We start from the raw sequence: 115343 nt of genomic DNA, 5'->3' as shown, positions 1-115343 counted from the left end.
TGCGCCCCAGTCGACCAGCTCGTCGAGAAATTTAATGACCTCGCCGGGAATATCGGTCTCGCAGATGCACACGCGAATCTCGGCGTGACGGCCGGACAGCGTGGTGCGGGCGCTCTCGATGCCGCGCGTGACCTCCTCGCGGAAGGGACCGGCCCAGTTGGGCAAAAGCACACCCAGCTTCACGGGCGAGTAATTCTGCGGCCGGTCTGCGGTCTGACGGTGCGCCTCGCGCGGCGACAGATAGCCGGTCTCACGGATCGCGTCGAGCACACGCTCGCGCACATCCGCGCGTACATAAGAACGGTTATTCAGTACACGGTCAACGGTTCCGCGCGAAACACCTGCGCGCTCCGCCACGGTCTGTATCGTGGGTCGTTTATTCATATTGATCAACATCCTTCAAGATGAGAGGTTTTCTGTAATCATTATAGCATAAATGTGTGCGATGTAAAGAAAAGTATCACGCGCACAGAAAATATGTGCAATTGCACATACCAAATTCATTACTCTTATGCTCCTGTTTTCTGGATAAATGTGCGAATAACGCTGCAAATCCAACCCGAAATCAAAAACACAGAAAAAAACACAGGCGCACAGGTTTGTTGTGTGTCAACAAATACAGGGGCATGAGTTTGGCACATCAGACAAAACCCAGGGTTTCATTCATAATTTGTTCAATTATTATGATATACCGCTGTGTATAGCAATATAAACCGATGTAAAAGTTCAAAACATCAATCTGTGTCTTTTCAAAAATGATGTTGACAGCCAGCAAGGGGCACGCTATAATAAGCACATAAAGAGCACGGACGCACACAAAAGCACACAGATGCCCGTGCAGCACACAGAGTGCATGAGAAAAGGAGAGAGAACTATGAAAAAGAGACTTCTGGCAGCGCTGATGACAGCAACGATGGCAATGAGCCTCGCCGCATGCGGCGGCGGAAACACCGCTTCTGCGGGCGGTTCGGATACCGCATCGCAGGACGGCCCCTACAAGATCCGCATGACCCTCAAGACCAACGCCGCTGAGTTCTGGAACATCATCCAGGCCGGTGCGGAAGCCTATGAGAAGGAGCATCCGGACGAGGTCAAGCTCTCCATCTACGGCCCTCCGGGAGAGACCTACTACGAGGAGCAGCTCAACTCCATCCAGACCGATCTGGTCGCGGATTATGACGGCTATCTGATCGCTCCGCTTCAGTCCGAAGCAGTCGCTACCGCGATCGCGAGCACCGACAAGCCGGTCGTAGCATATGACACCAACATCGACTCCGACAAGTGCCTCGCCTTCGTCGGCACCGGCAACAAGGAAGCCGCCAAGGAAGGCGCGAAGGCCGCTGTTGAGGCGGCAAAGGCCAACGGCTGGGACGAGATCAAGTGCATCGAGATCGCAGGCGTTCAGGGCGACTCGACCAACACCGCCCGCATGGACGGCTACCGTGAAGGCATCACCGAGGCCGGCGGCGAGTTCCTCGACAACGAAACCCAGTACGCAAATGCAACCGCCGACCTCGCAGTAACCGCGATGGAAGGCATCATGAGCAAGTATCCGGACGGCGTGGCGATCATCTGCTCGAACAACGACGATATGGCGCTCGCAGCAGCACGCACCGCCAAGGAGAACCCGGCTTACGCAAAGACCATCTTCCTCGGCTTTGACGGCCAGAAGTCCGCGTGCGAAGCCGTCGCGGCAGGCGAGCTGACCATGACCGCAGCGCAGAACAACTTCGACATCGGCTACAAGGCTGTCGAGACCATGGTCAAGATCCTCAATGGCGAGCAGTACGACAAGGTCGTCGATACCGGCACTGAGATCATCACCAAGGACACCGCAGAAGCCCGTCTGGCAAAGTTCGACGAGTGGATGAAATAATTCCTTAATTCCTTGAAATGCACGCATTTCAAGGAGATGGGAAACACCGCGGCTTTGCCGCGGATGATTCCCGGGCGAAAATCAGCGCGTCGCACAGCGGCACACCGATTTTCTTACTTGTAAAAAAACGCAGATACATGCTCCGCGTTTTTTTGTGAAGGCAACGCCTTCACGATTTAATACCGCCTGCGGCGGAAACTCTGTATGGAACCGCGCTCCAACGCTCTGACAGAATGTAATAAAAATCTCTCAAGACAACCCGTTCACTGAATGAAGGAGGACAAAAAGTAAATGAAAGTAGGCATTATCGGTGCCGGACGCATCGGCAAGGTACACGCAAAGAACATTTCGATGTTCGTGCCGGAGATGGAGATCAAGACCATCGCCGACCCGTTCATGAATGAGCAGACCGAGGCTTTTGCCAAGTCCTGCGGCATCCCGAACACCACCAAGGACGCAAATGACATCCTGAACGATCCCGAGATCGATGCAGTGCTCATCTGCTCCTCGACCGACACCCATTCCAAGTACATCATCGAGGCGGCGCACGCAGGCAAGCATATCTTCTGCGAAAAGCCGATCGACTATGATCTGACCAAGGTGCGCGCTGCCATCAACGCGGCGAAGGAAGCAGGCGTCAAGCTCCAGATCGGCTTCTGCCGCCGCTTCGACCACAACCACCGCGCCGTTTACGACATGGTTCGTGACGGCAAGGTCGGCAAGGTCAATATCATCAAGATCTCCTCTCGCGACCCGGAGCCGCCCCCGGTATCCTACATCAAGGTTTCCGGCGGTATCTTCTACGATATGATGATCCACGACTTCGATATGGCGCGCTTCCTCGCGGGCAGCGAGGTCACTGAGGTCAATGCGATCGGTTCCGTTCTGGTCGATCCGGGCATCGGTGAGGCCGGCGACGTAGACACCGCTCTCGTCACCCTCAAGTTCGAAAACGGCGCCATCGGCATGATCGACAACAGCCGCAAGGCAGTTTACGGTTACGATCAGCGCGTCGAGGTATTCGGCTCCGAGGGCTGCGCCGAGGACCAGAACGACACCCCGAACACCGCTGTCCTGTCCACCGCAGACGGCGCGGTTCACGGCGTTGCCTACAAGGTCATGTGGGACCGCTACACCGGCGCATTCGTTGCCGAGATGCAGGCATTCGCGGATGCCGTTGTCAATGACAAGGAAACCCCGGTTACCGGCGAGGACGGCCTGTATCCGGTGCTGATGGCTGCGGCTGCAACCAAGTCCCTGCATGAGGGCCGTCCGGTCAAGATCTCCGAAATTGAGTGACAAAATCTGTGCATCCTGCCGTATTGCCTGCGCACCGCGGCAGGGTGTAAGCTGATAAAGGAATCCCAAGCATTTCTATTTTCCGTCTGGAGGTAAATTATTATGGCACTGAGAAAATGCGCTTGCATTGATACCCTTTACACTGAGCTGGACTGGCTCGACCGCTTTCAGGCGGCAAAAAACGATGGCTTTGAGGCCGTAGAGTTCTGGGACTGGCGCATCCGCGATCTAGATGCGACCCGTGAGGCTGCCGAGAAGGCAGGCATCGCGATCTCCGGCTTCAACGGCGATGCAGACTACTCGCTCGTCGACCCGACCCACAAGCAGAAGTATCTGGACTACCTCAAGCAGTCCATCGCGGCTGCGAAAAAGGTCGGCGCCGCCAGCGTCACCATCCATTCCAACGCACTGGGCGACGGCGGCATTGTTGTCAATCACTACGATAACCTGTCCCACACGGTCAAGCTGTGCTCGATGTATGACACCCTGCTCGCCTGTGCGGAGCTTGCAGAGAAGGAGGAGATCAACCTCAATCTCGAGGCGCTGAACATCACCACCGACCACGTCGGCAACTTCCTCGCAACCACCCAGATGGGCGCCGAGATCGTTCGCCTGATCGGCTGCCCGCGTCTCAAGCTGCTGTATGATGTATATCATATGCAGATCAACGAGGGCTGCATCTGCGACACGATCTCGAATTACGGCGATACCTTCGGCCATATCCATGTGGCTGACGCACCGGGCCGCCACGAGCCGGGCACGGGCGAGATCAACTACACGAAGGTGCTCGCACATCTGGAGAAGTGCGGCTATACCGGCCGCGTCGGCTACGAGCTGTTCCCGGAGACCGACACCGCGACTGCCGTCAAGGCGATCATGGAGCATTCGCCGAAAGCGTAACTAAGGCTTACATCTTCGCTGACGCTTTCCTTTTAACACAAAAAACCGAGGCACTGCCCGCTGTCAGCCTGAGCCGCTGACAGTGTGCGTGTACCTCGGTTTTTTCGTCGTCCTGTGCAGCTGCATGCTGACGCTGCGCGGAGATGACGCTCTCTTTATTTCTTATCGATCTTCGGCGTGCGGCCGTAGATTTCGCGCACCTGATCCAGACTGTTCTCAATGCTCTGGCGCACTGCATCCATATCCTCTTCCGGGATATTCCGCTCAAGGAACATCAGCTCGACGGCATGCGTAAAGCGCACCATCGCATGAGCGGTCTCGATGAACTTCGGGAAGTTGTGCGACTGCATCGCGTTGCGGAATTTAGTGATATCTCGGCGCACGAACTCGATCACCTCGTCCGCGCTCGCGAAATCACCGTGCGAGATCGGATACGGCGCGATGCGCTGGATATAATACTTGTCGTGCTTGGTGACGTCGAACACATAGGTCACGGTGAGGTCATCGGACAGCTTGAACTCGACCTTGTACATAATGCCGTTGCGCGTTTCGACTATGCGCGTCGCGCCCAGCTGACGCAGCGCGACATTGATCAGCTCGCCGGAAAATGTGGTTGTAAACATATTAGTCCCCTCCTGCTAAGATCAGTGAAAACGAACAAGAAGATAAACGGTAGAAATCGCGACCGACAGAACCATGGTCGGGAAACCGACCTTGAGATAGTGGCCGAAGGTGATCGGATGACCGTGCTTGGCCGAAATGCCGGACAGAACGACGTTCGCGGACGCGCCGATCAGCGTGCCGTTGCCGCCGAGGCACGCGCCGAGCGACAGCGCCCACCAGAGCGAGGTGACATCCATGCCGTCCGCCTGCATGGACAGGATCAGCGGGATCATGGTCGCAACGAACGGGATGTTGTCCAGAACGGACGAGAACACCGCGGAGCCCCAGAGAATGAGGATCATCAGCAGCGTGACGTTGCCGCCGGTCACGGAAACGAGCGCGTTGCCGAGCGCGCTGATCACGCCGCACTTGACCATGCCGCCGACGATGACGAACAGGCCGGTGAAGAACAGGATGGTCGACCATTCGACGCCCAGAACGATCTCCTCGATATCCTGACGGCCGATCAGCAGCATGATGGACGCCGCGGCGAGCGCGACGACGCAGGACTCAACGCCGAGCGAGGAGTGGCAGACAAAGCCGAGAACGATGAGCGCGATCATGACAAGGCTCTTTTTCATCAGCATTTCGTCCTGCACAGCGCGCTTTTCATCCAGCTCCATGACGGCTGCCATGCGCTCGGGCGCGACCACCATGCGTCGGCCGTATACCGCATAGAACAGCGCACAGATGACGATCATGATAAGGATGACCGCCGGTCCGGTCGTGACGACGAAATCCGCGAAGCTCAGACCAGCCTTGGAGCCGATCATGATGTTCGGAGGGTCGCCGATCAGCGTCGCCGTGCCGCCGATGTTCGAGGCTAAAATCTGCGTGAGCAGGAACGGCACCGGGTTGATGCCGAGAATGCCGGCGATCGAGATCGCCATCGGGCCGACGAGCAGAACGGTCGTTACGTTGTCGAGGAACGCGCTGAGCACCGCGGTCAGGATCATGAACAGCAGCATGATCTTCCACGGACTGCCCTTCGCGATCTTCGCGGACTTGATCGCCATATACTCGAACAGGCCGGAATTTCGCACGACCGCAACGAACAGCATCATGCCGACCAGTACGCCGATCGTGCCGAAGTCAATGTAGCTGATCGCCTCGTCGACGCTCAGAATGCGCAGACACAGCAGCAGCACAGCGCCGGAAACCGCCGCCGCCGTGCGATGCACCTTTTCTGTAATGAGCGCGATCATGACGACGAGAAACACCACGACAGAGATGATCTGCATGGAATTCATAAATAGTAGTCCCCTTTCCTTTGCGTGCCCGCTTTTCCTTTTTGCGGCACGCATTCCGTTTTTTTCATTCGGTCTACTATTATACGCCCCTGTGCGCCGCGATTTCAACGTCAAAACGCATGAATTTCGGTGTATTTTCGCGATTTCTTTGACATCTTGACAGATAAATATTTAACGTTATCTTAACGTGTCCGCGTCCCGCGGAGCATTGTGCACGAAGCCGCCTGATAAAAAGAACTGCCGCCGCACTTCCCCCTTCAGCCCCTCGCGCAGCAGCGCGCATAAAATAGAAACCGCCTTGCAGTTTCATAAAAAGTCAGGGCGTGCACCTAACTTTTTATCCCCTGAGAGGGAGAAAACTTCCGAACGGGAACTTTCGGACGTCCGTGTTCGGCCAGAGCCGAACACCCTTGTCGGAAAAGCGAAAGCTTTTCGACAGAATAAAAAAATCCCGTTCCAAAAGGAACGGGGTTTTCTTCACATCTCAGAATTAGCCCTGAGAAATTGCGCCTACCGGGCATGCGCCAGCGCAGGTACCACAATCTACACAAGCGTCTGCGTTGATCTCGTACTTGCCGTCGCCCTCAGCGATAGCGCCAACCGGGCACTCGCCCGCGCAAGAGCCGCACATAATGCAGCCGCCACCGATAACATATGCCATTGGTATTGCACCTCCAAATGTATTTTACAAATATATTGTACCACATGTTCTGAAAAAAGCAACAAAAACAGGTGGTTAGTCTTTGGTAACTTTTATCATGGTGCATAGTTTGCGTATATTTTCAAAAAATCATGAAATAAAGAGATTTCGTGAGAACAAATTAGAAAACACCATGTTTTTCTGTGATAGCTTTTTATTTTAGTCAGAAAAGGTCAGATTTTTCTCTTGTTTTTAGACGCTGAAAATTATACAATATAGTCAAAGGTCAGGGAAGGTCAGTAAAGGGCCGGAACCGACAGAAGGAAGTGAGCCAAATGAAAATGTCCGATGTGATAGCAGATTTCATCGGTGAGATGCTGTCGAACGGCGGCGGCGTCGCAGAGTTACAGCGCAAAAGCCTCGCAGACCGATTTTCCTGCGTACCGAGTCAGATCAATTATGTGATCGAAACGCGGTTCACACCGGAAAACGGCTATCTGGTGGAAAGCCAGCGAGGCGGCGGCGGCTTCATCCGCATCATCCGCCTGCTCGACGACAGACAGCGCACGCTGCTCGAGGCGGCGCGCGGCATCGGCGGCCGGCTGAGCCAGAATGATGCGGCGCGGCTGACACGCGCACTGGTTTCCGCCGATCTGCTCACCCAGCGCGAGGGACAGCTTCTCCTGTCCGCTTGCTCGGACGGCGCACTGGCGGAGGTCGAAAAGACCGACCGCGACCGCCTGCGAGCCGCGATCTATCGCTGCTCGATCATGGGTATCGCAACGATCTGAGAGGGACACAGTCCCCCTTAGATCCCCCTCTCGTTCGCACAGCGAACGAGGACACACCGCCACGGCGTGAGCAGTGATATTCAAATCCGGCAGAGCCGGACTTGAATGAAACTTTATTATATAGTATACAATCTCTCAGAGAGGAGTTTTGACTTATGAAATGCGAAAAATGCGGCAAGAATGAAGCAACCATGTATTATAAGGAAACCGTAAACGGCGTAACCCGTGAAATGCACCTGTGCCCGGAGTGTGCACAGAAAGAGAACCTCGGCGGCGCGTTCGAAAGCGCGTTTCAGTCGATGAACCACTTCTGGAGCGATCCGTTCCATTCGTTCCTCGGCGGCGGCTTCGGCAGTCTGTGGAACGATATGCTGGGCGAAGCGGCTCCGACCGCTACCCTGCTCGGCACCGAACGCAAGTGCCCGACCTGCGGCATGACCGAGAGCGAGCTGCGGCGCACCGGCCGCGTCGGCTGCCCGGACTGCTACTCCACGTTCGCGGACATCCTCAATCCGTATGTGCAGAAGGTCCACGGCGCGACGCGCCATGTCGGCACCGCTCCGGCAGCTCCCGAACAGCCGAAGACCGATCCGGTCGCTGACCTCAAGGCTCAGCTGAAGGCGGCTGTCGAAAGCGAAGATTACGAGCGCGCAGCAAGCCTGCGCGATGAAATCCGCAGAATGGAGGGCGAACAGAAATGAGCATGTTTACGATAAACGGCGGCTTCACCGGTCTGGCAGCATCCAGCCGTGTGCGCCTTGCACGAAATATAAAAGGTTATCCGTTCCGTCTGACCGAACAGCAGCACAGCGAGATCGCTGATAAGGTTTTCGCCGCGCTGAAGGAAAATCCGACCATCGGTCCGGAATTCGAAAAGAAGCAGATCATCCCCCGCTCGACCGAAGCGTCCCGTCTGGTCGAGGAACACCTCATCTCCCCCGAGCTGGCGCAGAACGGCGGCTGGCTGATCGTTTCCAGAGACAGCGGCGTGTCCATCATGATCGGCGAGGAGGATCACCTCCGCCTGCAGGTCATCGGCACCGGTCTGTGCCCGAAGGAATGCCTCGGCACGGCAAACCGCATCGCGTCCCTTATCGAAGCGGCGCTGCCGTTCGCCTATGACGAGCGCCTCGGCTATCTGACCGCCTGCCCGACCAACATCGGCACCGGCCTGCGCGCATCCATCATGCTGCATCTGCCCATGCTGACCGCGATCGGCCAGATGGACCGCATCATCGGCTATGCGGGCAGCCGCGGCTGCGCAGTGCGCGGCACCTACGGCGAAGGCTCGCAGGCGGTCGGCGGCTTCTATCAGGTCTCCAACCAGGTCACTCTCGGTGCGTCTGCCGCAGAGCTGACTGACAAACTGGTCGAGACCGCAACGACCATCATCGACGCCGAAAAGAAGGCGCGCGAACAGGTGCGCAGCCAGAATGAACCGGCGCTGCGCGACCGCATCTACCGCGCGGCAGGCACGATGAAGAGCGCTTACCTCATCGACACGAGCGAAGCCGTACAGTGCATTTCCGATGTGCTGATCGGCCTGCAAATGGGCTTCCTGTCCGGCATGGACGCGCAGAAGCTGTACACGCTCGAGGAGCATATCCGCCCGGCCATGCTGACCGGCGCGCCGCAGGACCGCGACAGGAAGCGCGCGGAAATGCTGCGTGAAGCCACAGCAGGCATCCGCTTTGCTTGATCTTGGCCGCCCGTAAGGGCGGACGGACGCACCTGCATCCCGTTTGCAGGCTCGCCGGTCCGCCCTCACGAGAGGGCTGGTTAATCAGTAATCCCATCTACTCTGAAAGGAGTGTTAATTTATGTTCTATCAGAATCGTTTTACCGAGCGTGCCCGTCAGGCACTGACTCTTGCACAGGAAGCGGCCGCATCGTTCGGCCACAGCTACATCGGCTCGGAGCATCTGCTGCTCGGCCTGCTGCGTGAAGGCGGCGGCCCGGCGGCCAAGGCGCTCGCTGCCGCAGGCGTGACCGACGAGGCACTTGTTAAGCAGATCGAAGAGCTGTCCGGCCGCGGCACGCCCGACGCTGCCGCCCCGCAGGGCATGACGCCGCGCACCAAGCGCATCGTCGAGCTGTCTGTACAGTCCGCGAACGAAATGGGCACCGGCTATGTCGGCACCGAACACCTGCTGCTCGGCATCCTGCGCGAAGGCCAGAACGTCGCGCTGACCGCACTGGCAAATCTGAAAATCACCCCGGAGATCCTTGTTCGCAAGCTGAACGAGGCGCTCGGCGGCGCACAGGACGGCGTTTCCGCCGAGACCGGCGCCTCCGCAGGCGGCGCTGACAGCAAGGATGCGCTCGCCCAGTTCGGCCGCGACCTGACCGCCGCAGCCAAGGAAGGCAAGCTCGATCCGGTCATCGGCCGCACGAAAGAAATCCAGCGCGTCATCCAGATCCTGTCCCGCCGCACCAAGAACAACCCGGCACTGATCGGTGATCCGGGCGTCGGCAAGACCGCCGTTGTCGAAGGTCTTGCTCAGAAGATCGTTTCCGGCGATGTCCCGGAGACGCTGAAGGGCAAGCGTATCATCTCGCTCGATCTGACCGGCATGATCGCAGGCACCAAGTACCGCGGCGAGTTCGAGGAGCGCATCAAGAAGGTCATCGAAGAGCTGACCGCCAAGAAGGACACCATCCTGTTCATCGATGAGATGCACATGCTGATGGGCGCAGGCGCGGCAGAGGGCGCGGCAGATGCTGCCAACATCCTCAAGCCGGCTCTGAGCCGCGGCGAGGTGCAGGTCATCGGCGCGACCACGCTCGATGAGTACCGCAAGAACATCGAGAAGGACGCTGCACTCGAGCGTCGTTTCCAGCCGGTACAGGTCGGCGAGCCGTCCGCTGAGGACGCCGTCGAGATTCTGAAGGGTCTGCGCGACAAGTACGAAGCGCATCACCGCATCAAGATTCCGGACGAAGCCATCGAAGCCGCTGTCAAGCTGTCCGTTCGCTACGTTACCGGCCGTTATCTGCCGGATAAGGCGATCGACGTCATCGACGAGGCCTGCTCCCGCGTCCGCCTGTCCACGCTGACCGCTCCCCCGGACCTCAAGCAGCTTGAGGACGAGATCGCAGCCGTTGCTGCGAAGAAGGAGGAGGCTGTCAAGGGTCAGGACTACGAGAATGCTGCCAAGCTGCGCGACGAAGAGAAATCCAAGCGCGAGGCTCTGGAGGCTCGCAAGAAGGAGTGGGCTGACCAGCAGACCAAGTCCCACGGTGCTGTCACCGAGGACGACATTGCAGCCGTTATCTCCGGCTGGACCGGCGTTCCGGTCGCTCAGCTGACCGAGGACGAGGGTCAGCGCCTGCTGCACCTCGAGGATACGCTGCACAAGCGCGTCATCGGCCAGAGCGAAGCCGTCACCGCGGTTTCCAAGGCCATCCGCCGCAGCCGTGTCGGCCTGCGTGACCCGAAGCGCCCGATCGGTTCGTTCCTGTTCCTCGGTCCTACCGGCGTCGGCAAGACCGAGCTGAGCAAGGCGCTGGCAGAAGCGATGTTCGGCGACGAGAACGCGCTGATCCGTATCGATATGTCCGAATACATGGAGAAGCACGCCGTTTCCCGTATGATCGGTTCGCCTCCGGGATATGTCGGCTACGATGAGGGCGGCCAGCTTTCCGAAAAGGTCCGCCGTCATCCGTACTCGGTCGTCCTGTTCGATGAGATCGAGAAGGCGCACCCGGATGTGTTCAACATCCTGCTGCAAATTCTTGAGGACGGCATCCTGACCGACGGTCAGGGCCGCCATGTGGATTTCAAGAACACCATCATCATCATGACCTCCAACATCGGCGCACAGAAGATCACCGGCGCCGGCCGCAAGTCGCTCGGCTTCGCAGACGGCAAGCCGGAGGACGCTGCTGAGCGCACCTTTGAGCAGATCAAGGAGGATGTCATGGGCGAGCTGAAGAACGCGGTTCGTCCGGAGTTCCTCAACCGTATCGACGACATCATCGTATTCAACCGTCTGAACGAGGACGAGATCGCCCAGATCGCGGACGGCATGCTGCGCAAGGTCGCTGAACGCATGAAGGACATGGAGATCAGCATGACCTGGACCGAGGCTGCAAAGAAGCACCTCGCAAAGGCCGGCTTCGATCCGCTTTACGGTGCGCGTCCGCTGCGCCGCGCCGTCACCAGCGAGGTCGAGGATCTTGTCGCTGAGGAGTCCCTCGAGGGCAGGATCAGCAAGGGCAGCGAGGTCGTACTCGATGTCGAGAACGACAAGCTCGTGCTCAAGACCAAGGACGCTGAGACCAAGGCTGAATAAGCCTCGAGACAGCAGTTCTCCATCTTAACGAAAAAACCAGGGCGTATGTCCCTGGTTTTTTTCATTTGCACAGCAAACGCTGTTCATGCGCTAGCAAAAAAAAGACCTCCCATATCGGGAGGTCTTTTCAGCTTTCAGTTCAGCAGATTAAGCCTTGCCGTTGCAGCCCAGAACGTTGATCAGCTTGTGGGTGACCATGTCCTTGACAGCCTGACGAGCCGGCTTCAGGTACTGACGCGGATCGAAGTGATCCGGATGCTCGTCGAAGTGCTCGCGGATAGAAGCGGTGATAGCCAGACGAATATCGGAGTCGATATTGATCTTGCAGACGGACAGCTGTGCAGCATGACGGAGCTCTTCCTCCGGAATGCCGATTGCATCCGGCATCTTGCCGCCGTGAGCGTTGATCTTGTCAACGAACTCGCGCGGAACAGAAGAGGAACCGTGCAGAACGATCGGGAAGCCCGGCAGACGCTTGGAAACTTCCTCGAGTACGTCGAAACGCAGCGGAGGCGGAACGAGGATGCCCTGCTCGTTGCGAGTGCACTGCTCCGGGGTGAACTTGTAAGCGCCGTGGGAGGTGCCGATTGCGATAGCCAGGGAGTCACAGCCGGTGCGGGTTACGAACTCCTCAACCTCTTCCGGATGGGTGTAGGAGGAATCCGCAGCGGATACCTTAACGTCATCCTCTACGCCAGCGAGGGTGCCGAGCTCAGCCTCAACAACAACGCCGTGTGCGTGTGCGTACTCTACGACCTTCTTGGTCTCCTCGACGTTCTCGTCGAACGGACGGGAAGAGCAGTCGATCATGACGGAGGTGAAGCCGCCGTCGATGCAGGACTTGCAGGTCTCGAAGTCCGGGCCGTGGTCCAGATGCAGAGCGATCGGAATATCCGGGCACTCGATAACAGCTGCCTCTACCATCTTTACGAGGTAGGTGTGGTTAGCGTAAGCGCGTGCGCCCTTGGATACCTGAAGAACGACAGGAGCGTGCTGCTCCTGGCAAGCCTCGGTGATACCCTGAACGATCTCCATGTTGTTCACGTTGAAAGCGCCGATAGCGTAGCCGCCGTCATAAGCCTTCTTGAACATCTCAGTAGTAGTAACTAAAGGCATGGGAAAACTTCCTTTCTGATAAAAGCTGAATCTTAAAAATTCTGCTTTTATTTTATCAGTTACCCCCGGTAAAATCAAGTGTATATCAAAAAAATCCTGTCTTTTTTTCCGCAGCTCTACATAAAATCGTGAAAACTGCCGAAAACTTCGGATAACGATTGATTTTTTTCACGTTATATGGTACTCTTTATACGTAAGAAAATGCAGCGAGATATCTCTGTGTTTTAATTTGTTAGGAGGTTTATCATTATGAGCGAACTGAAAGGCGCTTGCGTCATCGGTCAGTCGGGCGGCCCGACTTCCGTAATCAACTCTTCTGTTCTGGGTGCGCTGGAGGCGGCGCTGGACAACCCGTCCATCACCCGCGTATTCGGCATGGCACACGGCATCAAGGGTCTGCTGAACGACGATCTGTATGATATCGACAAGGAAGACCGCGACGAGCTGGCTCTTCTGCGCTACACCCCGTCCTCTGCTCTGGGCTCCTGCCGCTACAAGCTGGCTGATCCGGACGTAGACGATACCGATTACAAGCGTATTCTTGAGATCTTCAAGAAGTACAACATCCGCTACTTCTTCTACAACGGCGGCAACGACTCCATGGATACCTGCAACAAGGTCTCCAAGTATATGATGAAGTCCGGCTACGAGTGCCGCGTCATGGGCATTCCGAAGACCATCGACAACGACCTGTTCGGCACCGACCACTGCCCGGGCTTCGCTTCCGCAGCCAAGTACATCGCTACTTCCTGCATGGAGATCTATCAGGACGCTCGCGTATACGACACCGGCATGGTCTGCGTCGTAGAGATCATGGGCCGTCACGCTGGCTGGCTGGCTGGCGCTGCCGGTCTGGCTACCGCTATGGGCGCAGGTCCGGATCTGGTTTACCTGCCGGAGACCGACTTCGACATGAAGAAGTTCCTGGCTGACGTCAAGAAGATCTACGACGAGAAGGGCAACTGCCTCGTTGCTGTATCCGAGGGCATCCACTACGCTGACGGCTCCTTCGTATCCGAGGCTAAGACCTCTGCTACCGACGGCTTCGGCCATGCACAGCTCGGCGGTCTGGCTTCCATGCTGGCAGACACCGTAAAGAACGAGCTGGGCTGCAAGGTCCGCGGCATCGAGCTCAGCCTGCTCCAGCGCTGCGCTGCACACTGCGCTTCCAAGACCGACGTAGACGAGTCCTACATGTCCGGCAAGGCTGCTGTTGAGAACGCAGTTGCAGGCAAGACCGACTACATGCCGGGCTTCAAGTGCACCCGCGACGAGAACGGCTACAAGTGCGAGATCGAGCTTCTCCCGCTTTCTGAAGTTGCGAACACCGAGAAGAAGGTTCCGCGCGACTGGATCAACGAGGAAGGCAACGGCGTTACTCAGGCATTTATTGACTACGCTCTGCCGCTCATCGAGGGCGAGAACGTTGGCCCGAAGCAGTCCGGCCTGCCGCGCTTTGCCAAGCTGAAGAAGATCAAGGCTGAGGCTTAATCTTACAATCGCATAGCTCACACCATGCGGTGTGTGGTGGAACGGGTAGAGCCGCATGGCTCTGCCCGTTTGCCTTTTTTCAGGGGAGAATGTAGAAATGGAAAAGAAAAAAGATGTAAAACGTGCTTTCACGATCGCAGCGCTCGCGGCATGGCTCATTGTGAGCCTGATCGGTACTTATTTTTATATAGACTTCGGCGGCGCGCTCGGCGACAGCCGGATTTTCCTGTGGCTTTATGCACCGGTCATCCTGTTCGCGTCGCGCTTTGCGGCGAAACGCGAGGAGGCGGAATGGAACCGTCTGAGTCAGCTGATCGTCACCTTCGGCTGCGGCGGCCTCATCTATCTCATGCTCGCGCTGGGCTTTAATCCGCTCTGCGAGGTCTGGTTCTGGGTCATCGTTATCATGCTTGTATTTGGTTATGTTGTGAAAACCCTCGGTCTTGAGTCCATGCTCCATCCTCCGAAGGGCTGCAGCTCCGCTTACGTCGTGATCCTGCTGTACTGCTCGTACCTGATCTCGATCGTCGGCCTTTCGGTCGTGATGCACCCGCTGAGCGTCAGCCAGATCCGTGTCGTCGGCGAGGCGGAAGGCTATCAGTATATCGGATGGACGGACGGCAACCGTGATATATGTCCGCTCGGCACCTATCTCTTTGCCGACCAGGACGGCAATATGTACTATTATTATGATGCGGTTACCGGCAAGATCGCCGATCATCAGACCATCGGTCAGCTGCTCGACCAGTTTTACGAGCCAATGAAGTGAGAAAGGAAAGCGTTCCATGTTTGACATCGGTAAGGATCAGAGCTTTGCTTCGCGCGGCATCCCGCTCGGCATTCTCGAGGTAAATTATCCGGCGGAGGGCTGCGGCAGAGCCGCGCTCCATGCGCTCGTCGAGCGCGAGCTCGCGGCGCTCCGCGAGAGATACGCGGATTACGATCGCAAGGCCGTGTTCGGTGAAAACCCCTATTTCCGCTTTTTCCGCAAGTTCAAAAAAACCTATCCGGTCATGCAGCAGTTCGAGACCGTGATGTTCAAGGGCCGTCCCTTCCCGGAAGAGGACCCGGTGACGGCGGTGCCGTTCCTTCTCGAGCTTACGACGTTCGTCCTGTCCGGCACACACGACATCGACCGCATCGACGGCCCGCTGACCATCTTCACGCCGGACGCGAAGCTGCCGTTTGACGGCATGCGGGGCGACAGCACGCATACCTATCCGAACGATATCTGCGGCCGCGACGAAACGGGCATCATCTTCAGCATGATCGCAGGCGCGGACAGCCGCACCTGTGTCCATCCGGACAGCCGTCATGTGTTCTACCCGGTCTTCGGCACGCCCGATACCGCCCCGGCTGTCATCGAGGACGCGCTCGAAACGCTCGCCGGCTTCGTTCGCACCATCTGCCCCGGCGCAAAAATAGAAAGCGCCATGCTCTGATTTCAGAACAGCAAAAGACCACAGTCATGCACTGACTGTGGTCTTTCTATTGTCGATAAAAATTATTTTTATGCAAAACAGCTGTCGCGCGGCAGCGTGCATTCAGTTTCCCTACAGCTTACTTTCCGCAGCGTGCGAGGAGCTTTTCCCACTTCTCGTCTACATACTGCTGTGCAGCCTCGATGGTCCACTCGTTGCCCGGCTTGAAGCAGTGCTTGAAGCGGCCCTGGAGCTTCATGAACTCCTCGACCGGCAGCTTTTTCTTCGGCATGTAGTTCAGATGCCATTCGCCGTCGATGATCTCGTACAGCGGCCAGACGCAGGTCTCGACTGCCATTTTGCAGATCTCGGGGAGCATCTCGGTCGGATACTGCCAGCCGCGCGGACACGGAGACATGACGTTGACGAACGCTGGACCTTCGGTGTAGATCGCGCGGTGCGCTTTTTCGTGGAAGTCCTTGAAGTTGCCGAGAAAGGTGGTCTGGGCAACATACGGAATGTTGTGCGCCGCCATGATCTCGGTCAGATCCTTCTTGTTCTGCTTCTTGCCGACCGAGCAGGAGCCGGACGGCGTGGTGGTCGCGCTCGCAAAGCGCGGCGTCGAGGACGAGCGCTGAATGCCGGTGTTCATGTACGCCTCATTGTCGTAGCAGAAATATACCATGTCGTGACCGCGCTCCATCGCGCCGGAGAGCGACTGGAAGCCAATATCGTAGGTGCCGCCGTCGCCGCCGATGGCGAGGAACTTGTAGGTATCGTCGATCTTGCCGCGGCGCTTCATGACATTGTAAGCCGCCTCGACGCCGCCACAGGTCGCCGCTGCATTCTCGAAGGCAGAATGGATGTAGGAGTCCTCCCATGCGGTGAACGGATACAGGAAGGAGGAAACCTCGAGGCAGGAGGTCGCGTTGCAGATGACCGCCTTGTCGCCCTCATCGAGCGCGCGCATCATGCCGCGGCAGACCAGACCTGCGCCACAGCCTGCACACAGACGGTGGCCGCCGACGAAACGCTCCGGCTTGGAAAGTTCAACTTTATGATTATATGCCATTTCAGAACACCTCCGGTGCGCTGCTGCGCTGACCCATGTGGATATACTTCGGACCCTTGCCGCCGTTGTTCACGAGCAGGAACAGGTGGTCAAATACGCGCGCGATGTCGCCGGTCGCGACGTCGCGGCCGCCCAGACCGTAAACGATATTGACCATGACCGGGCGCTCCTCGAGCGCGTAGCACGCCGCGCAGGTCTCTGCATAGACCGGGCCGCCGCACGCGGAAAAGCCCTCGCTCTTGTCCATGACGGCGACTGCCTTGACATGACTGAGCGCCGCTGCAAGCTCCTCGCCCGGGAACGGACGGAACACGCGCAGCTTGATGAGACCGACCTTGCGGCCGGCTGCGCGCAGCTGGTCGATGCACGCCTTGGCGGTGCCTGCGGTCGAGCCGATGAGCACGATCGCGACCTCCGCGTCCTCCATGCGGTATTCTTCGAAGAAGCCGTACTTGCGGCCGAAGGTCTTTTCAAAATCCGCCGCAACGTCCAGAATAGCCTTCTTTGCGTTCTTCATCGCCTCGGCCTGCTGCACCTTGTGCTCCATGTAGTACGGAGAAACATCGTACGGGCCGACAGCGAGCGGCGTCTCGCGGCCGATGAGGGCATGCTCGGGGTTGTACTCGCCGACGAACTTCCTGACTGCCTCATCCTCCTCGAGCTCGATGTTCTCGACCGCGTGCGAGGTGATGAATCCGTCCTGACATACCATGATCGGCAGGCGGACATCCGGTGTCTCCGCGATGCGCATCGCCTGGAGATAGTTGTCATAGGCCTCCTGATTGTTCTCGGCGTAAAGCTGGATCCAGCCTGCGTCGCGCGCGCCCATGGAGTCGGAATGGTCGTTGTTGATGTTGATCGGGCCGGTCAGCGCGCGGTTTACGCACGCGAGCGTGATCGGCAGGCGGGAGGACGACGCAACGTACAGAAGCTCATACATGAACGCGAGACCGCACGAGGAAGTAGCCGTTACCGCGCGGCAGCCTGCCGCCTCCGCACCGATGCAGGTGGACATGGAGGAATGCTCGGACTCGACGGTGACGTACTCGGTGTCTACCTGGCCGTTTGCGACATACTGCGCAAAATACTGCGGAATTTCGGTAGAGGGAGTGATCGGGAAAGCCGCAAATACGTCCGGGTTGATCTGACGCATTGCGTAGGCAACTGCTTCGTTGCCCGAAATACGCTCACGAATGCTCATCACTTTTCCTCCTTTACAAAGTCGATCGCGCCGAAGGGGCACACCTTCCAGCAGATGCCGCAGCCCTTGCAGTGATCGAAGTCAAATTCGCCGCGCCTGCCGTCCGTTACCGGGATGGAGGCGTCCGGGCAGAACGGCGCGCACAGCAGACACTGCTTGCACTTCTGCGGGTCCCAGACCGGGATGTTCGCGCGCCACTCGCCGGTGATGGTCATGCGGGCGGTGCCGCCCTCGTAGATCTCGCCGCCCGGGGTAAGTTCCTGCCACGGCGACTGTTCATTGATATCCTTTGCACACTTAGCCATTATCCGCGCACCTCCTTGAGCGACTGGGTCAGACATTCCATATTACCTGCGATGACCTGCGGCTTGGTCGCGAACTTATGCTTGAACGAGGTCTCCATGTCGGAAACAAAGCGCCACGGGTCGAGCACGCCGCTGACCTTGACGATCGCGGCGAGCATCGGGGTGTTCGGGAAGTATTTGCCGAGCGTGCGCTCGGAGATCGCACGGGCGTCAAGGGTGTATACCCTGCCCTCGTAGCCGCGCAGCAGCGGACGAACCTCGTCCGGGGACTTATGGGTATTGATGACGATCGCACCCTCCGGGTTCAGGCCATGCGTGACGTCTACCGACTGGAGCAGCGTCTCGTCGACGACAACGACGTAATCCGGATTGTAAATGTTCGAATGAATGGTGCATCTCTCGTCAGAAATGCGGTTGTAGGCGGTGATCGGTGCGCCCATGCGCTCCGGACCGTACTCCGGAAAGCCCTGCACATATTTGCCCGACGCGAACGCCGCGTCCGCGAGCAGCAGGCAGGCGGTCTTTGCGCCCTGACCGCCGCGGCCGTGCCAGCGGATCTCGACCATGTTCTTCATGCTGTTTCCTCCTGTATCCTTCTTGTGCTTTTTGCCGAAAAGGCAAAAAAACGAGCCTTCATCCCCGTAAAGGGACGAAAGCTCGATCATCAGCCATTCGTTTGACCACCCGTTACTGCGTACCGACATACGCGGCTTTTATAACGGCAAAGCTGCCGTCAGCACCTACTGTTTCCCGGCGGGAAGGGTTCGGGCTGCAACTCCGGAGTGATATTCGGTCCCGTCCTACTTGCACCGGGCTTTCACCATACCCCGGCTCGCTTCGCGTTCGGTCATCGGAACGTACTGTCTCCATCATCATCTTTCATGGATGAAATTGTGCGCAGAACGCGGTTTTCGGCATTTTTCGCCGTCCTGTGTCCCACTGTCACTTATTATAGGGAAATGTCTGTCCGCTGTCAATCGTCATTTCGCACAAAAACAGATGTTTTTGTGCGACGGACACTATCAAACTCCGCCACGCCCCGTGATGAGCCACGGCGCAGGCTCGGCTTCAAAATTATGCTTGGCGTTCATTCTGGAAACCGTGATCTGAATGACCTCGGTCTCGCCGATGCCGAGCTTCGCGAACAGGTCGGGCAGCGCAGCGGCGCAGCGGAAGTCGAGCGTGTAGATCACGAACTCCATATGCGGATTGAGGCGCAGCAGGCAGGCGATCTCCTGCTCCATGCTCGCGCTCGCGACAAGCATGGCGAGCGAGGGAACCGGCAGCTCCTTCATGCTCTCATCGTCCACATGGTCGATGATCGCGATGTTGTTCAGGCCGAACTGCTCGATATTCTCCTCCATCGTGCGGCGGTCGTTTCCGTTGTACTCGACCGCGATGACCGTTCCCTCGCCCGCGATGAGCGCGGCCTCGACCGCGATGGACTCGCCCGAAATGATGCAGACCGTGTCGTCGGACGCCATGTGCATCTTGTTGAGGATGACCGCGCGGATCTCGCTGCCGACATAGCGGATGGAGCCGCGCGAGAAGCTCGTGTTGTGCATGCCGATCTTATAGGTCGAGCGCGCGTTCGGATTGAGCACGAGCATGGCCGCAGAGGCGTTGATGCCGCGGTCGATCATGTTCTTGAGCTTGCTGTGCTCGATCGGGCCGGACGGCTCGGAGCCGGTGTTGTACCAGACATCGCACTCGCCCAGACCGGCGCTCCACATGCGGTAAAAGATGTCTGCGTGACCTGCCTCGGTGAACACGAGAACCGCGTCGTTCGACTCGACCGTCGGGATCAGGTTTTTATTTTTGCGCGTAATATCGAGGATCTTCACCTTTTCGAGATCGATCTGCGTATTATCCGAATAATATTGCAGCCAGGCAAGAATCTGCGAATTGCCGAACATGCGGTTTGTCATATTGGTCACTCCTTTGTGTATCATGCACAAGCCGGAACTTCTTTTTTTCAGCTTTTTATCATTATAGCACAGGAAAGAACCGCTTGTAAAGACAAGAAAAGAGGGCGCAGTTTCCTGTGCCCTCCGATAGCGAAAGTTTATACCGCGCCGTTCCGCGCGAAAGCGCGCATAAAATAGAATTTGCGAAGCAAATTCATAAGCCCGTAGGCCTCTATCCTCAAAAACATTTCATGAGAGCAACCGGGGGCGTGTACCTCGGTTTTTATACTCTGAGAGAGAGAAAAGTTTCTGCATAGGAACTTTTCTCCGTCCGTGTTCTGCGGCGCCCCGCGCTGTCAGAACACAGCTTGTCGGCGAAACCGTGGTTTCGCGACAGCTTAGCTCGTCTGCATGCCCGAAACGAACACGCCGAGGACGTCGATGCCCTCCCACGTGGTCTCGTACAGCTTGACCGACAGGAGATAGCCTGCTGACGAGGTGAACGAGCTTTCATTGAACTGATAGAACGTGTTTTCGCCGAGCGCCGCATAGTAGCGCAGCAGCTGACGGTCGAGGTCGGGAAGCTCGCTCAGCGCGTAGTAGAAGCAGGTCGTGCCGCGGTCGCGTGAGGTCGCAAGCAGCGACGCACCGCTGACCGCGCCGAAATCCGGCACCGGATACAGATTATCGTAGCATCTGCTGCTGTCCGGCTTGTGCGTGCGCGAATACTCCGCCGGGGTAACTGCCGTGCTGCCCTGAAGCCTGTCGAGGACGGAGAGCGGCACCGAGAACGAGCTGCTGCCGCCGGTGCGGCTGCTGACCGTGACTGCGACAGCTCGGCCCTGCCCGTCGATGAGCGCGCCGCCCGAATTGCCGCTGACGACCGAGGCAGTCGTCTCGATCATCGGGACCAGATAGTCCCCGTTCGAATCGTCGAGCACCTTGCCCGCCGTCACCTTTTCCGCGCCGCCGCCCGGATAGCCGAGCGCGTACACGATGTCGCCCGTGGACGGGCTGTCCGCAGTCTCCAGATACGGCAGGCCGACGCCGACGACGCGGATATGCGCGATGTCGGAGTCTGCATCGAGCGCGTAGATGCTGACCTCGCGCTTGCTGCCGTCCGCCATTTCCGCGACGAGACGCGCCACGCCGTTGACCAGATGGCCGCAGGTGACGGCGTCGCCGTTTGCGGAGAGCACCACGCCGCTGCCCATGCCGAGCAGGTTGCCGCGCGCGTCATAGCTCGTCAGTTTGAACACCGCCGGGCCGCATTTCTCGAGGATTTCATCCGCCGAAAGCACATTTTCCGGCTGCTCGCCCGTGCTGATCTCGACCTTCTGCCGCAGGCTCGGCACCGCCATACGCGTCAGGATGGCGGCCGCTTCGCTGCGGCGGATGGTATCGTCCGGTTTGAACCGGCCGCCGTTCGAGCCGGTCAGCACACCGGCACGGTAGAGCTGATAGATCGCGTCCGCGTCCTCTGCCGAAGCGGGAACATCCGGGATCGCGCCGTCCGCGATGCTGTTGATCGGCTGGAGTGCGCCGCGCGGGAGCGCCCCGGCCAGCACGGCCGCAAATTCACGGCGGCTCGCGGGCGCGTTATAATCTGCAAACGTCCGGGTCAGGATGCCGTTGCGGCGCGCGTAGTCGACATAGGGCTGATACCACGGTGATGCGGCGGAAAAGTCCGCCGTACCGCTGCTGTACAGGCTGTTGAGGCAGGCGGCGAGCTTGACCGCCTGCGCGATGGTCAGATCGTCGTCCGGGTGAAATTTTCCGTCGTTGTAGCCGTTGATGAGGTCATACTCATAGGATGCGCGGACGTTCTCATAAAACCAGTCGGACGAGGAAACGTCGGAAAACCGCCCGTCGGTATAGGTGGTCTTGGGTGTGAAATTTTCGTAGCCCGCGAAGGCGGTCGGGAGCGCGCCGCACAGCAGCGCCGCCGACAAAAGCAGGCTGAGCAGTCTTTTTTTCACAGGAACATTGCCTCCAAAGAAATGCTTTTCGCCTTTCGGCGCACAGGGGTTACGCCTCGTATGCTGCGACGATCTCGCCGATGTACATGGTGTGATAATCGCGGTCGCCGTACCACCTTTCGACGTTCTCTGCGGTCATGTCGTCCGGGCCGATAAAGGTTTTGCACGCCTTGCGGCAGATGAGGACCAGCTTTGCCTCCTCGAAGGTCGGCTGACCCTCGACCATGACCGGCGTCAGGCCGCTCTCGTGCATCTTATCCATGTCGCGGCCGGACTTCGAGCCGAGAAGGTTGAGCGCGTCGCGGCAGCCGTCCTTCAGAACGGTCAGCGTGAAAAACTCGGAATCGTCGACAAAGGTCTTGGTGTAGCGGGACTGGCGGATATAGCAGGTCGCGCTCGGCTTGCCCCACATCACGCCGACGCCGCCCCAGCTTGCGGTCATCGTGTTCCACTTTTCCGCCGTGCCGGCGGAAATCAGCATCCAGTCCTTGCCGATCAGCTCGAACGGGTTGAAGGACTGCTCTGCGATATTGATCTTCTTCATGATAAAACCCTCCATAGATAAACTGTTGCGGTTTATTTGTCTGTTTTATTCGATCGGCATATTCCGCCGCAGCTTCATCTCCTGCCATTCCTCGCGCGAAATGAGTATCTGGCGCGGCTTGGAACCCTCGAACGGGCCGATGATGCCGCGTTCCTCGATCTGGTCGATGATGCGCGCGGCGCGCGAATAGCCGAGCTTTAAGCGGCGCTGGAGCATGGACGTAGACGCCTGGCGGCTTTCCATGATGACGTCGATCGCCTCTTCGATCATCTCGTCCTCATCCTCGCCCGGGTCGCCGGCCGAGCCGCCGCTCTTGCTGTCGGCCTGCTCCGCCTGACGCTCGATATGCTCAAGGATCTCCTCGCTGTACTCGGCGGTACTGGTCTCCTTGATCTTCTCGATGACGCTTTCGATCTCCTCATTCGAGATGAAGCAGCCCTGCACGCGCAGCGGCTTGCCCTCGCCGAGCGGCGCGTAGAGCATATCGCCCTTGCCGATCAGCTTTTCTGCGCCGGTGGTATCCAGAATGATGCGCGACTCGATCTGGCTCGCGACCGCGAACGCGATGCGCGAGGGGATGTTCGCCTTCATGATGCCGGTGATGACGTCCGAGGACGGACGCTGCGTTGCAACGACCAGGTGCATGCCTGCGGCACGCGCCTTCTGCGCGATGCGGCAGATCGAGTTCTCGACTTCCTTCGCCGCGACCATCATCAGATCGGCAAGCTCGTCGATGACGATGACGATCTGCGGCAGCACCTGATACTGCTCGGCAGTCACGGTCTCACCCTCTGCGGCGGCCGCCTCCGCCTTCGCCTTTTCGGCGCGCATAAGGTCGTTATAGCCGACCAGATTGCGCACCTGATGATCTGCGAACAGCTTGTAGCGGCGTTCCATCTCGCCGACCGCCCAGTTGAGCGCACCGGCCGCCTTCTTCGGGTCGGTTACGACCGGAATGAGCAGATGCGGAATGCCGTTGTAGTTGCCCAGCTCGACCATCTTCGGGTCTACCATGATGAGGCGGACCTCCTCCGGGGTCGATTTATAGAGCAGCGAGATCAGCATGGAGTTGATGCAGACCGATTTACCGGAACCGGTCGTACCGGCGATCAGCATATGCGGCATCTTGGCGATGTCGCCGATGACCGGCCTGCCCGTGATGTCCTTGCCTACGGCGAAGGACAGGCGGCTCTTTGCGTTCGCGAAGGCGTTCGAGCCGATGCATTCGCGGATAAAGACCGTGTTGACCGTCTTGTTCGGCACCTCGATGCCGACGGCGGATTTATCCGGGATGGGCGCGATGCGCACGTTCGCCGCGCCGAGCGCGAGCGCAATATCATCGGCAAGCGCAGAAACGCGCGAGATCTTGATGCCGCGCGGAATAGTCAGCTCAAAACGGGTGACGGACGGGCCGCGCACGATGCCGATGATCTGCGCGTCGATATTGAAGGACTCGAGCGTATCGAGCAGACAGGCAGAGCTCTCGCGCAGCTCGCTCTCCGCACCGGCCATCGAGGCGTGCTTTCCCTGCGTCAGCAGGTCGATCGGCGGATAGGCGTAGACCGGCGCGGGGGCCTTCTGACTCTCGTCCATCGCGTCGTTCATCGCCGCCTGCTCATCCTCCGAGATGCTCTCGGTCTTTTTCGGCTTCGCGGCCGGCTTTGCAGGCGCCGCCTCGGCTTCGGGTTCATCCTCCGGCTCGTCGGCGCGGTTGGCCACGAGCTCCATGATGCTGTCCGGCTGTTCTTCCCGCTTCTCCTCGCGCGGCTTTTTCAGTCCCCGCAGATATTCATCCGGCGCGAGCGGCTTGCCCTCCTCATGAGCCGGATAGACAGGCGGTATCGCGCCGCCGGGCTTATCCTCGCCGGGCGGATTGCTGTCGATCGGGATGTCAAAGTCAGAGGCCTGGCGGCGTGCGCGGCGCTCCTCGCGCTTCTGCGCGTGCGCAGCGTTGATCTCGCGCGCGACCTCGTGCACGTTCGGCAGCTGCACCGGCTCTTCATAGCGTGCGCGCTCCTCTTCGTCCTCGTATTCGTACTCGGGCGGACGGAACATGTCGATGAGCATCATCGGGGTGATGCGGCAGGCGACCATGATCGCGGCGAACGTGAGCAGCAGCAGCACGATCAGTGCGCCTGCGCTCGACAGCGCCCATTCGAGCACGATGTACAGCATGCCCGAAAGCAGGCCGCCCGAATGGCTTTCCATGCCGGTTTCCAGCAGATTCCGTATGGTTTTCATCGAAAAATCGTACTCGTTCGCGCAGGTGATGGCATGGACGATGCCGCCGAACAGGACGGGCAGCAGGCCGATGCACGCGCCGCGCAGGCGAACCGGTCCCTTCGGACGCAGGAACAGCAGCGCGCTCAGCGCAAACAGCGCAAACGGCAGAAGCAGGCCGCCGCGGCCGATGAAGCCGCCGATGAAGCGGTGCAGCCAGCGCAGCAGCGCGCCGTCGATAGGCAGCAGCGCGAGAAGGGTCAGAACGCCCAATCCCGCCCAGATCGCACCCCATGCCGCGCGGCTCAGTCCGGCGCTCTCCTGCACTTCGGGTGCCGGTTCCGCCTTTTTCCGCGTGCGCGGTGCGCTTGTTTCCGATTTTGGTTTTGTGGTTTTTCTTGCAGCCAAAATATAGACTCTCCTATTTCAAAGCAATTTGAGACAGGTTAATTATATCATAAATACGTGTCAAATTCCACTGTTTTCAGCCTGTTCGTCACACGCTTTATTATGCGCGAGGATGCGGTCGATCGCGTGCGCGACGCCGTCCTCCGCGTTCGTGTCGGTCTCCCAGCGGCACAGCGCCTTGACCTCGCTCGATGCGTTGCCCATGGCGATGGGGAGCGCGACCGCGCGCAGCATTTCGAAATCGTTTTCGCTGTCTCCGATGGCGGCGGCGTGGTCGAGATCGGTGCCGATGTCGCGGCACAGCATGCCGAGCGCCGTTCCCTTGTCGGCGGCCGGGGTGATGACCTCCAGATTGTCCGCCGCCGAGCTCATTACGCGGATGCCCGGGATCTGCTCCAGAATGGCGCGCGTGCGCAGCAGAGTTACCGGGTCCTGACTGCGCACGAAGATCTTATCGACCGAGAGATGATGGTCAGCGATATACTCAGCGACCGACGGGACCACCTTTTTCGAGGTCAGATAGCCCTCGTTGGTCTTGTAGCTGCCGAAGCCGAGGTCGTCGTAGGGCGTGATGAGCAGCGTCTCACCGACGTAGATCATGGCGATCATGCCGATGCGCTCGACCGCCGCCGCCGCGCGGACCGCCGCTTCCCACGGCATGGACATGCGCATCGTGCAGCCCTCGCCCGAAATGCTCGAAAGCGTCGCGCCGCCCGACGTGACCATCAGATCGTCTGCGTCCAGATCGACCGCAAAATCACGCGCCTCGCCGCAGATGCGGCCGGTCGAAACAGCAACATATACCCCGGCCTCTCGCGCGCGGCGTACGGCGTCAGTCGTGGTCTCCGCGACCTTGTTCTGCGGCGTGAGCGCCGTGCCGTCGAGATCGAGCGCGATCAGTTTGATTTTATTCATATGCCTTTCCCCTTTTTCTGTATGCGGCGCGTTCTGCCTGCCGGACAGACGGCCGCCTCAGCCGGGCATGTGTGTGCGGCCCGACGATATTTTTCCATACTATATCAGAATACCGCAGCGGTCAATAAATTGCAAGAGCTGCGGCGCAAGAAACCGGCGTCTCTGTAAAAAATGGTCAATCTTTTGACCTCGACCTAAAAATCGAACATTTGTTCTTGACAAATCCGCGCTCCGCTCCTATTCTATGACTCACAGGAAGACGCCGGAACGGCAGACCGGCTTCTCCCGAATTCATTTTCTTCTGGAGGTGGTTGATATTGTGCAGAAAAAAAGCGATCCGGACGAACTGATCCGGATGCTGTACGAGATCGCGGACGACTCGGAGGCTCCGGCGAACAGCCGTCTGAGCGCGATCAAGGAAATCCTCGACCGGACGGTCGGAAAGGGCGTGATGCTCGGCGAGGAGCAGGACAAGGCGCCGATCGAGATCGTATTCCGCGTGGTGGACGAGGCTGCGAATTCCGCGTGACGCCGAGACAGGCCGCATTCATGCGGTCGGAGGCGTTTGAAACGCTGTTCGGCGGCGCGGCAGGCGGCGGCAAGAGCCATGGTCAGCTGCTCGATGCGCTGCGTTTCGCGGTCGTTTATCCCGGCTCGCGGCAGCTCATGCTGCGCCGCACCATGCCTGAGCTCGAGCGCTCGCTCGTTCCGGCGGCCATGCGGCTCTATCCGCAGAGCGTCGCGAGCTACAAGGTCAGCGAGCACCGCTGGGATTTCATCAACGGCTCGACGCTTGAGTTCGGCTACTGCGACGCGGAAAGCGACGTGACCAAATACCAGAGCGCCGAGTACGATGTGATCCGGTTCGACGAGCTGACGCATTTCACCGAAAGCCAGTTCACCTATCTCATCTCGCGCATCCGCGGCGCAAATCCGTATCCCAAGCAGGTCAAATCGACCACAAATCCCGGCGGCATCGGCCATCAGTGGGTCAAGAGCCGCTACATCGATCCGATGCCGCCCGACGAGGTGCATGCGTTCGACGGCGAAACGCGGCTTTTCCTCCCGGCGCGGCTCGCGGACAATCCGTTTCTGTGCAGGGCCGATGCCGGGTACGAAAAGCGGCTGCGTCTGCTCTCCGTGCACGACAGGCGCGCGCTGCTCGACGGCGTGTGGGAGCTGGATGAGGGACGGTATTTCTCCGAGTTCTCCCCCGCCCTGCATATCGTGCCGCCGCACGAGATCCCGCGCGAATGGCGGCGCTATCTGACGATCGACTACGGTCTGGATATGCTTGCGGCGCTGTGGATCGCACAGAGTCCGGACGGGCGCAGCGTGGTATACAGAGAGTTATATGAACCGGGTTTGATTATCTCTGAAGCCGCCGCGCGCATTCTCTCCTGCGAGGCGTCCGGAGAACAGATCGATGTTCGGCTCGCGCCGCCCGACCTGTGGAACCGGCGGCAGGAGACCGGCAGGAGCGCGGTCGAGCTGTTCGCAGACTGCGGCCTCAGCTTCGAGAAGTCGAGCAACGAGCGCGTAGCCGGCTGGCTTGCGCTGCATGAGCTGCTCGCGCCGCGGCGCGACATGGACGGCGAGCCCCGGCCCCGGCTCACGATCTTCAATACCTGCCGCAATCTCATCCGCACGCTGCCGGCTTTGCAGCACGACAGGCGCAATCCGTCCGACACGGCGAACACGCCGCACGAGCTGACGCATGCACCCGATGCACTGCGCGGCTACGCGGCGACCGTTTTCGAGCCGCCTGCCCCGAGCGTCCCGACAGCGTATGACTGCGAGGTAGGAGAGTTCCTGCGCTTTTGACAAGGAGGTTTTTCATGGAAGTTTTATGCTATGCGCTCGCGTCAGCCCTTCTCGTGCTGACCGGCGCGGTGGTGTCGGGCGGTCTTTCGCTGCCGCGGCGCCTGCCGCGCGAAAACACGGCGGAAGCCGCGCCCGATGACGCGCTCAGCCGCGATATTGCGGCGCTGATGGCCTACGGCCGGGAGGAGGAGGAAGAAAATGCAGTTTGACCGTTCCCCTGCGGAGGTCTGGCGCAGATATGAGCGCGATCGCGATTACAAGCGCTCCATCGGTCTGTACGACCGTGTGCGCCGCAACGAGGCCTTCTATCTCGGCAGGCAGTGGGAGGGGCTGCGCGTACAGTCGCTCGATCCGCTGATCTTCAATGTGCTGCGCCGCTGCGTCAATCTGTTCGTGGCGATGCTCGTGTCGGATGATGTGGCCGTGCGCGTCACGCCGTTCGAGATGAACGGCGAGGGCCGCCGTACCGCCCATGTGCTCGAGCGCGCCTTCGCCTCCGCCATCGAGCGCTCGGGCGTCAAGGCGCTCGGCCGGCCGCTGCTCAAGAACGCCTGCGTAGACGGAGACGCCTGCTTCTACGTTCATTTTGATCCGGCGCTCGAGACCGGTCAGGCCGTCAAGGGCGATATTGCCGTCGATCTCATCGACTCGACCAACATCTGCTTCGGCAACCCGGCCTGCGACGAGGTGCAGCGCCAGCCGTACATCATCATCGCCATGCGGCGCGATATAGATGAGGTACGGCGCGAGGCGAGGGAAAACGGCATCTCCGAGGATGAGATCAGCGCCATCCGCGCCGATGATGCGGGCGAATACCATCGCTGGCGCGTGAACGGCGGCGAGGAGCGCGTGACCGTGCTGCTGCATATGCGCCGGGTCGAGGGCGGCATCGCGTTCTGCAAGACCGTGCGGAACGCGACCGTGATGCGTGAAAAGGTGCTCCCCTATCGTCTGTATCCGGTGACGCACCTGTGCTGGAACCGCGTGCGCGGCTCGTGCCACGGCGAAAGTCCGCTGACCGAGGCCATTCCGAACCAGATCGCCATCAACAAGCTGTATTCCATGTACGTGCAGTGCATCAAGCAGGTGGCGTTCCCGAAGATCGTCTACGATATGACCCGTTTCCCGAACGGCTGGTCGAACGACGTCGGCAAGGCCATCGCCATGCGCGGCAACCCGAACGAGGCCATCGCGGCGGCATTCCGCGCGCCCGACATCTCCGCGCAGGTATTGCAGCTGCTCCGGCAGATGATGACCGACACGATGGAGCTGATGGGCGCGAGCGAGGCCTCGCTCGGCACGGTGCGCCCGGACAACACCTCCGCGATCATCGCAGTGCAGAGTGCGACCGCCGCGCCGCTCGAGCTGACAAAAATGGAGTTCTACCGCTTCACCGAGGACTGGGCGCGCATTTTTCTCGACATGATGGGCGTGCACTACGGCGTGCGCACGCTCGTGCTGCCCGATGAGGACGGCGGCGAGCCGGACAGGCAGAGCTTTGACTTCTCGACCCTCGCCGGACAGGATATGCGCCTTCAGGTGGATGTCGGCGCGGCAAGCTACTGGTCCGAGATCATGCAGACCACGACCAGCGACCATCTGCTCGAAAGCGGCGTCATCTCCGACCCGCTCGTTTATCTCGAGAACGTGCCCGATTATCAGGTACGCGGCAAACACGACCTGCTGCACGCGCTCCGCATGCAGCGACAGACCCAGAAGGAGGAAACAGCAAATGCAGGAACCGAACAACCGTAACCCGGAAAACACCATGCCGCTCGACCCGTTCGCGGCGGCGAAAGCGCCGGTGCAGTCCGCCGAGACGACCTATCCGGTCGAGGCGGACGGCGAGATCCATGAGCTGACGCTCGACGAGCTGATCGAGGCGGCGGCGCAGGGTCTTTCCAGACACAACGCCTATGTGCGCCGCAACCGCGCGGCGAACGCCCTGCCGAACGGCCAGATCTATGCGGCCTTTGTCGAGGAATACCCGGATGTACGCCCCGAGGACATTCCGCAGCAGGTCTGGGAATGGGCGCAGCAGGAGGGCTCGCTCGTCTCCGCCTACCGCAAGTGGGAGATCGCGGAGCTGCGCGACGAGCTCGCCGCACTCGAGATGAACCGCCGCAACCGCCGCGCTGCGGTCGGCACCGCGCAGACCGACGGCGAACCGGCCGGCATCGACCCGGTAACGCTCGCCCTGCTCGGCAGATAACACGCCGCTGAACATCCACCACCGATTCATAAAAGGAGACTTTATCTATGGCAATCAATCTTGCAAGCAAGTATTCCGACCAGATCGCAGAGGTTTTCACCCGCTCGTCCTTCATCAAGGGCAAGACCGCCGAGACGTTCGACCTGACCGGCGTCAAGACGCTCAAGGTCTACACCCCGATCACCGTCGAGGAGGTCGATTATGACCGCGACGGCGGCCTCGGCCGCTACGGCGCCGTCACCGAGATGCAGGACGTCGTGCAGGAGCTGACCATGACGCAGGACAAGGCGTTTACCCTCACCATCGACAAGGGCAACAACCTCGACCAGAACCTCGTCAAGAACGCCGCTGACATGCTGCGCCTCCAGCTGAGCGAGAAGTCCACCCCGTCCGCCGACAAGTACGCCTTCAAGCGCTTCGTGACCATGGCAGGCACGATTGCGGAGAGCGAAAAGCCGACCCGCGCCGACATCATCAGCAAGATCGCGGACGCCTCTCAGGCGCTCGATGATGCGCTCGTCCCGGACGACAACCGCTATCTGTACCTGACCAGCGAGATGTACAAGCTCGTGTGCACCTCGGACGAGTTCTCCGGCGTGGATGTGCTCGCGCGTCAGTCGATCGCCAAGGGCGTATGCGGCGAGGTATTCGGCATGAACGTCGTGCGCGTGCCGAAGAGCTACCTGCCGGAGGGCGTCTACTTCCTCGTCGCGCACAAGGACGCGGTGCTCATGCCGTACAAGATCGCGGACGCAAAGGTGCATGAGGACCCGGTCGGCGTATCCGGCGCACTCATCGAGGGCCGCCACTACTATGACGCCTATGTTCTCGGCGCGAAGTGCGGCGGCGTGTACGCGCTCGTCGCGGCCGGCATGGTCTCTGCCGCGCCGACTGTCTCCGGCGGCAGGATCACCGGCTCGGGCAGCATCCGCTACACGCTCGACGGCTCGGACCCGCGCTACTCCGACTCCGCGAAGGACTACGTTGCGGGTACTTCGCTGACCGCCGAGACCGGCTGCAAGATCCGTGCGATCATGACCGAGAGCGGCAAGTACCCGTCCGCTGTCGCGGAGGGCTGAGCCGGCTGTGAAAACGGAGAGCGGAACTTTTCCGCTCTCCGGAGACTGTCGAAAAACTGCGGAGAGCGGAGCTTTTCCGCTCTCCGCCCTTTTCCCAATCCTTGAAGGAGGTAATTTTTATGACCGGAACCGAATGCTGCCGTGCAGCGATGACGATTATGGGCGCGGGCGCGGACAGCAGCGAATACTACGCGCAGTTCGCCCTCGGCGCGTTAAATCAGCTGATCGCAAACAGCCTGCGCGAGATCAACGCAGAGCGCGTTCAGCAGGGCGAAAGTGCCTTTTCCGTGCCGCCGCGCATGGAGGCGCTCGAGGACGAGCTCCCGGCGCCCGAATGGCTCGCACGCGAGTGCCTGCCCTACGGTCTCGCGGCGCTGCTGTGCGCGGATGACGACAAGGCGAAGTTCAACTGGGCGGCGGATGAATACGCGGAGCGTCTGCTGCTGCACTGCCCGGCCCAGTTCACCGCCGTACAGGAGATGGTCTGATGCGCGGATACCGATTTCCCTCGATCGAGACCGAGCACCAGACTGTCATCAGCCGCTTCGGCGGCGCGGACTTCCGCTCCCATCCGACCAAGGTCTCGCTGACGCGCTCCCCCGACCTGCAGAATCTGGTGTGCGACCGGAACGACTTTCTCGTCAAGCGCACCGGCTGGCAGGTGCAGCAGCGCTATGACGCACCCGTCTACGGTATTTTCTCCGCTCCCGACGGTTCAGGCGCCTTCATCCACACCGGTGCAGACCTGTATTTCCGGGAGGAGAACGGGCAGCAGACCATGCTCTGCCGCGACATGAACGGCGCGTTCTCGCAGGCGTTTACCATGAACGGCGTGCTTTATCTGCTCGACGGGGCGCACTTCCGCGCAGTCCGCCGCGGCGAGGGCGGCGCATGGGAGGCTGTCCGCGTGCAGAGCATCGCCTATGTGCCGACGACCACCGTTTCCGCCCCTCCCGCGGGCGGCGGCGCGAGTCTCGAGGCGGTCAATCTGCTGACCGGGAAGCGCATCAATACCTTTGTCGGAGACGGAAAAAGCACGGAATTTCATCTGGATGCGCGAGAGCTTGACCGCGTGCCGCTCACCGCTGCGGTCGACGGCACTGAGGTGGCCATCGCGTCCGTCGATTACGATGCCGGTACGGTCGCGCTCGCCTCCGCCCCAGCTGACGGACAGGGACGCGACAACGTCAGCATTGCCTTCAGCAAGACCGTTCCGGGCGCGGCGGACACCATCAACAAATGCCGCATCGCCGGTCTTTACGGCGGCAAGAACGACACGCGCGTTTTCCTTGCGGGCAATCCTGACGAGCCGCACTGCGACTGGCAGAGCGGACTTTACGATCCCACCTATTTCCCCGATACCGGCTTTGCGCGCATGGGCACCGAGGCGAGCGCCATCGCGGGCTACCTCAAGCAGTACGAAAGCCAGATCATCGTCAAGACCGGCGGTGCACAGGAGGCGACGAGCTTCGCGCGCACCTTCGTCATGACCGAGGACGGCACATCCTACTTCACCCTGCGGCAGGGCGCACACGGCGAGGGCGCTGTCGCGCCGCGCACCTTCGCCATGCTGAACGATGTGCCGCTGTTCCTGTCCGCGCAGGGCGTGATGGGCGTTTACGGCACGGCGGTCGCGGAGCAGAACACCATCCGTTCGATCTCGGAATCCGTCCGCCCGCGCCTTGTACAGGAAAAGGCGATGGAAAACGCCTGTGCGGTGGTATTCGAGGGGCGCTACTACCTCGCGCTGGGCGGAAACGTCTACATCGCGGACGGCCATCTGAACGAGGAGGACGGCTATCCGGCGTGGTTCTTCTGGACGAATGTCCCGGCACAGTGCCTCGCGGTGCTCGGCGGCCGTCTGTGGTTCGGGACTAACGACGGCAGGCTGTGCCGCTTTTCGCTTCCCGAGGATGCAGACGCCTACACGGATGACGGCGAGGCGATCGACGCCTACTGGTGCACGCCGACGCTCTCGCTCTCCGACTGGACGCGGTACAAGACAATCCGCGACATCATCCCGACACTCATGCCGTACACGCGCTCGAGCGCAGCGCTCTGCTTTACGGATGAGGGCGGCGAAACCTTCCGCATTTCGCGAAATCTCGACCTTTTCGCCTTTCGCGGCTGGGATTTCGCGCGGCTGTCCTTCCGCTGCATGCCGGGCGCGGTCAGCTGGCGCAGCCGACGACGCCGTCATCACCGGCCGCTGTTCACCCTGCGCATCGGCAACGACCGCGCGGGCGAGCCGTTCGGACTGCTCGTGCTCACGCTGCGATGGACGGAAAACGGGAGCATCTGAGGCAGCACCGCACAATAAAAAAGCTGCGGCGCTTTGCGGTATTGCCTCAAGGAAAGGAGTAAACTATGGCCAAAAATTACCGCGATAACTTCGACTATTCCGAAGCCATCGCCAACTCGACGAGCAAGGCCGAACGCGACCGCCTGCTCGCCGAGCGACAGAACAAGATCGACGCAGAGGGTCTGACCGGCAGGGTCGCGGACAACAGCGCGGTTTCGACCTGGACAAAGGGCTACCGCCCGTACTATGTCGCGTCCGCCTCCTCTGCCTCCAAAGCGGCGCAGGAGAACGCCGAGCGCGTCAGCTCGCTGTATGATGCGGCCGAAAAGGCGCGTCTCGAGCGCTTTGAGGCCGCGCGGACCCGCATCCGCCAGCAGCTCGATGCAAATCTGTCCTCCATCGACAGCGACTACGCCTCTGCGGTGCGTCAGGCCGGCATCAGCGCCCGTCAGTCCGCGCTGCGCAACGAGGAAAAGCTCGCGCTGCTCGGTCTGAACATGAGCGCAAAGACCGGTGCCGCGACAAGCGGCATGGCGGAAAGCAGCCGCATCGCGGTCGACAACCAGTTCCGCGGTGATCTGAATTCGCTCTCTCAGAGCCGTCTCGCCGCCCGTTCCGCCGCCGAGACCGCCGCGGCGGCCAGTGAAGCGAGTGCACAGAGCGGCTACGAGAGCGCTGCGGAAAGCGCTGCCCTGTCGCAGGCGCAGACCCTGCTCAGCCAGTATAACGCCGAGCGTGATTACAGCCTGTCCATGGCCGGTCTCACCGGTTTTCTCGACGGCACGCCGACGCTCGCCTACCGGAATTATGAGCTGAACGCCGAAAACGCCCGCGTCGAGCAGAACGCCGCCCTCACAAGGCTGCGCAATGCCGCCGAGGCGGAGGCATATGAGCGCGCGCTCGCGCGCTGGAAGACCACCGGCTATGTGCAGAAGGCGGATGCAGCTGTGCTCGGCGTCCCGGCCGGCACGCCGACCGCAGACGTCAGCTATAAAAATGCAAGTCTCGCCCTCCAGAGATGGAAGGCCGGTTATTCCGGCTGAAAACAGCCCTCCGCACAGTGCGATACTGTGCGGAGGGCTGTTTTGGAAATAGAAATGAAATGATAAATTGCTTTGTCTCGGACAGGCAATTTTTATTGTCCGCATCTTATCACAAACCGTATCAGCCGTCAACCGCATTTTATGGCAATTCGGCTCCGGCAGGCAGGATGAGAATTTTTTATCTCCATTTTCTGCATCCTCCTTCACCATTTTTCTCTTCGTTTATTCCGCGCACTGACCCTGTATCCTGAAAAATCCGACCTTTTCCGACCCTTAGTAACAACCATTTCACAAGGGCATCCCGGGAGAAAAATAATTTTTTCTCACAGGAATATTCTCGTTATTTTTACCAGTATCAGAAAAAAACAGGACGCCTCCGATAAAGAGACGTCCTGCTTTTTATCATTTTTTACAAGCTGTAAAAAATTACTTGTTCTTGAGGTTGAAGAAAGCCTTCTTGCCGAGGAACTGTGCAACGTCCTCGCCCAGCTCTTCCTCGATGCGGAGCAGCTGATTGTACTTCGCAACGCGGTCGGTACGGGACGGAGCGCCGGTCTTGATCTGGCCTGCATTCAGAGCAACAGCGATGTCAGCGATGGTAGCGTCCTCGGTCTCGCCGGAGCGGTGAGAAACGACAGCGGTGTAGCCTGCGCGGTTCGCCATCTGGATCGCGTCCAGGGTCTCGGTCAGAGAGCCGATCTGGTTAACCTTGATCAGGATGGAGTTAGCAACGCCCAGCTCGATGCCCTTGGACAGACGAGCGGTGTTGGTAACGAACAGGTCGTCGCCGACCAGCTGGATCTTGTCGCCCAGAGCCTTGGTCAGCATAGCCCAGCCTTCCCAGTCTTCCTCAGCCATGCCGTCCTCGAGGGAGATGATCGGGTACTTGTCAGCGAAGGTCTTCCACATGTTGACCAGCTGCTTCTGGGTCAGCTTCTTGCCGGACTTCGGCTGGATATAGCACTTCTCCTCGTCGTTCCACCACTCGGAGGAAGCAGCGTCGATCGCGATCATGAAGTCCTCACCCGGCTTGTAGCCAGCCTCTTCGATTGCCTGAACGATAACCTTCAGAGCGTCCTCGTCCTTCTTCAGGTTCGGAGCGTAGCCGCCCTCGTCGCCAACACCTGCAGCCGGGGTGCCGTTCTCCTTGAGGGTGGTCTTGAGCTGATGGAATACCTCAGCGCAGCGGCGCAGAGCCTCGCGGAAAGACGGAGCGGAAACCGGCATGATCATGAATTCCTGGATCTCAACGTTGTTGGTAGCGTGAGCGCCGCCGTTGAGGATGTTCATCATCGGCATCGGCAGGGTCTTGGCGTTGCAGCCGCCGATGTAGTTGTAAAGCGGCAGGGACAGAGCCTCAGCTGCTGCCTTTGCAACTGCCAGAGATACGCCGAGGATAGCGTTTGCGCCGAACTTGGTCTTGTTCGGGGTGCCGTCAGCCTCGATCATAGCCTTGTCGATCGCCTGCTGGTCGAGAGCGTTCATGCCGATAACGACCTCAGCGATCTCGCCGTTGACAGCGTCAACAGCCTTCAGAACGCCCTTGCCGTTGTAGCGGGACTTGTCGCCGTCGCGCAGCTCGCAAGCCTCGAAGATACCGGTGGAAGCGCCGGACGGAACAGCAGCGCGGCCCATGTATGCGCCGGTGTCGCCCTCAACGTAAACCTCAACCTCTACGGTCGGGTTGCCACGGGAGTCCATGATCTCGCGGCCGATTACATCAACAATTTCAATGTAGCCCTTCATAATTCTTACTCCTTTTATATTAAAATAAATGGTTGGCATTCAAACAGCAGAAATACCGGAAGCAGCATTTCCGCTGCGCCGCGCACGCGGCGCGGGTTATCCGAAAAAGTTTCCTCGGGAACTTTTTTGGTATCCAAGGGGGATTTACTTTACCAGCAGGCTGTGGCCCGTCATCTCGGCCGGCTGCGGCAGGCCCATCATGTCGAGCATGGTGGGAGCCAGATCCGCCAGAACGCCGCCGTCCGCCAGCTTGCCCTCGTGGCCGACCATAACGAGCGGCACGGGGTTGGTGGAGTGAGCGGTGAACGGGGTAACGCCGTCTGCGTCGAGCATCTGGTCAACGTTGCCGTGGTCGGCGGTGATCAGGCACTGACCGCCCATCTTGAGGATCGCGTCAACGACCTTGCCTACGCCGTCGTCGGTCGCTTCGATCGCCTTGACGGCTGCCTCGAACACGCCGGTATGGCCGACCATGTCGCAGTTTGCGAAGTTCAAGATGATAACGTCGTACTTGCCGGACAGGATGCGCTTGACGCACTCCTCGGTGACAGCCGGCTCGCTCATCTCCGGCTGAAGGTCATAAGTTGCGACCTTGGGAGACGGAACCAGAGCACGGTCCTCGCCCGGATACTCCTTCTCGACGCCGCCGTTGAAGAAGAACGTAACGTGTGCGTACTTCTCGGTCTCAGCAATGCGCAGCTGGGTCATGCCCAGATCGGAGATATACTCACCGAAGGTGTTCTTGAGGCTCTGCGGCTTGAAGGCGATCTCTACGCCCGGGATGGTCGCATCATACTGCGTCATGCAGACATAATGGATCTTAGGCTGTACGCGCTCGAAGCCGGTGAATTCCGGATCGACGAAGGCACGGGTGATCTCGCGTGCGCGGTCGGGGCGGAAGTTTGCGAAGATGATCGCGTCATCGTCGCGGACGGTCGCGCCCTCGGTCACGATGACCGGAACGACGAACTCGTCGGTAACGCCTGCGGCGTAGGACTTCTCCATCGCCTCATGCGCGGAAGCGGCGTGCTCGCCCTCGCCGAGCGCGATCGCCTTGTATGCCTTCTCTACGCGGTCCCAGCGGTTGTCGCGGTCCATTGCGTAGTAGCGGCCGGATACGGTCGCGATGCAGCCGACCTCGACGGCGTCGATCTTGGCCTGCAGGCGGTCGATATACTCGATGCCGGACTGCGGCGGCGTGTCGCGGCCGTCCATGAAGCAGTGGAAGCATACCTTGCGCAGACCGTTGCGGCGCGCGAGCTCGAGCAGCGCGAACATATGGTCAATGTGGGAGTGAACGCCGCCGTCGGACAGGAGGCCGAAGATGTGCAGGGTGGAATCGAACCACTTGCACTGGTTGATGGCGCTCATCAGAGCCGGGTTCTCGAAGAAATCGCCGTCCTGAATCGCCTTGGTGATGCGGGTCAGCTCCTGATATACGATGCGGCCTGCACCGATATTGGTGTGACCGACCTCGGAGTTGCCCATCTGGCCGTCCGGCAGACCGACGTCCAGACCGGATGCGCCGATATAGGTCAGCGGATTTTCAGAGAAGATCCGGTCGAGATTCGGCTTGTTTGCGGCCTCGATCGCATTGCCCTTCTTCTCCGCACGGTGGCCGAAGCCGTCCATGATGATCAGAGCGGTCGGCTTCTTCGGGCCTTCCGCCTTCTTGGCAGTGCTCCTGCGGGTCGAGGTCTTTTTCTCGGCCGTCGTCTTTGCGGCGGGCTTGCGGCCGCGCTTGGCTGCCGGCTTTGCTGCGCCCTCTGCCTCAGCCTTGGTCTTGCGGCTGCGCTTCGGCTTGGCCGGCTCCTCAGCCTTGACAACGACCGGATCCGCCAGAACGTTTACCGGTACAGCCTTTTCTGCTGCGTCGGAAGCGCCCGGCGCGGTGGTCTTTTTAATCATTCTTGTGACTCCTTTTCAGAAGTGAAAACGGACAGAAAGGGGCAACGATACCTGTCGCTGCCCCCCCTCTTCGCGATTAGCGCGGGAGGACTTCCCGTTACCGCGATCTACGCGATTTAATTACTGATTAGCTGCTTCTACGATAGTAGCGAAGTCTGCGCTCTTCAGAGATGCACCGCCGATGAGGCCGCCGTCAACGTCCGGCTGAGCCAGCAGCTCGGAAGCGTTCTTAGCGTTCATGGAGCCGCCGTACTGGATGGTGATGCCGCGGGCAGCGCGTGCGCCGTACTTCTCGCGCAGGCAGTCACGGATTGCGGAGCAAACCTCGTTAGCCTGCTCTGCGGTAGCGGTCTTGCCGGTACCGATCGCCCAGATCGGCTCGTAAGCGATGACGACCTTCTTGATGTCCTCAACAGCTACGTTCTGCAGAGCGATCTTGATCTGCTTGCGGATAACTTCCATGGTAACGTCCTGCTCGCGCTCGGTCAGGGACTCGCCAACGCACAGGATCGGGCGCAGGCCGTTCTCGAGAGCAACCTGAACCTTCTTGCCGCATGCCTCGTCGGTCTCGTTGAAGTACTGACGGCGCTCGGAGTGGCCGATGATAACGTACTTGACGCCCAGCTCCTTGAGCATGTCAGCGGAGATCTCGCCGGTGAATGCGCCGGACTTCTCGAAGTGCATGTTCTCAGCGCCGATAGCGATCTTGGAACCCTTGGCAGCCTTTACAGCAGCCTGGATATCGGTGAACGGTACGCAAAGAACCATCTCGCACCACTTGGTCTTGGAGAGGAGCGGCTTCATCTCCTCGATCAGAGCCTTTGCCTCTGCCGGAGTCTTGTTCATCTTCCAGTTGCCGGCAATGATGGTCTTACGGTATCTGCGATTCATTTTGGATATACCCCTTTCAAAAATTCAGACGATTTTCTCTTGTTCGTCCTTATCCTTTATGTATTTATACGGAGCGCGGCGTTCGCGCGCCCCGGTATAAAGCGTTTATTACTTATTGAGCAGGCACGCGATGCCCGGCAGTTCCTTGCCCTCGAGGAACTCCAGAGAAGCGCCGCCGCCGGTGGAGATATGGGTGATCTTGTCTGCAAAGCCCAGCTGCTCGCAGGCTGCTGCGGAGTCGCCGCCGCCGACGATAGTGGTAGCGGAGGAGTCAGCCAGTGCCTGTGCCATGGCAATGGTGCCCTTGGCAAGGGTGGGATTCTCGAAAACGCCCATAGGACCGTTCCAGACAACAGTCTTGGCGGACTTTACAGCGTCAGCAAAGAGCTCGCGCGTCTTTTCGCCGATGTCCATGCCCTCCATGTCGGCAGGAATTGCATCGACGGAGACGGTCTTAACGTCGATAGCTGCGTTGATGGGGTTCGGGAACGAAGCGGCAACAACGGTATCGACCGGCAGGAGCAGCTTGACGCCCTTGGTCTCAGCCTTGTTCATCATGTCCTTGCAGTAGTCAACCTTTTCTGCATCAAACAGAGACTTGCCGATGCCGTAGCCCTTGGCTGCGAGGAACGTGTATGCCATGCCGCCGCCGATGATGATGGTATCGCACTTGTCGATCAGGTTCTCGATAACGGCCAGCTTGTCGGAGACCTTGGCGCCGCCCAGGATAGCAACGAACGGACGAGCCGGGTCGCTCAGAGCCTTGCCCATGATGGAGATCTCCTTCTTGATGAGGAAGCCGCATACAGCCGGCAGGTAATCTGCGATGCCTGCGGTGGAAGCGTGTGCGCGGTGTGCGGTGCCGAAGGCGTCGTTGACGTAGATCTCAGCCATGTCGGCCATAGCCTTTGCCAGAGCTGCGTCATTCTTGGTCTCGCCCTTCTCGAAACGAACGTTCTCGAGCAGGACAGCGTGGCCCGGCTGAACCTCGGAAGCCAGCTTCTTTGCGTCCTCGCCTACAACGTCCTTTGCGAGCTTGACCTCCTGACCGAGCAGCTCGGACAGGCGCTTTGCAACCGGAGCCAGCGAGTACTTCATGTTAACCTCGCCCTTCGGGCGGCCCAGATGAGAGCACAGGATGACTGCTGCGTTGTGGCTCAGCAGGTAGTTGATGGTCTCGAGAGATGCGCGGATGCGCTTGTCGTCGGTAATGTTGCCGTTCTCGTCCTGCGGAACATTGAAGTCGCAGCGAACGATAACCTTCTTGCCGGAAACGTCGATATCCTCGACGCTCTTCTTGTTGTACTGCATAGTATATCCCTCTCCTTAGTGAAAAGTCTGTAATACAGCTGATAATATTGTATTATCCCAAATAACGAAATTTCTTAACGAAAGAATTCCGTTTCCACTACAAAATTATACTCGTAATCCGCCCTGTTCGCAAGCAAATTTGAGAAAAACCTCACCTTTCGGCAACGTTTTAGAGGATTTTTGCGTTTTGCGCCGAAAAACCGGAAAATATTCTACATTTTTCACAATTTTCTTTACTCGCGCGGCGCGCCGTAGTACGCAACAGCGATGGCGAGCGGGCCGGTATTGCTCAGAACGGACGGGCCGATCGCACAGCGGACGACGTCCTTGAAGCCGATCTCCTCGCGCATGCGCTTTTCGACCTCGGCCAGACGCTCCTCGGGCACATCGCCATAGAGCAGGATGCCGGTCTGCTTTTCCGGCTGCTGCACGCGGGCGGCGACCTTTTTGCAGATGCCTGCCGCGAGCGCCTTTTCGCCGCGCACCTTGTCGCAGACCTTGACCGCGCCGTCGTAGACAAAGCTGATCGGCTTGAGGCCGAGCGCCTCGCCGACGAACGCCGCGCCGCCCGAAATACGGCCGGATTTCTTGAGATATTTGAGCGTGTACACGCCGAGATACGCCTCGACGCGGCTCAGCCGGCTGCGGATGACGCTCGTGATCGCCTCAAAGCTTTCGCCCTGCTCGCGCATCTCGGCCGCCTTGACGACAATGTGTCCATAGATGTAGGTATAGGTGCGCGAGTCGAACACCTCGATGACCATCGCGCCCTCGCCGTGCTCCTCCTCGAACATTCCCTTCGCAAGGCAGGCCGCCTGATAGGTGCCCGAGCCGCTGCCGTTGATGATAACGCCGATGAGGTGGGTGCAGCCGCGCTCGAACGCGCGGTTGTACGATTCGAGGAACACCGCAGGCGTTGCCATCGCAGTGCTCGGGATCTCGTCGCTCTCCTCGAGCAGCCTGCAGCATTCCGCCGGGGTGATGTCATAATACTCGCGGAAGGTGCGGCCGCCGTGGCTGAGCATGATGGGCACAATCTCGATGCCGTGCTGCTCTACGAGGGCCTGCGGGATATCGGACGAGGAATCCGTCAGAATATGTATCTTCTCCATATTTTTCTCCTTTATGCCTGCGGAAACGGTCCGGCAAGCTTCAGATTTTCAAAGCCGGTCTGACGCAGCGCCTCGAAAACGAGGACAGCGACCGAGTTGGACAGATTGAGGCTTCGCGCGCCCTCGCGCATCGGAATGCGCACGCAGCGCTCGGGGTGCTCGACGAGGAGCGGCTCGGGCAGACCGCGCGTCTCCCTGCCGAACATCAGGTAGTCGCCGTCGCGGTACTCGACCTCATGATAGGCGTGAGGTGCCTTGGTCGTCGCGTAGAAGTACCGTCCGTCCGGGTTCTTTTCAAAAAAATCCTCCAGATTTTTGTACATACGGACATCGAGCAGGTGCCAGTAGTCCAGACCGGCGCGCTTCATGCGCCTGTCGTCGAGCTGAAAGCCGAGCGGTTCGACCAGATGCAGCACGCAGCCCGTCGCCGCGCAGGTGCGCGCGATGTTGCCGGTGTTCTGCGGGATCTCCGGCTCGACCAGAACGATATTGATCATTTGCTTTTTTCTCCTGAGAACGGCGGGTACGCCGTCAAAAATTTCCTCTGTTTGATGTGATGCAGCCGTCTGACAGGTCTCAGAGTCCTGCTTCCTCCTCCATCGCGCCGAGCAGCGGCGTTACCATCTGCTTTTTGCGGCTGACTACGCCGGGCAGCACGACCGAATGCTCGCCGCACTCCTTCTTGAATGCCATGCGGACAAGCTCCTGCGCGCCCTTGCCGACATAGAGCAGCTCGGTCTTTTCCTCGATGATGTTGGTCAGCATGGCGAACTGCATGGACAGTCCGCTCGTCTTGAGGCAGCTTTCCATATATTCGAGCATCTTGTCCCGGATGCCGGACAGCTCGTCCTCGCTCACGCTCGTGATCTGCGAGATCGCGATCTTGCGGTCCTGCACCTGGAAATACTTGAAGTCCATGTGGAACAGCTCGTCCATCGAGCGGTCGCGCAGGCGCGAGCTCGAGCGGAACATCTCAGACGCATACTCCCTGATGTTCAGACCCGCAATCTTCGCCAGCTCCTCGGCCGCCATGCGGTCGAGCGGCGTGCAGGTCGGCGAACGGAACATCAGCGTGTCCGACAGGATCGCCGAGCACAGCAGGCCCGCGATCTTCGGCTCGATTTCGATGTTCTTTTCGTGATACATCTGGGTGATGATGGTCGCGGTGCAGCCGAGCGGCTGATTGCGGAAATAGATCGGCCCGCTCGTCTCGACCGAGTCGATGCGGTGATGGTCGATGATCTCGACGATGTTGGTCGAGCGGATGCCCTCGGCGGCCTGATCGCGTTCGTTGTGATCGACAAGGATGACGTTCGGCCGCTCCAGATCGAGCAGATTGCGCTGCGAGAACATGCCGATGTAGCGGCCCTGCTCGTCGAGCAGCGGATAGTAGCGGATGCGCTTTTTGGAAACCGTGCGCTTGACGTCCTCGACGTTCTCCTCCGGTTCGAAGGTGATCAGACCCTTGCGGCGCATGACATGACGCACCGGAACCGCCTGGCTGATGACCTTGGCGCAGGTATATGTATCGAGCGGCGTTGCGATGATGGAAACGCCGTTTTCCGAGGCGAGCTTGCGGATGGTGCGCGAGACCTTGGCGCCGAGGCCGATGATGATGCAGCCGGCGTTCATTTCGATGGCGCACAGCTGGCTCTCGTAGCGGTTTCCGAGGATGACCATGTCGTTCGGCGCGATGTAGTCCTCGAGAACATCCGGGTTCGCCGCCGCAACAACGACGCGGCCCTGCTCGAACGGCTGCTCGAGCTCGCCGTTGACGAGCGTGCCGTCCAGAACATCGACCAGATTGCGGTAGCTGGTCTTTGCCTCGGCCAGCGCGTTCGCGTCCTGATCCTCCATGTAAAAGCGCGCGATGTCGCTCAGCGTCAGCAGTCCATTCAGATGGCGGTCCTCATCGACGACCGCAAGCGTCTGGATGTCGTTTTCGTTCATGTAGTCCCACGCGCGGCGCAGCGACATTTCCGAGTCGATGCCTGCGACCTCGCGGTACTGTACGTCGCTCAGTCGCGGCTCGAACGAGGCGATATAGCGCGGCGGCTCGACGCCGAAGTGCTCGAGGACGAATTGGGTCTCTGCGTTGACATGGCCTGCGCGGCAGGCGATATATTCTTCTCCGGTCAGCTTGCGCTTGAGGTCGGCATAGCAGATCGCGGAGCAGATCGAGTCCGTATCCGGGTTTCGGTGTCCGATAACAAAAACTGGGCTCATTTACATTTGCTCCTTCTTTTTGTGATAGGTGCCAGAGTGTTTACTAATTATAGCATTTATTTTCGCACTTCTCAACCGTCTGCGTATGATTATTCGCCTTCATTTCGCGATTTTTCACGAATTTTTTATGTCAGAACGCAAAAAACGCCTGTCCGGAAATCCGGGCAGGCGTCAGTTTGTCGATAAAGTCCGTTTTCGCGACAGCTCAGTTCAGGAAGTCCTTGAGCTTCTTCGAGCGCGACGGATGACGCAGCTTGCGCAGCGCCTTGGCCTCGATCTGGCGGATACGCTCACGGGTTACGTTGAACTCCTTGCCGACCTCCTCGAGGGTGCGGGTATGGCCGTCCTCGATGCCGAAGCGCAGGCGCAGGACCTTTTCCTCACGCGGCGTCAGCGTCTTGAGCACCTCGACGAGCTGCTCCTTGAGCAGCATGAAGGAGGCAGCCTCCGCCGGTTCCGGCGCGTCGTCGTCCGGGATGAAGTCGCCGAGGTGAGAGTCCTCCTCCTCGCCGATCGGGGTCTCGAGCGAAACCGGCTCCTGCGCGATCTTGAGGATGTCGCGCACGCGGTCTACCGGCATGTTCATTTCCTTCGCGATCTCCTCCGGACTCGGGTCATGGCCGAGCTCCTGAAGCAGCTGACGGGAAACGCGGATGACCTTGTTGATGGTCTCGACCATGTGTACCGGGATGCGGATGGTGCGCGCCTGATCCGCGATCGCGCGGGTGATGGCCTGACGGATCCACCAGGTCGCGTAGGTCGAGAACTTGAAGCCCTTGGTGCTGTCGAACTTCTCGACCGCCTTGATCAGACCGAGGTTGCCCTCCTGAATGAGGTCGAGGAACAGCATGCCTCGGCCGACATAGCGCTTTGCGATGGAAACGACCAGACGGAGGTTGGCCTCCGCCAGACGCTTTTTCGCGCGGTCGCCCGCCTTGATGTCCTTGTCGAGCTGTGCGCGCTCCTCGGGCGGGATGGCGTCGCCCTCTGCCGCGATGCGCTCGGCGGCGGCGCTGCCCTTCTGCATGCGCTCCGCGAGCGTTACCTCCTCCTCGGGCGTGAGCAGGTCGACCTTGCCGATCTCCTTGAGGTACATGCGGACCGGGTCGTCGATGGCGAAGGTCTCCGCCATGGCAGAGGTGTCGATCAGCTCCTCCTCAGGAACCTCCTCGACCGTGCCCGGCTCAAAGCTGTCGTCGTCGCCGTCGCCGAGCGCCTTTTCCAGAACGCCTTCGGTCTCGACCTCGACGCCCATAGACTCCAGCGTCTCGTACAGCTTGTCGATGTCATCGCTCTCCAGCTCGAGGTGGCTGAGCGCATCCGCCATTTCCTTGAGCGTCAGACGGCCGTTTTTCTTGCCGAGGGCGAGCAGGTCGCGCAGGACCTGCTGCTGCTCCGCCGTCTTTTCAGCGCTCTGCTGTGCCTTGTTGTTCGTCATATCGTTTGTCCTCCCGCGTTTTGGTTTTTCATGCGTCCGAACGTCAGCAGCGGGTCCTCCCCTGCCTGCGTGAGCGTTCCGTCCTTGACGCGCTGTAATCGTATCGTATTTATGTACTCCCGCAGCTCCGCGCGATGGTCGCCGGGCGGTACACCCTGCTCCAGTATTCCGGCAAGCAGGCTCATTTCACCGGTTTCGAGCTGTCCCTCGAAGGCCAGCGCATCGACAAGGCTGCCGCTGCGGTCCAGCTCGAGCACACGCTCGTATATCTTACGCAGAACCGGGGCGGAAAACCACGCCGCCGGCAGCTGTTCTTCCACGCTGTGTATCAGCTTCTGGTCGGTGAACAGCAGACGGAGCACGTTTTCCTCGGCCTTTGCGCTTTTCACATCGGCATAGGCGAGCGTCCGGTCCTTCGGCTGCGCAAGGCCGACCGGCGAGCGGATCTCGCGCCGCTCTGCGGCGCGGCGCCGTTTGCGCTGAATGCCGAGCTCGCGCCGCACCTCGACCGCCATCGCCTCGGGCGTGACGCCGGCCATTTTCGCCGCGCGCCCTGCATAGACCTCGCGCTCGATCGAGCTTTCGATGCCGGCGAGCATGCGCGCCGCGTCTTTCAGGAACAGCACGCGCGCCTCATCGTCCTCAAGGTCGTATTTCGCCGCGATCTGCTCGATGCGGAACGCATTGTGATCCTCGCTGCGCTCGATGAGTGCACGGAACGCCGCCGCGCCCCGCGCCTTGATGAACTCATCCGGGTCCTTCGCACCCGGAATGCGCAGCACCTTGACCTGAAGGTCGCACCTTTTCAGGATGTCGATGGCGCGCTGCGCCGCAGACTGACCGGCGCCGTCCGCGTCATACGAGATCACGATGCGCTCGGTATGCCGCGCGATGATGCGCGCCTGCTCCTCGGTCAGCGAGGTGCCGAGCGAGGCCACCGCCGAGTCAAAGCCTGCCTGATGCAGGGCGATGACGTCCATATAGCCCTCGGCAAGGATAAAGTAGTCGTTTTTCGTCGTTTTGGAAAGATTGAGCGCAAACAGATTGCGGCTCTTGTGGAAGATCGGCGTCTCGGGCGAGTTGAGGTATTTCGGCTTGGAGTCGTCCATGACGCGGCCGCCGAAGGCGATGACGTTGCCCCGCACATCTATGATTGGGAACATCACGCGGTTTCGGAAGCGGTCGTAGATGCGCCCCTTCTCGCTGCGGCTGACAAGGCCCGCGTCGAGCAGCTCGTCGCGCGTATACCCCTTCGCCGTCATCGCGTCCATAAGCGCATGGAACGAGTCGGGCGCATAGCCGAGACCGAACCGGTTCATCGTGCGCCGCGACAGGCCGCGGCCGATGAAATACTGCTGCGGCGCGCGGTTTTCCGGCCTCCACAGCGTATCGTAGTAAAACCGTGCGGCGTCCCTGCACAGGGCATACAGACGGTCGCGGTGCCGCGCGGCGCGGCGCTCCTCCTCGCCCTGCTCGGGCACCTGCATGCCTGCCCGGTCGGCCAGATAGCGCACCGCATCGGGGAACGACAGTCCCTCGGCCTTCATCACGAACGTGATGACGCCGCCGCCCGCGCCGCAGCCGAAGCAGTGGAAGATCTGCTTGTCGGGCGAGACCGAGAACGAGCCGGTCTTTTCGTTATGGAACGGACACAGGCCAAAGTAGTTCGCGCCGCTCTTTTTCAGCTGCACATACTGCGAGACCACGTCCACGATGTCGTTTCGCGCGGACAGCTCGTCCAGAAAGATACGGTCAAACGGCACAGAACTCACCTCCGATCAGTCCGTTTTGCTCCAGCTGTTCGGAATGAACAGCCGGCGGAACACCGCGATCGAGTAGCGGTCGGTCATGCTCGCAATATAGTCGCACACGACCCGCTCGAGCGGCTCTCCCTTCGTCATCAGTACAAAATAATCATCCGGCATCTCATCGGGATGCTCGGCAAAATAGCGGTAAAGGCTTTGCAGCATGGTCCGCGTGCGCGTTTCCTCGCGCCGGACCTCAGGACTGCGGTACACATGCTCGAACATGAACTGCCGCAGCTCCATCATATCGTCGTGCACGGCGCGGTCCATGCCGATCTCGCAGTATTGCAGGCCGTAGTCGATCATCGCGGTCACGAGCGTATCGATGCGCGTGCCGTGCGAGGCGCCGAGTCTCGTGCGCAGATGCGCCGGGATGTCGCTCTCGCGGATGATGCCGCCGCGCACCGCGTCGTCGATGTCGTGATTGATGTAGGCGATGCGGTCAGCGAAATGGATGATGCGCCCCTCGGGCGTTGCCGCCTTGCGGCTGCCCGTGTGGCAGACGATGCCGCCCCGCACCTCGCGCGTCAGATTGAGATTTTCGAGCAGATCCACAAGCCGCAGGCTCTGCTCGTTGTGGCGGAAGCCCTGCGGACAGACCTCATTGAGCGCGCTCTCTCCTGCATGGCCGAAGGGCGTGTGGCCGAGATCGTGGCCGAGCGCGATCGCCTCGGTCAGATCCTCGTTCAGGCCGAGCGCCCGTGCGATCGTCCGCGCGATCTGCGCCACCTCGAGCGTGTGCGTCAGGCGGGCGCGGTAGTGGTCGCCCTCGGGAGAAATGAAAACCTGCGTTTTGTTGGACAGGCGGCGAAACGCCTTGCTGTGCAGGATGCGGTCGCGGTCGCGCTGAAAGCAGGTCCGGTACGGACAGGGCTGCATTTCCTGCTCGCGTCCCGCGCTTTCGTCGGCAAACGTCGCCCACGGCGAAAGAATGTCGTGCTCGCGCGCCTCCAGCTGTTCGCGTATGGTCATGATATTTCCTCCCCGCTTGTCGAGAAAGTCCATTTTGGTGATGCTGCCGCTGTCGCGCGACAGCGCGCATTGAAACAGCAATCACGAAGTGATTGCATCAAAACCGGGGGCGTGCACCTCGGTTTTGATACCTCTGGAGGGAGAAAGTTTCCGCATGGGAACTTTCGGACGACTTGTGTTCTGCGCCAGTCAGAACACAGATTGTCGGAAAAACGAAGTTTTTCGACAGTCTTAATACTTCCTCCCAGCTATGCAGAAAAGGTCATATTATATATATACCGCGCCGGGTCTCGAAAATCTTTTTATTTCCGAAATTTTTTTGAAAAATTCTGCGCGGCTTTTTTCGCCGTCCCTCACTTCACGCGCCGTCCCATGAATTTCGTCTCCATGACCTCGGCATAGACCGTGCCGGCGGTCGCCTCCGCGAGACCGGCGTTCAGCCTGTCCTCGCCGCCTGCCGGCAGAGTCACGGTCAGCGTGACGTCCGCGCCGTAGTCGGTCTCCTCGACCGCACAGTCATACTCCGGCAGCAGATGGGTCACGATGTCGTACAGATTGTACGGGCACGCGATGAGCGCGACGGTATACAGGCTCATGCGCTGCACGCCCGCCGCTGCGACAGCGACCTGCGCGCCCTGCGTGTACGCGCGGACAAGGCCGCCCGTGCCGAGCAGGATGCCGCCGAAATAGCGCGTGACGACGCACACGCAGTCGGTCAGATTTTCGTGCCGCAGCACCTCGAGGATGGGCATGCCGGCCGTGCCCTGCGGCTCGCCGTCGTCCGAATAGCGCATGACGTTGCCCTCGCGCAGGATGTAGGCGTAACAGTTATGCGTCGCGTCCCAGAAGGTCTCGCGCATCTCCTTGATCTTCGCCACCGCCTGCTCCGCTGTTTCCACGTGCCACAGCCGTCCGGTGAATTTGGAGCGTTTTTCTTCGAATTTATCCTCGCCGAAGTCGGCAAAAGGCACAAAGTAGTCTTTTTCCATCAGCCGTTCCTTTGCATAATCAGGAAATCTCTTTTACTCGTTGTCGATGATATAGGCGGAAACCCTGCCGCAGGTCTTGTCGTCCACGACCGCCTCGACGACCGTTCCCTCGGCAGCATAGTCGGTGGACTCGATCTGCGCCTCCCGGTGCAGCATATCGAGCACCGCGCCGTCGCTGTACGGGATGCACAGACGGACCCTGTGCTTTCCCTTGCCGAGCGCCTTCTCGATGGCGGCGAGCAGGGCGTCCACGCCCTCCCCGGTCTTTGCCGAGATCTTAACGCCCTCGTCCGGGCGGAAGAACGGGATGACGTCCGGGTCGCACTTATCCGCCTTGTTGTAGACCATGAGGCGCGGAATATCCTGCGCGCCGAGCTGCGCGATGACCTTGTCGACCGTTTCCGCCTGCACCTGCCAGTCCTCGTCGGAAACATCCACGACGTGAAGCAGCAGGTCGGCATAGGCAAGCTCCTCGAGCGTCGCCTTGAACGCCGAGACCAGATGATGCGGCAGCTTGCGGATAAAGCCTACCGTGTCGGACAGCAGGATCTCCTGCGTGTCGGAAATGCGCTTTTTGCGCGTGGTCGGGTCGAGCGTATCGAACAGGCGGTCATTCGCCTCGATACCGGCGCCGGTCAGCGTGTTCAGGAGCGTACTCTTGCCCGCGTTCGTGTAGCCGACGATGGCGACCATAGGCAGCTCGGTCTTTTTGCGCTGGCGGCGCTGCACCGCGCGCACCTGCCGCACCTGCTCGAGATCGCGTCTGAGCTTGTCGATGCGGCTGCGAATATGACGGCGGTCGCTCTCGAGCTTGCTCTCGCCGGGGCCTCGGGTACCGATGCCGCCGCCGAGGCGGCTCATCACCTTGCCCATGCCGGCCAGACGGGGCAGGATATACTGATACTGCGCCAGCTCGACCTGTAATTTGCCCTCGCCCGTCCGGGCGCGCTGCGCGAAAATATCCAGAATGAGCGCGGAGCGGTCGAGCACCGTGCGTCCGGTCAGCTCCTCAAGATTGCTCATCTGCGAGGGCGACAGCTCGTTGTCGAACAGGATAAGGCTCGCGTCGTTCGCCTCGGCGAGCGCCTTGACCTCCTCGGCCTTGCCCTCGCCGATGAACGTGCGTGCGTCCGGGGCCGGGCGGCGCTGGAGCGTCATGGCGACCGCCTCCGCGCCTGCGGTCTCCGCCAGCGCGCGCAGCTCGTCCATCGTGCGCTCGTCCGCCGCCTGATCGGCGTTGAAGCCCGGGCAGGACAGACCGACCAGAACGGCGCGCTCGACCTGCTTCTCTTCAGTTTCGTTGGTAAACGGCATGGTAAATCTCCTCCCTGCTGCTCTCGTGCGTGTTTGTTCTCCCTATACTTAAGGCAACACCGCACAATGAAAGCTGCGGCGCTTTGCGGAAATTTTGTGGTACTATAAGCATAGAAAAAAGGAAATCTTCTTCGCTGCGGTCCGGTTCCGCAGCGTTTTTTATATCCGGAAACCTGCTGCGGTCAGCGTCTATGTTTCACTCGCAGGCTGAACAGCACCACCGCCGCGCTCACCAGCGCACCGGCAATCCACAGCCACGGCGCCGGAAAGACTGCCTCCAGCCCTGCAAAAGGGCCCATCAGCAAAAGCACGACAGCGAGCAGCAGGCTGCTGTTCCAGTCGAACCGGGCAGCCGCGAAGCCTGCCATGAATACGAAAAACAGAACGGTGTATGCTGTGATGCCGGCGTTCGGTACTTTTCTGCTGTACAGCAGCCAGTATCCGATATATAAAAGCGTGACAGCAAAGCAGAGCCATTGTACCGGCGTCGTTCTGCCGTGAAAAAGGAACCGGATATTGACAAGGGACGCGGCCGCATGCGCGGCGAACAGTCCCAGAGGCGACACGAGGTTTCTACGCATTTCAAACACCTCCGCAGCTTCCGTTTTACAAAAATCACTTGATGTACAACGAAAAAGCCACCGAACGCATAACGTTTCGATGGCTTTTCGCATTACTTATCCAGATTGAAACGCTTCTTGAAGCGATCAACACGTCCGCCGGTGTCTACCAGCTTCTGCTTACCCGTGAAGAAGGGGTGGCACTTGGAGCAAACGTCAACGACGATATTCTCCTTGGTGGAGCCGGTCTCAATGACATTGCCGCAGGCACAGCGGATCGTGGTCTGCTTGTACTCGGGATGGATGCCCTGTTTCATGTTGTTTCACCTCTTTCCACGGATATGTTTACATATCTCCAACAGTCGTAAAATTATCTTACCACAGGTTTAGATAAAATGCAAGCATTATTTTTCATAAATTAAATTTTCTTCTTTCCAGCCCTCGAGCACGGGGATCATGGAAGACGCCAGCTTCTTTGCGCCTGCCAGGTCATGCAGCAGATAGTTGCCGCATTCGATGCGGCTCGCGCCCGGGATCTCGCCTTCATAGGCCGCGATGAACGCCATGCTCTCCTGCACGAGCGCGATCGCGTCGGACGGCTTCATGTCGCGCACGAGGAAGTAAAAGCCGGTCTGGCAGCCCATCGGGCCGCAGTAGATGATGCTGTCCGCAAAACGGGAGTTGCGCGCATAGGTCGCGAACAGGTGCTCAAAGGTATGGCCTGCGGCAGGCTCGATATAGGTGCCCGCGTTCGGATAGACCATGCGGATGTCATAAGTGGTGATGTCGCCGTCGATGCGCGAGGTGTACATACCCGGCTTCAGCTTGTCGTGATTTACCTCAAAGCTTGCAATTCTTTTCATGCCTTTTTCTCCTTTTCAGTTCCAAGAAAACGAAGTTCGGTGCGGTATTCGCGCCAGAGCAGGATATACGAGATGAAGAACGACGCAACCTCCGCGATCGGGAACGCATACCAGACAGCATTCAGGCCGAACTGCTGACCCAGTATCCACGCCGCCGGAAGAATGACGACGAGCTGACGGCAGACCGACACGATCAGACTGTTCATGCCGCGCGCGGTTGCCTGGAACAGCGTCGAGTTGATGATGCCGAAGGCCGCGCCGAGGAACGACAGGCTGATAGTCTTGAGCGCCGGAACGCCGACCTCGATCATCTCCTGTGCGGCCGCCGCGTCCGTCCTGTCCACGAACAGCATGAGCATCTGCTCGGGCAGCAGCTGGAACAGCACCAGACCGAGCGCCATGATAACGACCGCTGCGGTCAGCGTGATCCGGTACGCGCCCATCAGACGCCGGCGGTTGCGTGCGCCGTAGTTATAGCCCATGACCGGCAGCGCGCCCTGGTTGAGGCCGAACACCGGCATGAATACGAAGGTCTGGAGCTTGAAATATACGCCGAGGACGTTGACCGCCGTCTGCGAAAACGCGATCAGAATGCCGTTCATGCCGGCGGTCATGACCGAGACCACGCTCTGCATGACGATGCCTGGCAGACCGACGCGGTAGATGTCTCCGACCGTGCCGCGGTTCCATTTGAACGCCTTCATATTGACGTTCAGCACCTTCTGATGGCGGAACACGCCCCAAAGGCCGAGCGCCATGCCGAAGATCTGGCCGATGACGGTCGCGAGCGCCGCGCCGCGGATGCCCAGCTCCGGGAACGGGCCGATGCCGAAGATCATCAGCGGGTCGAGGATGATGTTGATGATCGCGCCGGCCAGACCCTGACACATCGGGATGATCATGTTGCCGCCCGACTGCTGGATCTTCTCGCACATCATGGAGATAAGCACGAAAATGCTCATGCCGACCGCGATATGCGAATACTGGATCGCAAAGGTCGAAACCGCCTCGCTCGCACCGAATGCGCCGACGAATACACCCGACAATCCCCAACCGAGGATGAAGAACGCGATACCGCCGACGACTGCCAGCGCCACGCCGTGTTCCGCCGCCAAGTCCGCCGCCTCCTGCCTTCTTTCGCCCAGACGGCGCGCGATGAGCGAGTTTACACCCACGCCTGTGCCGACGCCGATCGCAACGACCAGCATCTGGAGCGGATAGACGAGCGAGACCGCCGCAAGCGCATCCTGCGAGTACTTCGCGACAAAGATGCTGTCGACGATGTTGTACAGCGCGTTGATGATCATGGAGATCATCGCCGGCAGCGCCATCGAAAAGATCAGCGGCCCCATTTTCGCGGTTCCCATTTTGTTCTGCTGTTCCAAATTTACCCTCCTTAGACAAACAAACCGCGTCAGATATGCGGTATCTGACGCAGTCGGTGATTTATCCCTTCTTATGTATAGTGTAAGACATTATCCTGCATAATGCAAGAGTTTTCGCTGCATTTCTGCAAAACCGTGTTTTTGTCCAAACCGCAGCATTCTTCCGCCGCTCCCTACAGCTTTCCGTCAAGCTCGTCGAACGAGCGCTCGACAAAGATGTCGCTGACGCTTCGAAGCTCGGCTTCCCCGTCGGCGTAGGCCGCCTCCGCCATGCCGCACAGCTGAAAGCCTGCCCTGTGCGCAGTGACGCCGGCATAGGGCGCGTCCTCGAACACCATGCACTCCGCCGGGGCAAGGCCGAGACGGCGCGCGGCCTCCAGATAAATATCCGGTTCGTATTTGGGTACGCCCACATCCTCGATCGTAAGCATGAACGAGAAATACTGCATCATGCCGCGGTCAAGGAGGGCCTTTTCCGCGTGTCGACGCGCGGTCAGCGTCGCGATCGCCATTTTTACGCCCTTCCTGCGCATCCGCTCAAGAAACTCGATTACGCCCGGCTTTGGCTTTGCGATGGTCTCATAGCGCGAGGTGATGAGCTCGTCCATGCCGTCCAGCATCTGCTCGCGCGTCAGCGGCAGCTCGGGATGGCGTGCGAGAAAGTAATCCGCGACCTGCGGCTGCGAAAAGCCCTCGCACGCCGCAAAATCCTGATCTGTGATATGCAGGTCAAACTGCTTGAGGTAGTTCTGCGTCAGGCGTTTCCAGACCGGCATCGAGTCGAGCAGCGTGCCGTCCATGTCGAAAATCGCACCTTTGATATTCTGCATTGGGATTATTCCTTTCGGGGAAGGCGAAGCGCGTTTCCCTGCTTACTTGGTTTTTCTGTCGATAAAGCGCGGCTTGAGCTTGGAGTACAGGATCTTCTGCTCGCTGTACAGGCCGTAGTAGCCGCTGAGCATGTACGCCACCGTGACGGGCAGCGCGAAAAGCGCCAGGCTATCGCCGCCGAACAGCTCATAAGCGAGCAGCAGCGACGTCAGCGGCGAATTCGTCACGCCGCAGAACACGGATACCATGCCGAGACCGGCGGCGAACGATGCACTGAGGCCGAACAGGCCGCCGTAGGCCGCGCCGAACGTCGAGCCGATGAACAGCACGGGCACGATCTCGCCGCCCTTGTAGCCGACGCCGATCGTGACAGCGGTCATGACGAGCTTGATGAAGCAGGCTGCATACGAGGCCTCGCCCGCCATCGCGCGTTCGATGACCTGCGTGCCCGCGCCGTTGTAGTCGCGCGTGCCGAGCAGCAGCGTCAGCACCACAACGGCCGCGCCGCCGGCGGCGATGCACACATAGCGGTTCGGGAACCACTTCTTGAACAGATGGCCGACGTTATGGAACACGATGCACACGAACGCCGCAAGACCGGCGCACGCCACGCCGAACAGCAGCAGCTTCGCGATCAGCAGCGCGTCCGCCTCCTGCGGAATGCCGGAAACGGAAAACGCCGTCGCCTCGCCGCCGAGAAAAAGCGAAAACCGCTGCGCGATGACCGACGCGAGCACGCACGGCAGCAGCGCCGCGTAATACATCACGCCCACGCTCACGACCTCCATCGCGAACACGCTCGCCGCGAGCGGCGTGCCGAACAGCGCCGCAAAGCCTGCCGCCATGCCGCACATGGTGATCGTGCGCGAATCCTTATCGTCGAGATGCATGAGGTGGCCGATATTGCCCGAGATCGCGCCGCCGAGCTGAATGGCCGCGCCCTCGCGGCCTGCCGAGCCGCCGCACAGATGGGTCAGCACCGAGGTGATAAAAATGCTCGGCGCGAGCCGCAGCCGCACCGGATGGTCCCTGCGCACCGAGGTGAGGATAAAATTCGTGCCGCGCTCGAGCGGCATATCCATCCGGCTGTACCAGAACGCGATGAACAGACCGGCGAGCGGCAGAAAATACAGCGTCCACCCGTGTTCGGTGCGCATTTCGGTCGCCCAGCCGAGCGCGTGATGGAAGGCCGCGCCGACTGCGCCGGCCACGAGGCCGATGATGATCGAGAAGATGCACCAGCGGATAAACGCGCCGAGATTGCGCCTGATGCGGTAATATGCGCCGTAGATACGGCGAAGCAGTGCCTTTCTGTGCGACATGCCGTTCGTCCCTTTCTGTTTCTCTCTTTTTCCGACAATCTGCGTTCCGGCTGCGCAGAACACGAGTCGTCCGAAAGTTCCCATGCGGAAACTTTCTCCCTCTTAAAGTATGAAAACCGAGGTACACGCCCCCGGTTTTCATGCGTTTGCACAGCAACCGCTTTTTAATGCGCGCTGCCGCGCGATGATTTCTTTGTGTGACAATGGTCTGTCTCAGCAGACCGCTTTCCTGCTCAGAAACGCCGCTGTTCCCGAATTATTTGCTGGTGGAAGCGGTCTCCTTGAGAACGACGTCGTGCGCGCCGCCCTCGACGATGGAGGTAGCGGAAACGAGCGTGATCTTCGCCTTCTGCTGGAACTCCGGAATGGAGAGCGAGCCGCAGTTGCACATGGTCGAGCGGACCTTGCTCAGCGTCAGGCCGAGGTTGTCCTTCAGAGAGCCTGCATACGGAACGTAGGAGTCAACGCCCTCCTCGAAGGACAGCTTCTTGTCGCCGCCCATGTCGTAGCGCTGCCAGTTGCGGGCACGGGCAGAACCCTCGCCCCAGTACTCCTTCATGTAGCTGCCGTTGATGTTGACCTTGTTCGTGGGCGACTCATCGAAACGGGAGAAGTAACGGCCGAGCATGAGGAAGTCCGCACCCATCGCGAGCGCGAGCGTGCAGTGGTAGTCATGAACGATGCCGCCGTCCGAGCAGATCGGGATGTAGATGCCGGTCTCCTCGAAATACTCGTCGCGTGCTGCCGCAACCTCGATCAGCGCGGTAGCCTGACCGCGGCCGATGCCCTTCTGCTCACGGGTGATGCAGATGGAGCCGCCGCCGATGCCGACCTTGATGAAATCCGCGCCTGCCTCAGCGAGGAAACGGAAGCCCTCGCGGTCAACGACGTTGCCCGCGCCGACCTTTACGTCGTCGCCGTACTTCGCGCGTACCCATGACAGGGTGCGGCTCTGCCACTCGGAGAAGCCCTCGGAGGAGTCGATGCACAGAACGTCCGCGCCTGCCTCGACCAGAGCCGGAACGCGCTCTGCGTAGTCGCGGGTGTTGATGCCTGCGCCGACCACATAGCGCTTGTGCTGGTCGAGCAGCTCGAGCGAGTTTGCCTTGTGGCTGTCGTAGTCCTTGCGGAATACCATGTAGACGAGGTGCTGCTTGTCGTCTACGAGCGGCAGGGAGTTGAGCTTGTGGTCCCAGATGATGTCGTTTGCCGCCTTGAGGCTGGTGTCAGCCGGAGCGGTGATGAGCTTGTCGAACGGGGTCATGAATTCCTCGACCTTGACGTCGCGGCTCATGCGGGAAACGCGGTAGTCGCGGCTCGTGACGATGCCGAGCAGCTTGCCGTTCGCGGTGCCGTCGTCGGTGACAGCCATGGTGGAGTGACCGGTGCGCTCCTTGAGCGCCAGTACCTCGGCGAGGGTGGTCTCCGGCTTTACGTTGGAGTCGGAAACGATAAAACCTGCCTTGTAGCTCTTGACGCGCGCGACCATGGCCGCTTCGCTCTCGATCGACTGCGAGCCGAAGATGAACGAAATGCCGCCCTCCTGCGCCAGCGCGATCGCCATGCGGTCATCGGATACCGCCTGCATGATCGCAGACACCATCGGGATGTTGGCATAGAGTGCAGACTGCTCACCCTTTTTGAATTTTACGATCGGGGTGCGCAGGCTGACATTCGCCGGCATGCACTCCGCCGAGGAATAGCCCGGCACCAGCAGATATTCATTGAAGGTATGAGAGGGTTCACTGAAATAATACGCCATGTCGTTATAGCTCCTTTTCTCCGTTCCGGTTATATATGAATACTTATTTTTATTATATCCTCTTTGCCTTGCAAAGTAAAGAAATCATGTGACAGATTTTTAACAGTTTTGTCTCGGCAGGATTATGCAAACCGCGCAAAATATGAGACAGCCCTGCCGCGAAACTTTTTTTCTCTCACATTTTCCAGACCGTTCCGGTCTAAAGCCTGTCGCGAAACTTGCGTTTCGCCGACAAGCTGTGTTCTGACAAACGCAGAACACGAGTCGTCCGAAAGTTCCCATACGGAAACTTTCTCCCTCCAGAAGTATCAAAACCGAGGTACACGCCCCCGGTTTTGATGCAATCACTTCGCGATTGCTGTTTCATGCACGCTGCCGCGCGGCAGTGTCAATATCTCAGAACGTTTTCTCTCACATTTCCCAGACCGTGCCAGTCTGGAAGAAATAGAGGATGCTCCCCTGAACCGTTCCGCCGCAGATCTCGCGAACGGCTGCGGCATAGGCGTCGAGCTGCGCGCGGTAGCTTTCCGCGCGCTCGGGCAGCGTTCTTTCACTCACGCGGTCGGTCTTGAAGTCGAGGATGACGTAGCCGTCCTCCGTCTCGATGAGACAGTCGATGACGCCCTGCAAAAGCACGTTCTCCTCCGGCTCGCTCTCCGCTGCCGGGAAATAGCGCGATGCCGGGACGAGAACGGAAAACTTGAACTCACGGCGGACCTTTGCGTTCTTCATCAGTCCGCAGTACAGCTCCGAGGCGAAAAACGCCTCGATACGCGGGATCTTCACCGCCGCCGCCTGTTTTTCCGACAGGATGCCGCGCGCGGCGAGCCGCGCAAGCTCCCGCTCGACGCCGCCCGGCTTTTCCGCCTCGCTGAAGTCGCAGAACTGCATGAACAGATGATGCGCGGTGCCGGCCTCCGCCGGGGAGAGCCGTCTCTCCGCCGGGTCGAACAGCGGCGCGCGCAGCCTGACCTCACGGCGCGGCGGCGCGGTCTCCTCGGCGGCCTCATCCGCGCGGTAGCCGCGGCCGATGCCGGTCGCAGTCAGCTTGCTCGGCAGCTCGATCAGGCATTCATGCGGATAGCGCAGCGCCGGCTTTACCTCAAGTTCGCCGCGCTCCGGCTCGGCGAAGCCCTCGACCTCGCACTCCGGCTCGGGCAGCATATCCGGCGTATACAGCTTCACCTCAAAGGCGTCGTTGTCCGTGCCGTGCTCGGGGACCGCGAGATCATATGCCTCGCGCAGCGCACGGGTGCACGGATGGCGCAGCAGCGGCGTGAGGAGCCAGGCCAGCGGCGAGCGGACCGTACCCATCGCATACTGCGGCAGCTCATCGAGGCCTGCCAGCTGCGCCCACTTTGCGAGCGAGCTTCCGAGCGTGCCCGACGCGCCCGTCAGGATGAGCTTTTCCTTCGCGCGCGTCATCGCGACATACAGCACGCGCAGCTCCTCCGAGATCATCTCGCGGCGCTGTCTGACCGCGACCGCGACGCGCTCGACCGTATCGTACTGCACGCCGCGCTGCACATCGCGGCACTTGCTGCCGAAGCCAAGCTCCTGATGGATGAGCACCGGCTCCTTGAGGTCGCTCTCGTTGAAGTTCTTCGCGCAGTCGGCCACGATCGTGACCGGAAATTCCAGACCCTTGGATTTATGGATGGACAGGATGCGCACCGCGCTGCCGGTCGCCTCCGCGCCTACGGTCTGGAAATCCTCGCCGTTCTGCCGCATACCGCGCAGCAGGTTCACGAAGCTGTACAGACCGCGAAAGCCCTGCTCCTCGAACGCGCGCGCCCGCTCGAAAAACGCGAGCAGGTTGCTCTCGCGCTGTGCGCCGCCGGGCAGCGCGCCGTACAGGCCGAGTGCGCCCGTGCGGTCGTAGATCTCCCACAGCAGGCGGTACACCGGCTGGTCGCAGGCGAACGCGCGCAGATAGTCGAGCTTCTGCACAAAGCTCTCGGCCTTCGGCATGGTCTCGCGCGCGAGCAGCAGCGCGTCGTAAAAGCCGGCCGTGCGGTCGGTCAGGCGGATCTCCGCGAGCTCCTCCTCGGAAAAGCCGAACAGCGGCGACAGCATGACGCCGATGAGGTCTACATCCTGCCGCGGATTGTCGATCACGTTCAGCAGCGACACGATCGTGCCGACCTCGTTCGTCTCGAGCAGGCCGCCGCGCTGCTCCGCCGTCGCCGTCACGCCCACGCGCTCGAGCGCCGTGATATAGGTACGCGCCTTGCCCTTCGGCGAACGAAGCAGGATAACGATGTCCCCTGCCGTCACAGGACGCAGCTCACCGGTCTGCTTGTCCGTCACGGGGAAGCCCTCATCGAGTAGCCTTCTCACGCGCTGCGCCACGAGCCGCGCCTCAAGCTCGGTCTTTTCGGGCGCATCCTCGTCGCCGCCTGCCGTGTCCGCGAGCAGCACCTCGGTCCTGTAGCGTTTGTCCCCAGCCTGTGGATAATATTCCGCGCCGAGGTGCAGCGCCTCCCGGTCGGTATAGACCAGATCGCCCACCGTCTCGCCCATGACCGCGCGGAAGATATAGTTGCACGCCTCGAGCACCGCCCCGCGCGAGCGGAAATTGCGGCCGAGGATGATGCGGCGCGGCGCACCCTCCGCTGCCTCCTCCGCATCGGTGAACGTGCGGTATTTCTCGAGGAAGATCGACGGGTCCGCAAGGCGGAAGCCGTAGATGCTCTGCTTGACGTCGCCGACCATGAACAGATTGCTCTCGTTTTTCGAGAGCGCACGGAAGATCGCGTCCTGCACGGCGTTCGTGTCCTGATACTCGTCCACCGCGATCTCGGCGTACTGCGCGGACAGCGTTTTCGCCAACGCGGACGGCGCGCCGCCGTCATACAGAAGGCGCACCGCAAAATGCTCCAGATCATTGAAATCCGCCGCGTTCCGCGACCGCTTCGCCGCCGAGAACGCATCATCAAAGGCATTTACCGTATCAATGAGGGCGAAAAGCGCCGGGGCGGTCAGGCCGCGGTCGAACTCCGCCTCCGCCGCCGTCTCGGTCAGCCATCTGTCGTGGATCGCCTTTGCAACAGTCTTCCATTCCTCGCGCAGTTTTTTCACGCCCTCGAGGAATTCCTTGTCGTCGAACTTGCGCGTCGAGCCGAGACGGGCAAACGAGATATTGCGCGAGGCCTCCACGCTCCTGTCCCAGTCGTGCGCCATGAGCGCGTCGAGCAGAGCCTTCGCCTGCGCAAGATCGCTCTCGAGCGCCGGAAGATACGCGCCCTCGACGATATCCACGCCCGTGACCTCACCGATGGCGGTCTCGAGGAACGCCATGCCGTGCAGAGCTGCCGCCTTCGCCTGCTCCATGAGCACGCGGCCGTGCGGCGTGTCCATGCCGCGCGCATACAGTCCGGCGCGTACATCCTCGAGAAACGCCCTCGGGTCGGGGTGCGCCTGAATCTTATCATAGGTGCCGAGGATGACCTCCCCCAGACGCCTGTCGTCGCGTCCTGCGGTCAGCAGATCGCTCAGCGCGAGGAATTTTTCATCTGCACGCTCATAGGCGGCCTCGAGCACCTCCTCGAGCACCTCAGCGCGCAGAATTTTGCTCTCGTTTTCGTCCATCAGACGGAAATCCGGCGCGATGCCGAGCGCGGCCGCCTGCTCGCGCGCGAGCGACATGCACAGCGCGTGCACGGTCGTGATCTTCGCGCGGTGCACGAGGAAAAGCTGACGGCGCAGCCGCACGGAGGACGGGTCCTGCGCGACCGCCGCGCCGATCGCGGCCGCAATTCTCTCGCGCATCTCCGCCGCCGCGGCTCTGGTGAACGTCACAAGCAGCAGCTCTGTGATGTCGATCGGGTTTTCCGGGTCGGTCACGCGCCGCAGCACGCGCTCGGTCAGCACGGCCGTCTTGCCCGAACCGGCCGCCGCCGAAACGAGCAGCGTGCCGCCGCGATCCTCTATCGCGCTTTTCTGTTCTTTCGTCCATTCAGGCATTGCCGTCACCTCCCAGAAGCTCCCATACCTCACTGTCATCCAGTGCCTTCAGCGGGCGCTCGCGGTCGCCTGCGCTCTCGTCAAAATGGCAGGCGGCGCGGTAGTCGCACCAGTCGCAGGCGCATCTGTTCCTGTCATGGCGGCAGGGCGACGCCTCCACATTGCCCCTGCGCAGCTCTGCGCCCATCTCGAGCAGCTTTTTGTGCGTATAGCGCGCGAGTCTGCCGAACTGCGCGAGATCCGCCACCGCAGACTTCGGGTCGAGCGTTTTCTCGTCCTCGCCCTTGATCTTTTTCAGCTTGATAGGGATAAAGCGCCCCTTGTCCTCGATGCCCTGCTCCATCGCGTCGAGCAGCGACATATCCTCACTGAGCAGGCCGGAGCGGCGCAGCGCGGCCTCGCGCTTGCTGTGAAGTTCTTCCTCGGTCGCGGCGCGGTCGCCGTCGATGATGTCGTCGCGCACCGGCACATACAGCACGCCCGCCGGGACAATCTCGTTCAGCTCCTCGCTCAGCAGCCTGCGGTAGCGGTCGAGGCCCTCCTCCTGAAGCGCGTACAGATAAATGATGAGCTGCATATTCAGTCCGTACCAGATATCAGACAGCGAGAACGACTTTTTACCGCTCTTGTAGTCCATGACGCGCAGATACAGCCGCCCGTCGCGGATATAGCCGTCTACACGATCCACCTTGCCGGCAAGCGAGACCGTCACGCCGTCCTGCTCGCAGGTGACGGGCGGCAGGTCGCCGCCGCGCGAGAAATCCACCTCGTAATCGATCGGACGGAACTCCGACACGCGCAGCTCCTCGATGACGTTGTCCAGGATCTGCTGCACGCTCTTGACCAGCCGCCCGAACAGATAGCGGAAGCGCGGCGTCTTGTTTGCCAGACCGCCAAGCTCCTCCCGGATATACCGGTCGACCGCTTCGCGGCACGCACGCGCGACCGCGTCCTTTTCTGCGGCGGCAGCGCCGCCCTCGCGCTTTCCGAGCGCCGTCAGCGCGTGCTCGAGCACATAATGGATGAACGTACCGGTCTCGGGCGCGGCAAACGCCGCCGGGCGGCGCACCTTCGCCTTGAGGCCATACTGATAAAAGAACGCGCTCGGGCAGGAGAAGAATTTATCCACGCGCGAGGCGGTCAGATTGAGCTTTTTGCCGTACAGACCCTCGATGGTATCCGCAGCGTTCAGCGGACCGCGCGTGCGGCGCTGTCCTGCCGCCGCGAGCACCCGCTCGTCATTCTTATAAAAGGAATAGGCCGCCGAGACCGCCGGTGTGCGGTCGCCCGAGAGATACGCGCACGCAAGCTCGACCGCCGGCCGCTCCGCCTGCAAACGGTCGCGCACGGTCTCGGTCCTATGAGTCGTGAACGGCACGTTCGGCAGCAGGCCGCGCACCGTGCCGACAAAGTAGCTCGGCCGCGTTTCGCCGCCGCTCGCGTCGCTTGCGTGCCACGAGAGCAGCAGCTCCTCGCACGGGCACGCGAGCGCACGGTACAGCGTTTCCTGCTCCATGAGCAGGCGCTCCTCGCCCGAGGCCTTGAGCTCCACGCCGAGCGCGTCCAGCCTGTCGCGCTCCATATCGCTGAGCAGCGACGCCGAGGAGGTATCCTTCGGGATCAGACCATCGTTCACGCCGAGCAGGATCACATATTTTACATTGCCGCCGCAGACGCGCTCGATGTTGCCGCAGCTGACGCGGTCGAGCGAGACCGGGATGCTGCCGACCGAATAGCCGCTGAGCACGAGGCGGAACAGCTGCGCGAAGCGGTCGAGCGTCAGCGGCATATCGCCGCGCACCCACGCGAACTGCTCCATCGCGGAGACAAGGATCTCCCACAGCTGCCGGTACTCGTCCGCGAGCTGCAAACGGCCCGCCGCATCGTGCTCGGCGGCGCGCTCCTCCATGCGGCGCGGCGCGTCCACCGCGAGCAGGAAATCATACAGCGCGCGCACGCATTCGGCCGAGGGCTGCTCGCCCTTCAGCCGCTCACGCAGCGCGGCAAACGGCGCGATGGCGCGGGCACGCAGCTCGTTGAGCTCGTCCAGCTGCGCCTGTGCGGCCTCATCGACCGGAATGCCGTAGCCGTCCGGATGCTCGACCCAGTCGCGCTCCCACGCCGCACCATGTATCTTCCAGGTGATCGCGTAGTTCTCGAGCCGGTCGATCTCGTCCCACGCAAGCCCGGTCAGACCGGTCTTGAGGCAGCCGAACAGCTCCCTGCATCCGAAATTCGAGCGCACGCTCTCGAGCGCGCCGATGACGAGCGCCATCGGCGGCCGCGACAGCAGATCAGGCTTGTCCGCGAGGAACATCGGGATATCGTACCGCCCCATCGCCATGGCGAGCGAGGCGCTGTACGGCCCGATGTCGCGTGCCGCGATGACGAAATCACGGTAATGCGCCCCCTCGTCGCGCACCTTTCTGCGAATGTACGCCGCCGCGTGCTCGCATTCATCGAACGGCGAGGCCGCTTCATACAGCCGGACGCCCGAGGCGTCCTCATGTGCCTGACGGACAGGCAGAAGCGCCTCGTTCGCCACGGCGGCGAGACCTGCCGGCCGCGGCATTTTTCCCGCGCCGAGGTCGACGAGCTCAGGGCTGCGGCTGCATCGCTCCGCCATGCGCGTCAGCGTGCGCAGCGTCCTGCAGCCGGTCACGAATACATCGGGCAGCTCGACATCGCAGGTAACGGCGGCGGTGAGCGGCACGCCGGACGAGAGCATCACCTCGATGATGGCGAGCTCCTGCGGCGTGTAGCTGAGGAAGCCGTCCAGATAGACCTCCGCCCCGTCGAGCACATGGCTTTCCGCCAGACCGTCGCGCAGATGCGTCAGCCGGTCGCGCGGATCGGGCAGCGTTTCCTCGCACAGGCTGTCATACTGGGTCAGTATCTGCGCCAGATCGCGCAGCTTGGCGCTGAGCGCCGCGTCCTCATCGAGCGCACTCTCCTCGGACGCACGGAACAGCATTTCCGGCTCGATCATGCAGCTTTTGCACTCGTCGATGAGCGCGAGCGTCTCGCTCAGCAGCTCGGGCTTGTCGGCAAGACCGCTCCACGCGGTCAGTCCGACCTGCACGCGGCGCGCTGCCTCCTGCAGGGTCAGAAGCTGACCTGCCGGCGTGAGCATCTGCTGTGCAAGGCCGCCGACTACCGCGAACACGCGGTCCGCAAGGCGCGAAAACGTCAGCACCTCCGCCGTGCGCGCGCCGTGGTTGTGCGTTGCCGCCGCGAGCCGCCGTTCCATCTGATGAGAATTCAGCTCGGGGACGAGTAAAATCTGCCGTCCCCGGTTCGCCTCTGCCTTTTCCGCGATCTCGCGCAGGAGCATGGATGTTTTTCCGCTCGCAGCCAGACCGGTCACGATACGCATATAAGGCTCCTCCCTTCATACTCTCTTTCGTTCTTTCATGATACCATGAGGCGCCGCCCCTGTGCAAGCGGTGCGCCGCTTGCGCCGCGCGTTTTTTGCGCGTACACGCGGCCTGTATGCGTGCGCGCGCACATTTTTGAAAAGGCCTTGAAAATTCCACAAAAACTTTTTTCAAAAAAACGCTTGACATTTCCACAAAATTCGACTATACTAAACAGGCACTTTGCGAGACAGCAAATGCCTCTGTAGCTCAGTCGGTAGAGCAGGGGACTGAAAATCCCCGTGTCGGTGGTTCGATTCCGCCCGGAGGCACCAATTTTTCTTTTCCGTTTACGGAATCGAAAGGCGGCTCTTAGAAACAATTCAGTGAATTGTTTCAACCGCCGTGGCTTTCGCCGCAGCGAAAGCGATTCCGCCCGGAGGCACCATAAAATGCGGCTGTAGCTCATCTGGTAGAGCGCCACCTTGCCAAGGTGGAGGTAGCGAGTTCGAGCCTCGTCAGCCGCTCCAGAAAACAAAGCATCGACTTTCAGTCGATGCTTTTTGTTTTATCCGAAGGATTTTCTGCCATGCGCAAGCATATTTTCTTCTATCCGGCAGCACCGGTTCGCGATTTCGCCGGTTCCTGCATCTTCGATGCAGAAGGCGAGGATATGCCCCATCGAGAGCGTTTTTTGGCCGCCTTCGGCGGCCCGGGGGTGTCGGTGCCCACCGACAGGGGCAAAAGGGGACAGGACACCATATGGTTTCCTGTCCCCTCTTGACTCCCCTTACCTTCCTTTTAAGCTGCGACTCCCTGCGGTCGCGCAGCGAAATGCGAGGGGCCCACAGGGACGTCTGGTGCTCCAAGGGTACACCCTTGATGGAAGCGGAGCTTTTCGCAGCGGAACGCGGCCGCCCTGCACCGTCTGGCCGCGCACTGGTATGCGCGGCAAACCACGCAAGCGAAATTCAGGGCAGCTCAGCTGCATATAAGCTGAAAGACGCCCGGAACCGAGCTCCCGTAACCCCCGTTTAGACGCGCGACCGAAGGGAGTCGCGTCCAAAGGAAGATGAGGGGGAGTCAAGAGGGGGATAAGAAACCATTCGGTGTCTTATCCCCCTTTTGCCCCTGCCGGTGGGCACCGGCAATCCCCTCGTCGGTGGGCACCGACGTCTCCGCCGCCAGACGGCGTTTCCCCTTACGGGGTAATTTCACCGGTAGGTAAATACTTCGCCTGCTGATTTTCACCCTGAAGCACCAGCACGCCGTCCTCAAACGCAATATTGCTGACCTTGAACGCGGCCTTCGCCGTTCCAACAGTCTGCCCGAAGCTGTCAATGCAGACGACCGTCCTGTCGTCCGTCTGAAGCGCATACAGACCGGCGCCGTCGGTCGGCAGCTCCGTCGGCGTCGAAACATCCCACGTTACCGTATACAGCACCTTCGCGCTGCCGCCCGCCGGGCAGTAAAAGATTTCATAAGTACGGTCCTTGACCCAGCCGGCGTACAGATTGCTGCCCTCGCTGTACAGCGCGTTCTGGTAGGTCCTGCTGAGCACCCTGCCGTTCAGATCACAGACCTTGTAATAGCCGACGCTGTCCGAAACAATGCAGGTCTCGCCGCTCTGGTTGAGGCTGGTGATATTCTTCGCGCCGAGCGTGGCGGCCCTGCCGTCCTTCACGAGGACAGACGGACTGCTGTCGTAATTGATGAGCAGCACATCGCCTCTGCCAGAGTAAGCGCCGAGCGAAACGCCCTTGACGCGCCACAGCTCGCGCGTCTGGTTGTCGATAGCTGTGATGCTGCCGTCGCTGCTGCGCACGAGCGACTTGCCGTCGTTGCTCCACGAGCTCAGCGCACTGAACTCGGTCTTGCCGTGCGTGCCGTCCGAACGGATGATGAGGAATGTACCGCCGCTGCCGGTGTTAAACTGCTTCGCCCACGCCTTCGTGCCGTCCGGGCTGATGCCGGTTATCGTGCGGTTTTCGAGCCGTTCGCCGGTCTTGAGGTTCACGACCGTGCAGTGCGCGTCCGTATCGGTCCATTCAACCTCTGCCCACACGCCGAACAGATGCGCATTCTGGAAATAGCCGTTTGTGTTCTCGAAATCGGTCAGCAGGCGTTTTCCTGCCGCGTCCTCGATCGTCACGGTTCTTTCGTTCGGCACGAGCACATAATGCGCCGCTTCCTTCGCCGGTGCGAGGGCGTACCTGCTGTCGTACAGGCGGAGCGTGGTCGCGATGGACTGCTCGCGCGTATACGCACCGTTCGGAGTGAACTGATTGCTGCCGGTGCCGTTCATGATACCCTGACGGTAGACCCAGTTGATGTCGCTGCGCGCCCACGACCGGATTTTCTCGCCGTCCGCGAAAACGTGCGGCAGGCGGTCGTTTACGTCATTTTTGACGTTCTTGTTCAGTGCGCCCAGACGGTGCAGCATGCTCGCCGCCTCCTGCCGGGTAATGTTCTTGTCCGGGGCGAATTTGCCGTTTCCGACGCCGTTTACCACGCCTGCCGATGCACACAGCAGCACATCTGCGTTATCGGTATCAGTGAAGCTGACCTTGCCGGTCGAGGCAGTCTGCAAAACGTTTTCCCTGTCCCACGCACGGTAGACCGCCGCGGCGAGCGAACAGAAATCCTCACGGGTGATCGGCGTTTCGAACGCGCTGTCCACCTGCGAGGGCACGAGGCCGGCCGCGCGCGCCGCATCGACCGATGACTGCGCCCACGCGCTCGGCGCGTCCGCCGCACCTGCTGCGGTCATCATTGCCGCCGCGAGCAGCGCGGAAACCCACATTTTCTTCATGAAATTGCTCCTCCTTTTACTATCTGCGCGGCCGCCGGTTCTGGCGGCCGCATTTTCTGCCTTTATTTTACACCTGTGCTGCTGTTCTGTCAACGTCGCACAGGAAAAGGCTCTTTGCCCTGTTTGACGGGTGTTCCCGGAAAAAGTTCCCTATCTGGTAACGTCTGTGTATTCCGTCTTTTGAATTTCTCGCAGATCGCCGTCCGGGTCCTGAGATTTCTCGCTGAGCACTCTCCCCTGCTCGTCAAACTGATAATAATTGACCGCGCCGTAGGAATACGTGCAGGTCGCGGTATGCGCGGCATCGTCGTATGTCCACTCCCGGCGATCACCGTCCACGCTTACCGTGCTGCCGCGTTTATCCGTCACGTTCACCGTGTTGTACGATTCGTTCCCGTTCGCGTCGTAGACTGTAATATTTTCGGTACGCTCGCCGGTTTTCTGGTCGATTTCGGCCGTGCCTCGCAACCGGAGTACGCCCTCCACGGAATGCGCCTCAGTCAGATATGGCTTGGTCTCATCGCCGCGATAGCTGTAAACCGCGATCACATCACCGGTCTGCTCCCGAACCAGCCTTCCCTGTGCGTCATATTGCTGATAAACGTCCGCTTTGGTGCCGTTCGTTATGGTATGCCACGCGACCGTATCACCGTCATAGGTTTTGTGCTCTGAACGCAGTCCCGGGTCGGTAGAAAACCGGCTCTTTTTCCAGATTTCCCGTCCCTGTTCGTCATAGCCGGTGAGGGAAACGTAATCTCTGCTGAATTCCTCTCCCTTGCTGCTCCTGCCGACCGTCTGCTCGACCTTCGCCGCCGGTTCGGCATACGGCAGCAGCGACCAGTTCTCGGCCGTCGGCCTGACATACCGCATCCCCTGCATCATCAGTCCGCCGCCGGCGACAGCGCTGCATACCGCCGCGCTCGCCGCGAGCATTCCCACACGTTTCAGCATATCCTGTCTCATAAAAGCACCGCCCTTCTCTATCCATCAGCTGTGTGTCCTTCTTTGCTTTCAGTATAACATATCGCGCGCCGGAAAAATAGAAAAAAAACCAATTATGGCGGAAGCGTTAAAATTTTACGGTCTGTTAACAAAATTCGACTGTACGACTGCAAAACGACCCGTGTTCTGCGTTCGTCAGAACACACTTGTCGGCGAAACTGTAGTTGCGCGACAGGTATAAAAAAGCTCCCGCAGAACATACTCTGCGGGAGCTTGATTATTTATGCTGTTTCAGCCTGTGTGCAGGAGATTAAGCCTCCGGTGCGTACAGAGCCTGCAGACGCTGCAGGTGAGCGTAACGCTTGGTGGACTCGATCTCGGAGCGCTCGAACAGACCCTCTGCGCGATCCGGGAAGGAACGGGTCAGAGCGGAGTAACGAGCTTCGCCCATCATGAACTTGCGGTAATCCTCGGTCTTGGGCTCCTTGGACTCCAGGATGAACGGGTTCTTGCCCTCGTCAGCCAGCTGCGGGTTGAAGCGGAACAGGTTCCAGTAGCCGCAGTCAACAGCCTTCTTCATCTCAGCCTGGCAGTTGGTCATGCCGCCCTTGATGGAGTGCATCTCACACGGAGCGTAGCCGATGACCAGAGACGGGCCCGGATAAGCCTCAGCCTCAGCGATAGCCTTCAGAGTCTGAGCCATGTTAGCGCCCATAGCTACCTGTGCAACGTAAACGTAGCCGTAGCTCATAGCGATCTCAGCGAGGCTCTTCTTCTTGGTGGTCTTGCCGGAAGCTGCGAACTGTGCAACAGCGCCGATGTTGGTAGCCTTGGAAGCCTGTCCGCCGGTGTTGGAGTAAACCTCGGTATCGAATACCATAACGTTTACGTCCTTGCCGGAAGCCAGAACGTGATCCAGACCGCCGAAGCCGATGTCGTATGCCCAGCCGTCGCCGCCGAAGATCCAAACGGACTTCTTAGCGAGGTATTCCTTGTGAGCCAGAACATCCTTGCAGTCCGGGCAGCCTGCTGCTGCGCCCTTTTCGAGCTCTGCAACCAGCGCCTTGGTCGGCTCAGCGTTAGCAGCGCCGTTGTCCTTGGTATCCATGAAGGTGTTGACGGCATTCTTGAAGTCGTCAGAAGCCTTCTCGGAGCCAGCCATCTCCTCGAGCTTGGAGATCAGGCGCTCACGGAGCGCTTCCTGGCCGTAGTACATGCCGAGGCCGTGCTCTGCGTTATCCTCGAACAGGGAGTTTGCCCATGCCGGACCGTGGCCCTCAGCATTGACGGTGTACGGGGAGGTAGCAGCCGGGCCGCCCCAGATAGAAGAACAGCCGGTAGCGTTGGAGATGTACATGCGGTCGCCGCAGACCTGAGTAACCAGGCGGGCGTAAGAGGTCTCAGCGCAGCCTGCGCAGGAGCCGGAGAACTCAAGCAGCGGCTTCTTGAACTGAGAATCCTTGACGGAATTTACGGAAGCCATATCTTCCTTCTCGGAAACCTTTGCTACGCAGTAATCGAAGGTATCCTGCTGAGCAGCTTCCTGATCCTGCGGAACCATGGTCAGAGACTTGGTCGGGCAGACGCCGATACATACGCCGCAGCCCATGCAGTCGAGCGGAGATACAGCCATGGTGTACTTGTACTTGCCCTTGCCCTTGCCGGCCTTGATGTCGACGAGCTTCGCAGACTCCGGAGCGCCAGCAGCCTCTTCGTCGGTCAGAGCGAACGGACGGATGGTAGCGTGCGGGCAGACATAAGCACACTGGTTACACTGAACACAGGTAGCCTCGTTCCAGTGCGGAACGGTAACTGCTACGCCGCGCTTCTCGTAAGCAGCTGCGCCGTGCTCGAAGGAGCCGTCAACATGCTCGCCTGCGAAAGCGGAAACCGGCAGAGAGTCGCCGTCCATGCGGCCGATCGGCTCCATGACTTCCTTGACCATCTTGACAACTTCCGGACGGCCCTGAAGCTCGCGGGTATCAGCCTCGTCCTGAGCGTCAGCCCAGTCAGCCGGTACGTCGATCTTCTTGTATGCGGTAGCGCCGATGTCGATCGCCTTGTGGTTCATATCAACGATGTCCTGGCCCTTCTTCAGGTAGGACTTGGTAGCAGCGTCCTTCATGAACTGGATCGCCTGCTCGGACGGCATTACCTTAGCCAGTGCGAAGAACGCGGACTGGAGGATGGTGTTGGTGCGCTTGCCCATGCCGATCTCGATCGCGAGGTCGATCGCGTTGATGGTGTAAAGCTGAACGTTGTTCTTTGCGATGTAGCGCTTCTCAGAAGCTGCGAGGTGGTGGCTCAGCTCTTCCGGAGTCCACTGGCAGTTGATGAGGAATACGCCGCCCGGCTTAACGTCACGCACGATCGGGAAGTGCTTGGTGATGTAGGACGGGTTGTGGCAGGCTACGAAGTCAGCCTTGTTGATGTAGTAAGGAGAACGGATCGGCTTGTCGCCAAAACGCAGATGCGAAACGGTTACGCCGCCGGTCTTCTTGGAGTCGTACTGGAAGTATGCCTGTACGAACTTGTCGGTGTGGTCGCCGATGATCTTGATGGAGTTCTTGTTCGCGCCAACGGTACCGTCGCCGCCGAGACCCCAGAACTTGCACTCGGTGGTGCCTTCTGCTGCGGTGTTCGGAGCCGGCTTCTCTTCCAGAGACAGGAAGGTTACGTCGTCGGTGATGCCCAGAGTGAACATCTTCTTCGGCTCAGCCTTGGTCAGCTCCTCGTATACAGCGAATACGGAAGCCGGAGGCGTGTCCTTGGAGCCCAGACCGTAACGGCCGCCGGTTACGACCTTGTCGGTGATGCCTGCGTCAGCCAGAGCGGTAACAACGTCCATGTAGAGCGGCTCGCCCTGGGAGCCCGGCTCCTTGGTGCGGTCGAGGACTGCGATCTTCTTCGCGGTCTCCGGGATAGCTGCGATCAGCTTGTCAGCGCGGAACGGACGGTACAGGCGAACCTTGACCAGACCGACCTTCTCGCCGTGTGCGTTCAGGTAGTCGATGACTTCCTCTGCAACGTCGCAGATCGAGCCCATAGCGATGATAACGCGGTCTGCGTCAGCAGCGCCGTAGTAGTTGAACAGCTGGTAGTTGGTGCCGAGCTTGGCGTTAACCTTGCCCATGTACTCCTCTACGATGCCCGGAACTGCCTCGTAGTACTTGTTGGCTGCCTCACGATGCTGGAAGAAAACGTCGCCGTTCTCGTGAGAGCCGCGCATCATTGCGTGCTCCGGATTCAGAGCGCGCTTGCGGAATGCTTCAACAGCATCCATGTCGCACATTTCCTTCAGATCCTCGTAATCCCAAACCTGGATCTTCTGGATCTCGTGGGAGGTACGGAAGCCGTCGAAGAAGTTGATGAACGGAACGCGGGACTTGATGGTAGCCAGGTGAGCTACTGCGGACAGGTCCATAACTTCCTGCGGATTGGTCTCTGCGAGCATGGCAAAGCCGGTCTGACGGCATGCCATAACGTCGGAGTGGTCGCCGAAGATGTTCAGAGCGTGGGAAGCAACGGTACGCGCGGATACGTGGAATACGCACGGGAGCAGCTCGCCTGCGATCTTGTACATGTTCGGGATCATCAGCAGAAGACCCTGAGATGCGGTGTAGGTGGTGGTGAGAGCACCTGCTGCCAGAGAGCCGTGTACGGTGCCTGCCGCACCTGCCTCGGACTGCATTTCGATAACCTTTACGGTAGTACCGAAAATGTTCTTCTGACCTGCGGCTGCCCACTGGTCAACGCTGTCTGCCATAGGGCTGGACGGGGTGATCGGATAGATGCCCGCAACCTCGGTAAACGCATACGACACATGTGCCGCAGCGGTATTACCGTCCATGGACTTCATCTTTCTTGCCATGAGATATATCCTCCTATTTAATTATAGCGTCGGATTTTAAAAAGCCCCTTTTTAGTGTATTTTACACGATAACGAGACTTTTTTTCTGAAATTTATTGTATCACCGATGCAAACGATTGTAAACAGCAAAAGCCGTTTTTTTCGTTTGTTTTTTCATTTTTTGATAAGCTGTTTTGTATTGTGAAACAACCCCCGTTTTTTCGTCCGTTTTTCCTGTGCAAACCTACAGTTTTTGTATTGTGGAAGGGGGAGTGATATGGTATATTTATTCTATACAGCGGTTTTCGCTCCACGGCAGAAGCACAGCCTCCCTCGGAAAGGATGGATCGAGCATGGTCTCTCGCGTATTTTCCGCCGGTCTCGACGGCATAAACGGATATATCGTCACGGTTGAGTGTCTGCTTTCGGGCGGACTGCCGCGGCTCGATGTGGTAGGACTGCCGACCGGCGCGGTCAGCGAGGCTGGAGAGCGCGTGCGCGCCGCCGCGAAATCCTGCTCGTTCGACTGGCCTGTGTCGCGCCTGACGGTCAACCTCGCCCCGGCGGACACGCGCAAGGCCGGGACCGCCTTCGACCTGCCCATCCTGCTGTCCATTCTCGCCGCCGCAGGCGAGATCAACGCTCTGCCGCAGGACGCGCTGTTCTTCGGGGAGCTTTCGCTCTCCGGCGAGCTGCGTCCGGTGCGCGGCGCGCTCTCCATGGCGCTCGCGGCGCGAAGCGCGGACTTCCGTGCGGTCTACGTCCCGGCGGCCAACGCGCAGGAGGCCTCTTATGCCGACAGTCTGACCGTCTATCCCGTGCGCACGCTCAGCGAGCTCATCAATCACCTCAGCGGCCGAAAGCAGCTTGTCCCCTGTCCCCCGCCGCCGGAACCGAAACCGGCGGAGCACGACCTCGACTATGCGCATGTGCTCGGGCAGCACCTCGTCAAGCGCGCGCTCGAGGTCGCGGCCGCCGGCGGGCACAATGTCCTGCTCTCCGGCTCCCCCGGCTCGGGCAAGAGCATGATGGCCAAGCGGTTTTCGTCCATCCTGCCGCCGCTCTCGCATGACGAACGGCTGGATGTCATCCGCGTCTGGTCGGCGGTCGGCCGGGCGCAGGAGGCCGTGGAACGCGCCGAGCGGCCGTTCCGCGCGCCGCATCATTCCTCCTCGGCGGCAGCGCTTGCCGGAGGCTCGGGCTCACCCGGACGGCTTCCCCTGCCCGGCGAGATCACGCTCGCGCACCGCGGCGTGCTGTTCCTCGACGAGCTGCCCGAGTTCCGGCGCGACGCGCTCGAGGTGCTGCGACAGCCGATGGAGGACGGAAAGCTGACCATCGCCCGGGCGGCCGGACAGGTCACTTATCCGGCCGATTTTCAGCTCATCGCCGCCATGAACCCCTGTCCGTGCGGCTGGTACGGCACAAACCGCTGCACCTGCGCGAAGGAGCGCGTGCAGCAGTATCTGCGCCGTCTGTCCGGGCCGCTGCTCGACCGCATCGACCTCCAGATCACCGTGCAGCCGGTCGAGTACGAGGCGCTCGCCGCGCGCAGCCGCGCACAGGAGGAAAGCTCGGAGACCATCCGCGCCCGTGTGCTCGCTGCCCGGCAGCGGCAGTATGACCGGCAGGGCGAGGACGTCTGCAACGCCGCCATTCCGCCCTCGCTTCTCGCGGAGTTCTGTCCGCTGACCGACGAGGCGTCTGCCGTTTTCCGCCGCGCCTTCGAGCGGCTCGGTCTGACCGCCCGCGCCCATGACCGCATCCTGCGCGTCGCGCGCACGATCGCGGACCTCGCTGAAAGCGACACCATCGGCGCCGAGCATATCGCCGAGGCCATCCAGTACCGCACGCTCGACCGCATGGCAAATTTTGAGTAATATATTATAATGTATAAAGGAGCACTTTCATGAACTGCTTTTGCGCGTTTGACCTCTACAGCACCTTTGTGACGGTTTTGAATACCGCGCTCGCGGTATTCATCATCTGCCTGCTCTTCAAGTGGCTCCGCCGGTCGAAATAACCGGCCATTCTCCCCCCGAAAGGACATTCATCGTGATACAGAAACACTGCTGGGAATGCGGCGCAGCGCTCATCGAAAAGCCGCTCGAGGGCGAAGGCATCGTGCCCTTCTGCCCCGTCTGCGGCGAATACCGCTTTCCCATGTACAACGCGGCGGTCAGCATGATCGTCGTGGACGAAAACACCGGCCGCATTCTGCTCATCCAGCAGTACGGCAGACCGAGCTATATCCTCGTCGCCGGTTATATCAACCGCGGCGAGAGCGCCGAGGATGCCGTCCGGCGCGAAATCCTCGAGGAGACCGGTCTGCACGCCGGCCGTATCCATTTCAACCGCACCCGGTTCTTCGAGCCGTCCAACACGCTCATGTGCAACTTCACCGCCTTTGTCCCCGACGCGGAACGCATTCACGTGAACCGCGAGGTCGACCGCTTCCGCTGGTTTTCCCCGGCAGAGGCGCGTGCAAATATCCGCCCGAACAGCCTTGCCGCCGCCTTTCTGGATGCGTGGCTGGATGAAAACGGCCTGCAAATTCGATAAAATAGACATTCCCCGGCGTTTTGTTGTTGAAATATTCTCTGTTTGATGATACAATGTCAATATGTATATGCAGGCATTTCTTTTCGGTCTGCGTGCAGCCGTTGTGCTCCGCCGGCGTGTGCGTACACGCACCGGAGTTATCCACAATCCGTGTGGATAAGTTTGTGGAAACTGTGAATAAATCTATATTTTTCACAAATTCGACACAAAAGCCCATTAAACTATATACATATAATACAGGAAATTAACACAGGAATTTACAGGAGGTCTTCCCTATGCCATACCACTTTGTTCGCCGCGCAGGCGTTCTGGCTCTCGCGGCGACTATGGTCGTGCCGCAGGCCGGTGCGCTCTCCGACGTTTCGAGCTGGGCGCAGGAGGATATTGCTGCGGCACAGCAGGCAGGCCTTATGCCGACCTCGCTTGCAGACAGCTCCGCCCGTGAGGAGATCACGCGCGCCGAGTTCTGTGCGATCGCCGTCAAGGCCTACAAGCAGCTGACCGGCAAGGCGGTCTATGCCTCAGGTCAGAAGTTCTTCCGCGACACGGACGACGCCAACGTAAACGCAGCCTATTCTCTCGGTCTGGTCAGCGGCCGCGCCAGCGGCTATTTCGACCCGAACGCGAGCATCGAGCGTCAGGATCTGTGCGTCATTCTCAACAACATCCTCGACAAGGCCGGCATTGACGCGCCGGAGATCGCGGGCGACGCCTGCGTCGAGGACTATGACGACGTCAGCACGATCAAGTCCTACGCGGTCGACCCGGTCGTCCGCATGGTGGACTACACCATCGTCAACGGCATCTCGGACGGCTTGGGCGGTGCGCAGCTGGCTCCGTCCGGCACCGCGACGCGCGAGCAGGCCGTTATCATGGCCAACCGTTTTTGCAGCGAGTTCGAAAAGCTCTCGCCGAACAAGTCCGAGGTCGTTATCACTAAGCCGAACACGACGGTCAGCACGCCGAACAACCTCTGGAACACCCCGAGCACGATCATTCCGGACGATAAGATGACGTTCGTCTACGGTCTGGGCGGCTCGAAATACACCTCTGCCGAGGAGGCCGAGGCGCACATGGTCGAGATCGCAGTTCCGGTATGGCGTCTCCAGTCGGACGGCACCAAGACCACCGGCACCGCTTACTTACAGGTCAACGCCTCGCTCGCCGCGATCTACAAGGCGATCTTCGAGGAGATCTACAACGGCGACGAAAAGTTCCCGATCAACGACGTCGGCTGCTATTCGTGGCGTACCGGCGAGCATTCGCAGGGCACCGCGGTCGATATCAATCCGAACGAGAACATGGAGGCGACCATCAACGCCGACGGCTCGCTCACCCCGACCTGCGGCACGCACTGGACGCCGTACACCGACCCGTTCTCCATTCCCGAGGGCGGCGACGTTTACAACGCCTTCACCAAGTACGGCTTCGCCTGGGGCGGCAACGCCTGGCACAGCAAGCGCGACTACATGCACTTCAGCTACTTCGGCAAATAAAAGAATTTCGAAAAGACTGCTTTATGCAGTCTTTTCTTTTTGCAGGAAAAAGCGCCTGGCCAGAAGGCCGGGCGCTGATAACGAATCAATTCACGATTTTTGTACATTCGTATTATTCAGGCTTTTGCAGAAGTGTCAAAAAATCAACGGGCATCCAGACATGGTAGACAACTCCATTTTTCTTCACAACCGTTTGTTTGTCACCAGTCTTAACAGCAATATAGTTTTTCGCATGGTTATCATATCTGCCAGAGAAATAAATATATGCGACAGCGCCATTTGATCTATCGAAAAGAGTTTTCAAAACACTCCTTGAAACATAAAGGCGATTACAGGTTTCCAGGATTACATTGCTGCGTTCTTTACTCAATATATCTTCGATTTGTGCGGTTTTCTCATTAGAAGCCAAGTCAATCCGCAAAGGTTCGGTATTTTGAAACATATTCCTGTGTGGAAAATAAAAAAATACCAGATAAGAAAAGCAGCATAATAACAGTCGTTTGAGAACTGGTGAAAGTTTTTTATCTGTTTTTCGATGCAGCAAAAGCGCAAGTGAAAAAACAATGATTATCCAGCAGATGAGCGCACATATACAAAGTATCATACTCTTTCCTGCCTCACTTAATAATATCTGAAGAATTCAGCATATCGTCCAGCCTTTGTTTGATCTCAGTGTACTGCACCGCCGAACGGTAGGTTGAACTTTCAGCAGCGCTTTCATAGAAGTTGAAAAACGGCTCTTATCGCAATGGCCGGGCGCTTTTTCCTGCAAAATTTCCGTTTTATCGCAGGAAGCCGAGCGAGCGGATGATCGGCGGCTCCTTTGCCTGTCCCTTGCAGATAGAGAAAAAGCAGATGATGCGGACAACGAACAGGACAGCATAGCAGATGCCGCAGGCTACCGGAATAAGAAAGGTCCAGAAAAGCACCGCGCTGATGATGCCGAGCAGGATGTCAACGACCGTAAACTTGAGCGACTGACGGACATGGAAGCCTGCATACGGCGAGCTCTGGCTGCCGAGCAGGGCGATGATAACGCCTGCCGCGCCGAGCAGATAGCACAGCATGGCGATAACCTTGTTATCGGAAATATCCTTCACATCAAATTCCGCCGTATGGTCATACGGGTCGAAATGGTACGCCGGCTGCTGCCAGTTATTCGGCTGCTGCCAGTTGTTCTGCTGTCCCCCGTTCGGCTGCTGCGGATTTTCGTGCGGCGCGCCGCCGCCGAAGCTCATGCCGCAGGTTTGACAGAATAAATCCGTATCGTTCATCTGAGAACCGCATTTTGGACATACTTTCATGTTTTTCTCCTCCTTTTATAGTCTCGAGTGGGTTCTTGCTGCTTCCATTATATTCTCCGTGCCCTTCATTTGCAAGAGCGCAGAGAATTTTTCCGGCTTTTCCCTGTACACCCGTCCGCTCCCTGCCCTGCCGCATATCTCCTCGCAAAATCCGCATTATTTTCTGTTCACTGTAAATACTACCACCATAACAACAGAACTACCGTAAATGGGAGGCAGAACAGCGTGAAAGCAACCGGAATTGTGAGGAGGATCGACGATCTCGGCCGCGTCGTCATCCCAAAGGAGATCAGAAGAACCCTGCGTATCCGCGAGGGTGACCCGCTGCAGACATCGTTGACAGCGGCCGAACGGTTCTGCTGCGCGATGAGCGAGCTGACAGGGAGAATGGGCTGGAAGTGATACATAACGGTACCGCGCAGCGGGAGCTGCGGCGCTTTGCGGAACGGATGCGGCATGGCCTTCCGGCCGTCGAAAAGCCTTTTTCCCGAACGCTCCGTCACACGTTGCAGCGGAATTTGACCGTGATATCCGTGATATTCATGCGTTCCTTCGGGAACTGATGGCGTTCGAGGTAGTCGTAGAGCAGGCGGATCGGAAGCGTGCCCTGTGTTTTGACGTCCTGCCCGATGATGAAATCGACCGTGCCGTTTTTGACCATTTTGATGTTGCCCTCGGTGATGTCGTGAACGACGATGTGCAGCTTTTCGCTGCGGTCTGCGGCGTGCACGGCGCGGTAAACGCCCTCCCGTCCCGCAGAGGTCAGATAGATGCCGCGCAGCTCGCTGTCCGACTGAATGGCGCGCATAGCGATGCGCTCGGAAAGGCTCTCGTCGAGGAACGAGCATTCCGGGTGCAGAACCCGGATATTCGGGAAGCTCTCCGCCATTTCAGTGCTGAAGCCGGTGAAACGCTGCGAGTCGGCATAGTGACCGCTGCGCTGACCCAGAATGGGCAGCACGCTGCCGTGCCCCTGCATGACCATGCCGAGCAGCGCGGCGGCGGCGCGGCCGGTCGCGATGTTGTCCGCGCCGACGTAGGCGATGCGGTTCGCGTCGGTGATGTCCGTATTGAACGTCACGACAGGGATGCCCTGCTTTTCGCTGAGCGTGTTGATCTTGTCGCGCACGAGCGTATTCGCGAGCGGCATGAGCGCGAGACCGTCGATGTGCTCGGTCGTTACCAGCTCATCGATCAGCGTCAGCTGATGCTGCACATCCATGTCCTGCATCGCACGCACGATGACCGTGATGTTCGGGATAAGCGCACGCTCGGAAAAGCTCTCGAACAGCTCGCACAGCATCTGCACGAAGGGCGAGTGGCCGGAGTGGAGCACCACGCCGATCTTCCACTGCTGCGTCTGCTGCATGACAAGGCGGTTCGAGATATAGCCCATTTCGCGCGCCGCCGCGCGGATGCGCTCCGCGACCTCCTCGCGCACGCCCTCCTTATGGTGCAGGGCGCGGTCTACCGTTCCGCGCGACACCCCGCAGCGGTCAGCGATCTGCTGCATCGTTACCATAAAATCACTCTCCTGCGTTATCTGTACTTATACTATATCACAAAACGCAGCCATGCGCCAGATGTTACATCTGCACGAAAATGTTGTGCTGCACATCTCCACCGATACAATGATAGCGTCATTTTTGTGCAGAACACCATAAATATTCACGAAATCAATATGCATAATCACGAGATAATGCACGGACAAATGATAGTGCGCCCAAGCTATTGCAACCGGAAAACTCCTGTGGTATTCTGAGTGCGTCAAGTGAAAAGGGCCTTCCCGAGAAGATTTCGATAAACCCGCACAAGCACGAAAAGAGTAAAGGAGAACACCAATTATGAAACTCGGATTTAACGAAGCAAACGACCGTTTCTGCAAGAACCACAGCGTTATGATGGACCTCGAGCTGTGCGAGAAGTACGGCTTCGACTGCATCGACATTCAGTCAGAGTGCCTGAACCGCGACCTCGAAGCCGGCAAGATCACCCTCGAGGAGATGGGCGCCTGGTTCCAGAGCCACCACCTCAAGATGCTGTCCTACAACGCGCTGTGCTTCTTCAACATGAAGCAGACGCAGGAGGAGAAGGACGCCGTTATGGCTGAACTCGACGAGATCATCCGCCGCTGCAACATCCTCGGCTGCAAGATGATCGTCGTTGTACCGAGCAAGGACATGAAGGAGCGTGGCCTGACCCCGACCCGCAGGGAGATCCGCGAGGATGCAGTTGCCGTTCTCAAGGAGATGGTCAAGAAGTGCGAGCCGCACGGCATCCGTCTGAGCCTCGAGTTCTGCGGCGAGCCGTCCATGACCATCAACCGCTTCGAGGACGCTTACGCCATCGTTGAGGAGGTCAACAGCCCGTATGTCGGCGTAACGCTCGACCAGTACCATTTCTACGCAATGGGCTCCGGCTGGGACACCCTCGAAAAGGCGGACGGCAAGAAGATCTTCGTATGGCACCTGAACGGCACCGAGGATATGCCCTGCGGCGCTTACTACAATAACGACGAGAAGCGTCTGTGGCCGGGTGCCGAGGGCGACTGCCTGCCGCACGCACGCTACGCCGATACCCTCAGGAAGATCGGCTTTGACGGCGACTGCTGCACCATCGAGATCTTCCGCCCGGCATACTACGAGATGTCGCAGGAGGAGAACGTAAAGAAGTCCGCAGAAGTCACCCGCGCACACGTTGCAAAATACGCACAGTTCTAAGTTCCCATTTTATCAAGCTTCGAAGAGAAAACAGAGATTTACAGAGGTATAAGGAGAATTTATTATGAGCTATCTGAAGAAAATCGGCGCACTGTTCGTTTCCTCCGCACTGATGGCATCCATGCTCGCAGGCTGCGGCGGCTCGTCCTCCGGCTCCACCGGTGACAGCGGCTCTCAGGCCGAGGGCGGCGACGGCAATTACAACATTTCCATCGTGTTCAAGACCACCTCGAACGAATACACCCAGTACATGATGGCAGGCGCGGAAAAGGCGGCGGCCGAGACCGGCGCAGTGCTCGACATGAAGGGCGCGACCTCCGAGACCGCGTATGACGAGCAGCAGAACATGATCGAGACCGACCTGCACGCCGGCAAGTACGACGCCATGATCATCGCACCGCTTCAGGGCGATATGGCGACCACGCTGGTGAATGGCGCCGAAATGCCGATCTTCGCGATCGACACCGACTTCAACGCTCCCGAAAAAATCTCCTTTATCGGCATCGGCCAGAAGGACGCTGCGGCAAGCGGCGGCGAAAAGGCTGTCGAGGCGGCGAAGGCAGCCGGCTGGGACAAGATCGAAGCCGCTTATATTGCGGGCGTTCAGGGCGACTCTACCGCCGATGCACGCCGCACCGGCTTCCAGGAAGGCATTGACGGCGCAGGCGGCACCTTCCTCGCAGACGAGGTGCAGTATTCCGACGCGGTAGCCGACAAGGCGACCGTCTGCATGGAGGGCATCATGCAGAGCCATCCGGAGGGTCTGGCTATCATCGCCTGCCACAACGACGACTGCGCGATCGCGGCAGCGCGTGCAGCAGCGAACAATCCGGCTTATGCCAAGACCATCTTCATCGGCTTTGACGGCAACATCACCGCAGCGCAGTCCATTCTGGACGGCGGCGAGACCATGACCGTTGCACAGAGCGGCTACGATCAGGGCTATCAGGCGGTCAAGACCGTCGTTGCGCACCTGAACGGCGAAAAGGTCGACAGCTTTGTCGACTGCGGCACCAAGGTCATCGACGCAGACAGCGCTGAGGAGTACATGGCGACCCTCAAGAGCCAGATGGACGGCAAGGACGCTGCCGCATAATGAACATTCAGGAGCATTTTCGCTGAAAACGCACTCAACCGAGGCCTTGCGCCTCGGTTTTCCTGTTTTAAGCAGGTAAAAATCTTCGAACAGCTCGTGTCCCGTGCAAAACACAGACTGTCGGAAACGCGCATCCGCGACAGCTTCCATCGGGGCAGTCTGATCTGCCCCGATGTTTTTCTGCGCAGAAAACGGCAATCTGTATCCGTTCCTGTAGCCGCGCAACGGTATACTGTAATCATATGATACCACTGGTATATCCAGTTCAAGCCCGACATACAGAAGGAGTATTATATGAACCATGAAATAATGCGAGGGAACAATTACGCAGCACAGATCTGCATTGACGGATACGACAGCAAGATCCTGTGCGGACGGCTTCAGAGCGCGGCGCTCGACAGCGAAATGTCATTCGGCAGTCTGATGGAGTTTTTCTGCGAGATGGAGCAGCTGCTCGATCAGACGCTCCCCATGCAGGCCTTCACCGAGCGGCGCACCTTCCGCTCCGTCCCGTCCGCCCCGCAGCAGCAGTCTGCCATGACGCGGACGCCCGGCCGGCTCGCTACCTTTATCGTGCGCATCCTGTTCCGGCAGAACGCCAGCTGGCAGGGCTCGGTCGTCTGGGTCGAGGGCAGACAGGAGGAGCGCTTCCGCAGCGCACTCGAGCTTGTTCTGCTGATGGACAGCGCCCTCACCGCACAGAAATGAGGCTGTCATGAAACGAATGCGCCTTGTCCTGACGCTTGCTCTGGCGGCCGTCCTGATCGTCAGCGGCGGAATGTTCATCCATCAGCTGCTTGACTACCGGGCCGGCGACGCAGCCTACAAGGAGGCCGCCGAAATCGCAAAGCTGCCCGAGCCTGCGTCGGAACCCCCGGAAGCCCCGGCCGAAGCACCCGCCGCGGAGCCGACGCCCGAACCCTCTGCCGAGCCGCAGACAGACCCGCTCGCAAGCATCGACCTTGCTGCCCTTCAGGCGGTGAACGCCGATGTGCTCGGCTGGCTGTCCATCCCGGATACCGCGATCTCCTATCCGCTCGTGCAGGGCGCGGACAACGACTACTATCTCGCGCATACATGGAACCGCAGCAGCAGCGCCGTCGGTGCGATCTTCATGGACGCGCGCTGCGCCTCCGACCGGAGCGGCTTCAATACCGTCATTTACGGTCACCGCATGAATAACGGCTCGATGTTCGCGTCGCTGAAATACTATAATGACCCGAGCTACCGGCAGGCACATCCGCGCATCTATCTCGTAGACGCGAGCGGCAGCCACACATATGACATCTATGCCGCCTATGAGGTCTCGACCGAGGGCGAAGCCTACCGTCTGTCATTTTCGGACGATACAGAGCGGCAGGCATTTCTGAATGACGGCCTGTCCCGCTCGGTCATCTCGACCGGCATCACGCCGCAGATCAGCGACCGCGTGCTGACGCTGTCCACCTGCACCGGCCGCGGCCACGCGACGCGCTGGGTCGTACAGGCGGTCGAGGCAGACTGATCCGTCAGACGCCAAAGGAGCTGCAGCCGTTTCAGCCGCAGCTCCTTGTCAGTTCTATGGTGTCTATGCCATCCGGCAGGAAGGGAACTCCCTCGCCGCTGCGCGAGCGCTGAAAATGCATCTCCTCGCCGGAGGGGGAAATTAGGATTGGAAAGCTGCCGCTGAGAGAGGTACCGACACCGGCGGAGAGATCCAGCCGAAGGCAGTCATCCTCCATGCGCCACACGCCGGAATAGACCTGCGTCATCTCCACATTATCCTCGAAGCGGTGGTACAGCTCGGCGATTCCTGCATAATCCGGGTCGCAGCCGCCATAGCGCAGATCCATCATCCAGTCATCGCAGACCCAGGTGCTGTCCGCCAGTCCCAGATCCGTGGGCGGCAGCCACCAGTCATCACCAGCCGGCTCCCAGTCCTCCGGATAGTCAATGCCTGTGGCAGCGCCAAAGACTCCAAAATCCATCAGCATGGGGGCGTAGTTCACGCCGGTGGGCACGACGGGGCAGCCGGACGCATCGGTCAGCGGATACCACTTCACCTCCAGACCGTTGTTGGTCACAAGATTGATCTCCGTGTCCGGCTCATCCGGCCACTCCTCATAATTCACGAATACCAGCACAGGCTGCGCGTATTCTTCCCGATAGAGGACCTCGTCCGCCACCGGCCACACTCCGTTTCCCTGTGACTCCCATGTCACATGGTTCACAGCGAGGCTGGTGTTTTCGTCACGCGGAACGATGCAGTAGAGCTTGCCGCTCTCTCCGCCGAGTATACGCTCCGCCGGGATCTCCAGCAGAAACGGCAGCTCAGAGACAAGACCGCCGCTGTTTTCGAGCAGCCAGTCGGTCAGCGGCAAGGTGTCATTCGGCTCGCGCTGACCAAGGCAGGCCACCGCGCCGGCCAGCTGGTCATCTTCTGCCATGCACGCCCGCAGCAGGTCAAGTCCCGACTCCACTTTCTCCGAATCGTCTGGATCGTCCTTTGGTTCAGACACATTGCCCTTTCCGCCAGAAAGAGCTCCTGCCATGCCGCTGCCGCCTTCCTGCGGCGGCTCGCTTTGTCCGCCGCAGGAAGTCAGGCTCAGCGCCAGTGACAGGCTGACAAGCGCCGCAAAAAAACGGAGCAGAATCAACCGTTTCATTTGTCTGCCTCCTTTCAGGCAACACCGCACAAGGAAGGCGGCGGTGCTTTACGGAAATGGTGCGGCATGGTTTAGAATGTTCCGCTGCGTCCGCTGCCGCCGCCACCGCTGCAGCTGCTGGTACCGCTGTCGCTGTCAGAATCCGAATGGATCTTGCTCCGCGTTTCGGTGGTATGGGTGTAGCGGTCGTATTTTTTCGTCAGCTGCAGGCCGCCTGCGGCAACATACTCATCGGCCTCCACCTTCTTGTGGACGGTCTGCATCTTCCACTTCAGCACAAGGCAGATGACGCCCGAGATCACGAGGGAGGACACTACGACAATGATGTACATCGGAAGCGTGCTCTTCCGCACGGGTTTTCCCTCTTCCGCGAGGGTCAGATACTCATCACAGGTATCCAGATAGTGAGAAACGCCGCTGTACCATTCGTCGCTGCCGAAGTCGCTGAGGAAGGACTCCTCCAGCTGCTCCTGTCCGTATTCGTTGAATGCGTTCTCCGCGTTCTCACCGTAAACAAACATAGCATAATCTCGGTCAGCCATGCTCAGCAGGATGATAATGCCGTCCCGCCCCTCGCCCATACCAAGCTCATTGGCGTGATAGAGCTGATAGGTGGTTTTGTAAACACTGTCTCCGCCGCCGTACTCCGTGAAGTCATCCACAAAGGCAGCGTAAACGCCGCAGCCGTGGCGCTGAGAAATGTCCGCCGCCTGCGCCTCCAGCTCCGCCCACTCATCGAAGGAGAGCTTGTCGCTGAGGTCGAAGATGTAGTTCATATCGGCGTCCGTCGGCTCCTGCGTCTGCGTCTCGGCGCCTTCACCGGCGGCCGCTTCGGTGCCTTCGCCTGCGACGTCCGTCGAAGCGTTTGCATGGATATAATTCTCCACGCTCTCCGCCATCGCGTTCACCGCCTGCGAGAGCGCCGTGGCGCTCATCGTCATGTCTCTGCCGTTCCACGCGCGCTCGACCATATAGGGCGATACCGCGTCGCGGACAACGTCGGACAGTTCCTGTGCGCTGCCCCTCGCTTCATCGAGAAAGGAATATACGCACCAGTCGTTCTCCGCGAGCGTGTAAGCTCCGTCCGCCGTGCTGCGCAGCAGCAACGTCAGCGAAACACCGTCTTTCGATTCACCGCAGCCGTAGCCGGAATTTTCATAGACATAGGCCGCAATATCTTCGACGCTCGTGTCCTCGGACACATCCTCCTCCGTGAAGGCATCCACACGCAGATCGACGCCAAGCTCCTGCGTGAGCTGCGGGAGCATCTTCTCTCCCTGATAGGTCAGCTCGACTGAGCCGAGCTGGTCGGTTTCATCATAGTACGCGCCATACTCCGTCACCGCCAGGGCGGGGACACACAGGGTCAGCGCCAGAAGGAGCGCCGTCAGCAGGGCTGTCATTCTTCTTTTCATGTCCGTCCCCCCTGTCACATCATGAGCAGCGTGGCTCCGATCGAGCCAACGATCGAAAGAAGCGCCGCGATACCGGCAAACATGCCCCAGAATTTTCCCCAGCTGACCGGCAGATCGCCTACGAGCTTTCCGGTCTGCCCGTTCATGGCAAAGAGGAAATCCTTGCCCTGCCATCTGGTATTGAGCATCCACACCGGCATGAGCGCATAATGCACCTTGCCGCGCACGAGATCCGTGCTGCCGGCCTGACGAGTGCAGGTGTCATATCCCTTCACACTGTCGAGCAGTGCGGCATCCAGCGTTCCCATACAGCGCTCATCCGCACGCTCACGGCTCTCTTCTACGCTCACATCGTACTTGTCAGCAAGAAAACCGGGCAGATAGGCCGTGGAAAAGTTCTTCAGTTCATCATAGTCATACGGCTCGATGGAGTCCATGTGGTCATCCGGCATTTTACTCGAGGCATCCACCGGCACCTTTTCAAACGTGACCGAGCCGGCACGGTAAACATCATAGTGCTCCGTTTTCGTGATCTCGTAATCGCCGGAGGTATAGCTGTGCGAGCGGGTCGCCTCATATCTGGCGTCGCCCTGCGCCTTGCCGTCAAACATCCAGAAGGGGACGTAAACGCCGCGTATCTCCTGCACATGATTTTCATCGGTAAAGGCTTTGGGCAGGAGAATTTTTCCCTTGCAGTGCTCCTTGAGCGCTTTGACTGCATCCTCCTTGCCGAGCCGGAACGGAAGGATGAAATCTGGCTTCAGTTCTCCCGAGAACTGCCCCGGCACGACCGTGGGGTTGCCGCAATAGGGGCAGGACGTTGCCGCCGTGCTCTCGTCGCAGAGCAGCTCCGCGCCGCAGCTCGGGCAGCTGTATGCCTTCATGCGTTCCCCCTCCTCGCCCCAGTCCTCGCTGAAGCCGGAGGTATCCCAGTCTCCGCCGTCGGCGGAGGCTTCCTTCTTTTCTGCGGCCTTTTCCTCTGCCGCATGCTGCGCTGCCGCAGCCTTTTCTTCCTTCTCTGCATAAAGCGCCTCGATCTCTGCAACATCGTAGCTGGCGCCGCAGTAATCGCACTCCAGCTTGCCGGAAGCGCCCACAAAGTGCAGCGGTCCGGTACAGCTGGGGCATTGATAGTTGGTTACCTGTGCTGGCATAGATGGTTTCACCTCTTTCATTTTCTCCCATAACGGTGTCCGCAGACGCGGACACCGTTTCCTGTATTGCGGTCAGGGAAAGTCTGCCCTGCATCATTCCGCGTTTACTTGATCGTCATGCTGCTCAGGATGACATCGGGCGCCGTGCCCGGCACGCAGTCCAGCTTTCTCAGTCCGATGGACAGCGCGCGTCCGTCGTCGATCTGCGCAACGTACTCGATCCAGTCGTAGCCGATGTGCTTGTAGGTACGTCCGTGGAAGGTGATGCCGCCGATCTTGCGGTCCGCAATATCCTGATAGTTCTCGAAGTCCTTCTTGTAGTAGTCGAAGTCCTCCACCTTGGCCCGTACCTCGAACCTGATGCTGCCCGCGCCGAAGGCCGTGGGATCGTCGTTTTCCACAAGGCACTTCTTTCCCTCGTCATACGACCAGCCGGACTTCGGGATCTTCGTCGTGATCTTGACCAGCACATCGTCATGTGCAAACTGAGTCACAGTCGCAGAGAAGTCCTTCGTTCCCTCACTTGCGACGGAAGCCTTATTCGCCTCAGCCGCCTCGGCCTTCACGGTGTCGAGATACTTCTCGATGGCCTCCGTGCCGGAGAAGCCGCTCGTGTTGTACGCGCTGACCGTGAAAACATTCGGTTCCTTTTCCGCAAAATTGACATAGATAAAGTGGTTTTCGTTGTCCTTGGAGATCCACTTGTAGTAGCGCTGGTTTCTCTTCATGTGGTCGCTGTACTCTTCCTTGACGAACTTGCCCTCCACACCGAAGTAGTCGGCAATCTCCTCGTAAGTAGTGTCAAAAATGTTGTTATTGACCTCGTTCATCCAGACATAGCCCTTCTGCACCTGCTCCTCGGTCACGATGCCGGTGCCGTCAGGAGCGCTCGTGCCTGCCGCCGTGCCTGCATTGCCGCTGTCCGCCGGCATATCTGCACCGACAGCATCCGGCATGGACTTGCCCGCCTCGATCAGCGGCACATACCAGCTGCTGTAAAGAGCAGGCCACGAATCTTCTTCCATGTCATCCCATGCGGTTCCCCACGGACGGAGATAGATCTCATAATAGAACTCGTCGTCGCCGCTTTCATACCAGCCGTCGATCCGGATCAGATCCTCGTAATCCTCCAGACCCGGATCTATGATCCAGTCTGCGTGCTCCAGATCCACGTCCGTGAAGTAGCCGCTCTCGGATGTCAGCGTGCCGTGTTCGCCGGTACCGGATGTGCTCAGAGTGACCGAAGCCTCGGCCATCGGGTCGTCCTTTGAATAGTCCTCGTCCCAGAGCTTGACGGTGCCGGTCTTATCCGCGCCAATGTCGATGCTGCCGCAGACGTCCCACCATTCGCCCTCCATGTCCTCGTAACCGCCCGAGCAGCCGCTCATCTTCCACCAGCCGTACCAGTCGCCATTCCACCAGTCGAGCAGCGCATCGCCGGTCGCCGCCGCTTCGGAGTCGCCCTCCTTCTGGAATGTTATGGTAACCGTATCATTGCCCCAGAGGTCGGTCAGCGTGATCATACCGTCCTTGAGCGTGCCGTTGCTCTCCAGGCTGTCCCGGGTCATCTTCAGCGTGCCGTTCTCGAGCGTCCACTTGATGTCGGTCGCGTCGCCGCCCAGACAGAACACGCCCTTGCCGCCGTCCTTCAGCTCGATATAGCTTTCGCCTTCCAGAACGTCGTCTATGGAATACCAGTCGCTGCCGTCGCTGGAGTACTCCTCGCCGATGTATTTGCCGAGATTCGGGTCATCGGAGGCTCCGCCTCCCTTGCCGCCGCAGGCGGTAAGGGAGAATATCAGTATCATCACAAGAGATAAAACTTTTTTCATTTCTGACTCCTTTTACCGTCGGTTATATCAAACCGCTGTGTTTCGTGCCCAGCATCCTTCACGGCCGCGCCGCTCAGCTTTTCTGGATCACATTGCCGTTCTTGTCCGTAAATTTTCCGGTAGCGATCTTGATAAGATCCACGAGCCAGCCGATGCCGAACAGACCGCCGGTGAACAGATAGAGCACGCCCGTGCCGATCTTGCCTGCATAGAAGCGATGAATTCCGGCACCGCCGACGAAGATGCACAGCAGCAGGAGCGTCAGCCAGTTCAAGGGCTTGTCCGCGCCGGGCGCGACTGCCGGCGCCACATAGTCCGCGACCGTCTCGCCGGCAAGGATCTTTTTGATGGTGTCGGTCACACCGTCGATGTACTGTCCCTGCAGCATCGGTCTGCTCGCGACACCCTTGATGCCCTTGCGCATAACGCTGTTTTTGCCGACGTCGATGCCGTTGATCGTAGCGCTGCTGCTCTGCGTGACCGGCGTGATCTTGATGTGCGTGCCGTTCTTGACGTGAAGCCAGATGGTAACATCCAGATTCGGCTCCTTTGCGAAAACGATGCGCTCGCCGGGGACGCCGCCCTTGACGGAAAACGGCATCTGGAACGCCGAAGCGCGCTCGTTCAGCCTGTCATAGATCTCCCCGAGCGTCATCGCGTTGGGAATATCGAATTCGCGGGGAAAGGTTGCGGTCATAGAGTCCTTCAAATTTCCAGTCAGATTTGCCATAATCTTTTCCTCCTCTACTGTGTCCTGTTTTTTTGCTTCGCCTTCCCTGTGCAGAGCAGGCGTGCGCTGTGATTACTGCTTCCAGCTGAAGCGGGTCAGCGTTTCCTCCGCCCGGTACGCATCCGGGTTTTCCATGCCGCCCCAGTCCATGATCCGATCGGTGACAAAGTGCTTATAGCTCCCGGAAAGAATGAGTCCGGCCAGCATGCCCGCCAGAAAGATCCAGAGCCGGTGCTTCATCCCACGATATCCCCATCGTCAAAGGGATCGCCGCACTCGGGGCAGAATTTCGGGGGATGCCGCGGGTCAGCCGGCTCCCAGCCGCACTTGTCACACTTATACTGAGGTACGCCGGCAGGCTTTTTCGCGCCGCACTCCGAGCAGAACTTACCCTTGTTCACCGCGCCGCACGAGCAGGTCCAGCCCTCGACGGCAGGCGCCGGTCTGGGACTGCCGCATTCGGGGCAGAACTTTCCGTTGACAGTGGCACCGCAGGAGCACGTCCAGCTGTCCGCGTCGGACTTCGGCTCGGGCTTTTTGCTGCCGCAGTTGGGACAGAAGTTGCCGGTGATGCCGCCCTGGCCGCACGAGCAGGTCCAGTCCTGCACCGCCGGAGCGGGAGCAGGCTGCGCCGCCTGCTGCATCTGCTGTTGCTGCTGACCCATCTGGAAGAGGTTCTGTGCGTTCATGCCGCCGGCCTGACCGGCCATGCCCATTCCCATGAAGGCCATGGCGGGGCCCGCGCCGGTGTTGGCGGCTGCTGCCTTCATCGCCTCACCCTGCGATCCGACAAGGTGCGCTGCCGCGCGGGTGGGGTCCATGAAAGCTGCATTGCGCTGCAGCTCCTTGATCATCTGCTCGTCTTCCTCGTTCGCCTTCACGCTGGAAACGCCGAAGGAGACGATCTCCATGCCGCGCAGGTCGCGCCACTTGCCGGACAGCTGCTCGTTGAGCGCGTCCGCCAGCTCCAGCGTGTGACCGGGCAGAGCGGAGTAGCGGATGCCCATCTCGCTGATCTTTGCAAACGCAGGCTGGAGCGCAGTCAGCAGCTCGGTTTTCATCTGGCCTGCGATATTCTCGGTCTTGTATTCCTCGCTGACATTGCCGCAGACGTTGGTGTAGAACAGCAGCGGATTTTTCAGCCGGATGCTGTACTCACCGAAGCAGCGGATACCGATATCGAGATCAATGCCCGCACGCTGGTCCACTACGCGGAAGGGAACAGGACTGGGGGTGCCGTACTTGTTGCCCGTCAGCTCCTTGGTATTAAAGTAGTAGATGCGCTGATCCTTTGGGGCCTCGCCGCCGAAGGTAAAGCGCTTGCCGATGTTCCGAAAGACGCTCTTCACGCTGTCGCCCAGATCGCCGGAGAAGATACTCGGCTCCGTGGACATATCATAGGTGTATTCGCCCGGCTCGGCGCATACATCGACCACCTTGCCCTGCTCTACGATGAGCATGCACTGTCCGTCCGCAACGGCGATCACGCTGCCATTGGTGATGATGTTGTCGTCGCCGCGCCTGTTGCTCGAGCGTCCCGTTACCTTTTTCTGCCCCTTCACCGCCAGCACATCCGCGGGGATCGCCTCGCAGTAAAAGTATTCCTTCCACTGGTCGGCCATCACGCCGCCTGCTGCGCCCAATGCCGCTTTGATAAGTCCCATAATCTTCGTCTCCTTTTTTATCTTGGGCAACACCGCACAGTGAAAGCTGCGGCGGCACTGCCCTGAAATCGTTTTTCTCCAATCAATGACTGCTGCTCCGCCGCCGGGGCTGCAAACCGCTGTTACGTCTCCGTCAGGAAGGTGTTTCCGCTCACAAGGAACGGATCCTGATCCGTGATGGGCCAGGTAAACCAGCTCTCGTCCCACGGCCGCTTCATAAACAGGCACAGCCTTGCGTTCTTCTCCGGGATGGAAAGCGAGAACCACTGCGGCTCGTCAATCCCGAGCGTACCCTCATACAGCACCGTATCCGTGATCCATTCTCCCAGCGTGCCGTCCGCATTCTGCTCGGCACTGCCTGTGCAGAACTGGATATCCGTCTCGTACCAGCGCCCCACCAGCAGGATTCTGTTCTGACCGCCCTTTTCCAGTGCGGTCATGGGGAGCGCCTCCAGCGGCTGCGCGACCTCCGCAGGCGGATCCCGCCAGTAAAATATCAGCGCATCGTCCGGCTCGTCCGCCAGAGTCAGCGTCAGCGTCTCCGGCAGAAAGCTGTCCGAGCGTGTGTAGACTGTCTGCGGGCCGTCCGGGGCATCAGAGCGCCGGAGGTGCAGGGTGTTCCGCTCTGTCAGCGCCGCAAGATACTCTGCGCCGGACTCCTCGGAAAACAGCCGTGCCGACCATGGTTCGCCGGAAAAGCCGTCCGACAGAGCCTCCTCCCGTTTTTCCACCAGCAGCTCCTTCTGTGTCTCGTATTGCGGCGTATCCGTATCCAGCAGGCGGGCGCTGTAATACTCCGCCCGCAGGATATAGCCGCCTTCCTCGCCGTCAGACCACCGGCGCTCGATGTTCAGCAGAGAAGCCATGTGCTTCTCCCCGGCACCGGGCTCGCCGCCGGTCATCCGCCAGGTCCCTTCCAGATCTGCGATGCAGAGCGCTCCGCCGGAATCCGGCTTCTGCGCCGGTTCAAAATAAAACCGGTCTCCGTAAGGGGTCTCCAGCATCACGGAACGATCCTTTTCCATGCGTCCATCCATGGTGACGAGCTCTCCGTCATAATCCTCTCCGGTCAGCCGCAGGACATTGTCCGCTCCCAGCCACCATTCGACGTTTATCAGGTAGGAGGCATAGCCAAAGCCCAGCACCTCTCGGAACAGCGCTGTTCCGTCCTCATTAAGGTAGAGGTCCGCCCACCATTTTTCCGTAGGCATGGTGCTGACCTCCGTACGGTCAAAGGAGGGATTGTAGGACTCATGCCGCACGGCGGTCCAGTAGCAGTCGTCAGGCGATGCAGGCGTCAGCAGCGGACTGCCTTCTCCTTCACCGCCTCCGGAAGGAGGAGGGACCGTGCCCGGCCGGCTGCCGCAGGCGTTCAGACAGAGTGCCAGCAGCAGCGCCGACGCCAGCGTAAGATATTTTCTGCCCATAGCGTTATCCCCATGCATCCGGCGCCGTGACCGGCAGACAGCTGCATGGCGTCCTCCTTTCTCGCATCATTTGTGAGGCTGCCGAAGGGTTTCGCTGCTCCGACTGACGCAGAACACGAATCGCCCGAAAGCATCAAAACTGTTATCGATGAGTGCGGCTCCAGTTTTCGCTGCCGCCGGATTTGGTGTAGTCATGACCGTTGGCGGCCTCCATGGCGTACCAGTATGCCCAGTGGCTCTCGGTCACGTCCGCAAAGGTTCGAAGCTCACCGATATGGCTGCGGATATAGGTCTGATCCGCGCTGCGTTCCAGCAGACGGCAGGTGACCGCCGCTACCTCGGCGCGGGTGATGGAGTGCTCCGGCTTAAAGGTTCCGTCCTCATAGCCGGTGACCCAGCCGCGGGTGGCTGCAAAGTTGATATATTTGACTGCCCAGTGGGTGTCCGGCACGTCGGTGAAGCTCGCGCTGCCCTGAGTCAGCTTTTCAAAGCGGCTGGCAATGGCGGCGAACTCAGCGCGGGTCACTGGAGCGTCGGGACGGAAGCTGCCGTCCTCATATCCGGTGACGATGCCGAACTGCTGCATATAGCCGATGTAGTTGGCCGCCCAGCAGTCCTTCGCCACATCGTTGAAGGTGCTGGAATAGGTCTTATCCGCCTCGATCTGCTCGGTCAGCAGGCGGGCGAACATGGTGGTCACCTCGGCGCGGGTCATGTTGCGCTCCGGTCCGAAGGTGCCGTCGGCGTAGCCAACCAGAAAGGCGTAGTGGTCGCGCCGGTTCAGCTCCGCCGCCCTGCGGTTGACGAAGGTCACAGGAGAATAGGTCTTGCCATCCATCGTGACACGGGAACCGCTGACGGTCAGCTCATAAGTCTTGTCCGAGGTCACATAACCCTCCGGAGCCGCCTTTTCCAGCAGCGTATAGGTGCCGCTGTCGACCTTGGTGAAGCGCACGATGCCGCTGGCGTTCGAGGTGGCCTGATAGGCCTCCCGCCCCCGGCTGTCCTTCAGCACGAAGGATGCGCCGGCAAGGGGCTTGCCCAGAGCGTCGGTCTTGTTTACCGTGATGGACGCGCTGCTGGAGCCGCCGCCACCGCCGCCGGAGCTGCGGGTGTAGGTGTTGATGAAGGTCATCTTGTCCGCCGGTGCCTCGGAATCCACATAATAGACACCGTTTTCGCTTTCCTCCCGCTTTGTGGCGTGGATGACAAGGCGGTATTCATTCGCGTCCGTCTCCGGCTGCGTATCAGCAGGCGGATTATTGACAAGCGGCGCATCTACATCTACGATATAGCCGGTTCGCTCCGGCAGGATGTGCCATACCGCGTCGTCATACGTCCAGTTGGCGCCTCCTGCGTTCTTTTCCCTGACATAGAAGCCCTCGCAGACCAGATCACGCACCTGATCCGCCGGTCCGGAAATGACCAGTTTGCCATCGTAATCGCCCGCGCCGTTGGTGGTGACAGCAGCCGTATAAAGTTCCTTCGCGTGCTCCTCCATGCTTCCGACGCCGACATCGAAGATCTCCAGCTCGAAGGTCTCCCGTCCGGGAGCGGCGCTGCCGCCCAGCTTCACTGTCTTGGTGAAGGGGAGCTCATATCGGGTCTCGCTGTATGTATAGGTGTTGGTAAACTCCGCTTTTCTGTAATACACATCATTTCCGGGAACATGGATATTTAGATCCATTGAGCCATATTCAATGTCATACCAGAAAGTCAGCGCATATTCCTCATTAGAATAGTTCCATCCCGGTTTGCCGTCATTCTTCTCCCTGAGCAGGAAGGTCTTGCTGTACCAGGCGACTGTATCCGTGCCGGACTTGGGGACGGCATCCCAGTGATAGGCGGTATAATCATTTGTCCACGAGACTTTGAAAGAGAACGTTTTCTCCACATCGCCGGCCCCGGTCGTGGACAGCTTCAATTTCTCCACACCAATACCGTAGTAGGAAAGGGGATGCTTCTCATCCCGAGCCGTGTCCTCCACTTCAAATTCAAAGGTCTCAGCGGGAGGTGTTTCCGTGCCGGTTTGCTGGACATGTTTCACGACCGAAATCTCCACTTTGATGTCTGCTTTTTCATACGTGTTTGTGTCGGAACTGCCCGGCACCTTGCCCAACTCATCTGCCAATGCCATAGGAACAAGCATTCCCATCGCTGTCACAAGACAGAGCAGACGACTCAACAGTCTCCCTGCATTCTTTCGTTTCCTCATGTTCATATGGTTCCATCTCCTTCTGTTGTAATTTTTCCGTCCGCCCCGGCAGGAGGCTCCCGTGCATCCGAGGTCTCACCTGCCACAATTCTGCCGCGCACCCGCAGCTTGTTCGCACAGGCAATGCACAGATCCAGATCCTCGCAGATCAGAAAGCATCGGTCGCACACCAGCCTGCCGCAGACCGGACAATAGTTGAAAATCTCTGCGGCCTCCGCCGCGGCCATTTCCCGGGCGGCCTCCCGTTCCCGCTCGTAGAGCGTGCGGAAGATCGTGCGCATCCCCTCCGGCTCCGGCTCCGCGCCGGCTTTGGAAAAGCGGATGGGAGTACTGTGCCATATTCCGCTGCATTCCTGACAGCGAACGAGAAAGCGAAACTCCTCAACAGTGGAGCAGTCTCCCATTGCCTCCTTCACGACCCGCTTCATGTATCCGTCCCTCCTCTCCGGCAGTTCTTCCAATCGCGGCTTTGATGATTTATTCATATCAGTTTTTACAGGAAAAAAATATAGGCCTGAGTCATGGTTTTGGGGCAAAAACGCCAAAACATGACTCAGGCATAGACGGAATGCACAAACACAGGCATCACCTTTTGGGTGTTTTCAACAAAGAGAAAACAGCCCGGATTTCCGCGCAAACGCACAAAAACCGAGGACATATGCCTCGGTTTCCGCACAGGAGCTTTCTTCCTTTATTTACCGCCGCCCTGAAGCAGCTCCTCCAGCCGCTCACAGCGCCGGAGAACATCCAGATATGCCTTCAGGCTGTCGTAGGAATTCACGCCCAGCTTACTGTAGATATGGCTGTTATGCCCCTTTACAGTGCCCACGCTGATAAACAGCAGACCGGAAATATCCTTGACCGCATAGCCCTCGGCATAGTAGCGCAGGATCACGCGCTCCGTACCGGTCAGTCCCTTCGCCCGGTCGATCAGCTCGGACACAAGGCTTTCCACCTGCCACGGCAGGGCATCCTCGGACGGTCTCTCCCGCAGACGGCTGTGAAAATAGGCCGTCAGCTCGTCGATCTCCCGAATGCCCGTAGGCTGCCAGTCCTGCTCCTGACTTCTGGCTGCGGCAAAGCCCTGCGTGATCGGCATGGAAAAGCGGCGGGAAAGTGCGGCGGCCAGCGCCAGCATCCCCACCAGAAAGCCGAGGGAACCCAGCACCCAGCCGATGCGGGCACTCTGCGCCCGGTTGCGGTATCCGCTCTCCGGCACCAGCGTTACTGCCGCCAGCGGATAGCCGTCCGCCAGCCGTCCGGGGATGATCTGATACTTGCCGAGATAGGCCGTATCGTTCCATATAAAGGTATCGTAGTCCCGGCCGCCGCGAATCTTCATCTCGCCCGAGGCCGACAGATTCGTTCCCTCCGTGCTGCCCAGCATGGCCTTGTCCAGAAGCAGGGTATCCCCGTTCATGGGCGCCAGCAGCATCACAAAGCTGCCGTAAGGGCCGGAGACCGTGCTGTGAGACAGTCCGAAGTAGAGCTCGCTCAGCTCCATACCGCAGACACCGCGCACCGTTCCGCTCCCGTCCCGCACAGGGACGCACAGCAGCGTCACATTCTCCCAGGTATCCAGCAGCGGCACCCGCTCTGTCCAGAGACAGCCTCCGGAAAGCCGGTCGCCCTCCCACGTCATGACCTGCCGGTAGCCGGGGATCAGAGACGTGTCAAGCTCCGGATTCCAGCGGTTGTGCAGCTGCAGGCCGTTTGCCCGTGCAGCATCCACCGTTCCCCGGAAGCAGGCTGTACTGCCGCTCGGATGGGCAGAGCGCAGACCGGAATAGCGCAGATACACTCCCATGCGGGAGGTTTTAGACTGCGGCAGCGATGTATTGGCTGTAGCATCCAGACAGAAATACACGCCGCTGCAGGTGCTCCCCGCCATAGTGGTCTCCAGCGAAGGGATCAGCGCGGTCTCCAGCTCTGCGATAAGGGCCGGATCGTCATTCAGCGCATCGAAGGAGAGACTGCGGCTGGCAAGAAAGCGCTCCAGTTCTCCGCTGACCGTTTCAGAAAGCTCAATGCCCTGCGCGGAGAGCGCATCCATCTGCGCGGTGAAGAGCGCAGCGTTGTTATTCTGCTGCAACGCCGCCGTTTCTCCAAACTGACGCGCTGTGCGGGAGAGAACACCCGTTACGCTCAGCAGGAGCAGCGCGGCAGCCAGCATCGCCAGCGCCATGCACAGCCAGTACAGCACCAGACTTCTGCCGATGCTGCGGTTACCCGCCGGAATATCCGTTTTGGCCAGACGCCTGCTCCGCAGCATGAGAATTCCCCCTTTCCTGTTATCTGTCATAGCTTTTCCGGAGCTCCTCCAGCGTGGTTTCCATCAGCGTATCCAGTGCTGCCGCGCCCTGCTGCTGATACTGTGCCCGCCCGGCCGCCAGACGCAGACGCGCCGTTTTTTCAAAGCGGGTCTCCAGAGACAGATAGTCCTCCCGCTGGGGCGGCACATAGAACGTATAGTCCTGCCTTGTTTTCAGAAAGGCCTCATACAGCGAAGCATACATAGGATCTGTCAGCGTTTGAATAGCAGCAGGCAGGTCGCGGTCAAAGCCCTCTTTTGTCACCGGCATATAACCGAGAGAGGTAGCGAAATCCACGTTCCGCTTCGGCTCGGTCAGCCACTTGAGGAAGGTCATGCAGGCTTTTTCGCGCTCCGGTGTGGATTTCACGGTACAGATTCCCGTTCCGCGCTGCATGACCAGCTTTTCTCCGCCCTCAAAGATAGGACAGGGCAGCGAAATGATCTCGACCTTTTCGGTGCGGTTGTTCTCATCGGTCACTACGTCGGAATAGTACAGCACACTGGCAGACGAGGCAACGGATGCGATCACATCGCCGGTGCGCAGCGGTTCGGTGGCGTAGCCGCTGCCCAGCCACAGTCCGCCGGTCAGCGCGGCTCTGGCGTAAGGCTTCCACGCGCGGGTAAACGCAGGACCGAAGGCGATGCCGTCCTTGTCAAAAAAGCTCTCTCCCAGCGATTCCACGCCCACCTGAAAGTAGTTGAAGTGGTAATCGTGGACGAAAAAGCTCTTGCCGCCCGACCATTCCGCATATCGCTCCGCCATCGCGTACAGTCCCTCCCAGGTGGACAGCTCGTCCAGAGCTGCGCCGGTTTCGGCGGAAAAACGGTCGAAAGCCGTCTTGTTCACAAAGAGGATCTCCGTGGATTTTGCCAGCGGCAGAATGACCAGACGATCATCGACCGTCCCTTCCTCAATAAATTCCGGAAGGTAGGAATCCAGCTCTTCGTCTGTGAAATAGTCGTGATAATCCGCCAGAATGTTCTCATCCGGCAGGGCCAGCACGGTCTTGGGGTAGGACACGAACAGATCGGGCAAAGCGGGCGCGCCGGGGTCCTTGTAGGCGGCCGCCAGCACGTTTTCATGGATCACGCCGCTGTTGCTGACGCTGTCTACCCGCACACGAATGCCCTGCTCCTGCCCGACAGTATGGTTAAACTCATCCACCAGCGTATTCATGGGCGAGTTTACCTCGCCGCCGTAAACGTGCCAGAGGGTAATGGTGATCGGTTCTCTGTTGTTTTCCCCGCAGGCGGCGAGGCACAGCACAAGACCGGCAGCCAGCGCCGCCAGCATAAAAATTCGTTTTTTCATGGGTATGCCTCTTTCCTTTTCTTTCCTTGTAAAAGTAAGGTGGGATATGATACAATGGAACTGTAATCGAGAGGTCGCTCCCGCTCGCGTGCGGCTCGCTGACGAACGGAGTTCCCCTCTCGCTCCACGGATCATTTTTACGATGCCGAACCGGCTTCGGCGGCTTCGTACACCCTTCTTATACCACAGTTTTCAGATTCTGTCTGTCCCCTAAATCCTCGATTCTGGGTACAAATCGAAAAAAAATTTCAAAAAATCCGCGCTTTCATCGAACATCTGTTCTATTTTGGAGGTTTTTCCCATGAAAAAGCGTTTTCTGCCTCTGCTGCTGTCAGCAGTCCTTCTCCTGGCGCTCTCCGGTTGCGGAGAGGACACTTTGCTGGAAAAAAATGACCCGGTCACTATCGATTTCTGGCATGTCTACGGCGAGCAGTCCGGCTCTCCGATGGATGCGCTGGTGCAGGAGTTCAACAGCACCATCGGTCAGGACACCGGCGTCCGCGTGCGGGTCTCCAACCTGTCCAGTGCGGCCGAGATCGGCGGCTTTCTCAAGGAAGCGCAGAACGGCGGCGACCTGCTCAATATGCCCGACCTGTTCACCTGCCACCTCGCTGACGCGGCCGCTCTGGGCGAGGAAAATCTGGTGGACTGGCGCGACTGGTTCACGGAGGAGGAGCTTTCCGACTTCGTGCCCGGCTTTCTTGAGGACGGCACGAGCGCGGACGGCAGGCTGCTGCTTTTCCCGATCTCCAAATCCACCCAGCTTTTCATGTGCAACGGCACCGGTTTCGACCGCTTTTCCGAGGCCTGCGGCGTGAAATATGAGGATCTCGCCACCTGGGACGGCTTTTACGACGCAGCCGCCAGATTCCATGACTGGTCGGGCGGCAGGACATTCTGTGCGCTGGACTATCCCATCCGGGCCGTCGAGCTTCGCGCCATGGAGTGCGGAAGCGGCAATTTTTATACCGAAAACGGCTGGTACGACCCGAATAACGCCGTTTTCAAGGAGAGCTGGATGCAGTTCGCCCGTGCGCTCGCTCAGGGGCACGTGGTGGTCTCCGACCTCTACTCCAACACGCAGGTGATGACCGGCGAGGTGCTTTCCGGTCTGGGTTCCTCTGCCGCAATCCTCTACTATAACGATACCGTCACCTATCGCGACGGTACGCAGGAGCCGATGGATCTCCATGTGCGGCCTATGCCCAGAACCGCAGGCCGCGACGCCCTGATGACGCAGGCCGGAGTTGGTCTTGGCGCCTGCAGGACCACCGACCAGAAGGCGGAGGCGGCGGCGCTCTTCGTCCGCTGGCTGACCGAGCCGGAGCGAAATCTGGATTTCGTGGCGCAGACCGGCTATATGCCGGTGCGCATCGGCGCCTTTGACGACATCGAAAATTACGACGGGTTCCCCGAACCGGCGGAGAGCTACCGGCAGCTTTATGCCGCGCTGAAAACCATGCGGGAGGACTATACTCCCGTGTCCGAGCCGCGCTTCGCGGACTATTACAGCAAGGTTTCCGTCCTCTACGACGGGCTGCGTCAGATGCAGCAGGAGCTGCCCCGGCGCGCCGCGTCCGGCGAGGATGTGGACGCACTGGCGGAGGAGACATGGGCGCTGCTCTGCTCCATCCGGTAAATCATCCCACGATTTTTGGAGGATATGGATCATGACGCGATCCTCTCTTTCTGAATTTCATAATATCCGCCGCTCCATGCAGAAGCGGCTAGCGTTTTATATGATCACTCTGGCTCTCATTCTGGCGGCAGCGCTGGTGGCGGGTCTGTTTTTCTTCAATCAGCTGAAAAGCCCCCGCGAAGAGCTGGTCACATCGCTGAATTTCCGCATGGAGGCCTTCGCCTCGGATATGGCATCTCTGTGGCGGAACGTTGCCGTCATGGGCATCCACCTCTCCGAGGACATGACCGCCATCGTGGAGGAGCAGACGCCGGATCTGTCGGCGGCGAGCTGGGATCCGGACACCGCAGAGCGTCTGCAGGGAGCCATGCTGGATTCGCTGTGTCAGTACGTCCGGCAGGCAGACTGCTCCGGCGCGTTTGTGATGCTGAACGCCTCTTTGAGCGGCGATGACTTCCGCAGCGGTCTGTTTCTCCAGCGCGGCAACTCTGCCCGCATGAGCAGCGATCTGCTGCTCTACCGGGGCATGGCCGGCGCCGGGCGGCAGAATCATGTGATGCCCCACCGAAAGTGGGCGCAGGAATTCAGGCTTTCGGATTTCCCCGGCCTTGCCGAGCATCTGAATACCGCCTCCGCCCCCATTGACCGCGACTGCCGGACGACCGAGTTGCTGACCCTGCCGGGCACCTCGGAGCGCGCGATCCTGCTGACCGTTCCCATGCTGGGAGCGGACGGCACGGTATACGGCCTGTGCGGCTTTTCCATCAATCAGACCTACTTCTCCGCCCACCACATTCAGCCCTCCGGCATGAGCAGCCTTGCCTGCGTTCTGTCGGACGGCGCGGACGGTCTGGACGCTTCTCAAAGCCTCGTCACCTATCCCGCCGATGGCTTCTGCTTCGTGCCGGAGGAACGGCTGACGGAAAAAAGCATCCGGGAGGGACTGACGGCGTACAGCGGGACAGAGTCCTCCTTTGTGGGACTTTCCCAGCCGTTTCTCGCAGCTGTCGGAGATCCGGAGCCGCATACGCTCACTGTGCTGTTTCCCCGGCGCACCTATCACGGCATTCTGCTGAAAAGCGTTCTGGAGATCGGCGGACTTTTGCTGCTGCTGCTGTTTTTCGGCGTGGTCTGCTGTCTTTACTATACCCGCCGCTATCTGCGCCCCGTCATGCGGGACATCGAGCTTCTCAAGGAAGAGGACTGCGGCGGCGCGCAGATGACCTTCGACGAGCTTCGTCCCGTCTCCGCGAAGCTGCGCTTCCATGAGCAGACGATTACCGATCTGGAAACGGAAAAGCAGGGCATACAGCAGCGTGCCGATCTCTTCCGCTCGCAGAATGAACAGCTTCGCAGCGAAAAGCAGGATCTGCAGGGACAGGTCGAGAATATGCAGAATCAGGTAGAGGATACGCAGGTACAGCTGGATGATTCACTCATGGAGATCCGCCGTCTGGCCTATCTGGGAAAAAAAGAGCTGGATTCGAAGGACTATGAGAACTTTCTGGCCGGCTATGCCCGGCTCAGCTCCAAGGAGCTCGAGATCTGCGATGCGCTCGCCCGAGGCCTCAGCGCCCGTCAGTGCGCAGAACTGATCGGCAGCGCCCCGAGCACCATTGATACCTACCGGAAGCGGATCTACGAAAAGACGAAGATCCATAAGATCCGCCATCTCCAGCTCTGCTACGCGCTCATGCAGATGGAACGGGAGCAGACGAAACAAGAATAGCGAAAAAAAGACCGGGACTGTCTCATTAGGAGACAGTCCCGGTCCTTTTTTCAGTTGTCGTCGTGCTTTTTCTTCCGGCCGAGGAACGCCAGTCCCAGAGCGGACAGTGCACAGAGCGCCGCCCACAGGCCGCCGATGTCGCCGGTTTTCGGAACGCTCGACGTCGGAACCTCGTCCTTGATCGTGACGGTTTCCTGCTTCCCGGTCTCCTCCGGCTTTTTTTCGTCAGTGCCGGTCGGGATCTCGCCGTCCGCGATATCCTGTGCATTGACCGGCGGAAGCGGAGAGGTCGGGGTCGGATCGTCCGGAATATCTACCGGAGGATTGGTCGGATCGTCAGGCTTGGGATCCGGCTTGGGATCCGGCTTCGGGTCGGGTCTGTGATGGCCGCCGCCACCGCCGCCGCCTGGATTGTCGCTCTTTTTCGTGTTGGTGACCGTGAAGCCGTTCTGCGCATCGCCGGAAACCGCAGTGTCATAGCCCTCTACCGTCTCCTCGGAGACCGAATAGGTGAAGCCGCTGTCCAGACCGGTAAACGTATGCGACCATGCGCCGCCGTCCTTGTCGAGCGACTTTTCGCTCAGCAGGGCCGTACCGATCACCGTGCTGCTGCCTGCCGCATCTGTGCGAATCAGATTGATGGTTACTGCGGACGGGTAGCTCTCGCCGCCCTTCCAGACCTTGTGTACGGTAATGTCGATCGGCTCCGTCGGGGTATCGTTTCCGTCGAGGATGACCTCGCCGTTCGTGCCGATGCCGCCGCCGCGCGGCGCTGTGTTGCCCTGAATGAACAGCTCCGCCGCCTTTTCCGCCATTGCCCTGCCGTCTGCGGAAACGAGCGCCTTGAGCGCATAGCTCCTGCTCTCGCCTGCCGCCGGTGCAGCCGGGCTGCCCGGGTTTTGTGCGTCGAACCGTTCATTGCCGCAGCCGCCGAACTGTCCTGCGCTGATCAGCGCGTTGTCGCGGTACCAGGTGACCAGCGCTCCGCCAAGCTGTCTGCCGGAGAAGCTGCTGGAATAGCCGCTCTCCTTGGACAGGAATGCAAGGTCATCGCCCGCCTGCTTTGCGGTGTTGCCGAATACGGCGCTGTCCGTACCGAGGGAGACCGTGCCGGTCGGGCAGGACCAGATGCCGCCGCCCATAATTTCTGCGGTATTGCCGGTAACGAGTGCCTTTTCGATGCGGATATTGTACGGAGGCGTGCTGACATAGACACCGCCGCCGTTCATGCCTGCCTTGTTGTTTACGATAAAGCCGCCGCGGAGGACAACCGTATTCTGCGAAAAGCTGTAAACGCCGCCGCCGCAGGAGGCGGAATTGTTCGAGATCGTGCCGCCGTTCATGGTGAACCGGCCGCCGTCGTTCTTCGCCTCATTCGCAGTCGCAACGCCGCCGCCCATGCCGTTGCCTGCCGCACGGTTTCCGGTGATGGTGCCGCCGTTCATAGTGAATTCCGCGTTGTCCTGTACAAAGACACCGCCGCCGCCTGCGTTGACCGTCGCGGTCGTCGCGTTTGCGGTATTGCCGGAGATCGTGCCGTCGTTCATGACAAACCTTGCAGCGGTGCTCTCGTTATAGACGCCGCCCGGCAGACCCACCAGAACGCCCGCGCCGCGGGTGCCGGTGCCGTCGGAGATCGTGCCGCCGTCCATGGTGAACACAGAGCCTTCTTTGACCAGAACGCCTGCCGAAGCATTGTCCGCTGCCGCGGTGTTCGCCGTGATGCAGCCGTCCGTCATGTTCATCGTGCCGTTATTCAGAACGACCGCGCCGCTGTACTGGTTGGTGAACCGGTTTTCCGTGATCGTGCCGCCGTTCATGGTCAGAGAGCCGCCGCCGTCAACATAGATAACGCCGCTGTCTGCGCTGTCGCTGGCAAGGCCGAAAATTCTGCCGCCGGAAAGCGTCAGCGAGCCATTTACCTGTGCGAACCGGCCGCCGGTGATGTGATGGCACTTGAAGGTGAACGTGCCGTCAAGGATCAGCGCCGCGCCCTCCTCGATTTCGAATACCGGGCCGCGGAAGTTTTTGACGGTCGCAGCCGTGAGGTTTTTGCCGCCGTCCGTCAGCGTAACGGTTTTTCCCTTCGGAACGGTCACGGTCGCATCGAGCGCAAAGCTTCGGGTCGCGGTGATGACAGCGCCGTCCTCAGCGTTGTTGATCGCCGTCTGAAGCGTGGTCGCATCATCGTCCGCATAGATCTGCGGGCCCTCGATGGACTGCACGGTATAAACCATAATCGCTTCGACCTCTGCCGGCATGCTATCGAAGGTAGAAATGGGGTTGAGTTTTACCTTCTCCTTCGATACCGAGACCTCGGATCTGGCCGCCTCGATGACAAAGGAGGTGATCGCCTTGTCGTTTGCAAAAGCGCCGGTATCGATTGCGAGCAGACGGCTCGACTGGCCGTCCTTGCAGCCGATCTGTACGCTGGTCAGTTTTTTACAGTTGAAGAAGGCGAGGCTGCCGATCGACTGCACGCTGTCCGGAAGCACAGCCTCCGTGATGCCGGTCGCGCGGAAGGTATTTTCGCCGATTTTCTCAATGCTCTCGGGCAGGACCAGTTTGCCGGTCAGCTTTACTGCACCGTTGAACGCGCCGGCTCCGAGCGACTCAAGATTTGCAAAGGAGGTTTCATCCACTTCAAACGGAACCTGCACACTCGCGAGCGCCGAAGCGCCGATCACGCGCAGATTGGAAAGCTCCAGACCCTCCAGCTCCGTGATGCCGGTATATTTTCTGGAAATATATGCCCGGCAGTTTGCAAAGGCCTTGTCACCGAGACGGGTGACATTGCCGAGGCCGGTCACGCCGGTCAGACGGAAGCAGTGGTCGAAGGCCTCCTGCGGAATTTCGGTCACATTGTCCAGACCGGTCACGCGGGACAGGTACAGGCAGTTTTTGAAGGCCGCCCGGCCGAGGTTCGTCACGCTGTCCAGCGCGAGCTCGCCGGCGAACGGAACATAAACGTTGCCGTTTTCTCCGCTCTGATCGTCCGAGCCGAATGCGTAGCTGCCGATCTCGGTGATTTTTTCCGTGCCGGTAATGTTCGTCAGTGCGGAGCAGTGCTGAAATGCCTTGTCGCCGATGCGCGCGGATACATGGTTGAAGTCTACGCTCTTGAGCGAGGTCAGACCGGCGAACGCACCTGCTTTGATCTCGGTCAGCGAATCCGGCAGCGTAATGCTCTCGAGTGCGGTGTTCCGAAACGCTCTGCTGCCGATGACCTCCAGTCCCTCCGGCAGGTCGATCTGCGTCAGCGAGGTGCAGCCGCTGAACGCCGCCGTCTCGATCTCCCTGAGGGTATCCGGAAGGCCTACATGCGTCAGCGAGGTACAGCCCATAAACAGAGAGTTGTTCAGGCTCGTGATCGGCGCCTGAATGTCCACGCTGGTAAGGTTCGTGTTGTTCTGGATACCGCGCAGAACACTTACCACATCATAGCTTTCATCATTCCAGGTTACGGACGCCGGGATGACAAGCTCGGACGCATTACCCGTGTAGTCCTGCACCGAAACGCCGCCGTCTACCACGGAATACTTGATACCGTCCTCGGTAGTGAAGTCGGTGACGCGCGCCTCGACCTCAGCCGGTGCGGCCTCGTCAGCCGTCAGCGCCGCCGGGGTTGCCGACGCTGCCGGGTTTTCCGGTGCTGCCGGATTTTCCGGTGCGGCCGGATTTTCCGGTGCTGCCGGGTTTTCCGGCGCTGCCGGGTTTTCCGGTGCTGCCGGGTTTTCCGGCGCTGCCGGGTTTTCCGGTGCGGCCGGGTTTTCCGGTGCGGCCGGATTTTCCGGTGCTGCCGGGTTTTCCGGTGCTGCCGGGTTTTCCGGTGCAGCCGGGGGCTCCGGTGCTGTATCGACTGTGCTCTCCTCGGAAGCCGCAGCCGTCGATTCTGCTTCCAGCTCTGCCGCAAATGCGCTGTATGTTCCCATACCGAACGTCAGATTGAGCGACAGCATGACAGCAAGCAATCTCTTGAAATATCTCTGCCTGTTACTCATAATATCAGTCCTTTATCATGAAGTCTCACAGTTCGCTGTACCCGTCCGGGCATCGGCTCCGGTACGGTGCTCCCCTTGTATGATATAAGGATACCACGCAGCGGTTACAGAAAAAGATATATTTTCTGTAACCCTCTTCAAAATGTATCAGCAGAAATGCACTAAAATGCGATTGAATTTTTGTTACATATGTCCAATCCCTTATTTTCTGAACGCGCTTTCCCGGCAGCAGCCTCACCTTTTTCGAGGACCGCGACCGCTCCGGCTATACCTTTGAGCAGCGCGAAGGCTATCAGGAGATGCGCAGGCAGGACGATCAGGCGGGAAGGCAAGGCTGCATGGGCGCTTGTGACCGGGCATGGCGCTCGATACCGTCAACCGCATCACCGAGCTGTGAGCGGAAATCAATCAATCGAACAGAAAAAGGGCGAAACCATGCGGTTTCGCCCTTTGTTTGTTAAAAACGGAGACGGCCGATCGGCTCCGGCTCAGTAGCTGACGATCAATCCGCCGCGCTCGGCGTAGTAGCTGCAGAGCCCGCGGGTCGGCAGGATCTCGATACTGGTATTTTCCCAGATATCCAGAATGCTGTTTTTCAGCGTCTGAGCCAGTGCGAAATTATCACAATGGCTGATCGCAACATTTCCGCCGATGAATCCGTGCTCCTTCATGGTGCTGACCAGCGTCTGTACGGCCTTTTTCGCACCGCGCGCCTTGCTTTCAAATGCGATCTTTCCCTCGTCGCTGCCGCTGCCGATGCCCCAGATGCCGAGAGCCTTGGCGAGCATACCCGTCAGACGGTGGATGCGTCCGTTCTTGATCAGGTTGTCAAACGAGGAGAGCGCAAAGAGGATTCTGGTTTTCTGCAGAAAACCTCTGGCGTGCGCCGCAATATCGTCAAAGGCATGACCCTGCCGGATCAGGCGCTCGATCTCCTTTACGCAGAGCAGAACCTCCGGTCCGGTGGAAAAGGAGTCCAGAATGACGATCTTTTTATCCGGATCTTTCTCCAGCGCCATATCTCTTGCCGCAAGAGCGCTGTTCATGCTGCCGGACAGCTGCGAGGAAATGGTGATCGCGATCGCGCAGTCCGCCTGTTCAAACTGCGCCAGCCATGCGTCCGGCGTGGGGCAGGAGGTGTGGCTGGCCGAGCGTTCCTGCTCCATGGCGGAGAGCATTTCCATCGTATCCAGATGCTCGTCATCGACAAAATCCCGCTCCCCGATGCGGATGGTAAACGGCACACTGGTCAGCCGGATCCCTCCGTCCGGACTGGAGGAAGGGAGCAGATCACAGCTTGAATCCGTAATAATGTTCCAGTTCATATGTTTTTTCCTTTCTCTTTTACCGAAAATTTTCAGTGTTATCGCAGGGAAAGCGCGCTCTCTCGCAGTCGGTCGATCTGCACCGCACACGGCAGCCGGCCTGTCCTGCACATTTTCCTTCATAAAACAGAAAATAAAAAATGCGCGGTCTTGATGTTTTATTTATTATATAACAGAACGCGCATTTGATAAATAAAAAGTTTTACAGATGTTTGCAGATGCCGGTATGGCCGTCAGCGGGTCAGATATTGCAGGATCAGCACAAGGATCAGCATATGTACGGGATAAAAGGCATAGCAGGCATACTGGAATGGCTTGCTGTGATAGCCCTGCCGTCCGCGGTACAGCCAGATGGGAAGGAGCGCCAGAAGTGCAAGCCCCTGCTGACAGATCTCAAATTCCATGCCGAATATATGGACAGGATACAGCAGACCGCCCAGCAGCTGCACATTGACCCAGTAGAGGGCGAGAAGCTGTCCTGCCAGACACCACCACTTCCGTCCGCGGAAGAAGTAGAAGATAAAGATCGTCAGCACGCCGGTGCCGTAATAGTCCACCATGCTCAGGGTACCCAGCACTGTGCCGATCAGCACAACAAGCAGGGCGGTGAGCAGATACAGCCATGTTTTCTGCTTTTTACGCACGGTTTCCATCAGATGAATGCCCAGAAGACCGAGCAGCAGCGTCCAGATCACGTTCTGGTGCACCGGATAGAACCAGGTTCCGCCGTACATCAGGTCGAACGGCACTTCGGAGAGCACGGCAAACAGCGCAAGCCGCAGGGCGTATTTCCGGAAGCTGTGGGTGTGAAAATATCCTTCCACCGCCATGAATGCGAAGATGGGGAAAGCCAGCCGTCCGGCACACGTGAGCCAGTCCTGCGCGGGCAGGAGGGTCGCCCAGAGATGATCCATCAGCATCAGCGCCATGGCGAGAATGTGAAGTGCTGCGGCGCTGAGGGAAAAACGGCCGGAGGCGGAAGAGGACAGGTTGTTGGTTGACATACGGGTGCTCCTTTATCGGAATTATTCGGTAATCGGGATGGGAGCCACAGGAATGTGCTCTGCATTTATTATATACAGGAGAGCGGACAGCCGCAATACCGCAGCGATAAACTTTTTTGTGAAATATCCGCTCTCGGCGGGGATGGCACGGCGCACAGACGGAAAACACCCTGCCGACCGGTGCGATCATGCTGCGCTTGCCGAGCATATCGCGCAGCAGTGGACACAGGTGCACAACGATAATTCGATGGGTATAAACAGCAGGAAAGACGAGGAAACTATGGATAATCAAGGAGGTGTCCCCAAATGGAAATGAATATCCATGACGATGCACAGATCGTAGAAATCTGGTTGACAAATGCAGAAAAGACCGACCCTGTGCTGCAAGATGAACTGAAAGGAATCTACGCGGAATATAAAGCGAAAAAATACATGGTCGCCGTGTTTCAGTCGGGACAGGGCGATCTTTATGAGAATACTCGCGATCTGCTGCTGTTCAACCGCCGTCGCGCTGCCGAGCGGGCAGTGCAGGCGCGCAAGGCGGCAGGGGCAGTGAGCGCGGTCAGGCAGATGCCAGTTTTTGGCCGCTTGCAATGTCAAACGGATTGATATACAATCAGCCTGTCGAAGCAGCCCGGCCGAATGCCGCCTGCATTTCTGAATTTGACCGCCAAAACCGAGCGATACCGCAGGAGAAAAGCACCATGACAGAAACCTTCCGCATAGCAGGCTACACCCGTATCTCCGTCGATGACGAGATCGACCGGGACAATGTATCCATCGAGAACCAAAAAGCCATCATCGAGGACATTGTAAAAACGCAGTTTCCCAGCAGCAGCCTCACCTTTTTCGAGGACCGCGACCGCTCCGGCTACACCTTTGAGCAGCGCGAAGGCTATCAGGAGATGCGCCGCGGCCTAATGAGTCATAAGTACGACATCCTCATCATCAAGGACTTTTCCCGATTTTCCCGCCGCAACAGCCGCGGACTGGTGGAGCTGGAAGACCTGCGTGATGCAGGTGTCCGCATTATCTCCATCGGCGACGTCATTGACTTTCCGAACGACGATGACTGGCTGAAAATCCAGTTCCAGTTTCTTGTCAACGAAATGCCGGTCACGGACACCTCACGCAAGGTCCGCAATGTTATCAAACGACGGCAGGCGGACGGCAAATGGCTGTGCGCCGCACCGTACGGCTACATCATCAACACTCAGCAGCAGTTTGAGATCGTGCCGACCGAAGCGGATATTGTGCGCCGGATTTTTGATCTCTACAACAATGATGGCTGGGGCTACAAGAAGATTGCCAATTACCTGACCGAGCAGGGCGTGCCTACGCCGCGCATGTCTGAGCAGATGCGCAGGCAGGCCGAGGGCAGGACGACCAGGCGGGAAGTCAAGGCTGCGTGGGCGCTTGTGACTGTGCAGGGCATCCTCGACAACGATTTCTACATTGGCACGCTGCGGCAGGGTAAGTTTACGCGGGCAAAGATCAACGGCAGGGATATCCGGCGCGACGAGGACGAACAGATCGTTATCGAGAACCACCATCAGCCGATCATCGACTACCGCACGTTTGCGACCACCCGCGCTCTGCGGGAGAAGCGCACCCGCTCGAACTACCGCGGTATCAAGAAATACGATAACGTCTATTCGGGTTTTCTCGAGTGCGGCGACTGCGGCGCACCGATGTTTTCGATGAGCCGTTCGGACATTGCCCCGGCGTACACCTGCGGCACCTATCACCGCCGCGGACGAGCGGGCTGCACGCGCCACCATATCCGCGTAGACAAGCTGGACGAGCTTATGCGGCTGTACATCCGTCGGGTGATGGACGGCTCTGCGGAGATGCTCGACAGGCTGAACACGGAATTGGCCCGTGAGGATAATCAGATCGTGGAAACCGAACAGTCGGCGGACAATCTGGCCGAGGTGCTGGATGATCTGACGGCAGAACTCAAGGCCACCAAGCGCCAGCGCATCCGCGACATTATGAAGCACCCGGAGAACGAGGAAACACTGGGGACGCTGTACGACGAGATGGAAGCCGAGCTGCAAAGCAAGATCAACGGCCTGAATCACCAGATCGAACTGCTGTCCAACAAGCGCAACACGATCATCGAAGTCAACCGCACGGCAAAGACAGCGCTCGACGTATTTGATGATCTGCTGCACAAGCCCAAGATGGAGCGCAATGATCTGGAACTCATGATAGACAGGATCACGGTTTACGAGGATCATCTGGAAGTACATCTGCAAAGCGACATTGACGCGCTGCTGCAGAGCACGAGAGAGGAGAACGTCGTAAATTTTAATTCAGGCATCGAAGCCAGCGAAAAATGCCGCATTGTCCAGCGTGCGCGCGGTCAGAAGGACAAGGTTTTCGATGTCAGTGTTATCAGCAGCGGTGACCCGCTGGAGATTTACACCGACCGGGACGGCGAAGTGATCTTCAAAAAATATTCCCCTATGGGCGAAATGAGCGCGATGGCGGCAGAGCTTGCGGATGCGCTCGCCCGGACAGCGGGCATGAGCTGCGCCATCAGCGACCGCGATGCCGTGATCGCGGCGGCAGGCGGCGCGAAAAAGGATGTTCTCGAAAAAAGCGTCTCAGCGGAGCTGGAACAGCTGATGGAGCAGCGTATCATCTATGCGCGCGGCGAAAGCAGTCTGCCCGATATTCCGCTCTCCGGACGCGACGGCTACCGCCTCGTCACGGCCGTGCCCGTCATCACAGACGGCGATGTCAGCGGCTGCGTCGCATTCATCAGCGAAAAGGAGGATACGGCGTCCAGCGAGGTGCTGCTCGGGCTGTGCCAGTCCGCCGCACAGTTTCTCTCGCGCCGCATCGCCGTATGACCCTTCCCCTGTCCGCAGGAGCACCGCGCGGACAGGGGGATTTTCTTCTTTTGCGCACAAAAAACCGCGGCGAGACTTTTTCTGCGTCTCACCGCGGTCATTCTTTTCTATTTTCCTGCTGTCCGTGTGCGCCGCAGACGCCTGAGTACCGGATACAGCTCGTCCCGGTCAACATTCCGCGTATGCACGACCCCGTAGCCGCAGCTTTCCAGCACCGTATCCACGAACTCGTCGCGCGCCTGACGCGAGGGCGTATCATGCGTGAAGTCGTCCAGCTCGATGACCAGCCTGGGCTCGCTTTTGGCGCTGCACACCACGAAATCCACATGCTTCGCGCTGACCTTGTTGAGGTAGAGCTGGTACTTTCTGTGATGCGGACGCGGCTCCGCCAGATCGAGCAGCCGCACCTTGACGAACAGGACAAGGCCGAGCTCGTCCGTCATGGTCTTCAGCGTCCTGTACGCCGCCCGCTCGTGCGCGGAAAACAGCGGACGCGCCTGATAGGCATGGCGCAGCTCGCGCGCCGCGAGCCATGCGCTGAGCCTGCTCCATGCAAGGCTGATCAGGACAAGCAGCACAGCCGCCGCCGCGATACAGAGAACGATCGTCTTTTGCTCCATCTTTTCTCCGTATCAGAAGCCGAACGCTTCGTAATCCTCGCGGATAAAGCGGTGGTAGGACGCGCAGCCGTCGTCCTCGAGCTTGATGCAGTAGCGGAAGCCGTCCGGCTCACCCGAGGTAAAATAGATGAGATAGTCGAACTCATCGCTTCCCTCGATCCTCTCGCAGGTCACGCTATCCGAAAAGCGATGGAACACCGCGAGAATATCGTCCAGACTGACCTCCAGACCGCTCATGACCGCGAGAAACGCCCGGAGAAAGCCGCTGTCGGGCACCTTCTCATGGACAAACTCCGCGCCCTCCGCCGGGACATGGAAGCAGAAGCGCTCCCCGTCGCGCACGACCTCGACCGCGCCGAGCGTCGGCGCCTCGTGCGCGGCAAAGCCGCGGAGCGCCCGCTCGACCGCATCCGCATCCTCTTTCGTTCCGAGCATATGGGCGACCGACGAGGCCGGATAATAGAACGTGATGGCGTGGCGGTCATAGCCGATCTTGGTCTGTGCCTCCTGTATTACGCCCACCAGACTGCCGTGCAGCCGGTCAAAGCCTTTGTTTTCCTGCATATGGTACACCTCTGATATGGTTTCTGCTGTAAAAAGGGTATCACAGTTTGCGGCCGATTGCAAGTCAGTTCCAGTAATCCGTCTTTTCCTTCAGCGCGATATTTTTCGCCTTGAATACCGGGTTCCGGCCCTCGCGGCGCTGCTTCATATAGTCCGACAGCGCGCGCATCGCCGTGCCGCCGAGCCGCAGGATGACCGGCAGGTTGATGAGCGCCATAATGCCCATCAGGACGTCTGCGATGTCCCAGACCAGACCGAATTTCATCTGCGCGCCGATAAAGACAACGACGCAGGCGAACGCATGGAATACGTTCAGCTGTCGGTGGGAGATCGTGCGGCCCGCGATATAGTTCAGGCAGCCCTCGCAGTAGAACAGGTTGCCGAGCAGTGTCGTGAACGCGAACAGCAGCAGAGCGATGGTGATGAAATACGGCCCTGCCGCGCCGAAGGTCTGCTCGAGCGAGGCCTGTACGAAGGGAGCGCCCTTGAGCGACTCGCTCGGCTCAATGCCGGTGCACAGGCACATCATGGCAGTCGCGGTGCACACCAGGATGGTGTCGATGAATACAGACAGCATCTGCACAAGACCCTGCTTGACCGGGTGGGAGACGTCTGCTGCCGCCGCCGCGTTCGGCGCAGAGCCGACGCCCGCTTCATTGGAATACAGGCCGCGCTTGATGCCCTGCATGAGGGCGGACGAGCCGAAGCCTGCCGCGCCGCCGAAGATCGCCTTGAAATCGAACGCGCCCGCGAAAATGCGGCGCAGCACCTCGGGCAGCATGCCGGCGTTGATCACCATGACGATGAGCGCCATGATGATGTACAGCACGCCCATGACCGGCACGAGCACGCCCGTGACCTTGACGATGCGGTTGCCGTTGCCGAAGATGCAGATGCCTACAAGGAGCGCGAGCAGCGCGCCGCCGATGATCGGCAGGAGATGCGCGCCCGAGGCAGTGACGAGCGTATCATAGAAGTGATAGCTCGACATGCTGTCGATGAGGTTGAAGGAGGCGAGCATGTTGAAGCCGATCGCATAGGTCGCGATCAGCGCGATCGCGAAAATAATGCCGAGGCTCCGGCTTCCGAGAGCCGCCTGGATATAGTAGGACGGGCCGCCGTAGCTGCCGCCCTTGGCGCTGCGCTTTTTATAGATCTGCGCGAGCGTGCTCTCGACAAAGGCGGTCGCGCCGCCAACCAGAGCGATGAGCCACATCCAGAACACCGAGCCGTAGCCGCCGATGGCGATGGCGTTGGCGACGCCGACGATATTGCCCGTGCCGACGCGGCTCGCCGTCGAGACCATCAGCGCTTCAAACGCGCTGACCGCCTTGGTGTCGCCCGATTTTTCGCTGACCACGCGCACCGACTCCCCGAGCAGACGTACCTGAACGCCCGCCGTGCGGATGGTGAAGTAAACGCCCGCCGCGAGCAGCAGGATGATGAGCACATAGCTGTACATCAGATCATTGAGCGTGCCGACCAGACCGGCAAAGCCGTTGTAAAGAGTATCTAACATTGCATTCTCCCTTTCCCTGCGATGGCAAGCGCACCGCCGGTTTTCTTTTTCTATCGCAGACGAAAAGAAAAAGGACGTTTTTGCCGTCCTCATTTTACTTTTCGTCTATATGGATATAATCAGTATACCATAAATCCAGCCTGTTTACCATACCCTTTTTGACATATGGTGCGGTTTTCCCCGGTTTTATCCTGCCTGTGCTGTCCCTTTCCGCTTTGTCGTTCCGCATGATCCCGGTCTCCATCGTTCTGTGCCGGTTTAATCTGACACTGTCAGTATAATCGCGGTTTCCGTATTTTAAGGGATATCCGCCAGTTTATGAGTTGCTTATAATTTTCATAGCAGCTTGCTTTTCCGCGGCTTTGCCGTTATACTGAAAGCAGACACGCGAGATAACAGCAATTAACTTGTCGGACTCGTCCGCGTCATCGACGACAGCGAAATGCTCGCCTGCATGCACTATGTTCTCGTGCGCCCGACGCACCACGGACAGGGTATCGCCGGAAAGATGGTCGAATACATCAAGGAAAAATACAAACATTATCTGTATATCGAGCTTATGCCCGAGGAACGCAAAAACGCCGTTTTCTACGAAAAACATGGTTTTCGGATCATGCCGGACGGCGCGCCGATGTTCCTTGCGAACTACGAAAACAAAATCTGATATTGCAGAATCGAGGGGCGGTTCCCCGCCCCGGTTCCGGAAAGGAGATCACCATGGTTGTTTCAGCAAAGGAAATTCTTGCGGAGGCCGAAGCGCTCCGCGAGACGATGATCAGCGACAGACGCACTCTCCACGCCGCCCCTGAGGCCGGCGCCGACCTGCCGCGCACCCGGGAATACGTTGCCGGCCGGCTGCGCGAAATGGGCTACGAGCCGAAGGAGCTCGCAGGAGGCATCACTGCGGAAATCACCGGTTCGGATACCGGGGCCTGCGTCCTGCTGCGTGCGGATATGGATGCGCTGTGCGTCACCGAGCAGACCGACCTGCCCTTTCGCTCGCAGAACGGCTGCATGCACGCCTGCGGCCACGATATGCACACAGCGATGCTGCTGGGTGCGGCAAAGCTGCTGCGCGGGTATCAGAGCAAGCTGAATGGTACCGTCAAGCTCGTATTTCAGCCCGACGAGGAGGGCTTTACCGGTGCGAAGGCGATGCTTGCGGCCGGTGTGCTGCGCGAGCCCGCGCCTCAGGCCGGTTTCGCTCTGCATGTCCATTCCGGCACGCCGTCCGGCCTCGTGCTGTGCGGTGAAGGCACGTTCATGGCAGGCTGCACCCTGTTCCGCGTTACGGTTCACGGCACCGGCTGCCATGGCGCTATGCCGGAGACCGGTGTCGACCCAATACACATCGCCGCGAACATCTATCTTGCACTCGAAGAGCTTGTCGCACGCGAGGTCGCGGCGAAACAGCCTGCGGTCATCACAGTCGGCAGATTCACCGGCGGCGACGCACCGAATATCATCCCGTCATCTGCGATCCTTGAGGGCACGATCCGCACGTTTGACCGCGAGCTGAGCGCCTGCCTGCTCCGTCGCATCGGTGAGCTTGCGCAGGGCATTGCCGCGGCGTATCGCGGAACAGCTGAAGTATGTGAGCTTGCTTCCGCGCCTCCGCTCAAAAATGATGACATTGCACTCGATTTGTCCACAGCCTGTGCAAAAGAGCTGTTCGGCGATGCGTCGGTCTATCGACTCCGCGACGGCGGCATGGGGTCGGAGGATTTTGCATCCTATACCTACGAACTTCCCTGTGCCTATCTGCTTCTCGGCGCCGGGACTGCACAGGAGGATTCGCGCTATGGCAAGCCGATGCACAACCCGAAGGTTATATTCAATGAGGATATCCTTCCGCGCGGCGCAGCACTGCATACACTGACCGCGCTGCGGTATCTGGAGCAAACTTGAGGTTAAACAGCGCTCAGGGGCAGCCTTCCGGCTGCCCCTTCCCCGTTTCCCGGCAAACAAAAAAGCATCATCCGAAGATGATGCTTTGATGGAGCTGATAACCAGATTCGAACTGGTGACCTCATCCTTACCAAGGATGCACTCTACCGACTGAGCTATATCAGCAAAAGAAA

General features: G+C 59.4%; 92 protein-coding genes, 3 tRNA genes and 2 pseudogenes (1 of these 97 running past the window's edge). 36 read left to right on the top strand and 61 right to left on the bottom strand.

The features are described 5' to 3' along the window. A protein-coding gene (locus H8S02_RS07885) for a LacI family DNA-binding transcriptional regulator (RefSeq protein ID WP_186970063.1) crosses the window boundary here: on the bottom strand, positions 1-384 show its 5' end (the start). The gene continues 663 nt to the left of window position 1, outside the view; only the first 384 of its 1047 coding nucleotides appear in the window; the start codon lies at positions 382-384; its stop codon lies beyond the left edge, outside the window. A 490-nt stretch (positions 385-874) separates the two neighbouring features. Here H8S02_RS07885 and H8S02_RS07880 point away from each other — a divergent pair, with 490 nt between their 5' ends. From H8S02_RS07880 to H8S02_RS07870, 3 genes are all read left to right on the top strand, one after another. Next, positions 875-1876, top strand: a complete 1002-nt coding sequence (locus H8S02_RS07880) for a sugar ABC transporter substrate-binding protein (RefSeq protein WP_186970062.1) — start codon at positions 875-877, stop codon at positions 1874-1876. A 291-nt stretch (positions 1877-2167) separates the two neighbouring features. Next, positions 2168-3175, top strand: a complete 1008-nt coding sequence (gene iolG, locus H8S02_RS07875) for an inositol 2-dehydrogenase (protein WP_186970061.1) — start codon at positions 2168-2170, stop codon at positions 3173-3175. Positions 3176-3277: 102 nt separating this feature from the next. Further along, a complete protein-coding gene (locus H8S02_RS07870; protein WP_118685582.1) occupies positions 3278-4075 on the top strand; it encodes a TIM barrel protein in 798 nt (265 codons plus the stop codon). Between the two features lie 155 nt (positions 4076-4230). Here the strand turns inward: H8S02_RS07870 and H8S02_RS07865 are convergent, their stop codons facing one another. From H8S02_RS07865 to H8S02_RS07855, 3 genes are all read right to left on the bottom strand, one after another. Next, a complete protein-coding gene (locus H8S02_RS07865; protein ID WP_186970060.1) occupies positions 4231-4698 on the bottom strand; it encodes a hypothetical protein in 468 nt (155 codons plus the stop codon). A 21-nt stretch (positions 4699-4719) separates the two neighbouring features. Continuing rightward, positions 4720-6042, bottom strand: coding sequence for an ArsB/NhaD family transporter (locus H8S02_RS07860; RefSeq protein ID WP_330601938.1), 1323 nt, complete (start codon positions 6040-6042; stop codon positions 4720-4722). A 436-nt stretch (positions 6043-6478) separates the two neighbouring features. Beyond that, positions 6479-6649, bottom strand: coding sequence for a DUF362 domain-containing protein (locus tag H8S02_RS07855; protein WP_118685585.1), 171 nt, complete (start codon positions 6647-6649; stop codon positions 6479-6481). Between the two features lie 320 nt (positions 6650-6969). On the opposite strand from H8S02_RS07855, the gene H8S02_RS07850 reads away from it, so the two are divergent. The 4 genes from H8S02_RS07850 (at position 6970) to H8S02_RS07835 (ending at position 11714) form a co-directional block, all read left to right on the top strand. Continuing rightward, positions 6970-7419 carry a CtsR family transcriptional regulator gene (locus tag H8S02_RS07850; protein ID WP_207722088.1) on the top strand — a complete coding sequence of 150 codons (450 nt, stop codon included), beginning with the start codon at positions 6970-6972 and terminating at the stop codon, positions 7417-7419. A 155-nt stretch (positions 7420-7574) separates the two neighbouring features. Next, positions 7575-8120 (top strand): UvrB/UvrC motif-containing protein, encoded by a 546-nt coding sequence (locus H8S02_RS07845; RefSeq protein WP_186970058.1) that lies wholly within the window; start codon positions 7575-7577, stop codon positions 8118-8120. Beyond that, positions 8117-9118, top strand: coding sequence for an ATP--guanido phosphotransferase (locus H8S02_RS07840; RefSeq protein WP_186970057.1), 1002 nt, complete (start codon positions 8117-8119; stop codon positions 9116-9118). Before H8S02_RS07845 ends, H8S02_RS07840 begins: the two co-directional genes overlap by 4 nt. A 121-nt stretch (positions 9119-9239) precedes the next feature. Further along, the gene (locus tag H8S02_RS07835) at positions 9240-11714 is read left to right on the top strand and encodes an ATP-dependent Clp protease ATP-binding subunit (protein ID WP_186970056.1); all 2475 of its coding nucleotides are present in this window, start codon (positions 9240-9242) and stop codon (positions 11712-11714) included. 147 nt (positions 11715-11861) lie between these two features. Here the strand turns inward: H8S02_RS07835 and fba are convergent, their stop codons facing one another. Next, complete coding sequence (gene fba, locus H8S02_RS07830) at positions 11862-12830, bottom strand: class II fructose-1,6-bisphosphate aldolase (RefSeq protein WP_186970055.1); 969 nt, start codon at positions 12828-12830, stop codon at positions 11862-11864. A gap of 249 nt (positions 12831-13079) precedes the next feature. Between fba and H8S02_RS07825 the strand changes: the two genes are divergently transcribed. The 3 genes from H8S02_RS07825 to H8S02_RS07815 all read left to right on the top strand — a co-directional run bounded on the left by H8S02_RS07825 (position 13080) and on the right by H8S02_RS07815 (position 15763). Next, positions 13080-14321 (top strand): 6-phosphofructokinase, encoded by a 1242-nt coding sequence (locus H8S02_RS07825; protein WP_186970054.1) that lies wholly within the window; start codon positions 13080-13082, stop codon positions 14319-14321. A gap of 97 nt (positions 14322-14418) precedes the next feature. Next, positions 14419-15090: a hypothetical protein gene (locus H8S02_RS07820; protein WP_186970053.1), complete on the top strand. Its 672-nt coding sequence runs from the start codon at positions 14419-14421 to the stop codon at positions 15088-15090. 16 nt (positions 15091-15106) lie between these two features. After that, a complete protein-coding gene (locus H8S02_RS07815; RefSeq protein WP_186970052.1) occupies positions 15107-15763 on the top strand; it encodes a hypothetical protein in 657 nt (218 codons plus the stop codon). A 118-nt stretch (positions 15764-15881) separates the two neighbouring features. Here H8S02_RS07815 and H8S02_RS07810 read toward each other — a convergent pair whose 3' ends face one another. From H8S02_RS07810 to H8S02_RS07770, 9 genes are all read right to left on the bottom strand, one after another. Further along, entirely contained in the window at positions 15882-16814 is a 933-nt protein-coding gene (locus tag H8S02_RS07810; RefSeq protein WP_186970051.1) for a thiamine pyrophosphate-dependent enzyme, read from the bottom strand. A gap of 1 nt (position 16815) precedes the next feature. Next, positions 16816-18015, bottom strand: a complete 1200-nt coding sequence (gene porA / locus H8S02_RS07805; RefSeq protein WP_186970050.1) for a pyruvate ferredoxin oxidoreductase — start codon at positions 18013-18015, stop codon at positions 16816-16818. Further along, a complete protein-coding gene (locus H8S02_RS07800; protein WP_118685596.1) occupies positions 18015-18320 on the bottom strand; it encodes a 4Fe-4S binding protein in 306 nt (101 codons plus the stop codon). The genes porA and H8S02_RS07800 overlap by 1 nt, the downstream gene beginning before the upstream one ends. Beyond that, on the bottom strand, positions 18320-18895 hold the full coding sequence (locus tag H8S02_RS07795) for a 2-oxoacid:acceptor oxidoreductase family protein (RefSeq protein ID WP_118722790.1): 576 nt from the start codon (positions 18893-18895) through the stop codon (positions 18320-18322). The genes H8S02_RS07800 and H8S02_RS07795 overlap by 1 nt, the downstream gene beginning before the upstream one ends. Positions 18896-19342: 447 nt before the next feature. After that, entirely contained in the window at positions 19343-20248 is a 906-nt protein-coding gene (locus tag H8S02_RS07790) for a precorrin-6B methylase (protein WP_186970049.1), read from the bottom strand. Positions 20249-20625: 377 nt separating this feature from the next. Continuing rightward, positions 20626-22206 (bottom strand): S-layer homology domain-containing protein, encoded by a 1581-nt coding sequence (locus H8S02_RS07785; RefSeq protein ID WP_186970048.1) that lies wholly within the window; start codon positions 22204-22206, stop codon positions 20626-20628. 49 nt (positions 22207-22255) lie between these two features. Beyond that, complete coding sequence (locus H8S02_RS07780; protein ID WP_186970047.1) at positions 22256-22750, bottom strand: flavin reductase family protein; 495 nt, start codon at positions 22748-22750, stop codon at positions 22256-22258. Between the two features lie 45 nt (positions 22751-22795). Further along, the gene (locus tag H8S02_RS07775; RefSeq protein ID WP_243166453.1) at positions 22796-25378 is read right to left on the bottom strand and encodes a DNA translocase FtsK; all 2583 of its coding nucleotides are present in this window, start codon (positions 25376-25378) and stop codon (positions 22796-22798) included. Between the two features lie 60 nt (positions 25379-25438). Next, positions 25439-26293: an HAD-IIB family hydrolase gene (locus H8S02_RS07770; protein ID WP_186970046.1), complete on the bottom strand. Its 855-nt coding sequence runs from the start codon at positions 26291-26293 to the stop codon at positions 25439-25441. Between the two features lie 319 nt (positions 26294-26612). Between H8S02_RS07770 and H8S02_RS07765 the strand changes: the two genes are divergently transcribed. The 9 genes from H8S02_RS07765 (at position 26613) to H8S02_RS07725 (ending at position 34753) form a co-directional block, all read left to right on the top strand. After that, positions 26613-26822, top strand: coding sequence for a hypothetical protein (locus tag H8S02_RS07765; protein WP_118685602.1), 210 nt, complete (start codon positions 26613-26615; stop codon positions 26820-26822). Next, a complete protein-coding gene (locus tag H8S02_RS07760) occupies positions 26819-28117 on the top strand; it encodes a phage terminase large subunit (protein WP_186970045.1) in 1299 nt (432 codons plus the stop codon). The genes H8S02_RS07765 and H8S02_RS07760 overlap by 4 nt, the downstream gene beginning before the upstream one ends. Positions 28118-28131: 14 nt before the next feature. Continuing rightward, positions 28132-28326 (top strand): hypothetical protein, encoded by a 195-nt coding sequence (locus H8S02_RS07755; protein ID WP_118685604.1) that lies wholly within the window; start codon positions 28132-28134, stop codon positions 28324-28326. Further along, on the top strand, positions 28316-29872 hold the full coding sequence (locus tag H8S02_RS07750; protein ID WP_186970044.1) for a hypothetical protein: 1557 nt from the start codon (positions 28316-28318) through the stop codon (positions 29870-29872). The genes H8S02_RS07755 and H8S02_RS07750 overlap by 11 nt, the downstream gene beginning before the upstream one ends. Continuing rightward, a complete protein-coding gene (locus tag H8S02_RS07745; RefSeq protein WP_186970043.1) occupies positions 29850-30329 on the top strand; it encodes a hypothetical protein in 480 nt (159 codons plus the stop codon). The genes H8S02_RS07750 and H8S02_RS07745 overlap by 23 nt, the downstream gene beginning before the upstream one ends. A gap of 47 nt (positions 30330-30376) precedes the next feature. Beyond that, on the top strand, positions 30377-31408 hold the full coding sequence (locus H8S02_RS07740; protein WP_186970042.1) for an FN3 associated domain-containing protein: 1032 nt from the start codon (positions 30377-30379) through the stop codon (positions 31406-31408). A 119-nt stretch (positions 31409-31527) separates the two neighbouring features. Further along, complete coding sequence (locus tag H8S02_RS07735) at positions 31528-31896, top strand: hypothetical protein (RefSeq protein WP_186970041.1); 369 nt, start codon at positions 31528-31530, stop codon at positions 31894-31896. Further along, entirely contained in the window at positions 31896-33710 is a 1815-nt protein-coding gene (locus H8S02_RS07730) for a hypothetical protein (RefSeq protein WP_186970040.1), read from the top strand. Before H8S02_RS07735 ends, H8S02_RS07730 begins: the two co-directional genes overlap by 1 nt. Positions 33711-33775: 65 nt before the next feature. Further along, positions 33776-34753 carry a hypothetical protein gene (locus tag H8S02_RS07725; protein ID WP_186970039.1) on the top strand — a complete coding sequence of 326 codons (978 nt, stop codon included), beginning with the start codon at positions 33776-33778 and terminating at the stop codon, positions 34751-34753. Positions 34754-35179: 426 nt separating this feature from the next. Here the strand turns inward: H8S02_RS07725 and eno are convergent, their stop codons facing one another. The 22 genes from eno to H8S02_RS07620 form a co-directional block, all read right to left on the bottom strand. Beyond that, positions 35180-36499 (bottom strand): phosphopyruvate hydratase, encoded by a 1320-nt coding sequence (gene eno, locus H8S02_RS07720; RefSeq protein WP_186970038.1) that lies wholly within the window; start codon positions 36497-36499, stop codon positions 35180-35182. Between the two features lie 14 nt (positions 36500-36513). Continuing rightward, positions 36514-36636 (bottom strand): hypothetical protein, encoded by a 123-nt coding sequence (locus H8S02_RS12715; protein ID WP_279287286.1) that lies wholly within the window; start codon positions 36634-36636, stop codon positions 36514-36516. A gap of 7 nt (positions 36637-36643) precedes the next feature. Continuing rightward, the gene (gene gpmI / locus H8S02_RS07715; protein ID WP_186970037.1) at positions 36644-38407 is read right to left on the bottom strand and encodes a 2,3-bisphosphoglycerate-independent phosphoglycerate mutase; all 1764 of its coding nucleotides are present in this window, start codon (positions 38405-38407) and stop codon (positions 36644-36646) included. A 120-nt stretch (positions 38408-38527) separates the two neighbouring features. Then, complete coding sequence (tpiA, locus tag H8S02_RS07710) at positions 38528-39298, bottom strand: triose-phosphate isomerase (protein ID WP_110435367.1); 771 nt, start codon at positions 39296-39298, stop codon at positions 38528-38530. Between the two features lie 108 nt (positions 39299-39406). Next, positions 39407-40609: a phosphoglycerate kinase gene (locus H8S02_RS07705; protein WP_186970036.1), complete on the bottom strand. Its 1203-nt coding sequence runs from the start codon at positions 40607-40609 to the stop codon at positions 39407-39409. Positions 40610-40842: 233 nt separating this feature from the next. After that, positions 40843-41721, bottom strand: a complete 879-nt coding sequence (locus H8S02_RS07700; RefSeq protein ID WP_186970035.1) for a DegV family protein — start codon at positions 41719-41721, stop codon at positions 40843-40845. Positions 41722-41732: 11 nt separating this feature from the next. Further along, positions 41733-42218, bottom strand: a complete 486-nt coding sequence (gene trmL / locus H8S02_RS07695) for a tRNA (uridine(34)/cytosine(34)/5-carboxymethylaminomethyluridine(34)-2'-O)-methyltransferase TrmL (RefSeq protein WP_118685615.1) — start codon at positions 42216-42218, stop codon at positions 41733-41735. 79 nt (positions 42219-42297) lie between these two features. Continuing rightward, positions 42298-43947: a putative manganese-dependent inorganic diphosphatase gene (locus H8S02_RS07690; protein WP_186970034.1), complete on the bottom strand. Its 1650-nt coding sequence runs from the start codon at positions 43945-43947 to the stop codon at positions 42298-42300. 205 nt (positions 43948-44152) lie between these two features. After that, complete coding sequence (gene rpoD, locus H8S02_RS07685) at positions 44153-45385, bottom strand: RNA polymerase sigma factor RpoD (RefSeq protein WP_186970033.1); 1233 nt, start codon at positions 45383-45385, stop codon at positions 44153-44155. Continuing rightward, positions 45382-47148, bottom strand: a complete 1767-nt coding sequence (dnaG, locus tag H8S02_RS07680) for a DNA primase (protein WP_186970032.1) — start codon at positions 47146-47148, stop codon at positions 45382-45384. The genes rpoD and dnaG overlap by 4 nt, the downstream gene beginning before the upstream one ends. A 15-nt stretch (positions 47149-47163) precedes the next feature. Beyond that, positions 47164-48162, bottom strand: a complete 999-nt coding sequence (locus H8S02_RS07675; RefSeq protein WP_186970031.1) for a deoxyguanosinetriphosphate triphosphohydrolase — start codon at positions 48160-48162, stop codon at positions 47164-47166. A 353-nt stretch (positions 48163-48515) separates the two neighbouring features. Continuing rightward, positions 48516-49151, bottom strand: a complete 636-nt coding sequence (locus tag H8S02_RS07670) for a YigZ family protein (protein WP_186970030.1) — start codon at positions 49149-49151, stop codon at positions 48516-48518. Positions 49152-49184: 33 nt separating this feature from the next. After that, positions 49185-50465 (bottom strand): GTPase HflX, encoded by a 1281-nt coding sequence (gene hflX / locus H8S02_RS07665; protein ID WP_186970029.1) that lies wholly within the window; start codon positions 50463-50465, stop codon positions 49185-49187. 182 nt (positions 50466-50647) lie between these two features. Then, complete coding sequence (locus tag H8S02_RS07660; protein ID WP_186970028.1) at positions 50648-51046, bottom strand: hypothetical protein; 399 nt, start codon at positions 51044-51046, stop codon at positions 50648-50650. Positions 51047-51138: 92 nt separating this feature from the next. Continuing rightward, the gene (gene rpmE, locus H8S02_RS07655; protein ID WP_031475830.1) at positions 51139-51342 is read right to left on the bottom strand and encodes a 50S ribosomal protein L31; all 204 of its coding nucleotides are present in this window, start codon (positions 51340-51342) and stop codon (positions 51139-51141) included. 87 nt (positions 51343-51429) lie between these two features. After that, entirely contained in the window at positions 51430-51888 is a 459-nt protein-coding gene (locus H8S02_RS07650) for an S-ribosylhomocysteine lyase (protein WP_118685623.1), read from the bottom strand. Continuing rightward, the gene (locus H8S02_RS07645) at positions 51885-53255 is read right to left on the bottom strand and encodes an MATE family efflux transporter (RefSeq protein WP_186970027.1); all 1371 of its coding nucleotides are present in this window, start codon (positions 53253-53255) and stop codon (positions 51885-51887) included. The genes H8S02_RS07650 and H8S02_RS07645 overlap by 4 nt, the downstream gene beginning before the upstream one ends. Before the next feature lie 191 nt (positions 53256-53446). Beyond that, positions 53447-54103 carry an HAD family hydrolase gene (locus H8S02_RS07640; protein ID WP_186970026.1) on the bottom strand — a complete coding sequence of 219 codons (657 nt, stop codon included), beginning with the start codon at positions 54101-54103 and terminating at the stop codon, positions 53447-53449. Between the two features lie 42 nt (positions 54104-54145). After that, a complete protein-coding gene (locus H8S02_RS07635) occupies positions 54146-55426 on the bottom strand; it encodes a chloride channel protein (protein WP_186970025.1) in 1281 nt (426 codons plus the stop codon). A gap of 256 nt (positions 55427-55682) precedes the next feature. Next, positions 55683-57188: an IMP dehydrogenase gene (locus H8S02_RS07630; RefSeq protein ID WP_186970024.1), complete on the bottom strand. Its 1506-nt coding sequence runs from the start codon at positions 57186-57188 to the stop codon at positions 55683-55685. A 411-nt stretch (positions 57189-57599) separates the two neighbouring features. Further along, complete coding sequence (gene addA / locus H8S02_RS07625; RefSeq protein ID WP_186970023.1) at positions 57600-61154, bottom strand: helicase-exonuclease AddAB subunit AddA; 3555 nt, start codon at positions 61152-61154, stop codon at positions 57600-57602. Next, positions 61147-64530 carry a PD-(D/E)XK nuclease family protein gene (locus H8S02_RS07620; protein WP_186970022.1) on the bottom strand — a complete coding sequence of 1128 codons (3384 nt, stop codon included), beginning with the start codon at positions 64528-64530 and terminating at the stop codon, positions 61147-61149. The genes addA and H8S02_RS07620 overlap by 8 nt, the downstream gene beginning before the upstream one ends. Before the next feature lie 239 nt (positions 64531-64769). Here H8S02_RS07620 and H8S02_RS07615 point away from each other — a divergent pair. From H8S02_RS07615 to H8S02_RS07605, 3 genes are all read left to right on the top strand, one after another. After that, positions 64770-64845 (top strand) — tRNA-Phe (locus tag H8S02_RS07615). 119 nt (positions 64846-64964) lie between these two features. Beyond that, positions 64965-65040 (top strand) — tRNA-Gly (locus tag H8S02_RS07610). Positions 65041-65066: 26 nt separating this feature from the next. Beyond that, positions 65067-65294 carry a hypothetical protein gene (locus H8S02_RS07605; protein WP_186970021.1) on the top strand — a complete coding sequence of 76 codons (228 nt, stop codon included), beginning with the start codon at positions 65067-65069 and terminating at the stop codon, positions 65292-65294. A gap of 417 nt (positions 65295-65711) precedes the next feature. Here the strand turns inward: H8S02_RS07605 and H8S02_RS07600 are convergent, their stop codons facing one another. From H8S02_RS07600 to nifJ, 3 genes are all read right to left on the bottom strand, one after another. Further along, complete coding sequence (locus H8S02_RS07600; protein ID WP_186970020.1) at positions 65712-67322, bottom strand: S-layer homology domain-containing protein; 1611 nt, start codon at positions 67320-67322, stop codon at positions 65712-65714. A 150-nt stretch (positions 67323-67472) separates the two neighbouring features. Further along, positions 67473-68273 (bottom strand): hypothetical protein, encoded by an 801-nt coding sequence (locus tag H8S02_RS07595; protein ID WP_186970019.1) that lies wholly within the window; start codon positions 68271-68273, stop codon positions 67473-67475. Positions 68274-68574: 301 nt separating this feature from the next. After that, complete coding sequence (nifJ, locus tag H8S02_RS07590) at positions 68575-72135, bottom strand: pyruvate:ferredoxin (flavodoxin) oxidoreductase (RefSeq protein WP_186970018.1); 3561 nt, start codon at positions 72133-72135, stop codon at positions 68575-68577. A gap of 332 nt (positions 72136-72467) precedes the next feature. Here nifJ and H8S02_RS07585 point away from each other — a divergent pair, with 332 nt between their 5' ends. The 3 genes from H8S02_RS07585 (at position 72468) to H8S02_RS07575 (ending at position 76172) form a co-directional block, all read left to right on the top strand. Next, positions 72468-73994, top strand: coding sequence for a YifB family Mg chelatase-like AAA ATPase (locus H8S02_RS07585; RefSeq protein ID WP_186970017.1), 1527 nt, complete (start codon positions 72468-72470; stop codon positions 73992-73994). Between the two features lie 175 nt (positions 73995-74169). Beyond that, positions 74170-74676: an NAD(+) diphosphatase gene (locus H8S02_RS07580; protein ID WP_330601937.1), complete on the top strand. Its 507-nt coding sequence runs from the start codon at positions 74170-74172 to the stop codon at positions 74674-74676. Positions 74677-74951: 275 nt separating this feature from the next. Beyond that, complete coding sequence (locus tag H8S02_RS07575; RefSeq protein ID WP_186970016.1) at positions 74952-76172, top strand: M15 family metallopeptidase; 1221 nt, start codon at positions 74952-74954, stop codon at positions 76170-76172. 112 nt (positions 76173-76284) lie between these two features. Here H8S02_RS07575 and H8S02_RS07570 read toward each other — a convergent pair whose 3' ends face one another. Further along, complete coding sequence (locus tag H8S02_RS07570) at positions 76285-76776, bottom strand: hypothetical protein (protein WP_186970015.1); 492 nt, start codon at positions 76774-76776, stop codon at positions 76285-76287. Positions 76777-76954: 178 nt separating this feature from the next. Continuing rightward, positions 76955-77476, bottom strand: a complete 522-nt coding sequence (locus H8S02_RS07565) for a zinc-ribbon domain-containing protein (protein ID WP_186970014.1) — start codon at positions 77474-77476, stop codon at positions 76955-76957. Between the two features lie 225 nt (positions 77477-77701). Here H8S02_RS07565 and H8S02_RS12570 point away from each other — a divergent pair. After that, positions 77702-77806, top strand: a pseudogene (locus H8S02_RS12570) (AbrB/MazE/SpoVT family DNA-binding domain-containing protein); the annotation flags it as partial. A 169-nt stretch (positions 77807-77975) separates the two neighbouring features. Here H8S02_RS12570 and H8S02_RS07555 read toward each other — a convergent pair. Next, positions 77976-78998: a LacI family DNA-binding transcriptional regulator gene (locus H8S02_RS07555; protein WP_186970012.1), complete on the bottom strand. Its 1023-nt coding sequence runs from the start codon at positions 78996-78998 to the stop codon at positions 77976-77978. A 322-nt stretch (positions 78999-79320) separates the two neighbouring features. Here H8S02_RS07555 and H8S02_RS07550 point away from each other — a divergent pair, with 322 nt between their 5' ends. From H8S02_RS07550 to srtB, 4 genes are all read left to right on the top strand, one after another. After that, positions 79321-80196: a sugar phosphate isomerase/epimerase family protein gene (locus H8S02_RS07550; protein WP_186970011.1), complete on the top strand. Its 876-nt coding sequence runs from the start codon at positions 79321-79323 to the stop codon at positions 80194-80196. A 64-nt stretch (positions 80197-80260) separates the two neighbouring features. Continuing rightward, entirely contained in the window at positions 80261-81292 is a 1032-nt protein-coding gene (locus H8S02_RS07545) for a sugar ABC transporter substrate-binding protein (RefSeq protein ID WP_186970010.1), read from the top strand. Between the two features lie 294 nt (positions 81293-81586). Next, positions 81587-82000 (top strand): hypothetical protein, encoded by a 414-nt coding sequence (locus H8S02_RS07540; protein ID WP_186970132.1) that lies wholly within the window; start codon positions 81587-81589, stop codon positions 81998-82000. A gap of 7 nt (positions 82001-82007) precedes the next feature. Next, a complete protein-coding gene (gene srtB, locus H8S02_RS07535; protein ID WP_186970009.1) occupies positions 82008-82796 on the top strand; it encodes a class B sortase in 789 nt (262 codons plus the stop codon). 31 nt (positions 82797-82827) lie between these two features. Here srtB and H8S02_RS07530 read toward each other — a convergent pair whose 3' ends face one another. The 12 genes from H8S02_RS07530 to H8S02_RS07475 all read right to left on the bottom strand — a co-directional run bounded on the left by H8S02_RS07530 (position 82828) and on the right by H8S02_RS07475 (position 98000). Continuing rightward, on the bottom strand, positions 82828-83937 hold the full coding sequence (locus H8S02_RS07530) for a hypothetical protein (protein ID WP_186970008.1): 1110 nt from the start codon (positions 83935-83937) through the stop codon (positions 82828-82830). 71 nt (positions 83938-84008) lie between these two features. Beyond that, positions 84009-85352 carry a TPM domain-containing protein gene (locus H8S02_RS07525; RefSeq protein WP_186970007.1) on the bottom strand — a complete coding sequence of 448 codons (1344 nt, stop codon included), beginning with the start codon at positions 85350-85352 and terminating at the stop codon, positions 84009-84011. Between the two features lie 14 nt (positions 85353-85366). Beyond that, positions 85367-86506 (bottom strand): hypothetical protein, encoded by a 1140-nt coding sequence (locus H8S02_RS07520; protein ID WP_186970006.1) that lies wholly within the window; start codon positions 86504-86506, stop codon positions 85367-85369. A 104-nt stretch (positions 86507-86610) separates the two neighbouring features. Then, positions 86611-88314 carry a hypothetical protein gene (locus H8S02_RS07515; protein ID WP_186970005.1) on the bottom strand — a complete coding sequence of 568 codons (1704 nt, stop codon included), beginning with the start codon at positions 88312-88314 and terminating at the stop codon, positions 86611-86613. A 97-nt stretch (positions 88315-88411) separates the two neighbouring features. Beyond that, positions 88412-89068: a TM2 domain-containing protein gene (locus H8S02_RS07510; protein WP_243166452.1), complete on the bottom strand. Its 657-nt coding sequence runs from the start codon at positions 89066-89068 to the stop codon at positions 88412-88414. 72 nt (positions 89069-89140) lie between these two features. Continuing rightward, positions 89141-89308 carry a hypothetical protein gene (locus H8S02_RS07505; protein ID WP_186970004.1) on the bottom strand — a complete coding sequence of 56 codons (168 nt, stop codon included), beginning with the start codon at positions 89306-89308 and terminating at the stop codon, positions 89141-89143. Then, entirely contained in the window at positions 89305-90732 is a 1428-nt protein-coding gene (locus tag H8S02_RS07500; RefSeq protein ID WP_186970003.1) for an SPFH domain-containing protein, read from the bottom strand. The genes H8S02_RS07505 and H8S02_RS07500 overlap by 4 nt, the downstream gene beginning before the upstream one ends. Before the next feature lie 122 nt (positions 90733-90854). Then, positions 90855-92159 (bottom strand): hypothetical protein, encoded by a 1305-nt coding sequence (locus H8S02_RS07495; RefSeq protein ID WP_186970002.1) that lies wholly within the window; start codon positions 92157-92159, stop codon positions 90855-90857. Positions 92160-92301: 142 nt separating this feature from the next. After that, positions 92302-94206 carry an S-layer homology domain-containing protein gene (locus H8S02_RS12775; protein ID WP_186970001.1) on the bottom strand — a complete coding sequence of 635 codons (1905 nt, stop codon included), beginning with the start codon at positions 94204-94206 and terminating at the stop codon, positions 92302-92304. A 170-nt stretch (positions 94207-94376) separates the two neighbouring features. Beyond that, a complete protein-coding gene (locus H8S02_RS07485; protein ID WP_186970000.1) occupies positions 94377-94802 on the bottom strand; it encodes a hypothetical protein in 426 nt (141 codons plus the stop codon). Positions 94803-95065: 263 nt separating this feature from the next. Beyond that, positions 95066-96646, bottom strand: coding sequence for a helix-turn-helix transcriptional regulator (locus tag H8S02_RS07480; protein WP_186969999.1), 1581 nt, complete (start codon positions 96644-96646; stop codon positions 95066-95068). Positions 96647-96665: 19 nt separating this feature from the next. Beyond that, on the bottom strand, positions 96666-98000 hold the full coding sequence (locus H8S02_RS07475) for an extracellular solute-binding protein (protein WP_186969998.1): 1335 nt from the start codon (positions 97998-98000) through the stop codon (positions 96666-96668). 376 nt (positions 98001-98376) lie between these two features. Between H8S02_RS07475 and H8S02_RS07470 the strand changes: the two genes are divergently transcribed. After that, entirely contained in the window at positions 98377-99639 is a 1263-nt protein-coding gene (locus H8S02_RS07470; RefSeq protein WP_243166451.1) for an extracellular solute-binding protein, read from the top strand. 31 nt (positions 99640-99670) lie between these two features. After that, positions 99671-101368 carry a helix-turn-helix transcriptional regulator gene (locus tag H8S02_RS07465; protein ID WP_186969996.1) on the top strand — a complete coding sequence of 566 codons (1698 nt, stop codon included), beginning with the start codon at positions 99671-99673 and terminating at the stop codon, positions 101366-101368. A gap of 50 nt (positions 101369-101418) precedes the next feature. On the opposite strand, the gene H8S02_RS07460 is transcribed toward H8S02_RS07465, so the two are convergent. The 3 genes from H8S02_RS07460 to H8S02_RS07445 form a co-directional block, all read right to left on the bottom strand. Next, positions 101419-105369, bottom strand: a complete 3951-nt coding sequence (locus tag H8S02_RS07460; protein ID WP_243166450.1) for a leucine-rich repeat protein — start codon at positions 105367-105369, stop codon at positions 101419-101421. 488 nt (positions 105370-105857) lie between these two features. Continuing rightward, a complete protein-coding gene (locus H8S02_RS07450; protein WP_186969993.1) occupies positions 105858-106694 on the bottom strand; it encodes a DegV family protein in 837 nt (278 codons plus the stop codon). A 233-nt stretch (positions 106695-106927) separates the two neighbouring features. After that, positions 106928-107698 carry a TraX family protein gene (locus tag H8S02_RS07445; protein WP_186969992.1) on the bottom strand — a complete coding sequence of 257 codons (771 nt, stop codon included), beginning with the start codon at positions 107696-107698 and terminating at the stop codon, positions 106928-106930. A 306-nt stretch (positions 107699-108004) separates the two neighbouring features. Between H8S02_RS07445 and H8S02_RS07440 the strand changes: the two genes are divergently transcribed. Then, a complete protein-coding gene (locus H8S02_RS07440; protein WP_186969991.1) occupies positions 108005-108307 on the top strand; it encodes a hypothetical protein in 303 nt (100 codons plus the stop codon). Positions 108308-108402: 95 nt separating this feature from the next. Then, on the top strand, positions 108403-110559 hold the full coding sequence (locus H8S02_RS07435; protein WP_186969990.1) for a stage V sporulation T C-terminal domain-containing protein: 2157 nt from the start codon (positions 108403-108405) through the stop codon (positions 110557-110559). Positions 110560-110666: 107 nt separating this feature from the next. On the opposite strand, the gene H8S02_RS07430 is transcribed toward H8S02_RS07435, so the two are convergent. The 3 genes from H8S02_RS07430 to H8S02_RS07420 form a co-directional block, all read right to left on the bottom strand. Continuing rightward, the gene (locus H8S02_RS07430; RefSeq protein ID WP_186969989.1) at positions 110667-111179 is read right to left on the bottom strand and encodes a DUF2726 domain-containing protein; all 513 of its coding nucleotides are present in this window, start codon (positions 111177-111179) and stop codon (positions 110667-110669) included. Between the two features lie 12 nt (positions 111180-111191). Next, positions 111192-111743, bottom strand: a complete 552-nt coding sequence (locus H8S02_RS07425; protein WP_186969988.1) for a DUF3877 family protein — start codon at positions 111741-111743, stop codon at positions 111192-111194. A 64-nt stretch (positions 111744-111807) separates the two neighbouring features. After that, positions 111808-113262 (bottom strand): alanine/glycine:cation symporter family protein, encoded by a 1455-nt coding sequence (locus H8S02_RS07420; RefSeq protein ID WP_186969987.1) that lies wholly within the window; start codon positions 113260-113262, stop codon positions 111808-111810. Positions 113263-113680: 418 nt separating this feature from the next. Here H8S02_RS07420 and H8S02_RS07415 point away from each other — a divergent pair. Both H8S02_RS07415 and H8S02_RS07410 read left to right on the top strand, forming a co-directional pair. Next, positions 113681-113926, top strand: a pseudogene (locus tag H8S02_RS07415) (GNAT family N-acetyltransferase); the annotation flags it as partial. 53 nt (positions 113927-113979) lie between these two features. Beyond that, entirely contained in the window at positions 113980-115170 is a 1191-nt protein-coding gene (locus H8S02_RS07410) for a M20 metallopeptidase family protein (RefSeq protein ID WP_186969985.1), read from the top strand. Positions 115171-115259: 89 nt separating this feature from the next. Here the strand turns inward: H8S02_RS07410 and H8S02_RS07405 are convergent. Further along, positions 115260-115335 (bottom strand) — tRNA-Thr (locus tag H8S02_RS07405). Positions 115336-115343 lie beyond the last annotated feature (8 nt).

Source organism: Agathobaculum hominis, assembly GCF_014288055.1.
Taxonomy (GTDB): domain Bacteria; phylum Bacillota; class Clostridia; order Oscillospirales; family Butyricicoccaceae; genus Agathobaculum; species Agathobaculum hominis.
This window is presented reverse-complemented; position numbering and strand designations above follow the sequence as displayed.

Bases quoted from the DNA above. Each gene is read 5' to 3' on its own strand.
- H8S02_RS07880 (WP_186970062.1), top strand. From the start codon at position 875: ATGAAAAAGAGACTTCTGGCAGCGCTGATGACAGCAACGATGGCAATG.
- iolG (WP_186970061.1), top strand. From the start codon at position 2,168: ATGAAAGTAGGCATTATCGGTGCCGGACGCATCGGCAAGGTACACGCA.
- H8S02_RS07870 (WP_118685582.1), top strand. From the start codon at position 3,278: ATGGCACTGAGAAAATGCGCTTGCATTGATACCCTTTACACTGAGCTG.
- H8S02_RS07865 (WP_186970060.1), bottom strand. From the start codon at position 4,698: ATGTTTACAACCACATTTTCCGGCGAGCTGATCAATGTCGCGCTGCGT.
- H8S02_RS07860 (WP_330601938.1), bottom strand. From the start codon at position 6,042: ATGCGTGCCGCAAAAAGGAAAAGCGGGCACGCAAAGGAAAGGGGACTA.
- H8S02_RS07855 (WP_118685585.1), bottom strand. From the start codon at position 6,649: ATGGCATATGTTATCGGTGGCGGCTGCATTATGTGCGGCTCTTGCGCG.
- H8S02_RS07850 (WP_207722088.1), top strand. From the start codon at position 6,970: ATGTCCGATGTGATAGCAGATTTCATCGGTGAGATGCTGTCGAACGGC.
- H8S02_RS07845 (WP_186970058.1), top strand. From the start codon at position 7,575: ATGAAATGCGAAAAATGCGGCAAGAATGAAGCAACCATGTATTATAAG.
- H8S02_RS07840 (WP_186970057.1), top strand. From the start codon at position 8,117: ATGAGCATGTTTACGATAAACGGCGGCTTCACCGGTCTGGCAGCATCC.
- H8S02_RS07835 (WP_186970056.1), top strand. From the start codon at position 9,240: ATGTTCTATCAGAATCGTTTTACCGAGCGTGCCCGTCAGGCACTGACT.
- fba (WP_186970055.1), bottom strand. From the start codon at position 12,830: ATGCCTTTAGTTACTACTACTGAGATGTTCAAGAAGGCTTATGACGGC.
- H8S02_RS07825 (WP_186970054.1), top strand. From the start codon at position 13,080: ATGAGCGAACTGAAAGGCGCTTGCGTCATCGGTCAGTCGGGCGGCCCG.
- H8S02_RS07820 (WP_186970053.1), top strand. From the start codon at position 14,419: ATGGAAAAGAAAAAAGATGTAAAACGTGCTTTCACGATCGCAGCGCTC.
- H8S02_RS07815 (WP_186970052.1), top strand. From the start codon at position 15,107: ATGTTTGACATCGGTAAGGATCAGAGCTTTGCTTCGCGCGGCATCCCG.
- H8S02_RS07810 (WP_186970051.1), bottom strand. From the start codon at position 16,814: ATGGCATATAATCATAAAGTTGAACTTTCCAAGCCGGAGCGTTTCGTC.
- porA (WP_186970050.1), bottom strand. From the start codon at position 18,015: ATGAGCATTCGTGAGCGTATTTCGGGCAACGAAGCAGTTGCCTACGCA.
- H8S02_RS07800 (WP_118685596.1), bottom strand. From the start codon at position 18,320: ATGGCTAAGTGTGCAAAGGATATCAATGAACAGTCGCCGTGGCAGGAA.
- H8S02_RS07795 (WP_118722790.1), bottom strand. From the start codon at position 18,895: ATGAAGAACATGGTCGAGATCCGCTGGCACGGCCGCGGCGGTCAGGGC.
- H8S02_RS07790 (WP_186970049.1), bottom strand. From the start codon at position 20,248: ATGACAAACCGCATGTTCGGCAATTCGCAGATTCTTGCCTGGCTGCAA.
- H8S02_RS07780 (WP_186970047.1), bottom strand. From the start codon at position 22,750: ATGAAGAAGATCAATATCGCAGAGCAGTCCTTCAACCCGTTCGAGCTG.
- H8S02_RS07770 (WP_186970046.1), bottom strand. From the start codon at position 26,293: ATGAATAAAATCAAACTGATCGCGCTCGATCTCGACGGCACGGCGCTC.
- H8S02_RS07755 (WP_118685604.1), top strand. From the start codon at position 28,132: ATGGAAGTTTTATGCTATGCGCTCGCGTCAGCCCTTCTCGTGCTGACC.
- H8S02_RS07750 (WP_186970044.1), top strand. From the start codon at position 28,316: ATGCAGTTTGACCGTTCCCCTGCGGAGGTCTGGCGCAGATATGAGCGC.
- H8S02_RS07745 (WP_186970043.1), top strand. From the start codon at position 29,850: ATGCAGGAACCGAACAACCGTAACCCGGAAAACACCATGCCGCTCGAC.
- H8S02_RS07740 (WP_186970042.1), top strand. From the start codon at position 30,377: ATGGCAATCAATCTTGCAAGCAAGTATTCCGACCAGATCGCAGAGGTT.
- H8S02_RS07735 (WP_186970041.1), top strand. From the start codon at position 31,528: ATGACCGGAACCGAATGCTGCCGTGCAGCGATGACGATTATGGGCGCG.
- H8S02_RS07730 (WP_186970040.1), top strand. From the start codon at position 31,896: ATGCGCGGATACCGATTTCCCTCGATCGAGACCGAGCACCAGACTGTC.
- H8S02_RS07725 (WP_186970039.1), top strand. From the start codon at position 33,776: ATGGCCAAAAATTACCGCGATAACTTCGACTATTCCGAAGCCATCGCC.
- eno (WP_186970038.1), bottom strand. From the start codon at position 36,499: ATGAAGGGCTACATTGAAATTGTTGATGTAATCGGCCGCGAGATCATG.
- gpmI (WP_186970037.1), bottom strand. From the start codon at position 38,407: ATGATTAAAAAGACCACCGCGCCGGGCGCTTCCGACGCAGCAGAAAAG.
- tpiA (WP_110435367.1), bottom strand. From the start codon at position 39,298: ATGAATCGCAGATACCGTAAGACCATCATTGCCGGCAACTGGAAGATG.
- H8S02_RS07705 (WP_186970036.1), bottom strand. From the start codon at position 40,609: ATGCAGTACAACAAGAAGAGCGTCGAGGATATCGACGTTTCCGGCAAG.
- H8S02_RS07700 (WP_186970035.1), bottom strand. From the start codon at position 41,721: ATGGAGAAGATACATATTCTGACGGATTCCTCGTCCGATATCCCGCAG.
- trmL (WP_118685615.1), bottom strand. From the start codon at position 42,218: ATGATCAATATCGTTCTGGTCGAGCCGGAGATCCCGCAGAACACCGGC.
- H8S02_RS07690 (WP_186970034.1), bottom strand. From the start codon at position 43,947: ATGAGCCCAGTTTTTGTTATCGGACACCGAAACCCGGATACGGACTCG.
- rpoD (WP_186970033.1), bottom strand. From the start codon at position 45,385: ATGACGAACAACAAGGCACAGCAGAGCGCTGAAAAGACGGCGGAGCAG.
- H8S02_RS07675 (WP_186970031.1), bottom strand. From the start codon at position 48,162: ATGACCATACGCGAACAGCTGGAGGCGCGCGAGCACGACATTCTTTCG.
- H8S02_RS07670 (WP_186970030.1), bottom strand. From the start codon at position 49,151: ATGGAAAAAGACTACTTTGTGCCTTTTGCCGACTTCGGCGAGGATAAA.
- hflX (WP_186970029.1), bottom strand. From the start codon at position 50,465: ATGCCGTTTACCAACGAAACTGAAGAGAAGCAGGTCGAGCGCGCCGTT.
- H8S02_RS07660 (WP_186970028.1), bottom strand. From the start codon at position 51,046: ATGCGTAGAAACCTCGTGTCGCCTCTGGGACTGTTCGCCGCGCATGCG.
- rpmE (WP_031475830.1), bottom strand. From the start codon at position 51,342: ATGAAACAGGGCATCCATCCCGAGTACAAGCAGACCACGATCCGCTGT.
- H8S02_RS07650 (WP_118685623.1), bottom strand. From the start codon at position 51,888: ATGAAAAGAATTGCAAGCTTTGAGGTAAATCACGACAAGCTGAAGCCG.
- H8S02_RS07645 (WP_186970027.1), bottom strand. From the start codon at position 53,255: ATGGGAACCGCGAAAATGGGGCCGCTGATCTTTTCGATGGCGCTGCCG.
- H8S02_RS07640 (WP_186970026.1), bottom strand. From the start codon at position 54,103: ATGCAGAATATCAAAGGTGCGATTTTCGACATGGACGGCACGCTGCTC.
- H8S02_RS07635 (WP_186970025.1), bottom strand. From the start codon at position 55,426: ATGTCGCACAGAAAGGCACTGCTTCGCCGTATCTACGGCGCATATTAC.
- H8S02_RS07630 (WP_186970024.1), bottom strand. From the start codon at position 57,188: ATGGCGTATTATTTCAGTGAACCCTCTCATACCTTCAATGAATATCTG.
- addA (WP_186970023.1), bottom strand. From the start codon at position 61,154: ATGCCTGAATGGACGAAAGAACAGAAAAGCGCGATAGAGGATCGCGGC.
- H8S02_RS07620 (WP_186970022.1), bottom strand. From the start codon at position 64,530: ATGCGTATCGTGACCGGTCTGGCTGCGAGCGGAAAAACATCCATGCTC.
- H8S02_RS07605 (WP_186970021.1), top strand. From the start codon at position 65,067: ATGCTTTTTGTTTTATCCGAAGGATTTTCTGCCATGCGCAAGCATATT.
- H8S02_RS07600 (WP_186970020.1), bottom strand. From the start codon at position 67,322: ATGAAGAAAATGTGGGTTTCCGCGCTGCTCGCGGCGGCAATGATGACC.
- H8S02_RS07595 (WP_186970019.1), bottom strand. From the start codon at position 68,273: ATGCTGAAACGTGTGGGAATGCTCGCGGCGAGCGCGGCGGTATGCAGC.
- nifJ (WP_186970018.1), bottom strand. From the start codon at position 72,135: ATGGCAAGAAAGATGAAGTCCATGGACGGTAATACCGCTGCGGCACAT.
- H8S02_RS07585 (WP_186970017.1), top strand. From the start codon at position 72,468: ATGGTCTCTCGCGTATTTTCCGCCGGTCTCGACGGCATAAACGGATAT.
- H8S02_RS07575 (WP_186970016.1), top strand. From the start codon at position 74,952: ATGCCATACCACTTTGTTCGCCGCGCAGGCGTTCTGGCTCTCGCGGCG.
- H8S02_RS07570 (WP_186970015.1), bottom strand. From the start codon at position 76,776: ATGATACTTTGTATATGTGCGCTCATCTGCTGGATAATCATTGTTTTT.
- H8S02_RS07565 (WP_186970014.1), bottom strand. From the start codon at position 77,476: ATGAAAGTATGTCCAAAATGCGGTTCTCAGATGAACGATACGGATTTA.
- H8S02_RS07555 (WP_186970012.1), bottom strand. From the start codon at position 78,998: ATGGTAACGATGCAGCAGATCGCTGACCGCTGCGGGGTGTCGCGCGGA.
- H8S02_RS07550 (WP_186970011.1), top strand. From the start codon at position 79,321: ATGAAACTCGGATTTAACGAAGCAAACGACCGTTTCTGCAAGAACCAC.
- H8S02_RS07545 (WP_186970010.1), top strand. From the start codon at position 80,261: ATGAGCTATCTGAAGAAAATCGGCGCACTGTTCGTTTCCTCCGCACTG.
- H8S02_RS07540 (WP_186970132.1), top strand. From the start codon at position 81,587: ATGAACCATGAAATAATGCGAGGGAACAATTACGCAGCACAGATCTGC.
- srtB (WP_186970009.1), top strand. From the start codon at position 82,008: ATGAAACGAATGCGCCTTGTCCTGACGCTTGCTCTGGCGGCCGTCCTG.
- H8S02_RS07530 (WP_186970008.1), bottom strand. From the start codon at position 83,937: ATGAAACGGTTGATTCTGCTCCGTTTTTTTGCGGCGCTTGTCAGCCTG.
- H8S02_RS07525 (WP_186970007.1), bottom strand. From the start codon at position 85,352: ATGAAAAGAAGAATGACAGCCCTGCTGACGGCGCTCCTTCTGGCGCTG.
- H8S02_RS07520 (WP_186970006.1), bottom strand. From the start codon at position 86,506: ATGCCAGCACAGGTAACCAACTATCAATGCCCCAGCTGTACCGGACCG.
- H8S02_RS07515 (WP_186970005.1), bottom strand. From the start codon at position 88,314: ATGATACTGATATTCTCCCTTACCGCCTGCGGCGGCAAGGGAGGCGGA.
- H8S02_RS07510 (WP_243166452.1), bottom strand. From the start codon at position 89,068: ATGGCAAATCTGACTGGAAATTTGAAGGACTCTATGACCGCAACCTTT.
- H8S02_RS07505 (WP_186970004.1), bottom strand. From the start codon at position 89,308: ATGAAGCACCGGCTCTGGATCTTTCTGGCGGGCATGCTGGCCGGACTC.
- H8S02_RS07500 (WP_186970003.1), bottom strand. From the start codon at position 90,732: ATGGGACTTATCAAAGCGGCATTGGGCGCAGCAGGCGGCGTGATGGCC.
- H8S02_RS07495 (WP_186970002.1), bottom strand. From the start codon at position 92,159: ATGGGCAGAAAATATCTTACGCTGGCGTCGGCGCTGCTGCTGGCACTC.
- H8S02_RS07485 (WP_186970000.1), bottom strand. From the start codon at position 94,802: ATGAAGCGGGTCGTGAAGGAGGCAATGGGAGACTGCTCCACTGTTGAG.
- H8S02_RS07480 (WP_186969999.1), bottom strand. From the start codon at position 96,646: ATGCTGCGGAGCAGGCGTCTGGCCAAAACGGATATTCCGGCGGGTAAC.
- H8S02_RS07475 (WP_186969998.1), bottom strand. From the start codon at position 98,000: ATGAAAAAACGAATTTTTATGCTGGCGGCGCTGGCTGCCGGTCTTGTG.
- H8S02_RS07465 (WP_186969996.1), top strand. From the start codon at position 99,671: ATGACGCGATCCTCTCTTTCTGAATTTCATAATATCCGCCGCTCCATG.
- H8S02_RS07460 (WP_243166450.1), bottom strand. From the start codon at position 105,369: ATGAGTAACAGGCAGAGATATTTCAAGAGATTGCTTGCTGTCATGCTG.
- H8S02_RS07450 (WP_186969993.1), bottom strand. From the start codon at position 106,694: ATGAACTGGAACATTATTACGGATTCAAGCTGTGATCTGCTCCCTTCC.
- H8S02_RS07445 (WP_186969992.1), bottom strand. From the start codon at position 107,698: ATGTCAACCAACAACCTGTCCTCTTCCGCCTCCGGCCGTTTTTCCCTC.
- H8S02_RS07440 (WP_186969991.1), top strand. From the start codon at position 108,005: ATGGAAATGAATATCCATGACGATGCACAGATCGTAGAAATCTGGTTG.
- H8S02_RS07435 (WP_186969990.1), top strand. From the start codon at position 108,403: ATGACAGAAACCTTCCGCATAGCAGGCTACACCCGTATCTCCGTCGAT.
- H8S02_RS07430 (WP_186969989.1), bottom strand. From the start codon at position 111,179: ATGGAGCAAAAGACGATCGTTCTCTGTATCGCGGCGGCGGCTGTGCTG.
- H8S02_RS07425 (WP_186969988.1), bottom strand. From the start codon at position 111,743: ATGCAGGAAAACAAAGGCTTTGACCGGCTGCACGGCAGTCTGGTGGGC.
- H8S02_RS07420 (WP_186969987.1), bottom strand. From the start codon at position 113,262: ATGTTAGATACTCTTTACAACGGCTTTGCCGGTCTGGTCGGCACGCTC.
- H8S02_RS07410 (WP_186969985.1), top strand. From the start codon at position 113,980: ATGGTTGTTTCAGCAAAGGAAATTCTTGCGGAGGCCGAAGCGCTCCGC.